At 67.2% G+C, this 111396-nt stretch carries 113 protein-coding genes and 4 tRNA genes (1 of these 117 only partly in view); 56 read left to right on the forward strand and 61 right to left on the reverse strand.

What is annotated here, in order from left to right; genetic code table 11:
* Window positions 1-338: 338 nt before the first annotated feature.
* Window positions 339-1607, forward strand: coding sequence for an RsmB/NOP family class I SAM-dependent RNA methyltransferase (locus QUV35_RS06345; RefSeq protein ID WP_300871702.1), 1269 nt, complete (start codon window positions 339-341; stop codon window positions 1605-1607).
* Window positions 1608-1773: 166 nt separating this feature from the next.
* Entirely contained in the window at window positions 1774-3000 is a 1227-nt protein-coding gene (locus tag QUV35_RS06350) for a fatty acid desaturase (protein WP_300871704.1), read from the forward strand.
* A 117-nt stretch (window positions 3001-3117) separates the two neighbouring features.
* Here the strand turns inward: QUV35_RS06350 and rpmG are convergent, their stop codons facing one another.
* The 3 genes from rpmG to trxB all read right to left on the reverse strand — a co-directional run bounded on the left by rpmG (window position 3118) and on the right by trxB (window position 4672).
* Window positions 3118-3288 carry a 50S ribosomal protein L33 gene (gene rpmG, locus QUV35_RS06355; protein WP_056269543.1) on the reverse strand — a complete coding sequence of 57 codons (171 nt, stop codon included), beginning with the start codon at window positions 3286-3288 and terminating at the stop codon, window positions 3118-3120.
* A gap of 12 nt (window positions 3289-3300) precedes the next feature.
* The gene (rpmB, locus tag QUV35_RS06360; protein ID WP_056269541.1) at window positions 3301-3534 is read right to left on the reverse strand and encodes a 50S ribosomal protein L28; all 234 of its coding nucleotides are present in this window, start codon (window positions 3532-3534) and stop codon (window positions 3301-3303) included.
* Between the two features lie 190 nt (window positions 3535-3724).
* On the reverse strand, window positions 3725-4672 hold the full coding sequence (gene trxB, locus QUV35_RS06365) for a thioredoxin-disulfide reductase (RefSeq protein ID WP_300871706.1): 948 nt from the start codon (window positions 4670-4672) through the stop codon (window positions 3725-3727).
* Between the two features lie 152 nt (window positions 4673-4824).
* On the opposite strand from trxB, the gene QUV35_RS06370 reads away from it, so the two are divergent.
* The 9 genes from QUV35_RS06370 to lysS all read left to right on the forward strand — a co-directional run bounded on the left by QUV35_RS06370 (window position 4825) and on the right by lysS (window position 15516).
* Entirely contained in the window at window positions 4825-5499 is a 675-nt protein-coding gene (locus QUV35_RS06370) for a Crp/Fnr family transcriptional regulator (RefSeq protein WP_300871708.1), read from the forward strand.
* Window positions 5500-5579: 80 nt separating this feature from the next.
* Entirely contained in the window at window positions 5580-7928 is a 2349-nt protein-coding gene (locus QUV35_RS06375) for a DNA translocase FtsK (protein WP_300871709.1), read from the forward strand.
* 43 nt (window positions 7929-7971) lie between these two features.
* Window positions 7972-8607, forward strand: a complete 636-nt coding sequence (gene lolA / locus QUV35_RS06380; RefSeq protein WP_300871932.1) for an outer membrane lipoprotein chaperone LolA — start codon at window positions 7972-7974, stop codon at window positions 8605-8607.
* Window positions 8604-9905, forward strand: coding sequence for a replication-associated recombination protein A (locus tag QUV35_RS06385; RefSeq protein WP_300871934.1), 1302 nt, complete (start codon window positions 8604-8606; stop codon window positions 9903-9905). The genes lolA and QUV35_RS06385 overlap by 4 nt, the downstream gene beginning before the upstream one ends.
* A gap of 230 nt (window positions 9906-10135) precedes the next feature.
* A complete protein-coding gene (locus QUV35_RS06390; RefSeq protein ID WP_300871711.1) occupies window positions 10136-11065 on the forward strand; it encodes a branched-chain amino acid ABC transporter permease in 930 nt (309 codons plus the stop codon).
* A 17-nt stretch (window positions 11066-11082) separates the two neighbouring features.
* Window positions 11083-12168 carry an ABC transporter ATP-binding protein gene (locus QUV35_RS06395; RefSeq protein ID WP_300871714.1) on the forward strand — a complete coding sequence of 362 codons (1086 nt, stop codon included), beginning with the start codon at window positions 11083-11085 and terminating at the stop codon, window positions 12166-12168.
* Between the two features lie 13 nt (window positions 12169-12181).
* On the forward strand, window positions 12182-12952 hold the full coding sequence (locus QUV35_RS06400) for an ABC transporter ATP-binding protein (RefSeq protein ID WP_300871716.1): 771 nt from the start codon (window positions 12182-12184) through the stop codon (window positions 12950-12952).
* A gap of 131 nt (window positions 12953-13083) precedes the next feature.
* Complete coding sequence (locus tag QUV35_RS06405; protein WP_300871718.1) at window positions 13084-13800, forward strand: ABC transporter ATP-binding protein; 717 nt, start codon at window positions 13084-13086, stop codon at window positions 13798-13800.
* A gap of 153 nt (window positions 13801-13953) precedes the next feature.
* A complete protein-coding gene (gene lysS / locus QUV35_RS06410) occupies window positions 13954-15516 on the forward strand; it encodes a lysine--tRNA ligase (protein ID WP_300871719.1) in 1563 nt (520 codons plus the stop codon).
* Between the two features lie 226 nt (window positions 15517-15742).
* Here the strand turns inward: lysS and QUV35_RS06415 are convergent, their stop codons facing one another.
* The 8 genes from QUV35_RS06415 to QUV35_RS06450 all read right to left on the reverse strand — a co-directional run bounded on the left by QUV35_RS06415 (window position 15743) and on the right by QUV35_RS06450 (window position 24336).
* Window positions 15743-17479 (reverse strand): 7TM diverse intracellular signaling domain-containing protein, encoded by a 1737-nt coding sequence (locus tag QUV35_RS06415; RefSeq protein WP_300871721.1) that lies wholly within the window; start codon window positions 17477-17479, stop codon window positions 15743-15745.
* A gap of 166 nt (window positions 17480-17645) precedes the next feature.
* Window positions 17646-18593 carry an RNA polymerase sigma factor RpoH gene (gene rpoH, locus QUV35_RS06420; protein WP_300871722.1) on the reverse strand — a complete coding sequence of 316 codons (948 nt, stop codon included), beginning with the start codon at window positions 18591-18593 and terminating at the stop codon, window positions 17646-17648.
* Between the two features lie 99 nt (window positions 18594-18692).
* Window positions 18693-19367, reverse strand: coding sequence for a nucleotidyltransferase family protein (locus QUV35_RS06425; RefSeq protein WP_300871723.1), 675 nt, complete (start codon window positions 19365-19367; stop codon window positions 18693-18695).
* Complete coding sequence (locus tag QUV35_RS06430; RefSeq protein WP_300871725.1) at window positions 19364-20446, reverse strand: XdhC family protein; 1083 nt, start codon at window positions 20444-20446, stop codon at window positions 19364-19366. The genes QUV35_RS06425 and QUV35_RS06430 overlap by 4 nt, the downstream gene beginning before the upstream one ends.
* A gap of 37 nt (window positions 20447-20483) precedes the next feature.
* Window positions 20484-21812: a TRAP transporter large permease gene (locus QUV35_RS06435; protein WP_300871727.1), complete on the reverse strand. Its 1329-nt coding sequence runs from the start codon at window positions 21810-21812 to the stop codon at window positions 20484-20486.
* Window positions 21809-22366 carry a TRAP transporter small permease subunit gene (locus tag QUV35_RS06440; protein WP_300871729.1) on the reverse strand — a complete coding sequence of 186 codons (558 nt, stop codon included), beginning with the start codon at window positions 22364-22366 and terminating at the stop codon, window positions 21809-21811. Before QUV35_RS06440 ends, QUV35_RS06435 begins: the two co-directional genes overlap by 4 nt.
* A gap of 80 nt (window positions 22367-22446) precedes the next feature.
* Window positions 22447-23517 carry a C4-dicarboxylate TRAP transporter substrate-binding protein gene (locus QUV35_RS06445; protein ID WP_300871731.1) on the reverse strand — a complete coding sequence of 357 codons (1071 nt, stop codon included), beginning with the start codon at window positions 23515-23517 and terminating at the stop codon, window positions 22447-22449.
* A 90-nt stretch (window positions 23518-23607) separates the two neighbouring features.
* Window positions 23608-24336: a TetR/AcrR family transcriptional regulator gene (locus tag QUV35_RS06450; RefSeq protein ID WP_300871733.1), complete on the reverse strand. Its 729-nt coding sequence runs from the start codon at window positions 24334-24336 to the stop codon at window positions 23608-23610.
* Window positions 24337-24421: 85 nt separating this feature from the next.
* On the opposite strand from QUV35_RS06450, the gene QUV35_RS06455 reads away from it, so the two are divergent.
* From QUV35_RS06455 to bamE, 11 genes are all read left to right on the forward strand, one after another.
* Complete coding sequence (locus QUV35_RS06455; RefSeq protein WP_300871734.1) at window positions 24422-25060, forward strand: CoxG family protein; 639 nt, start codon at window positions 24422-24424, stop codon at window positions 25058-25060.
* Window positions 25061-25070: 10 nt separating this feature from the next.
* A complete protein-coding gene (locus QUV35_RS06460) occupies window positions 25071-25928 on the forward strand; it encodes a xanthine dehydrogenase family protein subunit M (protein ID WP_300871736.1) in 858 nt (285 codons plus the stop codon).
* Window positions 25929-25944: 16 nt separating this feature from the next.
* Window positions 25945-26427: a (2Fe-2S)-binding protein gene (locus tag QUV35_RS06465; RefSeq protein ID WP_300871738.1), complete on the forward strand. Its 483-nt coding sequence runs from the start codon at window positions 25945-25947 to the stop codon at window positions 26425-26427.
* Window positions 26424-28841 (forward strand): xanthine dehydrogenase family protein molybdopterin-binding subunit, encoded by a 2418-nt coding sequence (locus QUV35_RS06470; RefSeq protein WP_300871740.1) that lies wholly within the window; start codon window positions 26424-26426, stop codon window positions 28839-28841. Before QUV35_RS06465 ends, QUV35_RS06470 begins: the two co-directional genes overlap by 4 nt.
* 359 nt (window positions 28842-29200) lie before the next feature.
* The gene (locus QUV35_RS06475; RefSeq protein WP_300871741.1) at window positions 29201-29569 is read left to right on the forward strand and encodes a glutaredoxin domain-containing protein; all 369 of its coding nucleotides are present in this window, start codon (window positions 29201-29203) and stop codon (window positions 29567-29569) included.
* The gene (locus QUV35_RS06480) at window positions 29566-29925 is read left to right on the forward strand and encodes a hypothetical protein (protein WP_300871743.1); all 360 of its coding nucleotides are present in this window, start codon (window positions 29566-29568) and stop codon (window positions 29923-29925) included. Before QUV35_RS06475 ends, QUV35_RS06480 begins: the two co-directional genes overlap by 4 nt.
* A gap of 92 nt (window positions 29926-30017) precedes the next feature.
* On the forward strand, window positions 30018-30455 hold the full coding sequence (locus QUV35_RS06485; protein ID WP_300871744.1) for a BLUF domain-containing protein: 438 nt from the start codon (window positions 30018-30020) through the stop codon (window positions 30453-30455).
* Window positions 30456-30601: 146 nt separating this feature from the next.
* Window positions 30602-31168 carry a pyridoxamine 5'-phosphate oxidase family protein gene (locus QUV35_RS06490; protein ID WP_300871746.1) on the forward strand — a complete coding sequence of 189 codons (567 nt, stop codon included), beginning with the start codon at window positions 30602-30604 and terminating at the stop codon, window positions 31166-31168.
* Window positions 31125-31430: a hypothetical protein gene (locus tag QUV35_RS06495; protein ID WP_300871748.1), complete on the forward strand. Its 306-nt coding sequence runs from the start codon at window positions 31125-31127 to the stop codon at window positions 31428-31430. Before QUV35_RS06490 ends, QUV35_RS06495 begins: the two co-directional genes overlap by 44 nt.
* Before the next feature lie 117 nt (window positions 31431-31547).
* Window positions 31548-32804 carry an Hsp70 family protein gene (locus QUV35_RS06500; RefSeq protein ID WP_300871749.1) on the forward strand — a complete coding sequence of 419 codons (1257 nt, stop codon included), beginning with the start codon at window positions 31548-31550 and terminating at the stop codon, window positions 32802-32804.
* 56 nt (window positions 32805-32860) lie between these two features.
* A complete protein-coding gene (bamE, locus tag QUV35_RS06505; RefSeq protein WP_300871750.1) occupies window positions 32861-33346 on the forward strand; it encodes an outer membrane protein assembly factor BamE in 486 nt (161 codons plus the stop codon).
* On the opposite strand, the gene QUV35_RS06510 is transcribed toward bamE, so the two are convergent.
* Window positions 33295-33819, reverse strand: coding sequence for a hypothetical protein (locus QUV35_RS06510; protein ID WP_300871751.1), 525 nt, complete (start codon window positions 33817-33819; stop codon window positions 33295-33297). The two genes, bamE and QUV35_RS06510, sit on opposite strands and share 52 nt — an antisense overlap.
* 11 nt (window positions 33820-33830) lie before the next feature.
* On the opposite strand from QUV35_RS06510, the gene QUV35_RS06515 reads away from it, so the two are divergent.
* The 4 genes from QUV35_RS06515 to egtB all read left to right on the forward strand — a co-directional run bounded on the left by QUV35_RS06515 (window position 33831) and on the right by egtB (window position 38202).
* A complete protein-coding gene (locus tag QUV35_RS06515) occupies window positions 33831-34937 on the forward strand; it encodes a PQQ-dependent sugar dehydrogenase (RefSeq protein ID WP_300871752.1) in 1107 nt (368 codons plus the stop codon).
* A gap of 150 nt (window positions 34938-35087) precedes the next feature.
* Window positions 35088-35672, forward strand: a complete 585-nt coding sequence (locus QUV35_RS06520; RefSeq protein WP_300871753.1) for an NnrU family protein — start codon at window positions 35088-35090, stop codon at window positions 35670-35672.
* 77 nt (window positions 35673-35749) lie between these two features.
* A complete protein-coding gene (locus QUV35_RS06525; protein ID WP_300871754.1) occupies window positions 35750-36868 on the forward strand; it encodes a PQQ-dependent sugar dehydrogenase in 1119 nt (372 codons plus the stop codon).
* Window positions 36869-36876: 8 nt separating this feature from the next.
* A complete protein-coding gene (gene egtB / locus QUV35_RS06530; protein ID WP_300871755.1) occupies window positions 36877-38202 on the forward strand; it encodes an ergothioneine biosynthesis protein EgtB in 1326 nt (441 codons plus the stop codon).
* Here egtB and phnE read toward each other — a convergent pair.
* From phnE to QUV35_RS06550, 4 genes are read right to left on the reverse strand one after another with little or no spacing between them, the layout of a single operon-like run.
* Window positions 38192-39016, reverse strand: coding sequence for a phosphonate ABC transporter, permease protein PhnE (phnE, locus tag QUV35_RS06535; protein WP_300871756.1), 825 nt, complete (start codon window positions 39014-39016; stop codon window positions 38192-38194). The genes egtB and phnE overlap by 11 nt on opposite strands.
* On the reverse strand, window positions 39013-39855 hold the full coding sequence (locus QUV35_RS06540) for an ABC transporter permease (protein ID WP_300871757.1): 843 nt from the start codon (window positions 39853-39855) through the stop codon (window positions 39013-39015). Before QUV35_RS06540 ends, phnE begins: the two co-directional genes overlap by 4 nt.
* Window positions 39856-39857: 2 nt before the next feature.
* Window positions 39858-40691 carry an ATP-binding cassette domain-containing protein gene (locus QUV35_RS06545; protein ID WP_300871758.1) on the reverse strand — a complete coding sequence of 278 codons (834 nt, stop codon included), beginning with the start codon at window positions 40689-40691 and terminating at the stop codon, window positions 39858-39860.
* Between the two features lie 16 nt (window positions 40692-40707).
* On the reverse strand, window positions 40708-41571 hold the full coding sequence (locus QUV35_RS06550) for a putative selenate ABC transporter substrate-binding protein (RefSeq protein WP_300871759.1): 864 nt from the start codon (window positions 41569-41571) through the stop codon (window positions 40708-40710).
* A gap of 170 nt (window positions 41572-41741) precedes the next feature.
* Between QUV35_RS06550 and egtD the strand changes: the two genes are divergently transcribed.
* Window positions 41742-42749, forward strand: coding sequence for an L-histidine N(alpha)-methyltransferase (gene egtD, locus QUV35_RS06555; protein WP_300871760.1), 1008 nt, complete (start codon window positions 41742-41744; stop codon window positions 42747-42749).
* A 37-nt stretch (window positions 42750-42786) separates the two neighbouring features.
* Here the strand turns inward: egtD and senA are convergent, their stop codons facing one another.
* Window positions 42787-43980: a selenoneine synthase SenA gene (gene senA, locus QUV35_RS06560; protein WP_366945402.1), complete on the reverse strand. Its 1194-nt coding sequence runs from the start codon at window positions 43978-43980 to the stop codon at window positions 42787-42789.
* Here senA and senB point away from each other — a divergent pair.
* From senB to QUV35_RS06575, 3 genes are all read left to right on the forward strand, one after another.
* A complete protein-coding gene (senB, locus tag QUV35_RS06565; protein ID WP_300871761.1) occupies window positions 43973-44947 on the forward strand; it encodes a selenoneine biosynthesis selenosugar synthase SenB in 975 nt (324 codons plus the stop codon). The genes senA and senB overlap by 8 nt on opposite strands.
* 130 nt (window positions 44948-45077) lie before the next feature.
* Window positions 45078-45461, forward strand: coding sequence for a RidA family protein (locus QUV35_RS06570; protein ID WP_300871762.1), 384 nt, complete (start codon window positions 45078-45080; stop codon window positions 45459-45461).
* A gap of 66 nt (window positions 45462-45527) precedes the next feature.
* Window positions 45528-46223: a haloacid dehalogenase type II gene (locus QUV35_RS06575; protein WP_300871763.1), complete on the forward strand. Its 696-nt coding sequence runs from the start codon at window positions 45528-45530 to the stop codon at window positions 46221-46223.
* Window positions 46224-46293: 70 nt separating this feature from the next.
* Here the strand turns inward: QUV35_RS06575 and QUV35_RS06580 are convergent, their stop codons facing one another.
* Together QUV35_RS06580 and QUV35_RS06585 are read right to left on the reverse strand one after the other, a co-directional pair.
* Window positions 46294-47046: a DUF3047 domain-containing protein gene (locus QUV35_RS06580; RefSeq protein ID WP_300871764.1), complete on the reverse strand. Its 753-nt coding sequence runs from the start codon at window positions 47044-47046 to the stop codon at window positions 46294-46296.
* On the reverse strand, window positions 47046-49208 hold the full coding sequence (locus QUV35_RS06585) for an FAD-dependent oxidoreductase (RefSeq protein ID WP_300871765.1): 2163 nt from the start codon (window positions 49206-49208) through the stop codon (window positions 47046-47048). Before QUV35_RS06585 ends, QUV35_RS06580 begins: the two co-directional genes overlap by 1 nt.
* Before the next feature lie 100 nt (window positions 49209-49308).
* On the opposite strand from QUV35_RS06585, the gene QUV35_RS06590 reads away from it, so the two are divergent.
* The 3 genes from QUV35_RS06590 to QUV35_RS06600 are packed head-to-tail and all read left to right on the forward strand — an operon-like array spanning window position 49309 to window position 54472.
* Window positions 49309-50367 carry a phosphotransferase gene (locus tag QUV35_RS06590; RefSeq protein ID WP_300871766.1) on the forward strand — a complete coding sequence of 353 codons (1059 nt, stop codon included), beginning with the start codon at window positions 49309-49311 and terminating at the stop codon, window positions 50365-50367.
* Window positions 50364-51668: a TIGR04283 family arsenosugar biosynthesis glycosyltransferase gene (locus QUV35_RS06595; RefSeq protein WP_300871768.1), complete on the forward strand. Its 1305-nt coding sequence runs from the start codon at window positions 50364-50366 to the stop codon at window positions 51666-51668. The genes QUV35_RS06590 and QUV35_RS06595 overlap by 4 nt, the downstream gene beginning before the upstream one ends.
* Window positions 51669-51712: 44 nt before the next feature.
* Window positions 51713-54472 (forward strand): cation-transporting P-type ATPase, encoded by a 2760-nt coding sequence (locus tag QUV35_RS06600; RefSeq protein ID WP_300871770.1) that lies wholly within the window; start codon window positions 51713-51715, stop codon window positions 54470-54472.
* Here QUV35_RS06600 and QUV35_RS06605 read toward each other — a convergent pair.
* The 8 genes from QUV35_RS06605 to QUV35_RS06640 form a co-directional block, all read right to left on the reverse strand.
* Entirely contained in the window at window positions 54457-55062 is a 606-nt protein-coding gene (locus QUV35_RS06605) for a CDP-alcohol phosphatidyltransferase family protein (RefSeq protein ID WP_300871772.1), read from the reverse strand. The two genes, QUV35_RS06600 and QUV35_RS06605, sit on opposite strands and share 16 nt — an antisense overlap.
* Window positions 55055-55702, reverse strand: coding sequence for an ATP-binding cassette domain-containing protein (locus QUV35_RS06610; RefSeq protein WP_300871774.1), 648 nt, complete (start codon window positions 55700-55702; stop codon window positions 55055-55057). Before QUV35_RS06610 ends, QUV35_RS06605 begins: the two co-directional genes overlap by 8 nt.
* A complete protein-coding gene (locus tag QUV35_RS06615; RefSeq protein ID WP_300871776.1) occupies window positions 55699-57354 on the reverse strand; it encodes an ABC transporter permease in 1656 nt (551 codons plus the stop codon). The genes QUV35_RS06610 and QUV35_RS06615 overlap by 4 nt, the downstream gene beginning before the upstream one ends.
* A 5-nt stretch (window positions 57355-57359) precedes the next feature.
* Window positions 57360-58583 carry an ABC transporter substrate-binding protein gene (locus tag QUV35_RS06620; protein WP_300871778.1) on the reverse strand — a complete coding sequence of 408 codons (1224 nt, stop codon included), beginning with the start codon at window positions 58581-58583 and terminating at the stop codon, window positions 57360-57362.
* A gap of 146 nt (window positions 58584-58729) precedes the next feature.
* Window positions 58730-59548, reverse strand: coding sequence for a DNA-binding domain-containing protein (locus QUV35_RS06625; protein ID WP_300871780.1), 819 nt, complete (start codon window positions 59546-59548; stop codon window positions 58730-58732).
* Window positions 59545-60450, reverse strand: a complete 906-nt coding sequence (locus QUV35_RS06630; RefSeq protein ID WP_300871782.1) for a DUF692 domain-containing protein — start codon at window positions 60448-60450, stop codon at window positions 59545-59547. The genes QUV35_RS06625 and QUV35_RS06630 overlap by 4 nt, the downstream gene beginning before the upstream one ends.
* A gap of 28 nt (window positions 60451-60478) precedes the next feature.
* Entirely contained in the window at window positions 60479-60760 is a 282-nt protein-coding gene (locus QUV35_RS06635) for a DUF2282 domain-containing protein (RefSeq protein ID WP_300871784.1), read from the reverse strand.
* A 138-nt stretch (window positions 60761-60898) separates the two neighbouring features.
* Entirely contained in the window at window positions 60899-61444 is a 546-nt protein-coding gene (locus QUV35_RS06640) for a TlpA disulfide reductase family protein (protein ID WP_300871786.1), read from the reverse strand.
* 59 nt (window positions 61445-61503) lie between these two features.
* Between QUV35_RS06640 and QUV35_RS06645 the strand changes: the two genes are divergently transcribed.
* Together QUV35_RS06645 and QUV35_RS06650 are read left to right on the forward strand one after the other, a co-directional pair.
* Complete coding sequence (locus tag QUV35_RS06645) at window positions 61504-62100, forward strand: sigma-70 family RNA polymerase sigma factor (RefSeq protein ID WP_300871787.1); 597 nt, start codon at window positions 61504-61506, stop codon at window positions 62098-62100.
* Complete coding sequence (locus QUV35_RS06650) at window positions 62097-62306, forward strand: zf-HC2 domain-containing protein (RefSeq protein WP_300871788.1); 210 nt, start codon at window positions 62097-62099, stop codon at window positions 62304-62306. Before QUV35_RS06645 ends, QUV35_RS06650 begins: the two co-directional genes overlap by 4 nt.
* A gap of 4 nt (window positions 62307-62310) precedes the next feature.
* Here QUV35_RS06650 and ftsY read toward each other — a convergent pair whose 3' ends face one another.
* Window positions 62311-63324: a signal recognition particle-docking protein FtsY gene (gene ftsY, locus QUV35_RS06655; protein WP_300871789.1), complete on the reverse strand. Its 1014-nt coding sequence runs from the start codon at window positions 63322-63324 to the stop codon at window positions 62311-62313.
* Between the two features lie 107 nt (window positions 63325-63431).
* Here ftsY and QUV35_RS06660 point away from each other — a divergent pair, with 107 nt between their 5' ends.
* The 5 genes from QUV35_RS06660 to QUV35_RS06680 all read left to right on the forward strand — a co-directional run bounded on the left by QUV35_RS06660 (window position 63432) and on the right by QUV35_RS06680 (window position 67748).
* Complete coding sequence (locus QUV35_RS06660) at window positions 63432-64766, forward strand: pitrilysin family protein (RefSeq protein ID WP_300871938.1); 1335 nt, start codon at window positions 63432-63434, stop codon at window positions 64764-64766.
* A gap of 56 nt (window positions 64767-64822) precedes the next feature.
* On the forward strand, window positions 64823-66136 hold the full coding sequence (locus QUV35_RS06665) for a pitrilysin family protein (protein WP_300871940.1): 1314 nt from the start codon (window positions 64823-64825) through the stop codon (window positions 66134-66136).
* A 117-nt stretch (window positions 66137-66253) separates the two neighbouring features.
* Window positions 66254-66868 (forward strand): 16S rRNA (guanine(966)-N(2))-methyltransferase RsmD, encoded by a 615-nt coding sequence (gene rsmD / locus QUV35_RS06670; protein WP_300871790.1) that lies wholly within the window; start codon window positions 66254-66256, stop codon window positions 66866-66868.
* A 36-nt stretch (window positions 66869-66904) separates the two neighbouring features.
* Window positions 66905-67423, forward strand: a complete 519-nt coding sequence (gene coaD, locus QUV35_RS06675; RefSeq protein WP_300871791.1) for a pantetheine-phosphate adenylyltransferase — start codon at window positions 66905-66907, stop codon at window positions 67421-67423.
* A gap of 16 nt (window positions 67424-67439) precedes the next feature.
* Complete coding sequence (locus tag QUV35_RS06680) at window positions 67440-67748, forward strand: YfhL family 4Fe-4S dicluster ferredoxin (RefSeq protein ID WP_291218717.1); 309 nt, start codon at window positions 67440-67442, stop codon at window positions 67746-67748.
* Here QUV35_RS06680 and pth read toward each other — a convergent pair.
* The 7 genes from pth to QUV35_RS06715 form a co-directional block, all read right to left on the reverse strand.
* Window positions 67688-68356 carry an aminoacyl-tRNA hydrolase gene (gene pth / locus QUV35_RS06685; RefSeq protein ID WP_300871793.1) on the reverse strand — a complete coding sequence of 223 codons (669 nt, stop codon included), beginning with the start codon at window positions 68354-68356 and terminating at the stop codon, window positions 67688-67690. The genes QUV35_RS06680 and pth overlap by 61 nt on opposite strands.
* A 93-nt stretch (window positions 68357-68449) precedes the next feature.
* Window positions 68450-69079: a 50S ribosomal protein L25/general stress protein Ctc gene (locus QUV35_RS06690; RefSeq protein ID WP_300871795.1), complete on the reverse strand. Its 630-nt coding sequence runs from the start codon at window positions 69077-69079 to the stop codon at window positions 68450-68452.
* A gap of 100 nt (window positions 69080-69179) precedes the next feature.
* Complete coding sequence (locus QUV35_RS06695) at window positions 69180-70154, reverse strand: ribose-phosphate pyrophosphokinase (RefSeq protein WP_300871797.1); 975 nt, start codon at window positions 70152-70154, stop codon at window positions 69180-69182.
* 99 nt (window positions 70155-70253) lie between these two features.
* Window positions 70254-70330 (reverse strand) — tRNA-Gln (locus QUV35_RS06700).
* Between the two features lie 91 nt (window positions 70331-70421).
* Window positions 70422-71312 carry a 4-(cytidine 5'-diphospho)-2-C-methyl-D-erythritol kinase gene (ispE, locus tag QUV35_RS06705; protein ID WP_300871942.1) on the reverse strand — a complete coding sequence of 297 codons (891 nt, stop codon included), beginning with the start codon at window positions 71310-71312 and terminating at the stop codon, window positions 70422-70424.
* A 14-nt stretch (window positions 71313-71326) separates the two neighbouring features.
* Entirely contained in the window at window positions 71327-71791 is a 465-nt protein-coding gene (locus tag QUV35_RS06710; protein WP_300871944.1) for a lipoprotein insertase outer membrane protein LolB, read from the reverse strand.
* Between the two features lie 5 nt (window positions 71792-71796).
* Window positions 71797-73653: a tetratricopeptide repeat protein gene (locus QUV35_RS06715; protein ID WP_300871798.1), complete on the reverse strand. Its 1857-nt coding sequence runs from the start codon at window positions 73651-73653 to the stop codon at window positions 71797-71799.
* Between the two features lie 91 nt (window positions 73654-73744).
* Here QUV35_RS06715 and mutM point away from each other — a divergent pair, with 91 nt between their 5' ends.
* The 3 genes from mutM (at window position 73745) to mutY (ending at window position 77709) form a co-directional block, all read left to right on the forward strand.
* Entirely contained in the window at window positions 73745-74560 is an 816-nt protein-coding gene (gene mutM / locus QUV35_RS06720; protein ID WP_300871799.1) for a bifunctional DNA-formamidopyrimidine glycosylase/DNA-(apurinic or apyrimidinic site) lyase, read from the forward strand.
* Between the two features lie 93 nt (window positions 74561-74653).
* Window positions 74654-76597 carry a dynamin family protein gene (locus tag QUV35_RS06725; RefSeq protein WP_300871801.1) on the forward strand — a complete coding sequence of 648 codons (1944 nt, stop codon included), beginning with the start codon at window positions 74654-74656 and terminating at the stop codon, window positions 76595-76597.
* Window positions 76594-77709: an A/G-specific adenine glycosylase gene (gene mutY / locus QUV35_RS06730; RefSeq protein ID WP_300871802.1), complete on the forward strand. Its 1116-nt coding sequence runs from the start codon at window positions 76594-76596 to the stop codon at window positions 77707-77709. The genes QUV35_RS06725 and mutY overlap by 4 nt, the downstream gene beginning before the upstream one ends.
* A gap of 1 nt (window position 77710) precedes the next feature.
* On the opposite strand, the gene rapZ is transcribed toward mutY, so the two are convergent.
* Genes rapZ through QUV35_RS06745 form a run of 3 tightly spaced genes read right to left on the reverse strand, consistent with a single transcriptional unit; the run spans window position 77711 to window position 81257 of the window.
* Complete coding sequence (gene rapZ, locus QUV35_RS06735; RefSeq protein ID WP_300871804.1) at window positions 77711-78634, reverse strand: RNase adapter RapZ; 924 nt, start codon at window positions 78632-78634, stop codon at window positions 77711-77713.
* Window positions 78635-78652: 18 nt separating this feature from the next.
* Entirely contained in the window at window positions 78653-80296 is a 1644-nt protein-coding gene (recN, locus tag QUV35_RS06740; RefSeq protein WP_300871806.1) for a DNA repair protein RecN, read from the reverse strand.
* Window positions 80297-80339: 43 nt separating this feature from the next.
* Window positions 80340-81257, reverse strand: a complete 918-nt coding sequence (locus tag QUV35_RS06745; RefSeq protein ID WP_300871808.1) for an NAD kinase — start codon at window positions 81255-81257, stop codon at window positions 80340-80342.
* 94 nt (window positions 81258-81351) lie between these two features.
* Between QUV35_RS06745 and hrcA the strand changes: the two genes are divergently transcribed.
* The 4 genes from hrcA to greB all read left to right on the forward strand — a co-directional run bounded on the left by hrcA (window position 81352) and on the right by greB (window position 83229).
* Complete coding sequence (hrcA, locus tag QUV35_RS06750; protein WP_300871809.1) at window positions 81352-82371, forward strand: heat-inducible transcriptional repressor HrcA; 1020 nt, start codon at window positions 81352-81354, stop codon at window positions 82369-82371.
* 35 nt (window positions 82372-82406) lie between these two features.
* A tRNA-Ile gene (locus tag QUV35_RS06755) sits at window positions 82407-82483 on the forward strand.
* A 27-nt stretch (window positions 82484-82510) separates the two neighbouring features.
* Window positions 82511-82587, forward strand: a tRNA-Arg gene (locus QUV35_RS06760).
* A gap of 78 nt (window positions 82588-82665) precedes the next feature.
* Entirely contained in the window at window positions 82666-83229 is a 564-nt protein-coding gene (greB, locus tag QUV35_RS06765; protein ID WP_300871810.1) for a transcription elongation factor GreB, read from the forward strand.
* Here greB and QUV35_RS06770 read toward each other — a convergent pair whose 3' ends face one another.
* The 4 genes from QUV35_RS06770 to QUV35_RS06785 form a co-directional block, all read right to left on the reverse strand.
* Window positions 83230-85488, reverse strand: a complete 2259-nt coding sequence (locus QUV35_RS06770) for a bifunctional (p)ppGpp synthetase/guanosine-3',5'-bis(diphosphate) 3'-pyrophosphohydrolase (RefSeq protein WP_300871812.1) — start codon at window positions 85486-85488, stop codon at window positions 83230-83232.
* A gap of 146 nt (window positions 85489-85634) precedes the next feature.
* Window positions 85635-85838, reverse strand: a complete 204-nt coding sequence (gene rpoZ, locus QUV35_RS06775) for a DNA-directed RNA polymerase subunit omega (protein ID WP_056272051.1) — start codon at window positions 85836-85838, stop codon at window positions 85635-85637.
* A gap of 28 nt (window positions 85839-85866) precedes the next feature.
* Window positions 85867-86487, reverse strand: coding sequence for a guanylate kinase (gmk, locus tag QUV35_RS06780; protein WP_300871815.1), 621 nt, complete (start codon window positions 86485-86487; stop codon window positions 85867-85869).
* Window positions 86488-86489: 2 nt separating this feature from the next.
* Complete coding sequence (locus QUV35_RS06785; protein WP_300871817.1) at window positions 86490-87422, reverse strand: YicC/YloC family endoribonuclease; 933 nt, start codon at window positions 87420-87422, stop codon at window positions 86490-86492.
* 61 nt (window positions 87423-87483) lie between these two features.
* Between QUV35_RS06785 and QUV35_RS06790 the strand changes: the two genes are divergently transcribed.
* The 5 genes from QUV35_RS06790 to hemW all read left to right on the forward strand — a co-directional run bounded on the left by QUV35_RS06790 (window position 87484) and on the right by hemW (window position 92037).
* On the forward strand, window positions 87484-88491 hold the full coding sequence (locus QUV35_RS06790) for a serine/threonine-protein kinase (RefSeq protein WP_069047259.1): 1008 nt from the start codon (window positions 87484-87486) through the stop codon (window positions 88489-88491).
* Window positions 88488-89387: a protein phosphatase 2C domain-containing protein gene (locus QUV35_RS06795; protein WP_300871820.1), complete on the forward strand. Its 900-nt coding sequence runs from the start codon at window positions 88488-88490 to the stop codon at window positions 89385-89387. The genes QUV35_RS06790 and QUV35_RS06795 overlap by 4 nt, the downstream gene beginning before the upstream one ends.
* A 9-nt stretch (window positions 89388-89396) precedes the next feature.
* Window positions 89397-90134: a ribonuclease PH gene (rph, locus tag QUV35_RS06800; RefSeq protein WP_300871823.1), complete on the forward strand. Its 738-nt coding sequence runs from the start codon at window positions 89397-89399 to the stop codon at window positions 90132-90134.
* On the forward strand, window positions 90131-90760 hold the full coding sequence (gene rdgB, locus QUV35_RS06805) for an RdgB/HAM1 family non-canonical purine NTP pyrophosphatase (protein WP_300871826.1): 630 nt from the start codon (window positions 90131-90133) through the stop codon (window positions 90758-90760). Before rph ends, rdgB begins: the two co-directional genes overlap by 4 nt.
* Window positions 90761-90855: 95 nt before the next feature.
* A complete protein-coding gene (hemW, locus tag QUV35_RS06810; protein WP_300871947.1) occupies window positions 90856-92037 on the forward strand; it encodes a radical SAM family heme chaperone HemW in 1182 nt (393 codons plus the stop codon).
* 303 nt (window positions 92038-92340) lie between these two features.
* Here hemW and QUV35_RS06815 read toward each other — a convergent pair.
* From QUV35_RS06815 to QUV35_RS06850, 8 genes are all read right to left on the reverse strand, one after another.
* Window positions 92341-92428 (reverse strand) — tRNA-Ser (locus QUV35_RS06815).
* Between the two features lie 41 nt (window positions 92429-92469).
* Window positions 92470-93147 carry an urease accessory protein UreG gene (gene ureG, locus QUV35_RS06820; RefSeq protein ID WP_300871829.1) on the reverse strand — a complete coding sequence of 226 codons (678 nt, stop codon included), beginning with the start codon at window positions 93145-93147 and terminating at the stop codon, window positions 92470-92472.
* On the reverse strand, window positions 93144-93863 hold the full coding sequence (locus QUV35_RS06825; RefSeq protein WP_300871831.1) for an urease accessory protein UreF: 720 nt from the start codon (window positions 93861-93863) through the stop codon (window positions 93144-93146). The genes ureG and QUV35_RS06825 overlap by 4 nt, the downstream gene beginning before the upstream one ends.
* On the reverse strand, window positions 93850-94395 hold the full coding sequence (gene ureE, locus QUV35_RS06830) for an urease accessory protein UreE (RefSeq protein ID WP_300871835.1): 546 nt from the start codon (window positions 94393-94395) through the stop codon (window positions 93850-93852). Before ureE ends, QUV35_RS06825 begins: the two co-directional genes overlap by 14 nt.
* A 10-nt stretch (window positions 94396-94405) precedes the next feature.
* Complete coding sequence (gene ureC, locus QUV35_RS06835) at window positions 94406-96124, reverse strand: urease subunit alpha (protein ID WP_300871837.1); 1719 nt, start codon at window positions 96122-96124, stop codon at window positions 94406-94408.
* A gap of 2 nt (window positions 96125-96126) precedes the next feature.
* Entirely contained in the window at window positions 96127-96432 is a 306-nt protein-coding gene (locus tag QUV35_RS06840) for an urease subunit beta (protein WP_300871840.1), read from the reverse strand.
* 17 nt (window positions 96433-96449) lie between these two features.
* A complete protein-coding gene (locus QUV35_RS06845; protein ID WP_300871842.1) occupies window positions 96450-97037 on the reverse strand; it encodes a HupE/UreJ family protein in 588 nt (195 codons plus the stop codon).
* A gap of 26 nt (window positions 97038-97063) precedes the next feature.
* Window positions 97064-97366, reverse strand: a complete 303-nt coding sequence (locus QUV35_RS06850; RefSeq protein WP_159604346.1) for an urease subunit gamma — start codon at window positions 97364-97366, stop codon at window positions 97064-97066.
* A gap of 160 nt (window positions 97367-97526) precedes the next feature.
* Between QUV35_RS06850 and QUV35_RS06855 the strand changes: the two genes are divergently transcribed.
* Both QUV35_RS06855 and QUV35_RS06860 read left to right on the forward strand, forming a co-directional pair.
* Complete coding sequence (locus tag QUV35_RS06855) at window positions 97527-100958, forward strand: ATP-binding protein (protein WP_300871950.1); 3432 nt, start codon at window positions 97527-97529, stop codon at window positions 100956-100958.
* A 25-nt stretch (window positions 100959-100983) separates the two neighbouring features.
* Window positions 100984-101985: a response regulator transcription factor gene (locus QUV35_RS06860; RefSeq protein WP_300871952.1), complete on the forward strand. Its 1002-nt coding sequence runs from the start codon at window positions 100984-100986 to the stop codon at window positions 101983-101985.
* 25 nt (window positions 101986-102010) lie between these two features.
* On the opposite strand, the gene QUV35_RS06865 is transcribed toward QUV35_RS06860, so the two are convergent.
* Complete coding sequence (locus QUV35_RS06865) at window positions 102011-102979, reverse strand: tripartite tricarboxylate transporter substrate binding protein (protein WP_300871847.1); 969 nt, start codon at window positions 102977-102979, stop codon at window positions 102011-102013.
* Window positions 102980-103051: 72 nt separating this feature from the next.
* Window positions 103052-103465, reverse strand: coding sequence for a hypothetical protein (locus QUV35_RS06870; protein WP_300871850.1), 414 nt, complete (start codon window positions 103463-103465; stop codon window positions 103052-103054).
* Between the two features lie 73 nt (window positions 103466-103538).
* On the opposite strand from QUV35_RS06870, the gene QUV35_RS06875 reads away from it, so the two are divergent.
* Together QUV35_RS06875 and QUV35_RS06880 are read left to right on the forward strand one after the other, a co-directional pair.
* Window positions 103539-104021 (forward strand): helix-turn-helix transcriptional regulator, encoded by a 483-nt coding sequence (locus tag QUV35_RS06875; RefSeq protein WP_300871853.1) that lies wholly within the window; start codon window positions 103539-103541, stop codon window positions 104019-104021.
* A 137-nt stretch (window positions 104022-104158) separates the two neighbouring features.
* Window positions 104159-104464 (forward strand): hypothetical protein, encoded by a 306-nt coding sequence (locus QUV35_RS06880; protein WP_300871856.1) that lies wholly within the window; start codon window positions 104159-104161, stop codon window positions 104462-104464.
* Between the two features lie 15 nt (window positions 104465-104479).
* Here the strand turns inward: QUV35_RS06880 and QUV35_RS06885 are convergent, their stop codons facing one another.
* The 9 genes from QUV35_RS06885 to QUV35_RS06925 all read right to left on the reverse strand — a co-directional run.
* Complete coding sequence (locus QUV35_RS06885; protein ID WP_300871859.1) at window positions 104480-105265, reverse strand: amino acid ABC transporter ATP-binding protein; 786 nt, start codon at window positions 105263-105265, stop codon at window positions 104480-104482.
* A 19-nt stretch (window positions 105266-105284) separates the two neighbouring features.
* A complete protein-coding gene (locus QUV35_RS06890; RefSeq protein WP_300871861.1) occupies window positions 105285-105941 on the reverse strand; it encodes an ABC transporter permease subunit in 657 nt (218 codons plus the stop codon).
* Window positions 105938-106585 (reverse strand): amino acid ABC transporter permease, encoded by a 648-nt coding sequence (locus tag QUV35_RS06895; protein WP_300871864.1) that lies wholly within the window; start codon window positions 106583-106585, stop codon window positions 105938-105940. Before QUV35_RS06895 ends, QUV35_RS06890 begins: the two co-directional genes overlap by 4 nt.
* Window positions 106586-106612: 27 nt before the next feature.
* The gene (locus tag QUV35_RS06900; RefSeq protein ID WP_300871867.1) at window positions 106613-107449 is read right to left on the reverse strand and encodes a transporter substrate-binding domain-containing protein; all 837 of its coding nucleotides are present in this window, start codon (window positions 107447-107449) and stop codon (window positions 106613-106615) included.
* A 172-nt stretch (window positions 107450-107621) separates the two neighbouring features.
* Window positions 107622-108431, reverse strand: coding sequence for a hypothetical protein (locus QUV35_RS06905; RefSeq protein ID WP_300871869.1), 810 nt, complete (start codon window positions 108429-108431; stop codon window positions 107622-107624).
* A gap of 4 nt (window positions 108432-108435) precedes the next feature.
* Entirely contained in the window at window positions 108436-109230 is a 795-nt protein-coding gene (locus QUV35_RS06910; protein ID WP_300871871.1) for an N-acyl homoserine lactonase family protein, read from the reverse strand.
* A gap of 11 nt (window positions 109231-109241) precedes the next feature.
* Entirely contained in the window at window positions 109242-109955 is a 714-nt protein-coding gene (locus QUV35_RS06915; protein WP_300871873.1) for an isochorismatase family cysteine hydrolase, read from the reverse strand.
* Between the two features lie 2 nt (window positions 109956-109957).
* Window positions 109958-110749 (reverse strand): creatininase, encoded by a 792-nt coding sequence (locus QUV35_RS06920; protein ID WP_300871875.1) that lies wholly within the window; start codon window positions 110747-110749, stop codon window positions 109958-109960.
* Window positions 110750-111396: the 3' portion of a DMT family transporter gene (locus tag QUV35_RS06925; protein WP_300871877.1), read on the reverse strand. 253 nt of this gene lie beyond the right edge of the window; only the last 647 of its 900 coding nucleotides appear in the window; its start codon lies beyond the right edge, outside the window; its stop codon occupies window positions 110750-110752. It abuts the gene before it with no gap.

Below are 111396 nucleotides of genomic sequence, written 5' to 3' on the forward strand. Positions count from 1 at the left end.
GCGAGGTCCGCTGCCCCCCGGGGGGGCTGGGCCTGCCTTGGGGCGGCCCGGCGGCGGGCCCGGAGCTGACCCCCACGCTTCCCCGCTGCGCGAGGTCCGCTGCCCCCCGGGGGGGCTGGGCCTGCCTTGGGGCGGCCCGGCGGCTGGCCCGGTCTTTTGCCCCCACGCTCCCCCGCTGCGCGAGGTCCGCTGCCCCCCGAGGGGGCTGGGCCTGCCTTGGGACGGCCCGGCGCGCGTGTCCCAATCCGGAGATGCCGTGGAACCGGCTTTGCCGGGCCACAGGCATCGTCCCCCCTGGGGGAAGCCGCGTCAGCGGCGCAGGGGGGCGACAATACTTCATGCACCCCAAAGCCCTCCTGGACGAATCCGCCACCCTGATCGAACAGATCTTCAAGTTCGAACACCCCGCCGACGCTGTCGTTGCCCGCCACTTTCGCGAAAACCGATCGCTCGGTTCCCGCGAGCGCGCCACGCTGTCGGACACCGTGTACGCCATCCTGCGCCAACGCCTCAAGCTGGAGTGGCTCGCACGCTCGGGCAGTGGCTCCAAATGGCGGCGGTTGGCGATCCTGGCGTTTCCGGGTGACCGCGCCTTCATCAAGAGCGCCCTCACCGAAACCGAGAAGGCGTGGCTCGATCACTGCGACGCCGTGACCGACGCCGACCTGATGGCTCCGCACCGGCACAACCTGCCCGAGTGGCTGGCCACGGCCCTGCGCGAACAGGTGGGCGAACAATTCGACGATCTGGTGGCCAGCCTGAACCAGCCAGCGCCCCTGGACCTGCGGGTGAACCTGCTCAAGGCCAAACGCGACGCTGTGCTGGCTGGCTTGAAGGCCGCCGCTCTCGTGGCGGAGCCCACGCCGTATTCGCCGCTGGGCATCCGCCTGCAGGGCAAGCCTTCGCTGGCCAAACTGCCGGCGTTCACGCAGGGCGAAGTCGAAGTGCAGGACGAAGGCTCCCAACTGCTGGCCCTGCTGCTGGACGCCAAGCGCGGCGAAATGGTGGTGGACTTCTGCGCGGGCGCGGGCGGCAAGACGCTGGCCATTGGTGCTGCCATGCGCAACAGTGGTCGACTTTATGCATTCGACACCTCCGGTCACCGGCTGGATGCGCTCAAGCCGCGGCTGGCGCGCAGCGGACTGTCCAATGTGCATCCGGTGGCCATCGCCCACGAGCGCGACGACCGCATCAAACGCCTGGCCGGCAAGATCGATCGGGTGCTGGTTGATGCCCCGTGTTCCGGCCTGGGCACGCTGCGACGCAACCCCGACCTGAAATGGCGGCAAAACCCGCAGACGGTGGCGGCCCAGGCCGAACTGCAGCTCGCCATCCTGAACAGTGCGGTGCGCCTGCTCAAGCCGGGTGGACGTCTGGTGTACGCCACCTGCAGCCTGTTGAAGGAAGAAAACGAGTCGGTCTGTGCCGCGTTCGAAGCGGCGCATGCCGACTTTGAAGCCCTGCCCGTGGCGGCTTTGCTGGACAGCGCTCAGGTCAACGGCGCCGCTTCGCTGTGCCAGGGAGACGAGGGGCGGTGGTTGCGTTTGTGGCCCCATCGCCATGCGACCGACGGCTTCTTTGCCGCCGTCTGGCGGAAAAAGCCTTGAAAAGCCGTCAATTCACTTGATCTGAGTCAGCAGTTTCCACATCCGGGGCGGGATATCGGTTGGTGTTTGGCACCCCCGCCCGTAAAATGCCGGGTGCTTTTGCTCCGGTTGTGCTGGAGCATGTTCGGTATCCATCCACCGCCATCCGCGGTTCATTGGGAAATCAATGTCTTCTTCCGACTCCGGTATCTTTTCGTCCCTCTGGGACGGTCTCATCCAGTTCCTCGCCCACGGCCTGACCGGCGCGACCTGGTGGCAGACCATGATCGTGGCCCTGGTGTTCACCCACATCACCATCGCCAGCGTCACCATCTATTTGCACCGCCACCAGGCCCACCGCTCGCTGGACCTGCACCCGATTGCATCGCACTTTTTCCGCTTCTGGCTCTGGATGACCACCGGCATGGTCACCAAGGAATGGACCGCGATCCATCGCAAGCACCACGCCAAGTGCGAGCATGAAGGTGACCCGCACAGCCCGGTGGTGTTCGGCATCAAGAAAGTGTTCTTCGAAGGCAGTGAGTTGTACCGCGCCGAGGCCAAGAACCAGGAAACGCTCGACCGCTATGGCCACAACACGCCCAACGACTGGATCGAGCGTGTGGTCTACACCGGCCGTTCGCGGCTGGGCGTGAGCCTGATGCTGATCCTGAACGTGGCGCTGTTCGGCGTGCTGGGCGTGACCGTCTGGGCGATCCAGATGATCTGGATCCCGATCACGGCCGCCGGCATCATCAACGGCATCGGCCACTGGTGGGGCTACCGCAATTTCGAAGCGGCCGACGCCAGCACCAACGTGTCGCCGTGGGGCATCCTCATTGGCGGCGAAGAACTGCACAACAACCACCACACCTACCCCACGTCGGCGAAGTTGTCGGTGAAGCCTTACGAGTTCGACATCGGCTGGATGTACATCACCATGCTGAGTTCGGTCGGCCTGGCCTCGGTGAAGAAGGTGCCGCCGAAAATGGCTTATGGCGCCGTCAAGCCGGTGGCCGACGAGAAAACGCTGGAGGCGATCATCGCCAACCGTTACGAAGTGATGGCGGGATACGCCAGGGAAATGCGTGCGGCCTGCAAGCGCGAGATCGAGACACTGCAGCAGCGCCGGGGCGACGCCACCGTGCTGCAATCGGCCCGCCAGTGGCTGCACCGCGACGACGACAAGGTGCCTGCCAGCGTCAAGCCCCAGTTGGCCCAGGTACGGGCAGACCACCCGGTGCTCGACAAGATGGTCACCATGCGAGAAGAGTTGCGCGCCCTGTGGTCCAGCACCACCTCCACCCGGGAGCAGCTGGCCACCGACCTCCAGGCCTGGTGCCGTCGCGCGGAAGAGAGCGGCATTGCCGCGCTGCGCGACTTCTCCATCCAGTTGCGCTCGGCCCGCGCCTGAAACAGGCCACTCCAGAAGAACCACCCCGCGGGGTGGTTTTTTCATGGATAAGTCGTTTCCAATGACGCACAAAAAAGCCGCTGGGTCACAGCGGCTTTTTGTCGGGAGAGACCCAGCTTATTTCAGCTTGATCTCTTTGTAGTCCACATGCTTGCGAGCTTTGGGATCAAATTTCTTGATCAGCATCTTCTCGGGCGTGGTCTTCTTGTTTTTGGTGGTGGTGTAGAAGTGGCCGGTTCCAGCGGTGGATTCCAGCTTGATCTTCTCGCGTGCGCCTTTGGTTGCCATGTTCGGTTCTCCTTAAGCTTGACCGCGTGCGCGCAGGTCGGCGAGCACGGCGTCAATGCCGTTTTTGTCGATCAGGCGCAGCGCTGCACCGGAGACGCGCAAACGCACCCAGCGGTTTTCGCTCTCGACCCAGAAACGGCGGTATTGCAGGTTCGGCAGGAACCGGCGCTTGGTTTTGTTGTTGGCGTGGGAAACATTGTTCCCGACCATGGGCTTCTTGCCCGTGACGTCGCAGACGCGTGCCATGAGGACACTCCGATCATTCAAACAGCTGCTGACCGCGACCGGAAGATGTTCCGTGTCTGGCCAGTACAGCCTCACCTCGCCAGGAAAGGGTGGCGGTAACCCGAATCTGCTGTGGCTTCCGACGAACCGGTTTGTCTCAGCAAAGCCCGCGATTATAGCCAATCGGCCAACGGGCGGGGTTTGCAATCGGTCAGGAGGCGCTTTGCTCAAGGAAACGCTGGGCGTCCAGTGCGGCCATGCAGCCTGTGCCGGCGCTGGTGATGGCCTGGCGGTACACATGGTCCTGCACGTCGCCGGCGGCGAAAACGCCGGGCACGCTGGTCATGGTGGCCATGCCCTGCAACCCGGAGCGGGTGGTGATGTATCCGTCCTTCATGTCGAGCTGGCCCTTGAAGATGTCGGTGTTGGGCTGGTGGCCGATGGCGATGAAGCAGCCCTTGAGGGTGATCTCCTCGGTGGCGCCGGTCTTCACGTTCTTGAGGCGCACACCGGTGACGCCGCCGGGGTCACCCAGCACTTCGTCGAGCGTGCTGTGCAGCTTGAGCTCGATCTTGCCGGCAGCAACCTTCTCCATCAGCTTGTCGATCAGGATGGCTTCGGCCTTGAAGGTGTCGCGGCGGTGCACCAGCGTGACCTTGCTTGCGATGTTCGAGAGGTACAGCGCTTCTTCCACCGCGGTGTTGCCGCCGCCGATCACGCTGACTTCCTGCTCGCGGTAGAAAAAGCCGTCGCAGGTGGCGCAGCCCGATACGCCCCTGCCCATGAAGGCTTCCTCGGAGGGCAGTCCCAGGTATTTGGCAGAGGCCCCGGTGGCGATGATGAGTGCGTCGCAGCTGTATTCGCCGCTGTCGCCCTTGAGCACGAATGGCCGCTTGCTGAAGTCAACCTCGTTGATGTGGTCAAAGATGATCTCGGTCTTGAAGCGCTCGGCGTGGGCCTGAAAACGCTGCATGAGGTCGGGTCCCTGCACGCCATCGGCATCGGCCGGCCAGTTGTCGACATCGGTGGTGGTCATGAGCTGCCCGCCTTGTGCGATGCCGGTGATGAGCACGGGGTTGAGGTTGGCGCGGGCGGCGTAAACCGCAGCGGTGTAGCCGGCAGGGCCGGAGCCCAGGATCAGTACTTTGGCGTGTTTCATGGTGCAAGTCCCCATCGCAATCCGGGGCAAGTGGTTTAGAGTCGGCGGTTATATTGGCGCGTCAGGTCGGAAGCCTGCGGAGCAGCGGCCCTGACATCGGATCATTGTATGAAACGGCGCCGCAGGCGCTTCCCAGAACAAGGAATACACGCATGTCGATACTGTCCAACCTCGATCTGATCCGCCGGGTGCCTCTGTTCTCAACGCTCACGCAGGCGCAGGCGGAGGGGGTGGCAGACGCGGTCATCAAGCGCCGTTTCAAGCGCGGAGAGTGCATCGTGGAGCAGGGCAAGAAGTCGAACTGCCTGGCCATCGTTCTCACGGGCCGGGCCCGTGTGGTGACCACCGACGCCCGTGGCCGCGAGGTGATCCTGGCCACCATGAACCCGGGTGACTATGTCGGTGAGATGAGCCTGATCGACAACCAGCCGCATTCGGCCACGGTGAAGGCCGAGGTTCAGACCGACGTGCTGATCCTGGGCCGCGCCGAGTTCGCGCGTTGCCTGCCCGAGAACAGCTCCATGGCCTATGCGGTCATGAAGGGGCTGGTGCAGCGCTTGCGCCATGCCGACCGCAAGATCGAGTCACTCGCCCTCATGGACGTCTACGGACGCGTGGCACGCGCCCTGCTCGAATTTGCCCAGCCTGACAAGGACGGCCAACTCACCATCAAGGACCGGGTGTCGCGCCAGGATGTGGCCAAGATGATCGGGGCCTCGCGCGAAATGGTCAGTCGCGTCATGAAGGACCTGGAGGACCGGGGCTTTATCGAGATGGCCGAGGACGGCAGCACCATCATCAAGGAACGGCTGAATTCCCTCGGCTGATCTGGACCGCCGCCGGGGAGCGGCCGGGTCGCGCAGGCATGGGCTTGGGGTAAGCTTCCTGCTGGACATTTGAACAGCCCATGACCTACTCATTGAACACCCTCAACGCCGACCGGTCGGGCCAACCGCAGGTCGGCGTTTCCCGTTTTGCCCAGGAAATCGGACTGGTGCTGGGCGCGGCCGCGCTGGCGTTCTGGCTGCTGGCCTTGCTCAGCCATTCCCTTGCCGACCCGGCGTGGAGCACCACCGGCACCGCCGATACCGTGGGCAACTGGGGCGGTCGGCTCGGCGCCTTGCTGGCAGACGGCAGCTACTACCTGTTCGGCTTTTCGGTCTGGTGGTGTTTTCTGGTGGGAGTGCGGGCCTGGTTGTCCGCTTTGGCCGGCTGGATCCGTGGCACGCGGGCCGAACTGGGCGCCGCAGACGGTGCGCGCGTCTGGCACAGGCCCTGGGCGCGCCGCAGCCTGTTCTGGTTGGCCCTGATCACGGTGATGGCCGCCAGCACGGTGCTCGAGTGGAGCCGCCTGTACCGGCTGGAGACACTGTTGCCGGGCCACGCCGGGGGTGTGCTGGGTCATGCGCTCGGGGCCTTTTCGGTGCGCTGGCTCGGTTTCACAGGCTCGGCCTTGACCATGCTGGCCCTGCTGCTGGTGTGCCTGCCTCGCGTGTTTCGCTTTTCCTGGGGCCATTGGGCGGAGGAGCTGGGGCACCGGCTGGATGGGTGGTTCGAGGCGCGTCGCGAGAAACGCGAGGCGGTGGAAGACCAGCGCATCGGCGAGAAGGCTGCCCGCGAGCGCGAGGAAGTGGTGAAGGTCGAGCGCGTTGAAATCGAGGAGCACCATCCCATACCCGTGTTGATCGAGCCGACGCTGGTCGATGTGCCCAAGAGCGAGCGGGTGGCCAAGGAGCGCCAGAAGCCCCTCTTCACCGAGTTGCCGGACAGCAAGCTGCCTCAGGTCGATCTGCTCGACAGCGCACCGGTGCACCAGGCGGGCGTGGACAGCCAGACCCTGGAGATGACCAGTCGCCTGATCGAAAAGAAGCTCAAGGACTTCGGGGTCGAGGTGCGGGTGGTCGCAGCCGCGCCCGGGCCGGTGATCACCCGCTACGAGATCGAGCCTGCCACCGGCGTGAAAGGCTCCCAGATCGTGAATCTGGGTCGTGACCTGGCGCGTTCGCTCTCGCTGGTTTCCATCCGCGTGATCGAGACCATTCCGGGCAAGAACCTCATGGCGCTGGAGCTGCCCAACGCCAAGCGGCAGATGATCAAGCTCAGCGAGATCCTGGGTTCACAGGTCTACAACGACGCCAAGTCGATGTTGACCATGGGCCTGGGCAAGGACATCGGTGGCCAGCCCATCGTGGCCGATCTTGCAAAGATGCCGCACTGTCTGGTGGCCGGCACCACCGGCTCGGGAAAGTCGGTCGGCATCAACGCGATGATCCTGTCGCTCCTGTACAAGGCCGATGCGCGCGACGTGCGCTTGCTCCTGATCGATCCCAAGATGCTCGAGATGAGCGTCTACGAAGGCATTCCGCACCTGCTGGCGCCCGTGGTCACCGACATGAAACACGCCGCCAACGGCCTGAACTGGTGCGTGGCCGAGATGGAGAAGCGCTACAAGCTCATGAGCAAGCTCGGTGTGCGCAACCTGGCGGGCTACAACGTGAAGATCGACGAGGCCGCGGCGCGCGGCGAGTTCATCGGCAACCCGTTCAGCCTCACCCCCGAGCAACCGGAGCCGCTCGAGCGCCTGCCGTACATCGTGGTGGTCATCGACGAGCTGGCCGACCTGATGATGGTGGTGGGCAAGAAGATCGAAGAGCTCATCGCTCGCCTCGCGCAAAAGGCGCGCGCGGCCGGCATCCATCTGATCCTGGCCACCCAGCGCCCCAGCGTGGACGTGATCACCGGCCTGATCAAGGCCAACATCCCCACCCGCCTGTCGTTCCAGGTCAGCAGCAAGATCGACAGCCGCACCATCCTCGACCAGATGGGCGCGGAGAGTCTGCTGGGCATGGGTGACATGCTTTACATGCCGTCGGGTACAGGATTCCCGATCCGGGTGCATGGTGCGTTTGTGAGCGATGACGAAGTGCACCGCGTGGTGGCCTACCTCAAGGAACAAGGGGGCGAACCCAACTACATCGACGGCGTGCTGGAAGGCGGTGTCGGCGACGGAGAGGGTGGCGACCTGTTGGGCGAAGGTGGCGTGGAGGGCAACGGCGAGAAGGATGCCCTCTACGACCAGGCGGTGGAAATCGTCATCAAGGACCGCAAGGCCAGCATTTCCTATGTGCAGCGCAAACTGAAAATCGGCTACAACCGCGCCGCCCGTTTGCTCGAAGACATGGAAAACGCCGGTCTGGTGAGCGCCCTCACATCGAGCGGGCAGCGGGACATCCTGGTGCCGGCGCGCGGCGAATGACGCCGGTTTGAAAGAGCCGGCCCAACCGGATCGGATGTTCATGATGAAAAAAATGTGGCTTGTTCTTGCCTCGAGTCTTGTCACGCTGGGCGCATCGGCCGACGGCCTGCAGGACCTGGAAAAATTCCTGCGCGAAGTGGGCAGCGGCAAGGCCGGCTTCACCCAGGTGGTGACATCGCCCAAACGCGCCACCGAGACCGTGGCGCGCAGCAAGACGTCGCTCGGCACGTTCGAGTTCCTGCGGCCCAACCGTTTCCGGTTCGAATACACCAAACCCTTCGAGCAGACCATCGTGGCCGATGGCCAGACGCTGTGGCTCTACGACGTGGACCTGAACCAGGTCACGGCACGGGGCCAGAAGGAGGTGCTGGGCAGCACGCCGGCGGCCTTGATCGCGGCAGGTACCGATCTCAAGGGCCTGTCGGACGCGTTTGACCTCAAGGCCGGCGTGCCCCAGGACGGGCTGGAGTGGCTGGAGGCGAAGCCGAGAGACCGCAATGGCCAGTTGCAGATGGTGCGCGTGGGGTTCCGTCAGGGCCAGCTCTCGGTGCTCGACATCGAGGACAGCCTGGGTCAGCGCTCGGTGCTCACCTTCAACAACTGGCAGAGCAACGCGCCCCTGAAGGCAGCCGACTTCAAGTTCGAGGCACCCGTGGGCGCCTCGGTCATGCGGCCCTGAAGCCCGTGCCTGCCCCGAGTCCCCACGCGCCCCTGGCCGAGCGGCTGCGTCCGCGCAAGCTGGCCGAGGTGATCGGCCAGCAGCACATGCTCGGCGAGGGCATGGCGTTGCGGCTGGCCTTTGAGTCGGGACAGCCGCACAGTTGCATCCTCTGGGGCCCGCCCGGTGTGGGGAAGACCACCATCGCGCGGCTCATGGCCGACGCCTTCGATGCGCAGTTCCTCACCATCAGCGCGGTGCTTGGGGGCGTGAAGGACATTCGCGAGGCTGTCGAGCGGGCCGAAGCCGCGCGCCGCGGGCTCACGGCCCAGCGCACCATCCTGTTCGTCGATGAGGTGCACCGGTTCAACAAGAGTCAGCAGGATGCTTTTCTGCCCCATGTGGAAAGCGGCCTGTTCACTTTCATTGGCGCCACCACCGAAAACCCTTCGTTCGAGGTCAACTCCGCCCTGCTGTCGCGTGCGGCGGTGTACGTGCTGCAGCCGCTGTCGGAAGACGACCTGCGCCAGATCGTGCACCGGGCGCAGGGCATCGACGCGGTGCCCGTCATTGAAGCGGCCGCGACCGACCGCCTGATCGCCTACGCCGACGGCGATGCCCGCCGCCTGCTCAACACCCTGGAGACCCTGGCGGTGGCCGCAGGCAGCGAAAAACTCGCCGAGATCACCGACGCCTGGCTGCTCAAGGTGCTGGGTGAGCGCATGCGCCGGTACGACAAGGGGGGTGAGCAGTTCTACGACACGATCAGTGCCCTGCACAAAAGCGTGCGTGGTTCCGATCCGGACGCGGCGCTGTACTGGTTCGTGCGCATGCTCGATGGCGGTGCGGATCCGCGCTACATGGCACGCCGGCTGATCCGCATGGCCAGCGAAGACATCGGGCTGGCCGATCCGCGTGCGCTGCGCCTGGCGCTGGACGCGGCCGAGGTCTACGAGCGCCTGGGGAGCCCCGAAGGCGAGCTGGCGCTGGCCGAGTGCGTCATCTACCTGGCCGTGGCGCCCAAGTCCAACGCGGTCTACAAGGCATTCAACGAGGCGAAGGCCTGGGTCAAGAAAGACGGCACACGCCCGGTGCCCATGCACCTGCGCAATGCGCCCACCAAGCTCATGAAGGCGCTCGACCACGGCAAGGGTTACCGTTACGCGCACGACGAAGAGGGCGGATTTGCCGCCGGCGAGCGCTACCTGCCCGAGGGCATGGCCGAGCCGGACTTCTACCGGCCGGTGGACCGCGGGCTGGAGGCGCGCATCGCCGATAAGCTGCGCGAACTCAAGATCCGCAACGATCAAAAGAACTAATGAGTCGGCAATCGCGCTGATGCAAGGCGCCTGGTGATTCGAATCCTCGGGTAAACCCGTGTCAACCAAGGGCTTACGCGCATGGGGCGGCTGAAATCCCCTCGATACAATCGCGCACCAACCCGCAACCTGTCCTGTTCCAAGGACAGGTCTGGCGGGTTTTTTGCTAGGTTGAAACAGGTCGTCACATCACAGTCACAGGCGACCTGTCTGAAACACGGAGAACCCTCATGGAAGTTTTGCTACAGCAGATCATCAACGGTCTGGTGCTGGGCAGCATGTATGCGCTGGTGGCTCTGGGTTACACCATGGTCTACGGCATCATCGGGCTGATCAATTTTGCCCATGGCGACGTGCTCATGGTCGGAGCCCTCACCAGCTGGACCATCATCGGCGTGATGCGCGAAGCGTCGCCCGGCATGCCCGGCTGGCTGGTGCTGCTGCTGGCCGTGATCATTGCCATGGTGGTCTGCGCCACCCTCAACTACACGATCGAGAAGCTGGCCTACCGGCCTTTGCGCAACTCGTCCCGGCTGGCGCCCCTGATCACTGCGATCGGCATGTCGCTGTTGCTGCAGACCTTTGCCATGATCATCTGGAAGCCCAATCCCAAGTCGTATCCGAACATGCTCCCCACCGAGCCGGTCGCGATTGGCGGAGCGGTCATCTCCATCACGCAGATCACCATCCTGGCCACTACCGCCATCACACTGGCCTTTCTCATGTGGCTGGTCAACCGCACCAATCTGGGCCGCGCCATGCGCGCCACCGCAGAGAACCCGCGCGTGGCCGCACTCATGGGCATCAAGCCCGACGTGGTGATCTCTGCCACCTTCATCATCGGTGCGATGCTGGCGGCGATTGCCGGCGTGATGTGGGCATCGAATTACGGCACCGTGCAGCACGCCATGGGCTTCATGCCTGGCCTCAAGGCCTTTGTGGCTGCGGTCATGGGCGGTATCGGCAACCTGGCCGGTGCGGTGGTGGGTGGCATTGCACTGGGCCTGATCGAATCGCTGGGCGCTGGTTACCTCGGCAAGCTCACCGGCGGTGTGCTGGGCAGCCAGTACACCGACATCTTCGCGTTCATCGTGCTGGCCGTCGTGCTCACGCTGCGCCCCTCGGGCCTGCTGGGTGAGCGTGTGGCCGACCGCGCCTGACCGCCAGGAGAAATCACATGATGAACACCAAAACCGGCAAGCTGATCGTCTACCTGCTCGCGGGAGCGGCCCTGTTGCTGCTGCCCATCCTGCTGCAGTCCACCGGCAGCAACTCCTGGGTTCGAATTCTCGACATCGCGCTTCTTTACGTGCTGCTGGCCCTGGGTCTGAACATCGTGGTCGGCTACGCCGGCCTGCTCGACCTGGGCTACATCGCTTTCTTCGCGGTCGGTGCCTATGTGTTTGCCTTGCTGGGCTCGCCCCACCTCACCGATACGTTCCCGGCCATCAAGGCCATGTTTCCCGACGGCATCCACTACAGCATCTGGATCGTGATGATCGTGGCCGCGGTGATTGCCGGTATCGTCGGCATGATCCTGGGCGCGCCCACGCTCAAGCTGCGCGGCGACTACCTGGCCATCATCACCCTGGGCTTCGGCGAGATCATCCGCATCTTCCTGCTCAACATGGACCGCCCGGTGAACATCACCAACGGACCCAAGGGCATCAGCCAGATCGACACCATCACGGTCTTCGGGGTGGACCTTGGCAAGCGGCTGGAGATCGGTGACTACACCTTCCAGCCGGTCACGCTCTACTACTACCTGTTCCTCTTCTTCGTGATCCTGGCCATCGTCATTTCGTACCGGCTGCAGGATTCGCGCATCGGGCGCGCCTGGATGGCGATCCGCGAGGACGAGATCGCCGCCAAGGCCATGGGCCTGAACACCCGCAACCTCAAGCTGCTGGCCTTCGGCATGGGCGCGTCGTTCGGCGGCGTGTCCGGCGTGCTGTTCGCGTCGTTCCAGCGCTTTGTGTCGCCCGAATCCTTCTCGCTCATGGAGTCGGTGATGGTGGTGGCCATGGTGGTGCTGGGTGGTATCGGACACATTCCGGGTGTGGTGCTCGGTGCCTTGCTGCTGGCGGGTCTGCCCGAGTTGTTGCGCCATGTGGCGCACCCGCTGACCGAGCTGACCGACGGCCGTCTGGCCCCTGAAATCCTGCGCCAGCTGCTGATTGCGCTGGCCATGGTGGTGGTGATGCTGATCCGTCCCAAAGGCTTGTGGCCCGCCCCGGAGCACGGCAAGTCCTTGTCCAAGTGAGCGGAGCCTCTTCATGACAGAAACAATCCTCAAAGTGGCCAACGTGTCCAAGCGCTTCGGCGGCCTGCAAGCGCTCAGCGATGTGGGCATGGAAATCAAGCGTGGTCAGGTCTATGGCCTGATCGGACCCAACGGCGCCGGCAAGACCACCTTCTTCAACGTGCTGACCGGCCTCTACACGCCCGACAGCGGAACCTTCGAACTCGCCGGCAAGCCCTACACACCGAGTGCGGTGCACGAAGTGGCCAAGGCCGGCATTGCACGCACCTTCCAGAACATCCGGCTGTTCGCTGAAATGACGGCGCTCGAGAACGTGATGGTCGGGCGCCATGTGCGCACGCACTCGGGCCTGATCGGAGCGGTGCTGCGCACGCCCGGTTTCAAACGCGAGGAAGCGGAGATCACGGCCCGCGCCCGCGAGTTGCTGGCCTATGTCGGTATCGAGCGCTTCGCCGACTACAAGTCACGCACGCTGAGCTACGGCGACCAGCGCCGGCTGGAAATTGCGCGAGCGCTGGCCACCGACCCGCAACTGATTGCGCTGGACGAACCCGCCGCCGGCATGAACGCCACCGAAAAGGTGCAGCTGCGCGAACTGATCGACCAGATCCGCAACGACAACCGCACCATCCTTCTGATTGAACACGACGTGAAGCTGGTCATGGGCCTGTGCGACCGTGTGACCGTGCTCGACTACGGCAAACAACTGTCCTCCGGCACCCCGGCCGACGTGCAGCGCGACCCCAAGGTGATCGAGGCTTACCTCGGCACGGGCGGAGGCTGACTTGACCCACCCCCGCGCCGCTTCGCGTCACCCCCTCAAGGGGGCAGCACCTGCCGACCGGCAAAGCCGGGCCGGCGGTGTTCCCGGCTGAGCCCTTTTGCGCCGGATGCCGAAACGAACAAGGAAACGACATGGCAAACACACTCCTCAAGATCAGCGGCCTGAAGGTCGCCTATGGCGGCATCAAGGCTGTGAAGGGCATCGACCTCGAAGTCAACGAAGGCGAGTTGATCTCGCTCATCGGCTCCAACGGGGCGGGCAAGACCACCACCATGAAGGCCGTGACCGGCTCGCTCGCCTTTGAAGCCGGCGACATCGAGTACATGGGGCAAAGCATCAAGGGCAAGGGCGCCTGGGACCTGGTGAAGCAGGGTTTGGCCATGGTGCCGGAAGGCCGCGGCGTGTTCACCCGCATGAGCATCACCGAGAACCTGCAGATGGGCGCCTACATCCGCAACGACAAGGCCGGCATCGCCCAGGACATCGAGAAGATGTTCAACATCTTCCCGCGCCTGCGTGAGCGCAAGGACCAGCTGGCCGGCACCATGAGCGGCGGCGAGCAGCAGATGCTGGCGATGGCGCGTGCGCTCATGAGCCAGCCCAAGGTGCTGCTGCTTGACGAGCCTTCCATGGGCCTGTCGCCCATCATGGTCGACAAGATCTTCGAGGTGGTTCGTGATGTGTCCAAACAGGGTGTGACCATCCTGCTGGTGGAGCAGAACGCCCGCCGCGCGCTGCAGATCGCCGACCGCGGTTACGTCATGGACTCCGGCGAGATCATCATGACCGGCAAAGGCCGCGACATGCTCGACGACCCCAAGGTGAGAGCCGCCTACCTCGGCGAGTGAAGCGCCCCCGCGCTCCGCCGCTGCGCGGGTCGCTGCCCCCAGGGGGGCTGATTTGCCTGGAGGCGGCCCGGCGGCGAGTCGCTCATTCGGCGGGTGCTCGCCAAACCTACAATCATGGGTTGCGCACTTCGGTGTCCAACCCATTTTTCATTCATGACCCAAGCCCCAAACCCCTCCACCGCCGATGCCGGCGCTCCCGCACACGACGACAACCAGCTGATCGCGGAGCGCCGCGAGAAGCTCAAGGCGATGCGCGAAGCGCAGCAGCGCGGCGAAGGGGTGGCGTTTCCGAACGACTTCAAGCCCTCGGACAAGGCGGCAGAACTCTTTGCCGTGCACGGTGAAAGCACCAAGGAGATGCTCGAAGCGAACCCGGTGCGCGCCTGCGTGGCCGGTCGCATGATGCTCAAGCGGGTGATGGGCAAGGCCAGTTTTGCCACGCTGCAGGACGCCTCGTTCGGCCCCAGCGGCGGCCGCATCCAGATCTACCTGAACAACGAAAGCGTGGGCGAGGTGCTGCACAACGCGTTCAAGCACTGGGACCTCGGGGACATCGTGGCGGCAGAGGGCGTGCTGTTCCGCACCCGCACGGGTGAGCTCACCATCCACGCCGACAGCATCCGGCTCATCACCAAGAGCCTGCGCCCGCTGCCGGACAAGTTCCACGGCATTCACGACCAGGAGATCAAATACCGCCAGCGTTATGTGGACCTCATGACCGACGAAAGTGCGCGCCAGCGTTTCGTCAACCGCAGCCGCGGCATCGCCAGTTTGCGAAATTTCATGGTCGGCCATGGCTTTCTCGAAGTCGAGACACCGATGCTGCACCCGATCCCGGGCGGCGCCAACGCCAAGCCGTTCAAGACACACCACAACGCGCTCGACCAGGAAATGTTCCTGCGCATCGCGCCCGAGCTGTATCTCAAGCGCCTGCTGGTGGGTGGTTTCGATCGTGTGTTCGAGATCAACCGCAACTTCCGCAACGAAGGCATCAGCGTGCGCCACAACCCTGAGTTCACCATGATGGAGTTCTACGCGGCGTACTGGAACTACCAGGACCTGATGAGCTTCACCGAAGACCTGATCCGTCATGTGGTGCGAGAGGTGCGCGGCGACGTGCCGCTGACCTACCAGGGCCAGCCGGTGGACGTGAGCTCGCCGTTCGAGCGGCTCACCATCCGGGAGGCCATCCTCAAGCACACCGAGGCCGGAGACAACGTGGACAGCATGGATTGGCTGCTGAACCAGCTGAAGAAGCTGGGCCTGACCGAAGCCAGACACCAGCTCTCCACACGCAGCCTGGCGAGCCTGCAGGTGATGTACTTCGAGGAGAAGGTCGAGGACAAGCTCTGGAACCCGACTTTCATCATGGACCACCCCACGGAGATCTCGCCGTTGGCCCGTGCCAACGACGCAAGGCCCGAGGTGACCGAGCGCTTCGAGCTCTACATCACCGGTCGCGAGTTCGGCAATGCGTTCTCGGAGCTCAACGACGCCGAAGACCAGGCCGCGCGCTTCTCTGCGCAGGTGTCCGCCAAGGACAGTGGTGACGACGAGGCCATGCATTTCGACGCCGATTACATCCGCGCGCTCGAGTACGGCATGCCACCGGCCGGAGGCTGCGGCATCGGCATCGATCGCCTGATGATGCTGCTCACCGACAGCGCCAGCATTCGCGATGTGATCCTGTTCCCGGCGCTCAGAAGGGAGCACTGAACCGTTGGGCTGTGGCCCCCACGCTGCCCCGCTGCGCGTGGTCCGCTGCCCCCCGGGGGGGCTGATCCGGCTGGGGGCGGCCCGGCGCCGGATCCGGGTGCCCCCACGCTGCCCCGCTGCGCGTGGTCCGCTGCCCCCCGGGGGGGCTGATCCGGCTGGGGGCGGCCCGGCGCCGGATCCGGGTGCCCCCACGCTGCACCCGCTGCGCGTGGTGAGAAACCCCCGATCAGAAGTTGAGTTTCAGGATGGTGCGGCGGCCGTCCTGGCGCAGGGTCTGCAGGCCGCCGCGCATCCAGTCGAGGTGGGCCTGGGCGTTGCTTTCCAGCTCGGAGCCGCTGGCGGCGTCGGGCAGCAACGCCAGCACCACCTTGAACTTCAGGGTCGCGCCCACCGGCAACTGGGCCGAGGGGCGCAGCCCTCCGGCCACGATGCTGGTGGCGGCCGCGACCACCTGGGCTTCTTTCACCGGGCCTTCCATCAGCAAGGCCAACAGCGTGTCGTCCACGCGGCCTGCGGTGTCCACGTCGCGCGCCACCGAGCGCAGCAACGAGCCTGTGAGAACCAACGCCCGGTCGGCCACCTCGCGCCCATGTGCCTCGGCAAACCAGCCGTGGTTGTCCAGGTCGATCAGCAGCAACGCGCTGTGGTGCTGGTAGCGCTGCGCACGCACCAGACTGTCGTGCAGGCGCAGCATGAAGTTGTGGCGGTTGGTCAGGCCGGTGAGCGGTTCGGTCAAGGCCAGGGCCCGCGCCCGTGTCTGTGCCTCGTGCTGCATGGAAGACCGTTGCAGCAGGCCATAGATGAGCAGCGGGGCCTCGATGGCTGCGGCCAGCACCATGCCGTACTGCGAGAGAAAGCCCGACGACACCAGTCCGAAATTGCGCAGCACCGGCAGCGTGCCGGCCATCAGCACGGGCAGGATGCCCAGGGCGATCCAGCGCACCCACCGGTCGCCGGTGCGCCAGGCCGCCCACAACATGGCATAGACCAACGCCATGGTCAGTGCACCTGCTGCGGTCACGGCCTGCAGGCTGGTGGTGGTGGGGCGTGCCACGTCCCAGGCGGTCAGTGCCAGAAAGACGCCTGCCAGGCTCAGCGCCAGGCGGTCCAGTCCGCGCCCGATGCGCCGCGGCTGCACCACATGGCGCACGAACAGCAGCCCGGCCACGGCGGTGAGCGGCAGCAGCACGAACTCGGCCAGGCCGTTCCAGCGTGGCCAGCCCGACCACAGGAATTGCCCACCGACGCCCAGGGACGCGGCCAGCGCCAGACCCAGCAAGGTGACGTAGCCCGCGTAGGCGGCAAAGCTGCTGTCCCGGAACACCAGTGCGTTGGCGATGGCTGTGGCGATCAGCAGTGCTGCCATGCCGAAGTACGCACCCAGCAAAAACTGCTGCTGGATGCGCAACTCGCGCAGGGTGTTGTGGTCGTGCACCAGCAGTTCTCCCGAAAACGGCACACGGGCATGTTCGATGCGCACCCAGTAGGACACCAGCTGGTCGGCGCGCGTGTCGAGCGCGAACACCGGGTATCGGTCGGGGTGGGCCCAATCGCGCACGGCGATGCGGTCGCCCGCGTGCTGGGCGCGCCAGCTGCCGTCGGCGCGGCGATGGAACAGGCTGACCCGGTCGGTGCCCGAATGGGTGAGCTCCAGCTCCCAGCGAGCGCTGGTGTCGCTCACCAGGGCGTCAAAACGCACCCAAAGCACGGCGCCCGGCTTCAGGAGCAGGCGGTGGCCCGGCCTTCGGAGCTGGAACGCCGGTTCGACTTGCTGTTCGAGCTGCTCCACGGACCGTTCGCCACTGTCGTCCACCCAGTAGCTGCTGCGCCCGGCCAGGGACAGGCTGCTCTGACTGCTGTCCAGCACCAGCGCAGGAGCTTGCTCAGCCGGGAAGGCCGCCGGACAACACAGCAGCAAGGCAAGGAAGGCGAAGACGCGGAAGGGGTGAAAGAGACGTGTCACGGAGGGGGTGGCGGCGGAATCGGGGCCCGAGGGCGCAAGCCGGCGATTGTGTCTTGTCAGGCTGACACGCCCATTTCACGCCGGCACCGTGCCGGTGCACGCCAGGCGCAAAAAAACCCCGGTTGCTTGTGGCAGCCGGGGTTTGCGCAGACGGTGGCGTCGGCGCTCAAGCGTATGCAGCGAGGGCTTTGCGCATCTTTTTCATGGCCGCCACTTCGATCTGGCGCACGCGCTCGGCGCTCACACCGTACTCGGCGGCCAGTTCGTGCAGCGTCATGCCGCCCGAACCGTCGTCGTTCACCTTGAGCCAGCGCTCGCTCACGATGCGGCGCGAGCGGTCGTCCAGTTCGTTCATGGCCCGGGCCACACCCTCGGTGGCCAGAGCGTCGCGCTCGGCCGATTCCAGCACCGCCGTGGGCTCGTGCGTGGCGTCGGCGAGGTAGGCGATCGGGCCGAAGGCATCTTCACCGTCGTCGCCCGGGCTCGGGTCCAGCACCACGTCGCCACCGGAGAGCCGCGTTTCCATTTCGCGCACTTCCTCCGGCTTCACGTTGAGCTCTTTGGCCATGATGCCCACCTCGGCGTCGCTCAGCACGTCGCGGTGGGTTTCACCGTCCAGTGCGTCCGAGCGGAACCCCTGCTTGCGCGAGCGCAGGTTGAAGAACAGCTTGCGCTGTGCCTTCGTGGTGGCCAGCTTGACCATGCGGCAGTTCTTCAACACGTATTCGTGGATTTCGGCCTTGATCCAGTGCATGGCGTAGCTCACCAGGCGCACGCCCTGGTCGGGGTCAAAACGCTTGACCGCCTTCATCAGGCCGACGTTGCCTTCCTGAATCAGGTCGCCGTGCGGCAGGCCGTACCCCAGGTACTGGCGCGCGATGGACACCACCAGGCGCAGGTGCGACATGACCAGCTGCCCTGCGGCCTCCAGGTCGTTGTCGTCGCGCAGGCGGCGCGCCGCCTGCTGCTCTTCGTCCAGCGTGAGCAGCGGCAGGCGGTTGACCGCTGAAATGTAGGCATCGAGATTGCCCAGCGGGGGCACCAGGGCCCAAGGGTTGGCGACGGCGATCTGGCCAGTGGAAGCAGTTGCAATGGGAGCGAGTGAGTGGGACACGGTGAACCTCCTCAGGTCTGTTGCATTTATGTTAGCACTCTCTATGAGTGAGTGCTAAACCGAAAGTTCCTCAGGGCTTCCCGACCCAGGGTTTCCCGCTCAGCCAGGTGCCCGGGTGGCTTCGGGCCAGCGGATGGTCCACCCGGTCTCGCGGGCCAGGGTGGCCAGGTCGTCAGGGGTATCCAGGTCGCGGGTGTAGGCCGGGTTGGTGGCTTCCCAAGCCAGCGTGGCGCCAGGGTGGGCTGCGCGCCAGTGCCGCAGGCGGGTGCCGGGCGCGGCCAGCAGCTCGCCACGTACCGTGGCATCGAACATCACCGGATGACCCGGTACACCGTTCACGCTGGGCACGAGCAGGTGGCAACCGGCTGACCGGCGACCAAAAGCACTCAGCACCGCGCCGATGTCGGCGGGGCCGATCAGGGGCTGGTCGGCCAGCAGCACCATCACGGCGCCTGCATCGGGATCGAGAGCGCCCAGGCCCAGGTGCAGCGACGTGCCCGGATCGTCTTCAGGCGCCGGGTTGGTCACCAGGCGCGGCTTCAGGTGCTCGGGCCATTGGGCCAGGTGCGCCCGGATATCCGCCGCGTGATGACCCAGCACCACCACAGGGGTGCCAAGCCCCAGGCGGTGCACACTGTCCACCAACCGCGCCAGCAGGCTTTGGCCCTCCACCTCCAGCAGGCACTTGGCCCGCCCGCCCATGCGCCGCCCGGCACCCGCGGCGAGGATGACCACGCCGGTGTGGTGCAGCGGGGGGGTGTCGGTGGTGTTCAACGCGGCCCCTGAGGTGACAAGCAGGTCGGATCCGCAGGCGCGCTGCCGGCCAGCGCGTTCTTGGCGCTGGCCACGTCCATGTCGCGCGGCAGCGGCACGCCGTTTTTCACCGCCAGCACCTCGGCCATGATGCTCACCGCAATCTCGGGCGGCGTCTTGCTGCCGATGTAGATGCCGATCGGCCCGCGCAGCCGCGCCAGGCTCTCGGCCGTCTGCTCGAAGTGTTCGATCAAACGGGCTTGGCGCGCCTCGTTGTTGCGCCGCGAGCCGATGGCGCCCACGTAGAAGGCCTCGGTGGCCAGCGCTTCGAGCAGGGCGAGGTCGTCGAGCTTGGGGTCGTGCGTGAGCGCGATCACGCAGCTGCGCCGGTCGACCTTGAAGTCGTGCACCACATCGTCGGGCATGCCGGTGAGCAAGGCCACGCCGGGTACCGACCATGATGCGCGGTATTCCTCGCGCGGGTCGCACACGGTGACCGCGAAGCCACTGAACAAGGCCATGGTGGCCAGGTATTCGGTGAGCTGACCGGCGCCGATGAGCAGCATGCGGTACTCGGGGCCGAAGGTGTTGGCCAGCACCTCGCCGTCGTCGATCAGCGCTGAGGGCGCGGTGACCGCGCGCAGCTCCACGCGGCCGCTGGCGATGTCGGTTCGCCGCTGCACCATCTGACCATCGGCCAGGGTCTGCACCAGCGCTAGCAGCGAGGCGGCGTCGGGGTTGAATTCGAGCACCAGCTCCAGCGTGCCGCCGCAGGGCAGGCCGAAGCGGTGGGCTTCGTCGGCGCTCACGCCGTAGGTCACGCGCTGCGGCGTGCTGTCGGGAATGTCGTGCGTGATGCCTGGCACGCTCTGGCTGGCCTCGGTCTGGTGGGCCCGGCTGTAGCGGTAGATCAGGTCGTCCTCGATGCAGCCGCCCGAGACCGAGCCGACCACCGCGCCGCTCTCGCACAGTGCCATGATCGAGCCGACCGGGCGGGGCGACGAGCCCCAGGTGCGCACCACGGTGGCGAGCAGGGCGCGCTGCCCCTGGTTGCGCCAGCCGTGCAGCGTGCGCAGGACGGTGAGGTCGAGGTTTTCCATGGGCGTTTTCGTCGGGCGGGACGGCCCCAGGCGCCGCTCAGGTCAGCGCCAGGGCCATGACCGGGAAAAGGGCGATCAGCAGCAGCACGACCAGCATCACACCCACATAGGGCATGGTGCCGGCAAAGATGCTTTCCACCGACACCTTGGGGTCGTTGAGGGTGGACTTGACGGTGAACACCGAGATGCCGAAGGGCGGCGTGAGCAGGCCGATCTCCACCGCGATGACGGTGATGATGCCGAAATGGATCAGGTTGAAGTCCAGGCCTGCCGCGATCGGCACCGCCACCGGCGTCATGATCAGCAGGATGGAGCTGGAGTCCAGGATCATGCCCAGCAACAGCAGGATCACCACGTACAGGAACAGGAAGCCGTAGGGGCCCAGGCCCGCGTCCTGCACGAGGTCGCTGATGGCCATGGGCACACCCGCCACCGACAGCATGCGGCTGTAGAAGCCTGCCGCCACCAGGAGGATCAGGATGCCGACCGACACCGCGCCGGTTTCGGTGAGCACGCGCCACAGGTTGCCGCCGCCGAGCTTGCGTCGCAGGATGGCGATGACGAAGGCACCGAAGGCGCCAACGCCACCGGCTTCGGTGGGCGTGAAGAAACCCGAGTAGAGGCCACCGAGCACCAGCGCCACCAGTGCGGCAATGGGCACCAGCTTGGCCAGCATTTCGGTGCTGGTGAGCAGGCGCGCGGTGCTGCGCTCGGAGGCCATCTCGGCCTGGCGCTTCAGATCAAACACCAGGCCGGGCGTGAACTTCGCCATCAACATGATCATGGCGGCGAAGGCGGCGGCCATGGCAAAGCCGGGGATGATGCCGGCGATGAACAGGGTGCCGATGGACTGCTCGGCCAGCACGCCGTAGATGATGAGCAGCAGGCTGGGCGGGATCATCATGCCCAGCACCGAGCTGCCGGCCACGGTGCCCGCCGCAAAGCTGGCGCGGTAACCATGGCTCACCATCTCGGGCACGGCCACGCGGGTGAACACCGCCGCCGACGCAATGGACACGCCGGTGACGGCGGCGAACACCGTGTTGGCCGCCACGGTGGCCACGCCCAGGCCGCCGCGCAAACGCCGCAGCAGGGTTTCGGCCACGTCGAAGGTGTCCTTGCCCACATTCGATATCGAGACGAGCAGCCCCATCAGCACGAAGAGCGGGATGGTGGCAAATATGTAGTCGGCCACACCGTTGTAGGCCGAGAGGTACATGAGCCGCATCGCCATGTCCATGTCTTCGCGGATCAGCCAGATGCCGGCAAAGCCCACCGCAGTCAGCGCCACCGCGATGTGCAGGCCGAACAACACCAGAAACACCAGGGCCCCGATCAGAAGCCCGCCCATGGCCAGTTCGCTCATGCCTGTGCTCCGTTGGATGGGGGCTGGCGCAGCAGCGAAGGAATGCAGGCCAGGTAGGCCACGGCGGCGACCACCGAGCCCAGCACGATGAGGGCACGGAACGGCCAGGTGACGACGGTGAAGACGCCCTGCACGCCGAAGTACTCCTGGATTTTCATGGCCTCGACCAGCTCGGGCCAGGCGATGAATGCCAGCGCGAAGAAGAGCAGGGCGCCGACGACGACGTTGAACACCTCCAGTGCCTTGAAGGCCGCCGGCGAACGTTTGCCGACGATGCGCAACAGGAAGTCGCTGCGCGTCATGCGGCCCGAACAGATGGCCGCGGCCAGCTGCAGAAAAACGATGGAGGCCACCGATCGGGCGGCGAATTCGGCCACGCCGGTGATGGGCGCGTCAAGGAAGTTGCGCCCCAGCACATCGGCCACGATCAACAACATCATGAGGAAGATCCACACCGTGCCCACGGCAGCGAGCACGTTGGCCAGGCCTTGCAAGGGGTTGGTGAGGCCGGCGACCGCGGGGGTCTCGCTGGCGAAGTCGGGGTGGTTGAGCACAGGTCACCTGCGAAGGCTGGAAGAAACAGCACCCGGCAGCGCTTGGGCGCCACCGGGTGGACAAGACGGCGTCAGGCCGATCAGCGGTTCTGCAGGTCCCAGTCGCGCAGGGGCTTCACGCCACGGGCACGCAGTTCGTCGAAGTAGGCCTTGAGCACCTGCTTGCCTGCGTCACCCGTGCCTTGCAGCCAGGGCGCCACGATGTTGGGCAGGCCGTTGACCCACTTGGCTTTCTCGGCCGCGGGCAGTTCGGTGATCTGCAGGCCGGCGGCCTTCATGGTGTCCAGCGCGGCGTTGGCGGTCTTGGTGACGTGTTTGCCGTGCGCCACCGACGTGGCCTTGCCGGCCTTGAGCATCGCGTCCTGCACTTCCTTGGGCAGGCCGTCGAACACCTTCTTGTTCACCGCCACGCTGCCGAAGTACATGGCGCCGATGTCGATGCGCGTGAGGTTCTTCGCCACTTCATACACGCGGGCCGGGCCGATGCCGCTGGCAAACGACAGCGCGCCGTCGGTCACACCGGTCTGGATGTTCGTGTAGTAGGTGGTGAGCGCGCCGTCCACTGGCGTGGAGCCGGTCTCGCGCAGCCAGTTGGCCGAGGTGCCGGGCGCGTTGATGCGCTTGTTCTTCAGGCTGGCCATGTCCTTCACCGGGAAGGTGGCGTAGATGTCGTAGCTGTCGGTGATGAGCGAAGACAGCGGCACCATGTTCTGTGCGGTCCAGCTGTCGCGCAGGGCGGGCACGGTGGCGTTGAGCTTGTCGAAGATCTCGATGAGCTGTTCGTGGTTGGTGGTGGCGAACGGGGTGAAGTAGGTCACGTTCTGCAGCGGCATGGCGGAGTTCTCCCACACCGTGCCGACCATGCCCACATCCACGATGCCGTCGCGCACGGCGGCGCGGGTGTCGGTGAACTTGTAGAGCGTGCCGCCGTAGTTCTCGCGCCAGCGCACTTCGTACTTGGCGCCGCCTTCCTTCAGGATGCGGTCCACCTCGGGCTGGAACACTTCCTTCATGGCGAAGGCCCAGATGTTGGTGGTGGGGTGGCTGGAGCCGATGTTGACCGTGACGCGTTGCTGCGCCATGGCCGAACCGGCCGCCAGGGTGGCGCCCATGGCGACCAGGGTTGCAAACGCGATTTTCTTGAGCTTCATGTTGTCTCCTCGGTGGGTGTGATGGCTGCAGGTTCAGCCGGGTGGGCAGGGTGCCGGTGCCCCCGCACCGGCTTCATCAAAACGGTTGGGTCAGCGTGGGGCCGCGCGCTTGCGCGTGCTCCCGGTGGTGTCGGCAAACAGGTCGCGGCTGGCGTTCAGGTAGGCGCGCACGCGGTCGCGCACCAGCTGTTCGTCGTAACCCTCGTGGGCGCTTTCGCTGTAGACGTCCTGTGCGTAGATCCAGCGGCGCATGGTGATGTAGAAGAACCCGCCGTGCAGACCCATGAGCAGCTCCATCTCGCGCTCACTGGGCTTGGCGCGGCTGACCACGCCACGAAAGCGGCGCGTCTCGCGGATCAGGCGCGGGAACAGCCGCGCGCGCAGCATGGCAAAGAAACGGTCAGTGATGGTGTGGTCGGTCAGGCCCGAGAACACCAGGATGCGCACGAACTCCTGCGTGAGCGTGATCGTCACGTACTCCCAATAGAACGCGGTGAGCTTGTCTTCCACCGGTATATCGGCGTTGTCGAGCAGGGCATCCCACTCGGCGCGCCAGCGGCCTTCGAACACCTCGAGGTAGACGCGGTCGACCAGCGCCTGCTTGGTGGGGAAGTAGTGGTAGAGCAGGGCGTGGGTCACGCCAATGCTGCTGGCCAGGTCGCGCAGCTGGCCGTTGAAGCCGTGCACCGAAAAAAACTGGATCGCGCCATCGAGGATCTGGCGCTCGCGCTCGACCACACCCATGCGCCGGCGTGCCGGGGCAGCTGGCGCCGCTTTGCCGGCTTCCTTGGCCTTGTCAGGGTTTGTCTGGATGCGCACGCTATTTACCGATCGGTCAATGATTCGTACCATTGTTAACCGACTGGTAAACAAAAACACCCGTGAAAACCCGAGGATTCAAGGCATGGAATTGACTGGAGACATCCTGATCGGCGCACCGCGCGAGAAAGTCTGGGCCGGGCTCAACGACCCGAAGATCCTGACGCGCTGCATCCCCGGCTGCGAAGCCATGGAAGCCACCAGCCCGACAGAACGCACCGCCCGCGTGGCCGTGAAGATCGGCCCGGTACGCGCCCGTTTTGTAGGCCATGTGCGCATGGAAGACATTCGCGCCAACGAGGGCTGCGTGCTGCGCTTCCAGGGCTCGGGTGGTGCGGCCGGCATGGCCAAGGGCCATTCGAACGTGGAGCTCACCGACGAGGCCGGCGGCACGCGCCTGCGCTACACCGCGCAGGCGGCCATCGGCGGCAAGCTCGGCCAGGTGGGTGGCCGCATGATCGACGCCGCCTCCAAGCAGATGGCCGACCAGTTCTTCACCGCGTTCAACGAACAGATGGTGGGTGTGCCGGTGACGGAAGCCGCTGAAGCGCCTGCAGAACCAGCAGCCGCCGCCCCGGCGGCGCCCCAGCCTGCCTTCGTGCCGCGCACCGTTCACGCACCCCAGCCCGCCGCCAGCGGCGAGGGTGTGAGGGTGCTGTGGTTCGTGCTTGGTGCCTTGTCCACCGGCTTCGGCGTGTGGATCGCTTCGATGTTGACTTCTTGAGGACCGCTCCATGAAAGCCGCTGCCTTCGACTACGTCAAACCCGCCACCATCGACCAGGTGATCGCGCTGCTGCAGGAACACGGCGACGACGCCCGCCTGCTCGCCGGTGGCCAGACCCTGATGGCCACCCTGAACATGCGCCTGTCAGAGCCGCAGCTGGTGATCGACATCACCGGCATCGAATCCCTGCGCGGCATCAGCGTGCAGGGCGAGGTGCTGCGCATCGGCGCGCTGGCCACGCACACCGACATCGAGTTCAGCCCGCTGGTGGCGCGCCACGCGCCGCTGCTCAAGGCGGCCGCGCCGCACATCGCACACCGCGCCATCCGCAACAGCGGCACCTTTGGCGGCTCCATCGCCTACGCCGACCCGGCCGCCGAGTGGCCCACCTGCCTGCTGGCGCTGGGCGGCACGGTGGTCGCGCGCGGACCGAAAGGCGAGCGCCGCATCGCCGCCGACGATTTCTTCACCGGCCTCTACAGCACCGCGCTGCAGCCCGACGAGCTGCTGGCCGCCTGCGAGATACCGAGCGCCGGTGCCGACCACTGGTTCGGATTCAGCGAACTCGCGCGCCGCCACGGCGACTACGCCATCGTGGGCATGGCCGCCACCGCCCGGCGCGACGGTGCGGCCCTGCGCGGCCTGCGCATCGTGCTGCTGGGTGTGGACGCCACGCCGGTGCGCGCGCGCCAGACCGAAACCCTGCTGGAAGGCCGCGCGCTGGATCTTGCCACCGTGACCCAGGCCGTGGCCAGCCTGCGCAGCGAGATCGACCCGTTGCCCGACCTGACCAACACCCCCGACACCAAGCGGCACCTCGCCGGCGTGCTGCTGCAGCGCATGTTGCCCGTTGCCGTCACCGCCTGAGCCCCCAAGGAACACCATGGCAGACCTGTACCCGATCAAAGTCACCGTCAACGGCAAGCCGCACCAGTGCAGCGTGCAACCGCGCACCCACCTGGTGGACTTCTTGCGCGACGATCTCGGCCTCAAGGGCAGCCACCTCGGCTGCGAACACGGCGTCTGTGGCGCCTGCACCGTGGAGCTCAATGGCCAGATCGTGCGCGGCTGCCTCACCCTGGCCGTGCAGGCCGACGGTGGCAGCGTGCAGACCATCGAAGGTCTGAGCGCGACCGGCGTGATCCGCGACCTGCAAGACGCCTTCGTACGGCGCAATGCGCTGCAGTGCGGCTTCTGCACCTCGGGCATGTTGATGGCGGCCAAGGAACTGGTGGAGCAGATGCCCCACGCCACCCGAACCGAGGTGCGCGAATGGATTTCGGGCAACTACTGCCGCTGCACCGGTTACCACGCCATCGTGGACGCGATCTGCGACGTGCTGCAACAACGCAAGGAGGCCGCATGAAACGCGACACCGTCAACCTCGAACCCGGTCTGGACCTCAGCCGGCCGCTGACCCCGGTCAACGACGACCAGCGTTACATAGGCGCCTCGGTGCCGCGCGGCGGCATCGAGCGCCTGACCCAGGGCCTGGGCCAGTACCTCGACGACATCGAGCTGCCGCGCATGGCCCACGTGGTCTATTGGCGCAGCCCGGTGGCGCACATGCGCATCAAGTCGGTCAACGCCGATTTCGCGCGCGCCATGCCGGGCGTGCTGCTGGTGGCCGATGGGCAGGATCTCGCCAGGATCTGCAAGCCCTGGGTGGCCACGCTGGGCCACCTGGCGGGCATGAAGTCGGCACCGCAGTACCCGCTGGCGCTGGACCGCGCCTGCTGGCAGGGCGAGCCGGTGGTGGCCGTGGTGGCCGAGACGCGCGCCGCGGCCGAAGACGCGCTGGCCTACATCGAGGTGGACTGGGAAGAACTGCCCGCCGCCACCGACATGCTCACCGCACTGGACCCGGCCACGCCGCTGATCCACCCCGAGCTGGGCGACAACCTGTGCTTCACCCGCACGCTGGACGTGGGCCAGGTCGACGAGACCTTTGCCCGGGCCGACGTGGTGGCCGACATCGAGTTCGAGTTCGGGCGGCACACCGGCGTGACGCTGGAGCCCCGCGCGCAGATCGCGCACTGGAGTCCCGCCGACCGCCGCCTCACGGTGTACCACTCGTGCCAGGCGCCGCACATGATGCAGGACCTCTACGGCCGCCAGTTCGACCTGCCGGCCAGCGCCATCCGCGTGGTCTGCAAGGACGTGGGCGGCTCCTTCGGCATCAAGGTGCACGCCTACCCCGACGACTTCGCCACCGTGGCGCTCTCGATCCTGCTGGGCCGTCCGGTGAAGTTTGTGGCCGACCGGCTGGAGAGCTTCACCAGCGACATCCACGCGCGCCACCACCACATCAAGGCGCGCATCGCGGTCAATCGCGACGGTGAGATCCTCGGCTTCGACATGGACGACCTCACCGGCATCGGCCCGTACTCCATGTTCCCGCGCACCAGCGCCATCGAAGGCAACCAGGTGGTCAACCTTGTGGGCGGGCCCTACAAGCACCAGCATTACCGCGCGAAGCTCAACGTGGTGTTCCAGAACAAGACGCCGACCTGCCAGTACCGCGGCGTGGGCCACCCCATCGCCTGTGCCGTGACCGAGGCGCTGGTGGACCTGGCCGCGCAGAAGATCGGCATGGACCCACTGCGCATCCGCGAGCTCAACGTGATTCCCGACGACGCCTACCCCACGGCCGGCATCTCGGGCATCAAGCTGGAGATCCTGTCGCACGAGGCCAGCCTCAAGAAGCTGCGCGAGCTCATGGATTACGACGCGCTGCGCGCCGAGCAGGCCGCGCTGCGCCAGCAGGGCATCCACCGCGGCATCGGCTTTGCCACCGTGATCGAGCTCACCAACCCGAGTGCTGCGTTCTACGGCGTGGGCGGCGCGCGCATCGCCTCGCAAGACGGCGCCACCGTGCGGCTGGACCCCGAAGGTCACATCACCGTGTTGATCGGCGTGGGCGAGCAGGGCCAGGGCACCGAAGGCATCTACCAGCAGATCGCGGCCGACGCGGTGGGCGTGGACATCACCAAGGTGCGCGTGGTCACCGGCGACACCGACGCCACGCCGTACGGCGGTGGCACCTGGGCCTCGCGCGGCGCGGGCATCGGCGGCGAAGCCGTGCTGCTGGCGGGTCAGGCGCTGCGCGAGAACATCGTGAAGGTGGCGGCCATCATCCTCAAGCGCGCGGGCTCAACGCTGGCGGTGCGCCGCGACCGCATCGTGGACGCCACCACCGGCGAAGAGCTGCTGCCGCTGGCCGAGCTGGGCCGCATCGCCTACTTCCGCTCCGACACACTGCCGGCCGAGTTCACGCCCGAGCTCATGGTCACCCGGCACTACGCGCAGCGCGACTTCCCGTTCATCTTCACCAACGGCGTGCAGGCCTCGTATGTGGAGGTGGACACCGACACCGGCTTCGTGAAGCTGCTCAAGCATTGGGCGGTGGAAGACTGCGGCCGCGTGCTTAACCCCATGCTGGTGGACGAGCAGATGCGCGGCGCCATCGTGCAGGGCATCGGCGGCGCGCTGCTGGAGGAGTGCCTCTACGACGACAGCGGTCTGATGATCAACGCCAGCATGGCCGACTACCTCGTGCCCATGTCGGCCGAGATGCCCGACATTGAAGTGGCCCATATTCAGACGCCCACCGCCACCTCCAAGCTCGGCGCCAAGGGCGCGGGCGAGGCCGGCACGGCGGGCGCACCCGCGGCGGTGATGAACGCGATCAACGACGCCATGGCGCCTTTTGACGCGCACGTGTTCTCGCAGCCCATCACACCGCAGAAAGTGTTGCGCGCCCTGGGCAAGGTGCGCTGACGGGCCGGACCCCGATGCCCGGGACGGCGCCCTGAAGGGCCGTTCAGGAACGGGTCACCATGGACGACCCAGACACAGCGAGTGCCTGGCCTCAGCCCACACGCTGCGCTTGGTCTGTGTTTTTGGATGGCCGTCCGCGACACCCATGCCACTCAACAACGTCAAGGTGGGTAGCCGCCTGGCGCTCGCCCTCGGGCCGCCGACCACGCGCAGCAAGCCAACCAGCTCGCCAGGAGCCCATCGAACGTGGCCACCCTGGGAGGCGATGTGGTGGCAACGCTGCGGCGGGGAGTTCCTGGACGATCCGCGCAGACCGCATCAACTGCCACTACAGTTCAAGGCCACAACAAGGAACGCCCATGCCCCGCCCGACACTTGACGAAGCCGCCATTCACCCCGCCATCCAGCAGAAAGTGGCCAGCCTGCATGCCGACCTGCTGCGCCAGGCCCAGGCCGAGGTGGCCGCCAACGCGGTGATGGTGTTCGGCATGTCGGGCAACCCCTTCGTGGGCAAGGCCCGCAAGGCACTGGACGCAGCCGGTGTGGCCCACGGCTACCTGGAGGTGGGCAGCTATTTTTCGCAGTGGCGCCGGCGCAATGCCCTGAAGATGTGGACCGGCTGGCCCACCTTTCCCATGGTGTTCGTGCGGGGTGTACTCGTGGGCGGTGCAGAAGACGTGGCCGGTCTCATCGAATCGGGCGAACTGAAGCGGCTGCTGAGCGCATGAAGTCCAGGGCGGAAGTGTGGCGCTGCGATGTGGGCGGTGCGAACGTGGCGGTGCTGGACATTCCCGGCTCGCTGGAGCGGCACCGCAGCTTCGACATCGACGTCACCCTGGTGGTGCGGGTGCCGCAGCCGCTGGAAGGCGCCTGGCACGCCCTGACCGTGGAGCTGGACGGCCAACAACAGTGGTCACGCCGCATTGCCAGCAACAGCCCCGGGTTGACCGACGGGCTGGACTACCACTGCCGCGTCGAACTGCCCACCGGGCGCGCGCTGCGAGTGCGTGCCGTGGCCGGCGTTTCGGGATCGGTCGTGCGGCAGCTGGCGGTGGAAGCGCGGGAAGAGCTGCCCGGGGTTTGATGGCCGGGCGTCCGGGAGTACCCTGTAGCCCACTCATTTGCTGGCAAAGCATTCGCCTTGCCAGCGTCATTGCATTTCTGGATCTGTTGACCATGGCCGGCTTGCGCGCACTCACCTACCTGTCGGAAGCGATCAGCCCACTGACGCGCCCGCAGATCGAACACCTCCTCAAGAGAGCCGAGGCCCGCAACGGACAGCACGGCGTGACGGGTGTGCTGCTTTACACGAACGGGCATTTCATCCAGTACATCGAAGGTCCTGCCGAGGGTGTTGCGACCATCTGGGACATCATCCAGGCGGACCCGTTGCACCACCGGATCGTCGAACTTGCCCACGAGCCGATCCGTGAGCGGGAATTCGCCCAGTGGTCCATGGCCTTTCGCGCCGACGGCTCGCACGGCATGTCGCATCCCACCCATCTGGATGCCCTGCTGACTGGGCGCTGCGCCGACTACGGCAAAGCGCTGACGGGGCCCACCGAGAAGCTCCTGCACTTCTGGAATGCGCACCGGGGACAGAGCGCGTTCTGAGCCATCCAGCCGCCAGGCATGCTCCGCCAAGGCAGCGCGAACCTGTTGTCCTGGTGGATCCGGCCGGGCACGTATGCCAGCGCACAGACCCACCCGGCGATTCTTTCTACCGTGGTTCCTTCATTCAACGATGACGAGGACCACCCATGAACATCGAAGCCCAGACCACGCCCGAACTCAAGCACATCGCCGAGCTGATCGAGGACATCGCCACCTCCATGCTCACCACCATCGAGGCCGACGGGTCGCTCGCCAGCCGGCCCATGTCTGCGCTCGAAATGGACGCCAGCGGGGCCATCTGGTTTTTCACCGACACGCGGTCTTCCAAGGTCGAGCGCCTGGGCGCGGTCAACCTGGCCTTCACCGACCTCGACGACAGCACCTACGTGTCGCTCTCGGGGCACGCCGAGATCGTGACCGGCCGGGACCAGATCGAACGCCTGTGGTCGCCCTTTGCGCGTCCCTGGTTTCCCGATGGTGTGGATTCGCCCACGCTGGCCTTGCTGAAGTTCGTGCCGCATTCGGCCGACTACTGGGACGCTCCCAGCAGCAAGATGGTGCGGCTCATCGGCAGCATCGCGTCGGCGGTGGCGGGCAAGCCCATCGGCATGGGTGAACACGGTTCGCACGGGGGCTGTCCGGTGGCACCGTGCCGACCGGGAGCCGCGCATGAACAAGCCTGGCCACCCCGCTGTGCCTCACCACCCCGTTGAGCCCGACACGCCGTTCGAGGTGCCGCCCGAGGACGGCAAGACGCCCTTGAAGCTGCCGCACGAGAACGACGAAGACACGGACATGACCGACGACCAGCCGGACCCGAAGATCCTGCAGGCCTGGAAGGACCTGAAAGAAGGCCAGGTGGACACTGACATGCGCGCCACGCCGGGCCAGGACGCGGCCCAGCGCGCCATCGACGTGCCGGGTCCGGGGGGGCAACCACCGCCGCAGGAGAAAACGAGCGTCCGCCACACGTAGCGTGCCGTGAGGGAACAGCGGGCCGTGGGGCCCGCCACGCAACGGTGGCAGAATCCGCGCTCCCCATGAGCCGGCGCCTCCGTTCGTGACTCGGGGCTCATTTCCTTCCCCTTCCCCATGACTCCTCCGCTCAACGGCACGCTCGGCATCGATTTCGGCACCTCCAATTCGGCCATGGCCTGGGCCGACATGAACGGCACGGCACGGCTGATTGCGCTGGAGGGCACGGCGCTGTCCATGCCCACGGCCGTGTTCTACAACTCGGAAGACAGCAGCACCCACTTCGGCCGTGACGCGGTGGCGCAGTACCTCGCCGGCACCGAGGGCCGGCTGATGCGCTCGCTCAAGAGCCTGCTGGGCAGCCCGCTGCTGCTGGAGACCACCGTGGTCAATCACCAGCAGATCAGCTTTCTGGACATCGTGGCCACCTATCTGGCTGCGTTGCGCGAGCGCGCCGCACAGTCGCTGGGCGTGGCGCCCACCCGGGTGGTGATGGGCCGGCCGGTGCATTTTGTCGACGATGACCTCGAGCGCGACGCGCTGGCGCAGGATTCCTTGCGGCAGGCCGCCCACGCCGTGGGTTTCCGGCAGGTGTCGTTCCAGCTGGAGCCGATCGCCGCCGCGCTGGACCACGAGCGGCGGCTCGAGCGCGAACAGGTGGTGCTGGTGGTGGACCTGGGCGGCGGCACGTCCGACTTCACCGTCGTGCGGCTCGGCCCGCAGCGCATCCGGCTGGCCGACCGGGCCGGTGACGTGCTCGCCACCACCGGCGTGCACATCGGCGGCACCGACTTCGACCAGAAGCTCAGCCTGGAGCAGGTCATGCCCTTGCTGGGCTACAAGCACCTGGGACCGCAGCAGCGCGAGGTGCCCAGCCGTGTGTTCTTCGATCTGTCGACCTGGCACCTGATCCAGTGGCTGTACCAGCCGCGTGCGCTCAGCCAGGCGCAGCAGCTGCGCGTGAACTACGCCAACGTGGCGCTGCACGAGCGCCTGATGAGGGTGCTCAAGCATCGCGACGGCCACCGCATTGCGCACGAGGTGGAACAGGCCAAGATCCGCTGCTCGGAGCAGGATGGCGCCACGCAGGTCGACCTGTCGGAAGTGGAGCCGGGCCTGGGCGCCGCCATGGACGCCGGGGCCATGCGCGACCACCTGGGCAACCTGCTCGCGCGCACCGTGGCCTGCGCCCGCGAATGCGTGCAACGCGCCGGCCTGACCGACAACACCCTCGACGCGATCTACCTCACCGGCGGCTCGTCGGCCCTGCGGCCTTTCCAGCGCGCGCTGCAGGCGGAGTTCCCTGGCGTGGATCTGGTCGAGGGCGACCTGTTCGGGGGTGTCGCTTCGGGGCTGGCCTACAGCCGGGGCTGAACTTGCGTTGAAATGTCTGCTCACACGGACCGGATCGTTGACCAGGAGTTCGAACCATGCGCGTGTTGTTGTGTCTGGCCGCTGTCGCGGCCTTGTCGGCCTGCAGTGGTTATGCGCCGCCCCATCCGGTGGCCGGCACCACCCGGGATGAGCTTGTCGCCCTCATGGGTCCGCCGGAGATGCAGCGCCCCGTGGAAGGAGGCACACGGCTGGAGTTTCCCCGTGGCCCCCGTGGCGTGCACACCTGGTTCGTGTACCTGGATGCCAACGGGCGCGCGGTGCGCAGCGAGCAGGTGCTCAACGAGGCCACGTTCAACCGGATCCTGCCGGGCATGACCCGGGAGCAGGTCCGCCAGATCCTGGGTCGACCGGGTGAAGTGGGACTGCTGGGCCGCTCACGAGGCCATCTCTGGAGTTACCGCTACGAAAACAATTCGTGTCTCTGGTTCCAGATCGAACTGGCCCAGGACCAGACGGTGCGTTCAGCCGGCTATGGTGAGCCGCCGGAGTGCTCCAAGCCGGGCGACAGCGCGTTTTTCTGAGCGGGTCGGCGCGCCGTGAGCCGGGCGTACAGCCAGCCGGCGATGGCGGCGCCGGCCGCCATCACCAGCAGGCCGGGCCACTCGCGCGTGGCGTCGATGAACACCGGCATGGGTGCCAGCGCGTCGACCGTGCGCACCGCCGCCACCATGCCCGCGCCGGCCGCTGCCGCCAGCAACGGGCTGCGCCAGGCGGGCCGGCGGCGCGCCAGAACAGCCGCTGCGGCCAGCGCCGGCAGCCACCCCGCGGCCAGGAGGCCTGCATACACCGGGGCAAAACCGGCCAGGTCCTGCCAGGTGGTGCGGGCCCGCTCGGCGGCCGGGATGTCCACGCCCAGGCCCACCAGGGCCTGCAGGTTCCACTGTGTCTGCACCACCGAGCCCCAGGCCGCCGCCAGCAGCCAGGCCAGCAGCAGCGGCCCGAGATGGCGCGTCCAGCGTGGGTTGGCGGACTGGGTGGAGGGGCCGGATCTCATAATGGCCGATTATGAAATACCTGCTTGTTTTCATCGTCGGGGCGCTGGCTCTGCTGGGCCCGCTCCAGGCCGCCAGCTACCGCATCGAGACCGTGGCCAGCGGGCTCGAACACCCGTGGTCGCTGGCGTTTTTGCCCGGTGGCCGTCTGCTGGTGACCGAGAGGGCGGGCCGGCTGCGGTTGATCGAGCCCGGGCCCAATGGGCGGCTTCAATTGCGTGCCGAGCCGGTGGACGGCGTGCCGCCCGTGCTGGCACGCGGGCAGGCCGGCCTGTTCGACGTGGTGGTGGACCCGGCCTTCGCGGTCAACGGTCGGGTGTTGCTCTCCTTTGCCCACGGCAGGCCCGAGGCCAACCACCTGCGCGTGGTGCGCGCGCGTTTCGACGGTCGTCGCCTGCTCGATGTGCAGGCCGTCTTCACCTCGATGCCGGCCAAGGCCGATGCCCAGCACTTCGGCGGTCGCATGGCCTGGCTGGCCGACGGCAGCCTGCTGCTCGGCATGGGCGACGGCAACCTCGAACGAACCGATGCGCAGCGCCTGCACACCCACCTGGGCAAGGTGCTTCGCATCCAGCCCGACGGCGGTGTGCCGGCCGACAACCCCTTCGTCGGGCGCGCCGATGCCCGGCCCGAGATCTATTCCATTGGCCACCGCAACCCGCAGGGGCTGGTGGTGGTGGACGGCGTGCCCTATGCCCACGAACACGGCGCGCGGGGTGGCGACGAACTCAACCGCCTGCGGCCCGGCGCCAACTTTGGCTGGCCGGTGACCACGGGAGGCATCGACTACACCTACGCCCGCATCACGCCTTTCAAAAGCCTGCCCGGCATCGAGCCGCCGCTGGTGGAGTGGACCCCGTCGATCGCCCCGGCCGGACTGGCCTGGTACGACGGTGAGCTGTTTGCGGCCTGGCGTGGCAGCCTGCTGGTGGCAGCGCTCAAGGAGCGCAGCGTGCGCCGCGTGCCCCTGACGGGTGGCACACCCGGGCCCCAGGACATCCTGTTCCAGGAGCTCGGCGAGCGCATCCGCGACGTGCGTGCCGGTCCCGACGGCGCGATCTACCTGCTGACCGACAGCCCCGATGGCCGCGTGCTGCGCGTCGTTCCCGCTCCCCCCTGAGCCCGGGGGCCGGGCCGGGCCGGCCAGCGCACCTCCCGGGCCGATGGGGACATGGCCCCTTCCCGTTCCGGATGGGTGGCCAGACGCTACAGTGCGCTCTGCGCCGCGGCGCCGGATGGGCCGGCGCGGCGAGTTTCGAAAGGGGTGGCCATGCTGCTGTTGATCCTGGGTCTGGTGTTGTTTCTGGGCATTCATTCGGTGTCCATCGTCTCGGCCGACGGGCGCAACCGCCTGGCCAGGCAGATGGGCGAAGGACCCTGGAAGGGTCTGTATTCGCTGGTCTCGCTGGCCGGTTTCGTTCTCATCGTCATCGGCTACGCCGCAGCGCGTGAAGCCCCGGTGCTGCTCTACACCCTGCCCAACGGTTTTCGGCATCTGGCGGCCCTGCTCATGCTGCCGGTGTTCGTGCTGCTGCTGGCCGCCTACCTGCCCGGGCGCATCCAGCGTGCGACCCGGCACCCCATGCTGCTGGCGGTGAAGCTGTGGGCGCTGGCCCACCTGCTGGCCAATGGCACGCTGGCCGATGTGCTGCTCTTCGGCGGCTTTCTCGCCTGGGCGGTGGTCGACCGCATCTCGGTGAAAAAACGCGCTGCTGCGGGCTTGACGCGCGCGGCCCCGGCGCTGCCCGCCGGCAAGGCCAACGACGCCATCGCGCTGGTCGGTGGCCTGGGTATTTACGTGTTGTTCGTGGTGTGGGCACACGCCTGGCTGTTCGGCGTGCGGCCCTTCGGCTGAGCGGCTTGAGGGAACCCTCGCCCGCTGCGGCGCACCAACCGGCTCCATCCCTTGAAACGACACCGGAGAGGCCCTTGATGATTCGCCCGATCGCCCTTTCATTCACCGCCCTGCTGGCCGTGGCGGGTCTGACGCCTGCGCTGGTGCATGCCCAGACCACCGAGGTGGTGGCCAGCGGCCTGCAGAACCCCTGGGGCGTGGCCTTCATCGGCGAGGGCCGCATGCTCGTGACCGAGCGGCCCGGGCGCATGCGCGTGGTGGGGGCCGATGGCCGCGTGGGCGAACCGCTGGCCGGTTTGCCCCCGGTGGAGGCGGGCGGGCAGGGCGGCCTGCTCGACGTGATCACCGACCGCGCATTCGCCAGCAACCGCACGGTGTATTTCTGTTATTCGGAGCCGGCGGCCAGCGGTGGGGGCAACTCCACCGCCATGGCCTCGGCCAGGCTGTCTGCCGACGCTTCGCGGCTCGAGGACGTGAAAGTGATCTTCAGCCAGGCGCCGAAGGTGAGCAGCCGGGCGCATTTCGGCTGCCGCATCGTGCAGGCCGGCGACGGCAGCCTGTTCCTCACGCTGGGCGACCGCTATTCCCGCATGAACGACGCCCAGACGCTGGACAACCACCACGGCAAGGTGGTGCGCGTGCGCTCCACCGGCGGCGCCCACCCGGACAACCCCTTCGTGGGTCGCGCGGGCGCCCTGCCCGAGATCTGGAGCTTTGGTCACCGCAACCTGCAAGGCGCCGCGCTCGCACCCGACGGACGCCTGTGGACCTCGGAACACGGCCCGCAGGGTGGTGACGAGATCAACCGGCCCGAGGCGGGCAAGAACCACGGCTGGCCGGTGATCACCTTCGGCCAGAACTACGGCGGCGGCACCATCGGTGAAGGCATCACCCGCCGGGAGGGCATGGAGCAGCCGCTGCACCAGTGGACCCCTTCGATCGCGCCATCGGGCCTGGCCTTCGTGACGAGCGAGCGGTACGGCCCGTCCTGGCAGGGCAACCTGCTGGCCGGATCGCTCAAGTTCCGCTACCTTTCGCGCCTGGTCATCGAAGGCGACCGGGTGGTGCGAGAGGAAAAACTGCTGCCCGATCTCAACCAGCGCGTGCGTGACGTGCGCCAGGGTCCCGACGGTTTCATCTACCTGCTGACCGACGACCGCAACGGTCAGCTGTTGCGCCTGCTGCCCGGGCGCTGAAAGGCCCCATGCGACACAACTCCCCGCAGGCCTCGGGCTCGCCCGATCCACACACCGCACGGGCGGCCCTGGCTCGGCGCTACCAGGCGGTGCGCCAGCAAACCCGTGCCCTGGCCGCTCCCCTGTCGCCCGAGGACTGCCAGGCGCAGTCGATGGCCGACGCCAGCCCGACCAAATGGCACCTGGCCCATGTGACCTGGTTCTTCGAGACCTTCGTGCTGGAGCCCTTCGAGCCCGGCTTCCAGCCCTTCAACCCCGCGTTCCGCGTGCTCTACAACAGCTACTACAACGGCGTCGGCGAGCAGTTTTCCAGGCCGCAGCGCGGGCTGGTCACGCGACCCGACCTGGCCGAGGTGTGGCGCTGGCGCGAGCAGGTCGACGAGCGCATCGCGCAGTTGATCCGGCACACCGACAGCCCGGAGGCCCTGCACCTGATCGCCATGGGGTTGCACCACGAACAGCAGCACCAGGAACTGCTGATCACCGACATCAAGCACCTGCTCTCCATCCATCCACTGAGCCCGGTTTACCAGCGCGCCTGGCCGCTGGTGTCGGTGGCGCCGGTGCCTGCGCGCTGGATCGAGCGCGAGGGTGGTCTGGTCGACATCGGCCATGCGGGGGAGGGGTTTTCGTTCGACAACGAAACCCCGCGTCACCGACAGTGGCTGGAGCCGCACGCGCTGATGAACCGCCCGGTCACGCACGGCGAGTGGCTGGACTTCGTGCGCGACGGTGGCTACAGCGATCCGCGCTGGTGGCTCGCCGCCGGCTGGGACTGGGTCCGTGCCCAGGCGGTGCGGGCACCGCTCTACTGGACCTTGCCGCCAGACACCAACGCCTTGCCCACCGTGTTCACCTTGCATGGCGAAGTGCCGCTGGACCCGAACACGCCGGTGGTGCATGTGAGCTACTTCGAGGCCGATGCCTTCGCCCGCTGGAGCGCTGCCACGCACGCCGACTTGGCCGGCGCGCGCCTGCCCACCGAAGCCGAATGGGAGGCAGCAGCCGCTGGCTTGCCCGTGCAGGGCAACCTGCAGGAGACCGGCGCGCTGCATCCCTTGCCCGCACGCGCCGCCGGCCCGGGGTTGCAGCAGATGTTCGGCGATGTGTGGGAATGGACCGCCAGCAGCTACAGCGCCTACCCGGGCTACCAGCCCGTGGCGGGTGCGGTGGGCGAGTACAACGGCAAGTTCATGGTCAACCAGACCGTGCTGCGCGGTGGCTCGTGCGCCACGCCGGCCTCGCACATCCGCGCCAGCTACCGCAACTTTTTTCCGACCGATGCACGCTGGCAGTTCAGCGGGCTACGGTTGGCCAGATCACTTATCGAGTGAGCAGCCGCCGGGCGCCGTGGCTTGACGCGTCCACCACCGCCACCATGAGCAGCATGGCGCCGAGGATGGTGGCGGTCTTGTTCATCTGGAACAGACCCATGTGAAAGGCCAGCAGCTGGCCCAGGCCGCCCGCGCCCACGACACCCAGCACCGCAGCGGCGCGGATGTTGTTCTCCCAGCGGTACAGCGTGTAGCTCATCAGCTGGGGCAGCACCTGGGGCAGCGTGGCGTGGAGGAACACGCGGCCGTTGCCCACGCCCTGCACGCGCAGGGCATCGCCAGGGCCGCTGGGGGTGTTTTCGATCGCTTCGGCGAACAGGCGGCCAAGCACGCCGGTGGTGTGAAGGGCCAGCGCCAGCGTGCCGGCGAACGGCCCCAGGCCGGCCGAAATCAACAACAGCGCGGCCCACACCAGTTCGGGAATGCTGCGCAGCGCGTTGAGCACCCAGCGGGTGGGCGCGCGCGCCCAGGCGGCATCGGCCGCGTGCAGGCGGCTGGCCGGCAGCGCCAGCGCCAGGCCGGCGGCCGCCGCCAGGGCCGTGCCCAGCGCCGACATGGCCAGCGTCTCCCAGGCACCGAGGGCCACCTTCTGCACAAACACCGGCGAGAGATCGGGTGGGAAAAACTCGGCCAGAAAACGGCCCATGCTGCGCGCCGCTTCCAGCGAGAGGAACTGCGCCCACTGCAGGTTGAGCGAAGCGAAGCTGGCCACCACCAGGACGATCAGGCCGGCGACAAACCAGCAGGCCTTGCAACGCGCGTCGAACAGGCGCGGGGGCAACTTGTAGGGTGGGTTCGATGCAGCGGGTTTCATCCGAGCGATTTCCTGAGCCACGAACTCACACGGTCCGCGAGTGCCACCAGCAGCACGAACACCAGCAGCATGGTGGCCACCTCGCCGCCGTTGAACATCTTCATCGAGTTGTCGAGCTGCTGGCCCAGGCCACCGGCGCCCACGAAGCCCAGCACCACCGACGAGCGGATCGCACATTCCCAGCGGTAGACCGTGTAGCTCGTGAGCTCGGCCGCGTTGGTCGGCAGCAGACCATAAAAGAAAGCCTGCAGCCGTCCGCTGCCGTTGCGCAGCAGTGTCTCGGTGGCGTGCGTCTCGCCGCTTTCCAGGATCTCGCCATACACCTTGCCCAGCATGCCGCCGTAGGTCAGCGCAATCGCCAGCACGCCGGCGGTGGGGCCCAGGCCGACCACACGCACGAACACCAGCGCCCAGACCAGTTCGGGAATGCTGCGCAGCACGATCAGCAACCAGCGCACGAGCTGGCGCAGCCAGAACGGGCCACGCGCCATGCGGCCCGACAGCGCGGATACCGACAGCACCCGCACCGACAGCAGCGTGAGCGGAATGGCCACCACCAGCGCCAGCGTCACGCCGGCGGTGGCCATGGCCACGGTGCGCCAGGTCTCCACCGCCACCATCTGCATGAACCCCGCATTGACCACCAGCGGCCAGAAGGTGGCGAGGAACTGGCGGGTGACCCTGAGGTTGTCGGGTTCCAGAAAAATCCAGGGCCTGAACTCGGTGGCCACCATCAGCGGCCACAACAGCACCGCCCCCAGGCCGAGCCAGAACACGCGGCCCGTCCAGGCCGGATCCCGCACGGGGGGGCTGCGAGAGGGGGTGACCGCTGCGCCCATGCTCAACGGCAGTGCATCACGGCCGGTGGCGCGGCGGTGGCTTGAACCGGCACCACCATCGGCATCTCGCCCCGAAGTTCGTGTTCGAACTGGTCGTACAGAAGCGCCAGCCGTTGCGGGGTCACGTCGGCGGCTGGCAGGTCAAAGGCCAGCTGGCCGTCTCTCAAACCGACGATGCGCGGAAAGTGGGCCAGCGCCACATCCACCTGGTGCAGCGTGGCGATCAGCGTCGCGCCGCGTTCGCGCGCGCCGTCCAGCAGCGTGGCCACGGCCTGTTTCGAGCGGGTGGGGTCGAGCGCCGAGAGCGGCTCGTCGATCAGCCATGCCCGGGCCGGCGCGAGCAGTGCGCGCGCCAGGCCCACGCGCTGGCGCTCACCGCCCGAGAGCCGGTCGACCCGCTCGAACAGCTTGTCGGCGAGGTCGAAGCGATCCAGCGCGTCAAAAGCGGCCGGAATGTCGCTCGGATAGAACAGCGAGCGCAGGCTGGCCAGCAGGCCCATGGCGGGCAACCGGGCGGCGAGCACCGAGGTGACCACCCGCTGGCGCGGTGGCAGCGGCGGCACCTGCGGCGCCAGAAACAGCTGGCCGCGCTGGCGCTGCAACGCAGCTCGCGGCAAGGCCCAGGGATCGCGCCCGTCGAGCGTCAGCTGGCCGGACGACGGCGGCAGGGCGCAGGCCATGACCTGCAGCAGCGTGGTCTTGCCCGCACCCGACGGCCCGATCACTGCGACCTGCTCGCCCGAGGCGATCTGCAGATCGAGCGAGCGCAGCGCGGGCGCGTGGCCCGTGCGCGCCGCGGGGTGGCGTGCCGAGACGCCTTGCAGTGTGATGTTCAACCGACCGCCTTGCCGATCAGAGCAGGCCGGCGCTGCGGGCGGCGGCTTCCAGGCCCTTGTAGTTCTCGGGTCGGGTTTCGATGTAGCGCGTGGCGCGGTTGAGCTTGAGGATCTCGGCGTGCTCGGGATTGGCTGGCGACAGGCCAAGCAGTGCGGACTTGATCTTCTGCTGCATCGCCACCGGCGTGTCGGCGTGCACCGACCAGTTGTAGTTGAAGTAGCCCGGCGTGGTGAAGAACACGTCCACCGCCTTGGTGTCCACCTTGTTCTCGGCCACGAATTTCTTCCAGACCGTGATGTCGAGCGCAGCGGCGTCGACCTTGCCGCTCACCACCGAGGCGATGGTGGCGTCGTGCGCGCCGCTGTAGGCGATGCGGCGGAAATCCTTTTCGGGTTCGATGTTGGCCGCCAGCAGGAAGCTGCGCGGCATCAGGTGGCCGGAGGTGCTGCTCTGCGAGCCGAACGACACCTGCTTGCCCTTCATGTCGGCCAGGCTCTTGATGCCCGAGTCGGTCTTGGCGATGAAGACCGACTGGAACTTCGTGTCTTCCTCGCGCTGGGCCAGCGGCACGATCTTGCCGCCCGAGCGCAGGTTGGCCTGCACGAAGGTGAAGCCGCCGAACCAGACCAGGTCCACCTTCTTGTTGACCAGCGCTTCCACCGCCGCAGGGTAGTCGCTCACCGGCGTGAATTCGACCTTCACGCCCAGCTGTTTTTCAAGATAGGAGGCCAGCGGCGTGAACTTGCGGATTTGCTCCGTGGCGGCTTCTTCGGGAATGGTGGTGACGCGGAACACGGTCTGGGCGTGGGCGGCGGCAGAGACGGCGAGCACGGCGCAGGTCAAGAGTGCGCGCAGGGTGCGGGGGGAGCTGTTGAACATGGTGAATCCGGTGAAGAGGGATTGAGGAGCGCGTATTAGACCTGAGCGGTTTCCATCCGGCGGCGCGGCCGCACAGCAACCCTCATCGTGGCAAGACCCTGTCCTGAACCGGGTCACCGCAGCGACGGGGAAGGACGCCTCCGATATAAAGCACCTTCCCGAAAGCGTTCATGCCCATTCAAGCCCCACCCCCACCCCCGCCTTTCATCCAGCTCCACCACGAGGACAGAGCCGCGCTGCGCGCCGAGCTGGTGGCGGGCCTGCTGCAGATACCCGCCCGCATCGCGCCGAAGTTCCTGTACGACGCGCTGGGCTCGCGCCTGTTCGACGCCATCACCGAACTGCCCGAGTACTACCCCACCCGCACCGAAGCATCGATCTTCAGGCAGCACGGCGCCGGGATGGCGCGTGTGGTGCCCCACGGGGCGATCCTGCTCGACCTTGGCGCGGGCAGTTGCGTGAAGGCCGCGCGCCTGTTCCCGGTGCTGCGGCCCTCGGCCTATGTGGCGATCGACATTTCGGTGGAGTACCTGCGCGACACCTTGCAGCAACTGCAGAAGCAGCACCCCGCGCTGGCGATGATGGGCCTGGGCATGGACTTCTCGGCCCGATTCGCGCTGGGCGCCGAGGTGGCCGACTGGCTGGCCGACGGGCCGGCGGCGCAGGCGCCACGCGTGGTGTTCTACCCCGGCTCCAGCATCGGCAATTTCAACCCTGGCGAGGCACTGGCCCTGCTGCAGCAGGCGCACGCGGTGTGCCGTTCGGGTGGCGCGGGCGGTGGTCTGCTGATCGGTGTGGACCGCCTCAAGCCGCGGGCCGTGCTGGAGCCTGCGTACGACGATGCGCTGGGTGTCACCGCGGCGTTCAACCGCAACCTGTTGCTCAACGTGAACCGCGTGCTCGGTGCCGACTTCGCGCCGGCCGCCTGGCAACACGTGGGGCTGTTCAACGAGCAGGCCTCGCGCATCGAGATGCACCTGCAGGCAACCACCCGCCAGGCCGTGACCTGGGCCGGCGGCGAGCGCGTGTTCGAACCGGGCGCTCGGGTGCACACCGAGAGTTCGTACAAGTGGCAGCCCGAGGCCTTCGAGGCGCTGCTCACGCAGGCCGGCTTTGCCCGGGGCCACCACTGGACCGATGCGCAAGGCTGGTTCAGTGTGTTCTGGGCACCGGCCTGATCGCGCCTGGCCGGCAACACCCACCGGCTCTTGAGCCTCACGCCCGAACGCTGCGAAAGCCGGCGAACAGGTCGTTGCGTTCTGCGCTGAAGTAGTTGCGGTACCGCGGGTGGCGCAGGCGCGCGTGGGTGGCGCTGCTGGCGCCCTTGAGCACCGGGCGGCCATCGAACCAGGGTTGTGAATAGTCGCGGTAGGGGTGGGGCACAAAGCCGGGGAAGGGCGCGAACGCGCTGGCGGTCCATTCCCACACCTCGCCCCACACAAAGCCCGGCACGGCGTGCGCCGCCACCTCCCACTCGGCCTCGGTGGGCAGGCGCCGACCGGCCCAGCGGCACCAGGCCTGCGCTTCGGTGGCACTCAGGTGGCAGGCCGCAGCCCGGCTGTCCAGCGCCTGCCAGCACCCGTTGGCCCGGGTCTGCCAGCCATCGTCCGAGCGCCGCAGGTGGCGCGGCACGGCGGCCAGACCGGCGTCCACCATCGGCAGGTAGCGCGCCCAGGTCACTGCGCCGGTGTCGATCTCGAACGCCTCCACCGCCACCTCGTGGGCATCCCGTTCGTTGTCGAAGGCAAAGCCGGGGCCGCTCCAGCCCTGCAGCCAGCGCGTGGCCGACACCCGGGTTTCGGCCGGCGCCGTGAACGTGACCGGGGGCCGGTGGCCGACGTCGATGCCCAGCGTCTGTGCCATGGTCACGGCGGCTTCGGCGTGCATGTCTTCATGGAACAGCGCGAGCCGAAAGAAGTACAGGCCCCTGTCGTCTTCGGTCGCCGTGTGCAGGCACTCCAGCGTGTCGTCCAGGCTCGCCGAGAGGTCGGCACGCGTGTCCTGTGCGCCGGGCAGGTGCAGCTGCCATCGGTGGTCGTGGGCCACGGTGCTGGAGTCGTACAGCGCATCGGCGTCGACACCCCGCCTGGCCTGGCGCGCCAGGCGCCGCGGTGCCAGCGGGTCGGCCTGCACGCCGCGACTCAGCTGCGGGTTGCGCGCGATCCACCAGTCGGCGAACCAGCCCACATGGCCCAGTTCCCACAGCGGCGGATTGAGCTCGGGCCAGCAGGGCACGCGCAGATCGGGACCGAGCGCGGCCTCGTACGCCGCGAACAGCCGCAGGCTGCGCTCGCGTGCGTCCACCAGCGCGGCGGCCAGGCTTGCCCGCCCGGCCTGGCGGGCCATGTCGGCCGGTGCCAGCCTGCCCGCCGGTGTGTCGCCCACAATCGAGCCCTCGCCCATGTCCATGAAAAAACCTTCGCTTTGTATCGTCACGCCGGCCCTGGCCGACGCCAACAACGGCAACTGGCAGACGGCCCGCCGCTGGGCCCGCATGCTCTCGGGCGATTATCGGGTGAGGCTGGCGCGGGCCTGGTCACCCGGGGACGAGGCCGACGGCCTGCTGGCCCTGCACGCACGCCGCTCGGCGCCCTCGGTGGCCGCCTTTGCAGAGGCCCATCCACAGCGACCGCTGGTGCTGGCACTCACCGGCACCGACCTCTACCGCGACATCGCGTCCGACGCGAGTGCGCAGCGCTCGCTGGTGCTCGCTCACCGGCTCATCGTGCTGCAGGAGCAAGGTCCGTTGTCGCTGCCGCCGGAACTGCGTGCCAGCTGCGAGGTGATCTTCCAGTCGGGCACGCGGCGCCGGACGCTGGCCAGGACCACCGACCACCTGCGCGCCGTGATGGTGGGCCACCTGCGCGATGAAAAGTGGCCGCAGACCCTGTTCGAGGCCGCACGCCTGATCGGCCCGCACGAAGGCATCCTGATCGACCACATCGGCGCCGCGCTCGACCCCGCGCTGGGGGAGGCCGCGCGCGCCACCGCGCTGGCCTGCCCGCACTACCGCTGGCTCGGCAGCCTGCCGCATGCGGTTGCGCGGTCGCGCATCCAGCGTGCGCACGTGCTGGTGCACACCAGCCGCATGGAAGGCGGCGCCCACGTGCTGGTCGAGGCGGTGCTCAGCGGCACGCCGGTGCTGGCATCGCGCATCGCGGGCAATGTGGGCATGCTGGGCGCCGACTATGGCGGCTACTTTCCCGCCGGCAATGCGCCTGCCCTGGCACAGGCGCTGCGCGAGTGCCGCGCAGACCTGGCCGCGCCAGCTGGCCGGCTCGCCACCCTGCAAGCACAATGTGGGCTTCGCGCGCCGCTGTTCGACCGGGGCACCGAGCACGCCCGCTTGTCGAGCCTGCTCAAGGGGCTGTTCTGAGCGAGCGCAACCGTTTTCATTGTTTACGCAGACTTCCATGAACACACCTTCTCCCGCCGCCGCCAGCCGGCCCCGCCTCACCAGCCCGACGCACCGCGGCGTTGGCGTGCGCCCCGAAGCGGGCTGAGCCATGGAGCGCAGGCGCATCAGCTCCGGCTCGCCGTTCGAGCGGCAGATCGGCTACTCGCGCGCCGTGGTCGCGGGCGACTGGGTGTTCGTCTCCGGCACCACCGGCTTCGACTACACCACCATGACCATTTCCGACAGCGTGGTGGAGCAGGCCGAGCAGTGCCTGCAGAACATCGCCGCCGCGCTCAGGCAGGCCGGTGCCAGCCTGGACGACGTGGTGCGCGTGAACTACGTGCTGCCCGACGGCGCCGACTTCGAGGCCTGCTGGCCGGTGCTGCGCAAACACCTGGGCGCGGCTCGCCCGGCCGCCATGATGATCACCGCTGGCCTGCTCGATCCGCGCATGAAGATCGAGATCGAGGTCACGGCTTTCAAACCACGCTGAATCCCGCTTTTTGCGGATTCACGACGTTCTCGTGCATTTGCGAAAAAGCCATCTCACCCACTGCCCATGACGCACGCCCCCATCCTCGCCTTCGACATCTTCGGCACCGTGGTCGACTGGCACGGCAGCATCCAGCGCGAAGTCGCCGCGCTTTTCCCGCAGGTGGACGCCGATGCCTTTGCACTCGCCTGGCGCGCCGGGTACCAGCCGGCCATGCAGCGGGTGCGCTCGGGCGAGCTGGGCTGGACGCTGATCGACGACCTGCACCGCCTGATCCTGGACGACCTGTTGCCGACGTTCGGTTTGACCTCACTCACCGAAGCGCAGAAACAGCACCTCAACAAGGTCTGGCACCGGCTCGACCCGTGGCCCGACGCGGTGGCCGGACTCACGCGCCTGAAGACCCGCCACACCCTGTGCAGCCTGTCCAACGGCAACCTTGGCCTGCTCACCAACATGGCCAAGCGCGCCGGCCTGCCGTGGGACTGTGTGCTGTCGGCCGAGGTGTTTCGCGCCTACAAGCCCGACCCGGCGACCTACCTCGGCGTGGCGCGGGTGTTCGACGTGGCGCCGTCGGAGGTGATGCTGGTGGCCGCCCACCAGGACGATCTGGCCGCGGCGCGCGCATGCGGCCTGCGCACCGCCTACATCGAGCGACCCCTGGAGTTCGGTGAGCGCCACCCCAAGGACGTGTCGGCCGATGCGGCCAACACCCTGCATGCGCGCGACCTGTTGCACCTGGCCGAGCTGCTCGGCTGCTGAGGAGCGCCGCGGTCTGATCCGGTCGCGCTCGATGAAGCCGCGGTGCCTGGCTCCGATGGTGCGTGACGCCTCAAGGCGCGCCGTCTGTCCACCGGAGGTCGGCCACCCAGCCGCGGCTGCTGGTGGCGGTGTTGTCGCTGTCGGCGCCCAGCAGCACGCGGGTGATGCGGGGTGCCCCGGCGCCCGCAGGCAGCTCGTCGGCGAACAGCGTGGTGAAGTCTTGCGCCACATCGCGCGACTCGTTGACCCAGCTTCCCAGAGGCGCGCCCTGGCCTTGCAGGCTGATGAACCGGACCCGTTTCGTGTAGGGGTTCGGGCCCTGTGTGAGCGACGGGTGCGTGCTGTCCCACACATAGCAGACGGTGGCCGGCGGCAGCGCCTCGCCGCTGACACTGCGTGCGATGCGCAGCACGGTGCGCTCGACAAAGGGCACACGGTCCAGCGCATGGTCGAACATCACGCAGACCTTCAGCGCGGCATCGTCACCCGCTTTCGTGAGGATGTCGGGCGGGGCCTTTCCGCCTGAGAGCGCTGTGTCCAGTCGCCAGCGCCACTGCAGCCGGGCCGGCGCGGCGCCGCTCCAGTCGTGCACCAGCGTGCCGTAGCTCGATGCCGTGACCACCTGCACCGCAGCCACGCCGTCCGCAAGACCGGCCTCGAAGCGCGTCGGGGGCAGGTCGGCCTTGGCCTTGGGGAAACCGACGAACCGCCAGGCGGGGTTCAGCGCGCCATCGGCCTGCACCAGCGCAGGCAGGGGTGTTCGGGCCGAGGCACCCAGGCTGGTGGCCAGCAGCAGCGCAGCCAGCGTTCGCGCGGGTGCCATCAACCGCGCCTCCAGTCATGAAACCGGCCCACCCAGGCCAGCAGCTGCTGCGGTGCGTGCGCGCGCTTCCATTCGCCGGCGGCGAACTTGTTGGCCTCGGCCAGCGTGGGGTAGGTGTGGATGGTGCCCAGGATCTTGTTCAGGCCCAGGCCGTGTTTCATCGCGAGCACGTACTCGGCCAGCAGGTCGGCCGCATGGGTGCCGACGATGGTCACGCCCAGGATGGTGTCCTTGCCCGGCACGGTGAGCACCTTCACGAAGCCGTGCGCCTCGCTGTCGGCAATGGCGCGGTCGAGGTCGTCGATGCCGTAGCGCGTCACCTCCACCGCGATGCCTTTTTCTTTTGCTTCCTGTTCGTTCAGGCCCACGCGCGCCACCTCGGGATCGATGAAGGTGGCCCAGGGGATGACCGAGTAGTCGGCCTTGAACTTCCTGAAGTCGCCGAACAGCGCGTTGACCGCGGCGTACCAGGCCTGGTGGGCCGCCACGTGGGTGAACTGGTAGGGCCCGGCGACATCGCCGGCAGCAAAGATGTTGGGGTAGAGCGTCTGCAGGTATTCGTTGGTCTCCACCGTCTTGTTCGTCGGAATGCCCAGTTCCTCCAGCCCGTAGCCGGTGAGGCGCGCGCTGCGGCCCACGGCGCACAGCAGTTCGTCGAACTCGATGCGCTGTTCGGCGCCGGCGTGCTCCACCACGAGTGTCTTCACACCGTTCGTGTTTTCCACGCGCAATGCCTTGTGGCCGGTGCGCACATCCACACCGTCCTTCGTGAGCGCCTGGCGCGCCAGTTCGCTCACCTCCGCGTCTTCACGCGCCATCAGGCGTGGCGCCATCTCCACCTGGGTCACCTGCGAGCCCAGGCGCGCAAAGCTCTGCGCCAGTTCGCAGCCGATCGGCCCTCCGCCCAGCACCACCAGGCGTCCGGGCACCTCGTCGAGCTGGCCGAACTTCTCCCACAGCGTGTCGCTGGTCACATAGCCGCTGTCTTCCAGCCCGGGCAGGGGCGGCACAAAGGGCCGTGCGCCGGCGGCAATCACGATGCTGCGGGTGGTGAGGGTCTGCGTGGTTCCGTCGTTCATGGCGATCTCCACCGTCCACGGGTTCACCAGCTTCGCGTAGCCCTGCAGCACCTCCACACCGAGGCCGGTGTATCGCTCCACGCTGTCGTGCGGTTCGATCGCGCGCACGATGTCCTGGATGCGCTGCATCACCGCCTTGAAACTGAACGTGGGCGCGCTGCTGTGCAAGCCGTAGGTTTCACCGTGGCGCATCTGGTGGGCGAGCTTGGCGCTCTTGATCAGCGCCTTGCTCGGCACGCAGCCGTAGTTCAGGCAGTCGCCGCCCATCTTGTGCGCCTCGACCAGCGTGACCTTGGCCTTGACCACCGCGGCGATGTAGGCCGACACCAGGCCGCCCGCACCGGCGCCGATCACGATCAGGTTGCGGTCGAACCGCTTGGGCTTCACGCTGGCCCAGCGCGCGTACACCTTGCGCTTTTGCAGCAGGCCCACGATCCATTTCGCGATCAAGGGAAACACGCCGAGCAGCACAAAGGAGCCCAGCAGCGCCGGGCTCAGGATGCCCTGCAGCGAATCGATCTGCGCCAGCTGCGTGCCCGCATTCACATACACCAGCGTGCCGGCCAGCATGCCGATCTGGCTCACCGCGTAGAAAGTGATCGCCTTCATCTTGGTGAGGCCCATCACCAGGTTGATCACGAAGAACGGCACCACCGGGATCAGCCTCAGCGTGAAGAGGTAGAACGCGCCGTCCTTCTCGATGCCGCGGTTGATCTCGGCCAGGCGGTTGCCGAACTTCGCCTCGATGCTGTCGCGCAGCACGAAGCGCGAGACCAGAAACGCCAGCGTGGCACCCAGGCTGGAAGCAAACGACACCAGCAGCGTGCCCCACCACAGGCCGAAGATGGCGCCACCGGCCAGCGTGATGATGGCGGCGCCCGGAAACGACAGCGCCGTGGCCACCACATAGAGGGCGAAGTACGCCAGCGACACGGTGAGCGGCTGCGCGGCGTAGAGTGCCTCGAAGCGGGCCTGGCTCTGTTTGAGGTAGTCCAGGCTCAGGAAGCGGCCCAGATCGAACAGAAAAAAGGCCGTGATGCCCAGCAGCACCACGGCCAGCAGAAAGATTTTTCGAAAGCTCACGACAATTCCTGTGTGGGGTTGCAGCCCGTTGGTCACCGGGGCCGCTGCATTCTTACATCATCCATCTTTCGCAACGCAGTCTTCACCAAGGTATCCCGGCGTGTCGCCCTCCACCGACCTCATTGACCACCTGCGCCTGGCCTTGCAGGCGCAGGGGCACCCCGCAGCCGGCCAGGCGCTGGAGCGCCTGCCCGACAAGGGTCTGGCGCACGACCATGTGCGCCTGGCCGGCACCGGTGCGCTCGCGCGCATCCCCAAGCAGAGCCAGCTCGGCCTGGCCGCGCAGGACAACCTCGACTACCAGCGCGCCTGTTTCGAACGCGCCGCACCCGCCGGCCACACGCCCGCCTTGCTCGGTGTGCTGCCGCCATCGACCCACCTGCCGCGTGGCGCGCTGCTGGTGCAGGCGATCACGGGCCGCCCGGCCCGCCTGCCGCAGGACCTGCCGGCCCTGGCCACCGCGCTCGCGGCCTTGCACGCGCTGCCTGTGCCCGCGCCGGCGGGTCGCGCACCCCTGTTGCATGCGCACGATCCCCTGCAGGCGCTGGCGCAGGAGATCGAGGCCCAGGCCCGGCACCTCGGCGCGGCCGGCTTGCCCGCCGCCGTGCAGGACGCCATCGAACGCGAGCGCCAGCGCCTGCAGTCCTGCCTGCAAGGCCCGGCCCGGCCTGCGCGCTGCCTCATTGCCTTCGACGCCCACCCGGGCAACTTCATCGTGCAACCCGACGGTCGTGCGGTGCTGGTCGATCTCGAGAAGTGCCGCTACGCCCACCCGGGGCTGGACCTGGCCCACGCCACGCTCTACACCTCCACCACCTGGGACCTGGACTCGCAGGCGGTGCTCACGGTGGACGAGGTGCTCGGTTTCCACGCGGCCTGGGCGGCTGCCGTCGGACCGCTGGCCGCCGGTGCCCGGCCCTGGCACGGACCGCTGCGCCGCGCCATGTGGTTGTGGTCCGTCACCTGGTGCGCCAAGTGGCGTGCGCTGTCACCGCAAGCGGCCCGTGCCGGTGCCGACGGTGAAGACTGGTCGGGTGAGCGCAGCGAGGCCGCGCTGGTGGACCATGTGCGCAACCGGGTCGACCACTACCTGCAAGCCGAGGTGGTGCAAGAGGTGATCGAGGGTTTCGACCGGTTCGAACGCGGGTTGCGCGCATGAGCCTGGCCATCATCGTGCCGGTGCTCAACGAAGCCGCCACGCTGGCAGCGAGACTGCAGGCGCTCGCGCCGCTGCGCGCGCGCGGTGCCGAGCTGCTGGTGGTCGACGGCGGCAGCACCGACGGCACCCCGGCCATTGCGCGCGCCCTGTCCGACCGCGTGCTGCAAGCCCCGCGCGGGCGCGCCGCCCAGCTCAACGCCGGTGCTGCCGCCACGCGGGCCGAGGTGCTGCTGTTCCTGCACGCCGACACGCAACTGCCCGCCGACGCCGACCGCCGGATGCACCAGGCCCTGCAGCGCGGCCACCGCTGGGGCCGCTTCGACGTGCGCATCGACGGTGATCACGCGCTGCTGCCCATGGTGGCCTGGTTCATGAACCAGCGCTCGCGTTTGAGCGGCATCGCCACCGGCGACCAGGCGGTGTTCGTGCAGCGGCGCTTGTTCGAATCGGTGGGTGGCTTCGCGGCCTTGCCGCTGATGGAGGACATCGACCTGAGCCGCCGGCTCAAGGCCATCGAGGCACCGGCCTGCCTGAGTGAGCGCGTGAGCACCTCGGGCCGGCGCTGGGACCAGCACGGTTTCTGGCGCACGGTGCTGCTCATGTGGCGGCTGCGCGCAGCGCACGCGCTGGGCCGCGATGCCCACGCCCTGGCGCTGCGCTACGGTTACCGGCCGCGCGCGCCGGCCGCCGTGGCCGTGCTGGCCAAGGCGCCGGTGGCGGGGCTGGCCAAGACGCGGCTGATTCCCCTGCTGGGCGCCGCCGGTGCTGCCCGCGCCCAGCGCGGCTTTGCACTGCAGACGCTGGCAACCGCCCGCGCGGCCAGCACCGGCGAGCTGAGCTTGTGGTGCGCCCCCGATGCCGCACACCGCTTCTTTCGCGCCCTGGCGGTGCGCCATGGTGTGGCGGCACTGTCCCAGCCCGCCGGCGACATCGGGCAGCGCATGGCGGCCGCCATGCAGCACCACTTTGCCCGGGCGCCGCACACGCCCTTGCTGATCGTCGGCACCGACTGCCCGGTGCTCACGCCGTCCCACCTGCAGCAGGCGGCCGACGCGCTGCAGGACCACGACGCGGTGCTGATTCCGGCCGAGGACGGCGGCTATGTGCTGATCGGTCTGCGCAGGCCCGTGCCCGAGGTGTTCACCGAAGTGCCGTGGAGCACCGCGCAGGTACTCGAGCGCACCCGGGAGCGCCTGCGAGGCTGCGGTGCGAGCTGGCAGGAACTGCCCACCCTGTGGGACGTGGACGAACCCGCGGACTGGTTGCGCTGGCAGGCGGCCGCGCCCCGGGCTGTTCCTTGACACGTGTCATGGCGCGTCGCCGCGAAGTGCCTTAGCGTGAAGGCATGAGCGGCACAAACCCCCCCGGCAACCCCTCGCCAGCGCCTGCGCCGTGGCACGCCCGCACGGCCCGTGAGACGCTGCAGGCCCTGCGATCCACCGAACAGGGCCTGAGCACCGCTCAGGCCGACGAAGGCCTGGCCCGGCACGGTCCGAACCAGCTGGTGGCCGAGGCGCCACCCGGCCTGTGGCGTCGGGTCGCGCTGCAGTTCCACAACCTGCTGATCTACGTGCTGATGGCGGCCTCGGTGACCACCGCGCTGGTGGGCCACTGGCTCGACGCCGGCGTGATCATGTCCGTGGTGCTGCTCAACGTCGCCATCGGGGTGCTGCAGGAAGGCAAGGCCGAGAAGGCCTTGCAGGCGATCCGGCACTTGCTCGCGCCCCACGCCATGGTGCTGCGCGATGGCCACCTCGTCGAGATCGACGCCGCCGGGCTGGTGCCGGGCGATGTGGTGCAGCTCGCCTCGGGGGACAGCGTGCCGGCCGATGTGCGCCTGCTGGTCCACCACGGCCTGCGGGTGGACGAGTCGGCGCTGACCGGCGAGTCCGTCCCGGTGGACAAGTCGCTCGATCCGGTGGCCCCTGCCGCCGCGCTGGGCGATCGTCTGTGCCTGGCCTTCGCCGGCACGCTGGTCACGCAGGGCCAGGCCCGTGCGGTGGTGGTGGCCACCGGATCACAAACCGAGATGGGGCGCATCGGCCGCTTGCTGGAGACGGTGGAGACGGGCACCACGCCGCTGTTGCGCAACATGGCCCAGCTCGCCCGCTGGATCACGCTGGCGGTCATGGGGGCCGCGGCGCTGCTCTTTGCTTTCGGCACCCTGGTGCGCGGGATGCCGGCGGTCGAGATGTTTCTGACGGCCGTGAGCCTGGCCGTGGCGGCCATTCCCGAGGGCTTGCCCGCCATCATGACCATCACGCTGGCCATCGGTGTGCAGCGCATGGCTGCGCGCCATGCGGTGGTGCGCCGGCTGCCCGCCGTGGAAACGCTGGGTTCGGTCACCGTGATCTGCTCCGACAAGACCGGCACCCTGACGCGCAATCAAATGACGGTCCAGCAGGTGGTGCTGGCCGACCAGTTCATTGATGTGGAGGGTGTGGGCTATGCACCCGAAGGGCATCTGCGCGACGAGGGTCGGCCCTTGATGGCTGGCGAGTTGTTTCGCGATTCGCCGGCCCTGCTGGCCTTGGCCGAGGCGGCCGCGCTCTGCAACGATGCCAGCCTGCAGCAGCGGCCCGAGGCGGGCAGTGGCCAGGCCCCGGGCGGCACCGGGGTGTCCTGGCAGCTGACCGGCGATCCGACGGAGGGCGCCTTGCTCTGCCTCGCCATGAAGGCCGGCATCGATCCGGCGGAGCTGCGCCTCGAGCGCGCGCGTCTTCAGGCCATTCCGTTCGAATCGGAGCACCGCTTCATGGCCACCGCGCATGCCCGGGCCGGGTGTCACCAGGTGCTGCTCAAGGGTGCCCCCGAAAGCGTGCTCGTGAGGTGCAGCCACCAGCTGCTGCGCAATGGACAGGAGGCGCCGCTGGATGCGCAGCACTGGAACGCGGCCGTGGAAGCGCAGGCCCGCAGTGGTCGACGGGTGCTGGCGCTGGCGCGCGGTCGGCTCGGTGATGGACAGGCGCTGAATCACCAGACGGTCAACCAGGGCCTGACCCTGCTCGGTCTGGTCGGCATCATCGATCCGCCGCGCGACGAAGCCATCGCGGCGGTGGCGCAGTGCCGGGCGGCCGGCATCCGCGTGAAGATGATCACCGGTGACCACGGCACGACCGCCAGTGCCATCGCGATGCAGCTCGGCATGGGACAGGCGCTGCGCGCGGTCACCGGCCCGGAAATCGAGGCCATGGACGACCAGGCCCTGCGCCAGGCGGTGCAGGACACGGACGTGTTCGCGCGCGCCAGCCCGGAGCACAAGCTGCGGCTGGTGCAGGCCTTGCAGGCGCGCGGTGAGGTGGTTGCCATGACAGGCGACGGGGTGAACGACGCCCCCGCGCTCAAGCAGGCCGATGTGGGTGTGGCGATGGGGAAGAAGGGCACCGAAGCCGCCAAACAGGCTGGCGCCATCGTGCTGGCCGACGACAACTTCGCCTCCATCGCCCACGCGGTGGAGGAGGGGCGCACGGTGTACGACAACCTGCGCAAGACGGTGGTTTTCCTGCTGCCCATCAACGGCGGTGAGTCGCTCTCGCTGTTGGCCGCCGTGGTGTTCGGTCTGGCGCTGCCGATCCTGCCGGCGCAGATTCTCTGGGTGAACATGGTCAGCTCGGTGGCACTGGCCATGGTGCTGGCCTTCGAGCCCACCGAGCCCGACGTGATGAAGCGCAGGCCCCGGCCCGCCACGCAGGCCATGCTCTCTTCCTTCGTGTTGTGGCGCATCGTCCTGGTGTCCACACTGTTCCTGATCGGCATCTTCGGCATCTACCGCTGGGCACTGGACATGGGCAGCCCGATCGAGGTGGCGCGCACGATGGCGGTGAACACGCTGGTGGCGATGGAGATCTTCTACCTGTTCAGCGTGCGCTACCTGAAGGCGCCCTCGTTCACCTGGCGCGGCGTCCAGGGCACGCCCCGCGTGTTGCTGGCGGTGGCGGGGGTGCTGGTGCTGCAGGCGCTGTTCACCTATGCACCCTTCATGCAGACGCTGTTCAACACGCGGGCGCTGGACCTGTTGCAGCTGGCACTGTGTGCGGGTGCCGGGCTGGCGGTGCTGCTGGTGCTGGAGCTCGAGAAAACCCTGCTGCGTCACTTCAGGCGCTGACAGCCCCAGCCGATGCGCAGCGCCGTGGTGATCGCGCACAGCGCTGCGAAGCCCCAGGCGATGGGCGCGAACCACTGCGGCCACAGGCACATCGCCACGAACGCGGCGATGGTCTCGGTGGCCTCGGTCAGGCCGCCCAGGAAGTAGAAACTCTTGTCGGGCAAAGCGGTCGATGTGATCCCGCGCTGGGCGGCCACGATGGCAAACGCCAGGAAGCTGCTGGCCGTGCCGATGAAGCTGGCCAGCAGCACCGCCGCGGGCAGGGCGTTGTGTGCCGGGTCGGCCACGGCAAAGGCCAGCGGGATCGACGCATAGAAAAGAAAGTCCAGCGTGATGTCGAGAAAACCGCCCCGGTCGGTCGGTTGGGTGAGGCGCGCCACGGCGCCGTCCAGGCCGTCCATCAGGCGCGAGAGCAACAGCAGCACCAGACCCGCCAGGAAGTGCTGCAGCCCGATCGCCACGGCCGCGGCCATGCCGATGGCAAAACCGGTGACGGTGAGCATGTCCGCACCCATGCCCGCGCGCACCAGCGTGCCGGCGACACGGGCCAGCAGCGGCCGGATCGCCTGCTGGATCGCCCGGTCAAGCACGGCCCAGCTCCAGCACCAGCGCAGCGTCGGCCACGTCGGCCGCGTCGTGCGTCACCAGCACGGCGGGCACGCCGCTGTCGCGCAGGTGGTCGAACACGAAGGCCCGGAACTGGTCGCGCAGCGCGGCGTCAAGCTTGGAGAACGGCTCGTCGAGCAGCAGCGCGCGGGGGCGCGCCAGCAGCGCGCGCATGAGGGCCACGCGCGCGCGCTGCCCACCCGAGAGCGTGGCCGGATCGCGTTCGCCAAAGCCCGCCAGGCCGGCGTCCTGCAATGCGTCCTCCACCGCAGCCAGCCGCTCGCGCCGGGGCCCGGCGGGCACGGCAAACAGCAGGTTCTCGGCCACCGTCATGTGGGCGAACAGCAGGTCGTCCTGGAACAGCAGTCCGACGCCGCGTTGTGCGGTGGGCAAGGTCGTGAGCTCACGCCCGTCGAGCGTCACCGTGCCCTCGAAGCGCAGGGCTTCACTGCCCTCGGTCACGCCTTCGAGCGTGCCGGCGATGGCCGCGAGCACCGAACTCTTGCCGCTGCCACTGGGCCCCATCAGCGTGAGGATCCGGCCCGGCGCAACCTCGATCCGCAGGTCTTGCACCAGCGTGTGGGTGCGGGTGGCGAGTTGCCGGATGTGAACGCAGAGTGTCATGCGGTGGTGTGTCGAAAACGGCGGGGGCGGCCCAGCCAGGACGCCATTGCAAAGGCGAGCACCGGCAGGGCCAGCTGCAGCCCGGCGTAGGCGCTGGTGAGCGAACGCTGTCCGCCCGACGCGAGTGTGACGGCTTCGGTGGTGACGCTGGAAAAGCGGCCGGCGCCCAGGTACAGGGTGGGCAGGTACTGCGCCACGCTGACCGCGAAACCGACCGCGGCGGCCGAGGCCAGCGAGCGTTTGAGCAGCGGCCACTTCACGCGCAGCAAGAACGCCCAGGGCGAGCGGCCCAGGCTTGCATTGAGCTGGGCGTAACGCACATCGAACCCGAGGTAGGCCGGGCCCAGTGCCAGCAACACATAAGGCAGCACCATGAGCGTGTGGGCGATCAGCAGGCCGCTGGCCCGGCCCTCCAGCCGCAACTGCAGCCCCACGCCGTACAGCCCCACCACCCACAGCACGGCCGGCAGCACCAGCGGCAGGTAGAGCAGCGGACGCAGGGTGTCGTCCCAGCGGCGCGGCGCCAGCTCCAGCCAGGCCACGCTCCAGGCCAGCGCGATGGCGCTGCTGCCCACCGCCAGCCAGAGCGTGGTGACCACCGTGCCGCTGCTCTGCGCCACCTGTTCCCAGGCAGCGGCAGTGAAGCTTTGCGGCCACACCGACGGAAAAGCCCACACGCCGCTGATGCTGCCCACCGCGAGTGCCAGCAGCACGGCGGCGTAAACACCCATCAGCAGCCACAGGCCAAGGTCGCTGCCGTGCGATCGCGCCGGCTCGCCTCGCACGCCGTGCCCGTGCGCCAGCAGCCTGCGCCGCAGGCGCTGCGCGGCCAGCCAGGCCATGCTGCAGCTCAGCACCAGCAGCGCCAGCAGCAGGCCGGCGGCCGCGCCTTGTGCGTAGGTGGCCGGGTCGGCGTCCTGCAGCCATTGCCAGGCCAGCACGGCCAGCGTGGGCGGCGAGGCCGGGCCGATCACCAGCGCCATGTCCACCACGGTCAGGCCGTAGGCCAGCACCGCCAGCAGCGGCCAGCGCAGGCGCCCGGCGAGTTGCGGCCACAGCACCAGCCAGAAGGCGCGGCGTGGCGCATAACCGAGCGTTTGCGCCAGGGCATGTTCGGCGCGCCAGCGCTGGCGCACGTCGTCGCGCTGCAACTGGGTCGCTGCGGTCCAGAGCAGGAACGGAATCTCCTTGATCACCAGCGCGGCGATCAGGCCCAGGCCCCAGGGGTCTTGCGTGGTGGGCCAGGGCGGAGGGCTGTCGAATCCGGTGAGCCAGGGCGAGAGCGCGCGCAGCAGCCAGCCGCTGGGGGCCAGCAGGAACAACAAGCCGATGGCCAGTGCGGCATGGGGCGTGGCCAGCATCACCGGCAGTCCGCTCAGCAGGCGCGCCAGGCGCTGGCGCACGAAGCCACGCGCCAGCAGCGCGGCCGCACCCCACCAGGCCAGCAGCGTGGACGCCAGGCCAGTCCACAACGTGAGCAGCACAGCGTGGCGCAGCGCCGGGTCTTGTGCGAGCGAGCGCCAGGCGGCGCTGTTGCTGCCGGTGCCCAGCGCTTCCCACGCCGTCCACAGCAGGGGAACGGCGGCCAGCGCCAGCAGCACGCCGGCAGCTGCGCGTCGCAGCCGGCCGTTGCGGGCAGCGGTGTGTGCCAAGGCGCTCACACGCCGTGGCGACGCGCCCACTCCTTCTCCAGCGGATCGACCCACGACGCATGGGGTTCCGGCAAGGTGGGGGCGACCCGGGTCACCAGGCCGGGCAGCTTGCCGGTCTGGAACAGCGCGCGATCGGCGGCGCTCAGGCGCGCCAGGTCGAGCACGGTCGGGTCGCCCCAGTGCGCCAGGTCGGCCTTGCGCGCCTGCGCGCCGGGCGAAAGCAGGAAGTTGGCCACCACCTGCGCACCGGCCCTGGCGCGCGCGTTGTACGGAATGGCGACGAAATGCGTGTTGCCGATCGTGCCCCGCTCGAACTGCCAGCTCACCACCGAGGCGGGCAGGCGTCGGGCGGCGATCTCGTTGGCGGCTTCGTTGGGGTTGAAGGTGATGGCCAGCAGCAGTTCACCGTCGGCCATCATCTGGCGCACGGCGGCAGCGTTCTGCGGAAACTGCCGGCCAGCGCGCCACAGGTGCGGGCGCAGCGCATCGAGAAAGGGCCACAGCGCGGCGGTCTGGGTGGCGAAGGCCGCGTCGGTGACGGGCTGCGCGAGCGCCCTGGCATCGGGCGCGAACTCGACCAGCGCCTGCTTGATGAAGGTGGTGCCGTGAAAGTCGGGCAGGCGCGGGTGGGTGATGCGCCCGGGCTGGGCGCGGGCCAGTGCCAGCAGGGCCTGCATGCTTTGCGGCTGCTGTGGCAAGCGCTTGCTGTCGGCAAACAGGGTGAACTGCGCCATGCCCCAGGGCGACTCCATGCCCTCGGTCGGCACCGAGAAGTCGTTCAAGGTGGTGGGCTTGCCGACCACGTCGACCAGCCGGAAGTGGGGCAGGGATTCGGCCCAGGGGCCGAACAGCAGGCCCTCGCGCTTCATGGCCGCAAAGTTTTCGCCGTTGATCCACACCAGATCGACCGTGCCTTCGTTGGCACCGCGGCCGGCGGCCTTCTCGGCCCGCACCCGCTTGACCACGTCGGCGGTGTCGGTGATCTTCACATGCTGCAGCTTCACCCCATGTGAGGCCTGCACCTGCTGCGCCACCCATTGCAGGTAGGCGTTGGTCTGCTCGCTGCCGGCCCAGGCGTTCCAGAACACGGTCTGGCCCCGGGCGGCCTGTTCGATGGCGGACCAGCCGGACTGCGCCCAGGCCGGTTGCAGGGCAGCGCTGGTGGCCGCGCCGGCGGCCAGAAGCAGCTGGCGGCGGGAGAAATGGATGAGGGTGGGGCGGTGGGGCAAGGCGCGGTCTCCGTGGCAACTGGATGGGGATGACCAAGCTTAGTTGAAGCTCACGCCCGGTGCCGGCGTGCGGTTGAGTCGGGGCCGGATCCCCTGGCCGTCGATCGACCTCGGCGCGTGGGTGTTCGGGAGCAGGGTGCGGGTGCTCAGGGGGTGTCCTCGTGGCGCCGGGAAAGGGGCGTTGCGTCGGCCACGCCGGTCACCAGGCCACGGTGCACGGCTTGTGTGAGCCAGTCGGAGAAATCGAAACCGGCGGCGGCCTGGCCCAGGGCCTCGGTCAGTGCCGCGCCTCGCAGCAGCGCCCGCAGCGGGCCGAGCGCGTTGGCGGGGCACACCGCCACACATGGCCGCCAGCCGTGCCGCCAGACCACGGCGGTTTCGCCCAGGCCGTCGCGCAGGCGCCGGCCCGCCTCGGCCAGGGTGGGCTCGCCCGACGTGTGGGCGGTGATCACGCTGACCACCGGCCAGGCGCTGGTGATGAGGGTGGTGCCGGGAGCGAGCCGCAGCGTGAGGGTCTCGGGGTCTTCGCTGGTCAGGCGCGCGAACCCGGACAGATCGGGGTCGGCATCGACGGCACCGGCGGCTCGGTGCAGCGCCCACTCCACCTGCGCCACGTCGGCCAGGTAGGGCACGTCGGCGAGTTGCTCATTGCCGGCCAGAAAGGCGGGCAGGGCATCGCCCCACTGTGCCAGGTCGCCGCAGTGCGGGGGGTGGCTGTGCCAGAGGTCGCGCGCCAGCGCCTGGATGTTGTCCTGTCCGATCAGTTGTGCCACCACCGGGTAGGCGGCCGGCAGGCAGCGTTCGGCCAGCGCGTGGCCGTTGGCCCGGTAGGCCATGAGACCGCGCGACGCGCGAGGTTCGAGCCACGTGTCGAGCTGGCGCAGGGCGCTGACGGCCGACGGGCTGCCCGGGTGGGCGAACATCGCGTCGAGCAGGCTCTGCTGCTGCTGCATCAAGGTGCTCACGCGGCCACCGTCTCCAGTGCGTGGCCGGCGTGGTCGCGTGCCATGGCGGCTTCATCGAGCAGCAGCTGCAGCCCGGGCAGATCGGTGTCCCACTCGATCAGCGTGGGCACGGCGCCAAACCGCGAAAGCGCGTGGCGGTAGAGCGACCAGACCGCAGGCACCACCCGGCTGCCGTGGTCGTCGATCACGATGTCGCCACAGTCCAGGTGACCGGCCAGGTGCAGCTCGGCCACGGCCGGCGGTTCAATGGCGTCGAGCCAATCGCGGCAAGCGCTCAGCGGATCCTGCAACGAGCCTTGGAGCCTGTCGTTGAGCGCGTTCACAAACAGGTTGTTCACGTCCACGAGGAGCTGGCAGCCGGTGCGTCGGGCCAGCAGGTTGAGGAACCCGGGCTCGTCGAGTTCGTTCCCCCGCCATCGCACATAGGCCGAGAGGTTTTCCACCGCGATCGGGCGGCGCAGGCGGTCCTGCACGCGTTGCACGTTGGCGCGCATGGCGTCGAGCGCGGCTCGGGTGAACGGGGTCGGCAGCAGGTCGGAGGCGTGCACGGCGCTGGCGGGCTGAAACGACAGCCCGCCCCGGGCAAAACTGGCGTGGTCGCTGACACGCACCGGCTCGATCTCGGCCACCAGGGCCGCGAGCTGGTCGAGGTGTGCCTCGTCGATGCCGGTGGCCGATCCCAGCGACAGGCCCACGCCGTGCAGGCTGACGGGGTAGTGTTCGCGCCCCTGGCGCAGCACTGCACGCGCAGCGCCTCCGGGCGCGAAGAAGTTCTCGGAATGGACCTCGATGAAGTCCAGGGCCGGCTGCCGCTGCAGCAGCTCGGCGTGATGGGGGTGCCGCCAGCCGATGCCCACAGGTGCGACCTGGCAGGTCGGCAGGAGTGGCCCGGCGGCGGTCATGTACTTGGTCTTGAGCGGGAGGCTGCGATCAGGACTTCTTCATGTCCATCTTGGCCTGCTCCTGGCTGACGCCACCCATCTGCTTGCAGGTGCCGGCGGGCACGTATTTCCACTCGCCCTTGTCGTTGTCGACCTTGGACTGGCCGGCGCACGAATGCGTGCCGGCGATGTTGGCGCAATCGTTCTGGCCTGCCTTGGCGATGCCGAAGCATTTTTCCTTGGCGGCGTTCTGCGCGAAGGCCGGCGAAGAGAGCAGGGCCAGCGACATCAGCGAGGTGGCGGCGGCGGCGATCATGGTGCGTTGGTTCATGGGAAGCTCCTGGAAGAAGAAAGGAAGAGGTTGAAGAACAACCCGCCGCGTTGCCTGGCGCAGGCGTCTGCTTCAGCAGCGGGTTGTGGGTTGGTCAGGCGCCGGGCCGCTTTCTTACGCCGCTTTGAAAAAATGGGTTCAGAGCAGGTCGGCGATGCGGTCCCAGGCTTCGGGCGGAATGCGGCCCTGGTACTGCTCCACCAGTTGCCCGTTCTTGTCGAGCAGGAAGGCGGCGGGCAGGGTGGCGGTCGGGCCGAAGCTGTCGCGGTAGCCGGGCTCTCCCGTCCACAGCGTGGTGAAGCGCTGGCTGGCCGGCACGGTGAGGTTGACCAGTTGCTGGTAGCTCAGCGCGTTGCCGCGTTGGCGGTCGGTGCTCACGCTGACCAGCTCGAAGGCCTGGCCTGCCCAACCCCGTGCATTGGCACGCAGCTCGGGCATCTTGTCGCGACAGACCGCACAGTCGGTCGACCAGAACACCACCATGACCACCTTGCCGCGCAGCGACATCAGGTCGAAGGCCCGGCCGTCGAGCGTGCTGCCGCGCAGCTGCGGGCTCGTCCCGCGGCTGGCGGTGATCTCGCTGGTTTGGGCCGCGGCGACCGGCGCGAACAGGGCGGCGGCGATGGCCAGGGTGGCAAGGAGGGCAGCGAAGGCTGCGCTGAAACGGGGCTGCAACAGGGACATGGGAACCTCCGGGGTGTCCTTCAGTCGGCCTGACAGCCGTTTCATTACACTCACCCCCCATGCCGCAGCCCCCTTCTCCTTCGTTCGAGCAACAAGTCGCGGATCTGCGGGGCTACCTGCTCAAGTTCGCGCGCCTGCAACTGCGCAACGACGCCTGGGCCGAGGACGCGGTGTCCGAGACCGTGCTGGCCGCGATTTCCCGCCCGCAAGGCTTCGCGCAGCGCTCCCAGCTCAAGACCTGGCTGGTGGGCATCCTCAAGCACAAGATCATCGATGCCCTGCGGCACAACAGCCGCGAGGTGTGTCTGCCCGGCGGCAGTGATGACGAAGGAAGCGACCCGCTGGACCACATGGCCTTCAAGACCGACGGACACTTCGCCGAGAAACCCGCCGAGTGGGGCAATCCCGAGCAGGACATGAGCAGCCGGCAGTTCTTCGCGGTGCTCGAGGCCTGCACCGACAAGCTGCCGCCGGTGCAGGGACGCCTGTTCCTGATGCGCGAATGGCTGGAGCTCTCGAGCGAGGACATCTGTAAGGAACTCTCGCTGACCCCGACCAACCTTTATGTGCAGCTGCACCGTGCACGGTTGCGGCTGCGGGAATGTCTTGAACTGAACTGGTTTGCCCGAGCACCCACCCGACCGAGTCCACCATGAAGCCCGTTTATCCGTTGCGCCGCACCTGCAAGGAGGTCTCCGCGCTGCTCGTTGCCCGCGAAGACCGCGCCTTGCCACTGGCCGATCGCCTGGCGCTGCGCCTGCACATGGCCATGTGCCAGGCCTGCCCGCGGTTCGAGCGCCAGCTGCTGACCCTGCGCAGCGCCATGGGCCAGTGGCGCCACTATTCCGACAACGACCTCTGAGCGCTCAGGACAGCAGCGCCTGCGCGAATTCCCGCGCGTTGAAGGTTTCGAGGTCTTCCAGCTTTTCGCCCACACCGATGAAATAGATTGGCACCGGCCGTTCGCGCGCGATGGCGCAGATCACCCCGCCTTTGGCCGTGCCGTCGAGCTTGGTGATGATGAGGCCGGTGAGGCCCAGGGTCTCATCGAAGGCCTTCACCTGCAGCAAGGCGTTCTGGCCGGTGTTGCCGTCGATGACCAGCAGGACCTCGTGTGGCGAGGTCGGGTCGGCCTTCTGCACCACGCGCTTGATCTTGCGCAGTTCTTCCATCAGGTGCAGTTGCGTCGGCAGGCGCCCGGCGGTGTCCACCAGCACCACGTCGCGCCCGCGGGCCCGTCCGGCGGTCACGGCATCAAAGCTCACCGCGGCCGGATCACCGCCCTGCTGGGTGATGATCTCCACCGTGTTCCGGTCGGCCCACACCGCGAGCTGTTCGCGCGCCGCAGCGCGGAAGGTGTCGGCAGCGGCCAGCAGCACGGTGGCACCGCCCTGCGCGAGGTGCCGGGTGAGTTTGCCGATGGAGGTGGTCTTGCCCGCGCCGTTGACGCCGGCGACCATGATCACCGTGGGCTTGTGTTGACCGATCACCAGAGGCTTTTGCAGCGGCTTGAGCAACTCGGTGATGGCGTCGGCCAGCAATCCCTTGACGGCGGCCGGGTCGGTGGTCTTGCTCTCCTTGACCCGCCGCTTGAGATCGCTCAGCAGGTGGGCGGTGGCCTTCACGCCGGTGTCGGCCATCAGCAGCGCGGCTTCCAGTTCTTCGTACAGCGCGTCGTCGATCTGCGTACCGGTGAACACCGTGGTGATGCTCGATCCGGTCTTGCGCAGACCGCTCCGGAGCTTGTCCATCCAGCCCTGGCGCACCGGTGCGGCAGCGGGTGGCGGTGGCGCCAGTTCGACAGGAGGCGCGGCCTGCGGGGCAGCGGAAAGAGCCGGTGTGGGCTCGGCAGGGGCTTTTTTGCGAAAGAACGAGAACATTTGTCCATCTCTAGAATCCATTGCATTCTATGAAACGCACATCGTTCCTGCCTGACGGGCGCCGCGCCGCACTGTCCCTCGCACTGGCTTTCATGGCCTTCGGGTCGATGGCTCAGACTCCTCCAGTCCCTTCCGTGGCTCCCGCCACCCCGGTTGCGCAGAGCTTCACGCTGTCCAACGGCATGACGCTGATCGTGCGACCCGACCGGCGCGCGCCCACGGTGGCCCACATGCTGTGGGTTCGGGTGGGCTCGATCGACGAGGTCGACGGCATCTCGGGCGTGGCCCACGTGCTCGAACACATGATGTTCAAGGGCACGCCCAGCCTGCAGCCGGGCGAGTTCTCGCGCCGCATCGCAGCGCTCGGCGGGCGCGACAACGCTTTCACCAGCCGCGACGCCACGGCCTACCACCAGCAGGTGCCGGCCCAGGCGCTGGAGGCGGTGATGAAGCTCGAGGCCGACCGGTTTGCCAACAACCGCTGGAACGACGAGGAGTTCAGGCGCGAGCTCGCGGTGGTGAAGGAAGAACGCCGCCAGCGCACCGAAGAGTCGCCGCGCGCGCGCATGTTCGAGGCGATGAACGCCATGGTCTACCAGGCCAGCCCCTACCGCCGGCCCATCATCGGCTGGATGAGCGACCTCGAATCGATGACGCCCGACGACGCGCGTGACTTCCACCAGCGCTGGTACTCACCGGCCAATGCTGCCGTGGTGATCGCCGGCGATGTGGACGTGGAACAGACGCGTGCGCTGGCAGAAAAGCACTTCGGCGCCATTCCTGCCCGGGCCGTGCCCGCGCGCAAGCCGCGCGAGGAGCCGCTGCAGACGGGACCGCGTCGCCTGGAGTTCCGCGCGGTGGCCGAACAATCGCTGGTGGCGCTCGCGTTCAAGGTGCCGAGCTGGCGTGGCACGGCCGAGGAGAGTGCCCAGAGCCAGGACGCGCTGGCCCTGACGGTGCTCTCGGCCGTGCTCGACGGCTACAGTGGCGCCCGACTCGACCGTGCGCTGGTGCAGGGCCAGGGCACGGGGGGCAAACGCATTGCCGACAGCGCGGGCGCGTCCTACGGATTGATGGGCCGTGGCCCGCAGCTCTTCTCGCTCACGGCCGTGCCTGCGCGGGGTGTCACACCCGAGATGGCCGCGGCTGCGCTCAAGTCCGAGGTCGAGCGCATCGCCCGCGAGGGCATCAGCGAGGCCGAGTTGCGCCGCGTGAAAACACAGTGGACGGCGGGCGAGGTCTACAAGCTCGACTCGGTGTTCAACCAGGCGCAGGAGCTCGGCAGTTACTGGGCCAACGGCCTGGACATCCACACCGGCGACCGGCTGATGGAACGCCTGCGCGCCGTGACGGCGGCCCAGGTGCAGTCGGTGGCCCGACGTTATTTCTCCGACCAGCAGCTCACCACCGCGGTGCTGGTGCCCCAGGGCAGCCCGAAATGAATGTCTTGCTGAAACCTTCCCGGCGATGGCTCTCCCAGGGCCGTGGCCGTGCCGCTGTGGCGCTGGCCTGCCTGTCCCTGTCGGGCCTGCTCAACACCGCCCAGGCGGCCATCCCCGTTGAACACTGGACCCACGCCAGCGGTGCGCGCGTGTACCTCGTGGCCAGCCCGTCCATCCCCATGCTCGACGTGCAGCTCGACTTCGACGGCGGCAGTCGTCGCGACCCGGCGGCCCAGGCCGGCCTGGCCAGTGTCACGGCCGGTTTGCTCTCGGGCGGTGTCGCGGCGCAACCCGGCCTGCCCGCACTCGATGAAAACCAGCTCAGCGAAGCCTGGGTGGACCTCGGTGCGCAGTTTGGCGCCCAGGCCAGCGCCGACCGTTTCACGCTGTCGCTGCGGACGCTGACCGAACCCGACCTGCTGGAGCGCGCCGTGGCCCTGGCTGCGCGCCAGATCGCTGCACCGGCCTGGCCGCAGAACGTCTGGCAACGCGACCGCGAGCGTTTGCTGGCGGCCCTGAAGGAAGCCGAGACCCGGCCCGGCACCCAGGCCGCCCGCGCTTTCGCGCGCGCGGTCTACGGCAGCCATCCCTACGGGTACCAGCCCGATGCCGCCACCTTCAACGCCATCGGTGTGGCCGACATGCAGGCCTTTTACCGGCGCCACGTGGTGGCTTGCCGCGCTCAGGTGACGCTGGTGGGTGCGATCGACCGGAACCGGGCCGATGCCATCGTCGGCCGTTTCATGGCGCCGCTGCAGCTGCACGGTTGCGGGCCGCTGCCGGGGGTCCCTGCGGTGGCGTCGCTGGAACGGGCGATCGACGAGCGCCTGCCGTTTGCTGCCGCGCAAGCCCAGGTCTCGATCGGCCAGCCCGGCATCGCCCGCGACGACCCCGATTTCTTTCCGCTGTTCGTCGGCAATTACATCCTCGGCGGGGGCGGTTTCGTGTCGCGGCTGACCACCGAAGTGCGGGAAAAGCGCGGCCTGAGCTACAGCGTGTTCAGCTACTTTGCCCCAGGGCGCCACGCGGGGGCCTTCCAGATCGGCCTGACCACCCGCCCTGACCAGGCCGCGCAGGCGGTGGAGGTTTCGCGCAAGGTGGTGCGGGACTTCGTGGAAAAGGGCCCGACCGAAGCCGAACTCGTTGCAGCGAAGGCGTTTCTGGTCAACGGCTTTTCGCTGCGCATCGACAGCAACCGCAAGCTGCTCGACAACGTGGCCAACATCGGCTGGAACGGCCTGCCGCTGGACTACTTGGACACCTGGACCCGGCAGATCGAGCGAGTGAGCGTGGCCGACATCCGGCGCGCGTTTGACCGCGTGCTGCAGCCCGATCGCATGGTGACGGTGGTGGTGGGCGCAACACCCTAGGCTTCCCCGGGTGCAATGCCTGCGGCCCGGCCTTTCGACCGGCTCGGGACAGGCCAGGGCCGCGCTCCGCGGTGTCGCCGGCGGGCGTTGTCTGCCGCGTGTCGTAAGCTCACGGCCATGAAAAAACCTCCCGTTCCTGCAGCGCGCGCTGCGGCCAGTGCCCCCCACGAGATCCGCATCATCGGCGGCCTGTGGAAGCGCACGCTGCTGCCGGTGGCCGATCGCCCCGGCCTGCGCCCCACGCCCTCGCGGGTGCGCGAGACCTTGTTCAACTGGCTCGGGCAGGACCTCACCGGACTTCGATGCGTCGATGCCTTTGCCGGTACCGGCGCGCTGGGTCTGGAGGCGGCGTCACGCGGCGCTGTCGAGGTGGTGCTGGTGGAGCAGGACAGTGCCCTGCTCGCCAACCTGAGCCGCATCACCACCCGTCTCAAGGCCACCGGAGTGCGCGTGGAACGCGGGGATGGCGTGGCCGCGCTGCGCCAGCGTGCCGGACAAGGGCTGGACGTGGTCTTCCTCGACCCGCCGTTTGCCGATGGCCAGAACGAAGCCCTGGTGCTGTCGGCGCTCGCGGCGGCGCGCCAGGCCATCGGGGCGCAGGGGCTGATCTACCTGGAATCGTCGCGCCCCTGGCTCGACGACGAGCTGGCCACCCTGGGTCTGCAAGTGCACCGCCAGGCCAGGGCGGGCGCGGTGGCCTTTCATCTGTTGCGGCCATTGCCCGTGCAGTGAGCGGGCACTGACCACCCCGCGCGCATAATTCCGGGCATGAGTTCCGAACTTCCTCCGTCCTCGACGGCGCCACGCGTCGCGGTCTACAGCGGCACCTTCGACCCGCTCACGCTGGGTCACGAAGACGTCACGCGCCGAGCCGCTTCCCTGTTCGATGAAGTGATCATCGCCGTGGCCATCGCCCACCACAAGAAGACCCGCTTCTCCCTGCAGCAAAGGCTCGGCATGGCGGCCGAGGCCGCCTCGCGCATGCCTGGCCAGGTGCGGGTGCTGCCGTTCGACGGCCTGATCATGGATTTCTGCCGGCAGCAGGGCGCTTGCGCCGTGGTGCGGGGTATCCGCAACCTCACCGACTTCGACTACGAGGCTCAGATGGCGGCGATGAACCGCAAGCTGCACGCCGGCGTGGAGACGGTGTTCCTGCTGCCGCAGGCCGAACTGCAGTGCATCTCGAGCACGCTGGTGCGGGAGATCGCGCAATTGGGCGGCGATGTGTCGCAGATGGTGAGCCCGGCGGTGGCCGCCTGCTTGAAGCCGGCGCCGTTGCAGGCCTGACCCGGAGCCGACACCCATGGCGCTGCTGATCACCGACGAATGCATCAACTGCGACGTGTGCGAGCCCGAGTGCCCGAACCAGGCCATCTACATGGGCGAGGAGATCTACGAGATCGACCCGTCACGCTGCACCGAGTGCGTTGGGCATTTCGACGAGCCGCAGTGTGTGCAGGTGTGCCCGGTGAGTTGCATTCCGATCCACCCGGACCACATCGAATCGCGCGAGACGCTCTGGCAGAAGTACCAGCGCCTGCAGAAAGCCGGTCAGCCCTTGTCGGCCGCGGGTGATGTGCCTTCACCCGCTGCTCCCTCGACGGGTAGCTGATCGGGCTTGGCCGGTCGCGGCGGTTTGGGCCGCGGCGGCTTGCTGGTGTGGATGAGCGCTGTGGCCTTGTCCATTTCCCCGGCGATCAGTTGCGGCAGCGCCTTGAGGCTGCGGTCCAGTGCCTGGGCAATCGCAATGCGGTCGTCGGGCGACGGTTTCTTCAGCACCCAGTTGGCCACCTCGTTCTTGTTGCCCGGGTGGCCGATGCCCACGCGAAGGCGCCAGTAGTCGGCGCTGCCCAGCTGGGCGTGGATGTCGCGCAAACCGTTGTGGCCGGCGTGCCCGCCGCCCTTCTTGAGCTTGATCTCGCCGGGTGGCAGGTCGAGTTCGTCATGCACCACCAGCACCTCTTCCGGTGCGATCTTGAAAAAGCGCGCCACCGACGCCACCGACTTGCCCGACAGGTTCATGAAGGTCTGCGGCTCCACCAGCCAGACGCTCTGGCCGTCCACCACGGCGCGGGCCACCCGTCCGAAATGGCCACGCTCCATCTGCAGCGAGGTCTTGAGCAGGCGCGCGGCTTCGTCCACCCACCAGAAACCTGCGTTGTGACGCGTGTGTTCGTAATCCGGGCCCGGATTGCCCAGGCCGGCGATGAGTTTGATCATGAGGTCGGATTATCGGCAGGTAGGGGGGCGCTGAATGCAGGACGGCCCGCATGAAGCGGGCCGTCCTGATGGAGTCAACGGTCCGAAGACGGGTTACTTCTTCTTGCCCTTGGCGCCTTTTTTGTCGTCGACAGCGGCGACCACCGGAGCGGCCACGACTTCTTCAACCGGCTCCACCACGGTGGCGATGGTCAGGTTTTTGCGGCCGTGCATGACCAGCTTGATGCCCTTGGGCAGCTTGATGTCGCCGGTGTGGACCGTGCCGCCCTTGACGACCTCGCCCAGGTCGACCGTGATGTTCTCGGGCAGCTGGGTGGCCAGGCACTCGATCTCGATCTCGGTCATCACGTGGTTGATCACGCACTTGTCGGTCTTGACCGCAGGCGAGCTCTCTTCGTTGATGAAGTGCAGGGGCACCTTCTTGTGCAGGCGCGTCTTCTCGTTCACGCGTTGGAAGTCCACGTGCAGCACCAGCGGCTTGTACGGGTGGTACTGCACATCGCGCAGCAACACTTTCTGCACCGTGCCGGCCACGTCCATCTCGAGGATGGACGAGTGGAAGGCTTCCTTTTTCAGGGCGTGCCACAGGGCGTTGTGATCGAGTTCGATCGTGGCGGCGGCTGTTTCACCACCAAAGACGATACCGGGCGTGCGGCCGGTGTTGCGGAGACGGCGGCTCGCACCCGTACCCTGCTTGGCGCGCTCAAAAGCGACGAATTGCATACATTTCTCCTGTGGAGGGGTTCCGCGACCAGAACGCCTCTGTTTCAAATGAGCGACCCCCACCATGGGAGTCACCCGCTTTTGCTGCCTCCAGGGCCTCTTAGAAGAGGTTGTCCTGATCGGCAAACAAACTCATCACCGACTCACCCGAGGCAATGCGCGCGATGGTCTCGGCCATCAGCGGTGCCACGGAGAGCTGGCGGATCTTGGCGCAGGCCTGGGCGGCTTGCGACAAGGGAATCGTGTTCGTGACCACCACCTCGTCCAGCGCGTTGCCCTTGGCGATGCGCTCGATGGCCGGGCCCGAGAAGATCGGGTGCGTGCAGTACGCATAGACGTGTTTGGCGCCGCGCTCCTTGAGCACCTCGGCGGCTTTGACCAGCGTGCCGGCGGTGTCGATCATGTCGTCCATGATCACGCAGTTGCGGCCGTCGATGTCACCGATCACATGCATGACTTCCGACACGTTGGCCTTGGGGCGGCGCTTGTCGATGATGGCCATGTCGCAGTTGAGCTGCTTGGCCAGCGCCCGCGCCCTCACCACGCCCCCGACGTCGGGAGAGACCACCAGCAGGTCGGGATAGTTCTTCTGGCGCAGGTCGCCCAGCAGCACCGGCGAGGCGTAAATGTTGTCCACCGGAATGTCGAAGAAGCCCTGGATCTGGTCGGCATGCAGATCCATGGTCAAGACGCGGTTCACGCCCACGGCCGTCAGCATGTTGGCCACCACCTTGGCCGAGATCGGCACCCGGCCCGAGCGCGGGCGACGGTCCTGGCGGGCATAACCGAAATAGGGGATGACGGCGGAAATGCTCACAGCCGAGGCGCGCTTGAGCGCGTCGACCATGATGATCAGTTCCATCAGGTTTTCGTTCGTCGGCGAGCAGGTGGACTGGATCACAAACACGTGGCGCGCGCGCACGTTTTGTGTGATCTCGACAGTGACTTCACCGTCGGAGAAGCGACCCACATTGGCCGCGCCGAGCTGGGTGCCCAGATGCTGTGCGATCTCCGAGGCCAACACCGGATTGGCGTTGCCGGTGAAGATCATGAAATCCGGCGGCTGAACTTGCATGGGGTTCCCAGCTGTTTGAACGACGGCCCAGATGGATCGCCGTCAAAAATGGCCGCTTGTGGAACGGCCGGTGGGGTACGTGATGTGATGAAAACCGGGTGGCAGGGGAGGAAGGACTCGAACCCTCGCATGCTGGAATCAAAATCCAGTGCCTTTACCAACTTGGCGACTCCCCTACGCAGGAGGTCTGTTCAACGTGAAGCCGGACAGACCACCGAAAACCTTTGCAGGTTGCACAACCGCTGCCTGGGCTGCGCGCTGCCGATTCTAATCGGTGCACCAGTCAAGCAATGGATGGACATCCATGTTGCTGCATTCACGAACCATCCAGTCGCCCGGGGCGGTGGTCAATACCGTGCCCTGCGGCAACTGTGCGAACACCGCCGTTCCCGAACCGGTCATGCGCCCCTGCAAACCCTGGTCTTTCAACCACTGTATGCAGTGCCCCACATCGGGGCAAAGCGCCTGCGCCACGGGTTGAAGGTCGTTGTGTCCGAAGGCCAGCATTGCCTGGATATCGAACACCCTGTCTCCAGGGGAACCTTCACGCGAGTCGTTTGCAGCAAAGCCTTGGATTGTAGCAGTTTTTGTATCGCGTTTGAGTTCGGGCGCGCCGAAGATGCGCTGTGTCGATGCCCCGCCCGAGGGCTTGACCACCACAAACCGGGCCGGGGCCAGCTTCAGGGGCGTGAGCTGTTCGCCCACGCCTTCCACCCATGCGTGTTGCCCGCCAACGAAAAATGGAACGTCGGCGCCCAGGGTGAGACCGATGGCACAGAGTTGGGAGCGCGTCAGGCCAAGGCCCCACAGGCGGTTGAGCGCGAGCAGGGTGGAGGCCGCGTCGGACGAGCCGCCGCCCATGCCGGCTTCGGCCGGCACGTGCTTTTCCAGCGCGATGTGCACGCCCGACGGGCACCCCGTGGCGGCTTGCAGCGCACGGGCCGCGCGCACCGAGAGGTCCTCGGCCGGCAACGAGCCTGGCATGAGGTCTTCACGGCTGATCCGGCCGTCCTGCCGCAGATCGAAGTGCAGTCGGTCGCACCAGTCGATCAACATGAAGACAGATTGCAGCAGGTGGTAACCGTCTGCGCGGCGCCCGGTGATGTGCAGGAAGAGGTTGAGCTTGGCCGGGGCTGGAACATCCAGCAAGCGCCGCAAGGTCGCGCCACGGATCATGGCTGCACCACGACCCGGAGTTCCGCTGGCGGTTGAGGCGCAAAGCGGCGCGCGGTGATGCGGCCTTCGGGTTGCCGGGCCAGGTCGGCCTGCCAGCCGGGCACGTCGCCGGCCTGACCGCGCAACCAGCCGAACAGCGCAGCCACCGGCACGGGCGTGCCGCTGAGTTCTGCGGTGAGTTCGTCCAGGCTGCCCCGACGGGTCACTTGACCCCCCTGGCGCATCTCGGCGCTGCCGGGGCGCCACACCACGGTGGCCAGCGAAGTTCCAAGGGGTGAGGTGAGTTGCAACTCGCCTGCGTCGGGAGAGCCTCGCAAATCAAAGCCGGCGGAGAACGATTGCGGCGGATTGCCTTGCACGGTCATGGCCAGGCGACCGCTCCACAGTTCTTCCCCGGGCAACGCGACGCGCTGAGGGGTGGCACAAGCCGACACCAGCGCGACGGTGACCAGCAACGCCACCCACCTCATGGTTTGACGCGCAGTCGCTTGAGCGTTCCTTGCAGCGTTTCGTTGTCTGCCGAAAGCAGCAGGCCTTCGCGCCAGATCTTGAGTGCCTGTTCCCGCTGGCCTTTCGACCACAGCACTTCGCCGAGGTGGGCCGCGATCTCCGGATCCGGACGCTTGCCGTAGGCCGACTGAAGGATCTCGAGCGCGCGGGCCGTGTTGCCCATGCGGAATTCGACCCAACCCAGGCTGTCCAGGATGTAGGCGTCGCCGGGCGCCAGCTCCACGGCCTTCTCGATCAGGCGCTTGGCTTCGGGCAGGCGCTCGTTGCGGTCGGCCAGCGAGTAGCCCAGCGCGTTGTAGGCGTGGTGGAAGTCGGGCTTGGCCGCGATCAAGGCACGCAGCAGCACCTCCATGTCGGCAGGCTTGCCCGCCTTCTCGGCCATCATGGCCTGGTCGTACCGCAGGTCCGCTTCGTCGGGGTAACGCGCCACGGCTTCGCCGTACACCTCGTAGGCCTCCTGCCAGGCCTTGAATTCGCGCAGCAGCTGGGCCTCGGCCACCAGCTTCAGGCGTGCGTCTTCGGGGCGCCGCTCGGGCTGGCTGCGCAACAGGGCACGGGCTTGAGGCATCTGGCCCTGGCGAGCCAGCAACGACGCCCGGCGCATCTGGGCGGCCATGATGTCATCGGCGTTTTCGATACGGTCCAGCCACGCAGCGGCCGCGGCATAGTCCTGCCGTTTCTCCGCGATCTGCGACATCATCAGGTAGGCCTGGGTGAGGCCCCGGGCAGAGCGTTCGTCTCCCGCCTGCCGGGCCAGGGTCATGTACTTCTCCAGCGATGCGGTGGCCGCAGGCAGGGCGTTTTCCTGCAACTGCAGCGAGCCCAGCAGCAGCCAGGGCTCGGCTTGATCGGCTTGTCGCGTGGTGAGTTTTTCCAGCTGGACGCGTGCCTCCACATTGCGCTGGGCGTCAAGCAGGGTTCGCGCATAGCTCAGCGCCACAGCGGTGTCTGTCGATGTGGTGATGCTGCTGGCTTCGAGCTGCTGGCGCACGATGGGCTCGGCCTCTTGCTCACCGCGTTCCATCAGCTCCAGCGCCAGCAGGGCCGGGAAGGGCGAGGCCGGATCGGCCGTGTGGCCCAGCCGGGCGGACACCAGAGCCTCGGGCAACTGGTCCTGCACAAAGTACATGCGGCCGATCGATGTGAAGGCGGGCGCCGCATGGGCCGGTTGTTTGAGGTAGGGGCCCAAGGCCTCACGAACCACGGCCGCCGCCAGGCTCTTGTCGGACGCACGTGAAAAGGTCTGGGGAATCGCGTTGATGGTGTCGTTGCGGTCGGCGTCCGACGCGCCCTTCAGGATGGCCTGCAGCACCGGCCCGGTTTCGCCGACGCGGTTGAGGGCCAGCAGGATCTGCAATTCGAAACGCCTGGCCTCCGAACTGCCGGGAAGTTCCTGTGCCCAAGCGCGCGCAGCGGCAAGTGCTGCGTCGCCCGACCTGGCTTGCAGGGCCACTTCAACCGCACGCCGGTACAGCAACGGGTCGCGTTGTTTGCGCGCTGCATCAAGGATGAAGGAGTAACCCGTGCCCGGCTCGCCTGCGCGCACGTTGAGTTCACCGAGCAGCAACTGGTAGAAGAGCGGTGCGTTGAGTGCCGAATTGACGACCTCACCGGCGCCCGGCGCAGCCGCCGGCACGGGTGCTGGCGCCGTCGCGGGGGGGGGTGAAGTCTGGGCCCAGGCGCTCCAGATGCTGCCCGCTGCGGCCAGCGCGACGGCGGTGTGGCGCAGCAGGCCGGCCGAGATCACCGCGCGGGAACCCGGCAAACGGGCACGCTGGGTGGACGGGCCTTGGGAGCGGAGCACGGTATTCATCGGTTCATGATAATGGAAGGGTTTCGGGGTGCTGTGGTCAGACAGGAAGACCGCACAAGCGTTCCGGACGCCTTGAAAAAATCAACGATCCATGCCCGAACTCCCCGAAGTTGAAGTCACACGGCGCAGTTTTGCCGACCGCATTGCCGGGGCCTCGATCCTGCATCTGCGCATGGGCAAGGCGTTGCGCTGGCCGCTGGGTTGCGAGACGGCCGCCCTTCATGGCCGCACGGTGGTGTCGGTGAGCCGGCGCGGCAAATACCTCCTGCTCAACCTGGACCGGGGCCATCTGCTGGTGCATCTGGGCATGTCGGGCAGCCTGCAGTTCGCGGTCACGCTGCCGCCCCCGGGCGTGCACGATCACTTCGAGTTGTTGACCACACGGGGCAGCTTGCGGCTGCACGATCCCCGGCGTTTCGGAGCCGTGGTCTACGCCGACGCCCTGAACGATGCTGTGGCCGTCAAGTTGCTGGGTGGCCTGGGTGTGGAGCCGCTCGAGGGCGGATTTGATCCGCTGGCGTTTCACCGTGCCCTGCAACTGCGCCGCTCGGTCATCAAGCAGGTTTTGCTGTGCGGTGACATCGTGGTGGGGGTGGGCAACATCTACGCCTCGGAAGCCTTGTTCATGGCCGGCATTCGCCCGACCATGCGGGCCGATCGCATCAGCAAGCCGCGTGCCGCGCGTCTGCACGCGGCCATCGTCGAGGTGCTGACCCGGGCCGTGGCTCTGGGCGGCAGCACCCTGCGCGATTTTTCGAATGCCGAGGGTCGTTCGGGCTACTTCCAGCTCGATGCCATGGTCTACGGTCGGGAAGGACAACCCTGCAGGGCATGCGGCAGGCCCGTCAAAGCCATCCGGCAGGGCCAGCGATCGACGTTTTTCTGCACCTCTTGCCAGAAAAGCTGAGCGTCGGGGCAGCCCGGCTGTCGGTCATGCACGCCGACCAGCATTGCGAGGGGAGCCGATGCTATATTGACCGATGGTTACAACAACAGAGCTATGAGTTTCAATCAGGAATTTGATCAACATGGCGTGTGGCGCAAGCAGTTTGCCTTGCGCCTGCGTCTGCTTGCCGAGTGGTTGACCGACCACGACCTGATGGAGCCCGGCATCCGTGAACGCCTGGACGGGCTGCACGCCCAGGTCAAGAACGACAAGATCATGGTCGCTTTCGTGGCCGAGTTCTCGCGCGGCAAGTCCGAGCTGATCAATGCGGTGTTTTTCGCAGGCTACGGCCGCCGCATCATGCCGGCGAGCGCGGGCCGCACCACCATGTGTCCCACCGAGTTGGGCTACGACGCCGAGGTGCCGCCCTGCCTTCGCCTGTTGCCCATCGAGACCCGCATGCAACCCCTGTCCCTGCTGGACTGGCGCAACGCCCCCGACAAATGGGAACGCGTGGATCTCGACGTGAACGATCCCAAGCAACTGGCCCGGGCCATCCAAAAAGTGGCCGAGGTTCGCCGGGTCACGCTGGACGAAGCGCGTGGACTGGGTTTCTGGAGCGATGAAACGCCCGAAGACAACCCGCTGGCCGGTGCCGACGGCACGGTGGAGGTACCCAGGTGGCGCCACGCCCTGATCAACATGGCGCACCCGCTGCTCAAGCAAGGCCTGGTGATTCTGGACACACCCGGACTCAACGCCATCGGTGCCGAACCCGAGCTGACGGTGAGCCTCTTGCCCCAGGCGCAGGCGGTGGTGTTCATCCTCGCGGCCGATACCGGCGTGACCAAGTCCGACCTCACCATCTGGCGCCAGCATCTGTCGGTGCTGGGGGAAGGCAAGGAATCGCGCCTGGTGGTGCTCAACAAGATCGACACCATGTGGGACGCGCTGAGCTCTCCCGAGCAAGTGCAGTTGCAGATTGCTTCGCAGCGCACCGACTCTGCCGAGATCCTCGGGCTCTCGCCCAGGCAGGTTCTGGCGGTGTCCGCCCAGAAGGGTCTCCTGGCCAAGGTCAATCGGGACAAGAAATTGCTCGAAGCCAGCAACCTGATGGAGCTGGAAACGGCGCTGGGTGTGGACCTCCTGGGTCAGCGGCGCAAGATCCTGAGTGCGGCCGTGGCCACCGGCATCCAGGCCTTGCGGGTGGAAACCACCCGCATGGTGCACACCCGCTCGCGCGACCTGGTCGAGCAGATTCAGGAGCTCGAAGGATTGCGCGGAAAGAACGCCGGGGTGATCAAGCAGATGCGCCTTCGCATTGAACAGGAGCAGGCAGACTTCGATGCCAGCGGCGCCAAGATACAGGCCGTGCGCTCGGTGCATCTGCGTTTGCTCAAGGACCTCTTTGCGATGTTGAGTGCCACGCACCTCAAGGCCGAGGTGTCGGTGCTGTCCAAGGCGCTGCGGCAACCCGGCATCAAGCTCGGTGTGCGCCGCGCCTACGACCACACCTTCGACCGTCTTCGCGCCGACATGCTCAAAGCCGACGGCATGGCGGGCGACATCCAGTCCATGCTGGAGGGCAGCTTCAAGAGCCTGAACGCCGAGTACGGGTTTTCGCTGCAGGCGCCCACGCCGCCCAAGCTGGCCCAATACGTCAACGACCTGGACCTGATCGAAAAAAGCCATCTGCAGTATTTGAGCCTGGGCAATGCGCTCAAGCTCGCACAGCCCGAATTCGCCGAGCGTCTGGCGCGTGCGCTCATGAGTCGACTGCGCGTGGTCTACGACACGGCGGTCAACGAAGTTGAACTGTGGAACAAGTCGGCGGCGGCCCAGCTTGATGCGCAGCTGCGCGAACGTCGGCGAAACTTCACCCGCCGCATCGAAGCCGTCTCGCGCATCCAGCAAGCGGCGGGGGGATTGGACGAGCGCATTCGCGAACTCCAGACCCACCAGGGCAAGCTCAATGTGCTCGATGCCAAGTTGTCCGAGCTGACCGACCACCTGCTGGCTGCCCCCGAAGAAGAGTCCGACGAAGCCCTGGCCGCATGAGCGTGCCTGGCCCGGGCGCAGAACTGCCTGCCGCGTTCGCCCCCCGGCTGATCGACTGGCAGCGGCGCGCCGGGCGCAGCGGTTTGCCCTGGCAGGGCAGTCGGGATCCTTACCGCGTGTGGTTGTCCGAGGTGATGCTGCAGCAAACCCAGGTGAGCACGGTGCTGGGCTACTACGGACGCTTCCTCGACCGTTTTCCCGATGTGCACACCCTGGCGGCCGCCGAAACCGACGAGGTGATGGCGTTGTGGAGCGGCTTGGGCTATTACAGCCGTGCGCGCCATCTGCACCGCTGTGCCCAGACCGTTGTGCTGCGCCATGCCGGCGCGTTTCCCTCCACGGCCGCAGAGCTGGAGAAGCTGCCGGGCATCGGCGCATCCACGGCGGCCGCCATCGCGGCGTTCTGTTTCGGTGAACGGGTGTCCATCGTTGACGGCAACGTGCGCAGGGTGCTGACTCGCCTGCTCGCGTTTGAGGGAGACCTGGCGCAGACCGCGTCTCAGCGGGCGCTGTGGGAGCAGGCACAGAACCTGTTGCCTCTGCACCCATCAGCCGATGACATGACCGCTTACACGCAGGGCCTCATGGACCTGGGTGCGACCGTGTGCACGCGCAGCCGGCCAGCCTGCGAGCTTTGCCCCATGCAGCCGATCTGCCTGGGCTGGCGGTCGGGTGAGCCACAGCGGTTCCCGATCAAGACCCGCACCCTCAAGCGTCGGCACGAAAGCTGGTGGTTGTTGATGCTGCTGTTGCGTGGCGGGCAGGACCGCATCTGGCTGCAGCGCCGGCCCGCCAGTGGCATCTGGGCCGGCTTGTTTTGCCCGCCGGTTTACCCGAGCGAAGAGGCGGCGCGCGAGGCGCTCGGACCCATGCAGGCCGGCGGACTCGCGGCGCTGGACGCTGTGAGCCACAGCCTGACACACCGCGAGCTGCGCCTGCACCCCATGCTGATGCAACTGCAGGCAGAGCCTCAGGGCGAGGCCTGGCCCGATGGCCAGTGGGTCAGTGTGGCGATGCTTGAACAGCACGGTCTGCCTGCGCCGGTCAAGCTGCTTCTGCAGAACTTGTTCAAACCCTCTTTGTTCGAGGCGGCAGCAGCGGGCAGCAACTGAATCAGGCCGTTCCGGCCCGCGCAGTCGGCGCTGCAGGCCAGGCGTCGGCTTCGCGGTGGCGCACCCGGCTCGACCAGTCCACCGCAAAGGTGCGGGCGAGTTGCTCGACCAGATACACCGAGCGGTGTTGTCCTCCGGTGCAGCCGATCGCCACCGTCACATAGCTGCGGTGGTCGCGCAGCATCTGGGGCAGCCAGTGTCCGAGGAAATCGCTGATTTGCTGCTCCATCTGTTGCACTTCCGGTTGTGCCGCCAGGTAGGCGGCAACCGGCGCATCGCGCCCGGTCAGCGGCTTGAGTTCGGGCTCGTAGTGCGGATTGGCCAGCATGCGCACATCAAACACAAAGTCGGCGTCCATGGGAATGCCGCGTTTGAACGCGAACGACTCGAACACCAGTGTGAGTGGCGCCTGCGTGGCGCCCAGCAGGTCCTTGATCTGGCTGCGCAGGTGCGTGGGCCGGATCAGGCTGGTGTCGAGCACCAGCGCCTGGTCGCGAAGCTCGGCCAGCAGCTCGCGTTCCTGTTCGATGGCATCGGTCAATGCGCGATGCTGGTCGTTGAACTGTTTGAGCGACAGCGGATGCAGCCGACGGGTCTCTGAAAAACGGCGCACCAGGGTGTCGGTCGTCGCGTCGAGGAACACCGTGGTGAGGTTCACCGGTCGCTGGGCATGCCGCTGCAGTTGCGCGAGTCGCTTGGGCAAACCCGGCAGCGAAGCGGCGCTGCGCACATCCATGGCGATGGCGACCTTGCTGGCTTTGTGGCTTTGCTCAAGCTCGATGAAAGGCTCGAGGAGCTCGGGCGGGAGGTTGTCCACGCAGTAAAACCCCACATCCTCCAGCGCGGTGAGTGCCACCGACTTGCCGGAGCCGGACATGCCGGTGATCAGCACCAGGCGAATCGGAGTGTCTGGGGTGGTGGACATGATGGGTGTTTTGGGCATTCAGGCAGACAGGAGTTCGCGGGCGTGGGCCAGCGAGATTTCCGACTTCTCGTTGCCACCGAGCATGCGTGCGAGCTCGACCACGCGTGCCTCGTGCGCGATCGGTGCGACTGTGCTGAGCGTTTGTTTCCCGACCCGCTGTTTGCTCACCAACAGATGGTGGTCGGCGCAGGCCGCCACCTGGGGCAGATGGGTCACGGCCAGCACCTGGCGATCACGTCCGAGCTGGCGCAACAGCTGGCCCACCGTGTGCGCCACGGCGCCACCAATGCCGGAGTCCACTTCGTCAAAGATCAGTGTGGGTGCCTGCCCCAGTCGACTCGTGACCACCGAAATCGCCAGTGCAATGCGCGAGAGCTCGCCGCCCGAGGCCACCTTGCCAACGGGTTTGGGTGTCGTGCCGGCATGGCCCGCCACGCGAAACTCGACCAGCTCCCAGCCGTGCGCCTGCGGCTCCTCAAGGCGCTGCAAGACCACTTCAAACACGCCCCCTTGCATGCCCAGGGACTGCATGCTTTGTGTGACCGCTTTCGACAGCCGGGGCGCGGCCTTCTGGCGTTCCCTGGTGATGGTCTGCAACTCGGCATTGAACGCCTTGAAGGCGGACCGTTCGGCGGCCTGCAAGGCATCGAGATCCAGCGCCTGGTCGATGGTGGCCAGTTCACTCTTCCACTGGGCGAGCACGTCGGCGAGTTCTTCGGGGCTGCGTCGGTAGCGGCGTGCCAGCGACACCCACAGCGCCAGTCGCTGGTCGAGCGATGCCAGGCTGGTGGGGTCCTGGTCGGTGTGGCGCGCGTACTGGTGCAGGTTGTGCACGGTGTCCTGCACCTGCGCCAGTGCTGCCTCGAGTGCGGCGATCGGGTCTGCAAAGCGCGGCTCGATGTGGGCCTGCGCCTGCAGCGCCGCCAGGGCCCGGTGGATGAGCGCGGCCGCATTGGCCTCTTCGTCGTCCAGCGCCGTGACAGCCGCCTGCGCGGCATCCAGCAGCCCTTGTGCGTTGGCCAGGCGGCTGTGCTGGGCGTTGAGTTCGGCCCATTCGTCCGGCAGCGGCGACAGCTTGTCAAGCTCGGCGATCTGCCAGGCCAGGCGCTCGCCTTCCTGCCGCAGCGTGTTCTGTTTTTCGGTGGCGTTGTCCAGCAGTTTGCGTTGCTGGCGCCACCGGGCCCAGGCCTGGGTGGCCGCGGAGGTGTCGATGCCGGCATAGGCGTCGAGCAGGTCGCGCACGGCGTCGGCGCGCGTGAGGCTCTGCCATGCATGCTGCCCGTGGATGTCGACCAGGCCATCGGCCAGCGCCTTGAGCTGTGCCATGGTGGCTGCGCTGCCGTTGATCCATGCGCGACTTCGGCCTTCGGTGTCCACCGTGCGGCGCAACAGCAGACCGTCTTCGATCGGGAATCCCTGCTCCTCGAGCCATGGGTGGATCGATGCGGGCGCATCGAACTCGGCGGCAATTTCACAGCGTGCAGCGCCTTCGCGCACCACGCCACTTTCGGCGCGCGCACCCAGCGCCAGCTGGAGGGCGTCGATGAGGATGGACTTGCCGGCACCGGTTTCGCCCGTGAGCACGCCAAAGCCCTGGTCCAGATCGAGATCAAGGGACTGCACGATGACGAAGTCACGCAGGGCAATTCGGCGCAGGCTCATGGTGGGTGTGGGGCGTTGTGAACAGGCGGGATTCTGCGGGTCCTCAGACCCCTTCGTTCCAGTGCAGCTTCTTCCGCAGGGTATCGAAATAGCTCCATCCCACCGGATGCAGCAGGCGCAGGGCATGGTCGGAGCGGCGCACCACGATGCGGTCACCGTGCAGCAGGCTGGTGAAGGACTGCATGTCGAAATTCGCGCTGGCTTCCTTGCCCGAGACGATTTCCACCGCGATCTCGCTGTGACCCGGCAAAACGACGGGTCGGTTCGACAAGGTGTGTGGTGCGATCGGGACCAGCAGCCAGCCGCCGATGGCCGGGTGCAACAGCGGCCCGCCGGCAGACAGGGCATAGGCGGTGGAGCCGGTGGGGGAGGCGATGATCAAGCCGTCTGCGCGCTGGTTGGCCACGAAATGCCCGTCCACCTCGACGCGCAGTTCGATCATGCTCGCCGCTCCACCCCGGTTGACGACCACGTCGTTGAGGGCGGTGGCCTCGAAGACACAGCGGCCATCGCGCCAGATGCCGGCGGCCATGAGCGAGCGTGGATCGTCTTCGAACGATCCACGCAGGATGGGGCGCAGCGTGTCGCGGAAGTCCTCGAAAGGAATGTCGGTGATGAAGCCCAGTCGCCCCTGGTTGATGCCCACCAGCGGTACGCCGAAGCGTGCCAGCTGGCGCCCGATGCCCAACATGGTGCCGTCGCCGCCCACCACCAGCGCCAGGTCGCAGTGCTGGCCCATGGCCGGCACGGAGAGCGAGGGGTACTGGTTCAGGCCGGTGTTGAGCCAGGTCTCCTGCTCCAGCGACACATCGCAACCTTCGTCGTGCAGGAAATGCGCGATTTCCTCGACAGCGTCCCGCGAACCGGGTGCCTGGTATTTGCCGACGATGGCCACATGCGAGAAACGCAAGGGACGGCCCGATGGGGTGGGAGCGGACCGTGTGTCGGGGGGCAGGTTCATGCGCAAATTACAACATAGCCCGTCTGTGGCGGATTGACCGAAAACCCTCGTTTGCAAACGGCCTCAGGCATCGGTCTCTCCGTAAAATGAAGCGATGTTGGACGAACGTGCGAAGCTGCTGCTCAAAGCCCTTGTCGAGCGATACATCGCCGACGGCCAGCCCGTGGGTTCGCGCACCCTGGCGCGCGCGGCGGGCATGGAGCTGTCGCCCGCCACCATCCGCAACGTGATGAGCGACCTGGAAGAACTCGGACTCATCGCCAGCCCCCACACCTCGGCAGGACGCATCCCCACCGCCCGCGGCTACCGCCTGTTTGTCGACACCATGCTCACCGTGCGCCGCGAGGGGCTTTCGCCAGTGAGCGAAATGTCGACGCCGGGCATCGAGGCGGGCCAGCCCCACCGCGTCATCAGCCATGCGGCCAACATGCTCTCCAGCCTGTCGCAGTTCGTCGGCGTGATCACGGCCCCGCGTCGCGCCACGGTGTTCCGCCACATTGAATTCCTCAGCCTGTCCGAGCGCCGGGTGCTGGTGATCATCGTCTCGCCCGAAGGCGAGGTTCAGAACCGCATCATCCACACACAGGCCACGTTCACCCAGCCGCAACTGCTCGAGGCAGCCAATTTCCTCAACAGCCACTACTCGGGGCTGACCATGGAGGCGGTGCGGGAGCGGCTGAAGAACGAGGTTGACGCGCTGCGCGGTGAAATCGCCGATCTCATGAAGGCAGCGGTGGACATTGGTGCCGAAGGCGACGCGGCACAAGACGAGGTGGTCGTGTCGGGCGAACGCAATTTGCTGTCGGTGACCGAGTTTTCGAGCGACATGGGCAATCTGCGCCGCATGTTCGATCTGTTCGAGCAAAAGACCCAGCTCATCCGCCTGCTCGACGTTTCTGCGCAAGCGGACGGTGTGCGCATCTACATTGGTGGCGAGAGCCAGGTGGTGCCCTACGAAGACCTGTCGGTGGTCACGGCACCCTACGAGGTGGACGGACAGATCGTCGGCACGCTCGGCGTGATCGGCCCCCAGCGCATGCCGTACGAACGCATGATCCAGATCGTTGATGTCACTGCCAAGCTGGTGGGCAACGCCTTGAGTCACCACAAATAGAGCGAACCGTGGCCGGCCCTACAATCCCGCCTTCCGGGCCGTTAGCTCAGTTGGTTAGAGCAGAGGACTCATAATCCTTTGGTCGTTGGTTCAAGTCCAACACGGCCTACCAAAAAACCCTGCTACAATGCAAGGCTTCGCGGCTGTAGCTCAGTTGGATAGAGTACTTGGCTACGAACCAAGGGGTCGTGGGTTCAATTCCTGCCAGCCGCACCAAACAAAAAACCCGCAGCCACAAGCTGCGGGTTTTTTCATTTCTGCCGTCGAAAGAGCGCCAGACGGCAAGAGGCCACCATGAGCAAGGCATTCACCAAAGAATCCGATCAGGACGAGGATGACGATCTTCCCGAAGTCGCTCCAGTGGCCGGCGGGAAGAACTACATCACGCGTGCGGGCTATGACCGGCTGCGTGCCGAACTGTTCACGCTCATGGACGACGAGCGACCCAAGATGGTCGAGATCGTGCACTGGGCGGCGAGCAATGGCGACCGTTCGGAAAATGGTGACTACCTGTACGGCAAGAAGCGATTGCGCGAGATTGATCGGCGCATCCGTTTTCTCACGCGTCGGCTGGAAGTGGCCGAGGTGGTGGACGCATCGCTCCATCATGGTGGCGATCAGGTCTTCTTTGGCGTGACCGTCACCTATGCCGATGAGGCGGGGGTTGAGACCACTGTCACGATTCTCGGTGTGGACGAGGCCGACAGCGCGCAGGGTCAGATCAGCTGGGTGTCGCCGGTGGCCCGTGCCCTGCTCAAGGCCAGGGTGGGCGACGTGGTGCGGCTGGTGGTGCCAGGGGGAGCCCAGGAACTCGAGGTGTTGTCGGTGAGTTACCCCATCCCGACCGCGCCCAGCTGATCAGGCCTTGACGGGCTTGAAGCGCTGCGCCTTGATCACCGAGCTGGTGCGCTTGAGGCTGCGCAGCACGTCGGCCAGGTGTTGACGGTCGCGTACCGACACGGAAAACCGGATGTCGGTGGCGGTCTGGGCAGGCTCGTCACCCATGTCCACATGGGTGATGTCGGCCTCTGCCGCCGCGATGCTGGACGCCACCCGGGCCAGCACGCCCTTGCCGTTGGTGACAGTGACCACCACTGTGGTTTCGAAGGAGCGCACCGGCTCGTCGGCCCATTCAACCTCGAGGAAACGCTCGCTGTCGCGCAGCAGCAGGCGCTTGCCGGTCGGGCAGTCTTCAGCGTGCACCACCAGTCCTTCACCTCTGCCCAGGTAGCCGACGATGCGGTCCCCCGGGATCGGCCTGCAACACGGCGCGTATTGCACCGACAGTCCCTCGCTGCCGTCAAGCGTGACGACGCCCTGGGATGCCGATTCGTCGCGACCGCTGGCGTAACGCTCGGTGCTGATCAGCAGCGCGTCGGGTTTGAGACCGGTTTCAGACAGCAGAACCGCCAGTTTCTTGCCCACCATGCTGGCGATGCGCTTGCCCATGCCGATGTCGGCCAGCAGCTCTTCCCGCGACTTGTTGCCGGTGAAGCGCAGCAGTTTTTCCCATGTGCTCTGGTACTCCCCGTCCTCGGTGGGAAGGGCCGCAATGCCCTCCGACCGCAGCGCCTGACTCAGCATGCGTTCACCGAGTTCGTGCGACTTCTCCTGCGCCACGGTCTTCAGGTGATGGCGGATCTTGGATCGTGCCCGGCCGGTCTTCACAAACGAAAGCCACGCGGGATTGGGTTCCGCACTCTCTGCAGTGATCACCTCCACGACATCGCCATTGGCAAGCTCCGTGCGCAGTGGCCGTTGTTCGCCGTTGATGCGGGCCGACACCGTGTGGTTGCCCACGTCGCTGTGGATGGCATAAGCAAAGTCCATCACCGTGGCGCCGCGCGGCAGGGCCATGATCTTGCTTTTGGGCGTGAACACATAGACCGCATCGGGGAACAGATCGATCTTGATGTGGTCCCAGAACTCCCCGGCGTCATGGGTTTCCTGCTGGATGTCCAGCAGCGATTGCAGCCACTGCGTGCCCAGCCGCTGCGACATGTCGCTGCCTGGCTCGCTGGCCTTGTAGAGCCAGTGCGCCGCGACGCCGGACTCCGCCACGACGTCCATGGCGTGGGTGCGCAGCTGGAACTCGATGTTGGTGCCGAAGGGGCCGATCAGGGTGGTGTGCAGCGACTGGTAGCCATTGACCTTCGGGATCGCCACGTAGTCCCGGAACTTGCCGGGCAGTGGTTTGTAGAGCTGGTGCAGCACCCCGAGTCCGGTGTAGCAATCGGTGAGTTCGGGCACAACAATGCGAAAGCCATAGACATCGGTGACCTGGGAAAAAGACAGGTGCTTGTTGTCCATCTTGCGATAGACGGAGTAGAGCGTCTTTTCGCGACCCATGATGCGCACGCTCATGCCCTGCCGGGCGAACACGCCCTCCACCTCTTTCTGCACCCGGGAGATCAGGTCGCGGCGGCGGTTGCGGGATTTGTTGAGCGCCTTGGACAACACCTCGTAGCGCCAGGGGTGCAGGAAGCGAAACGCCAGGTCCTGCAATTCGCGGTAGGTGAAGTTCAGGCCCAGGCGGTGCGCGATCGGCGCATAGATCTCGAGGGTCTCGCTGCTGATGCGTTGCCACTTGCTGCGCGGCATGTCGCCCATGGTGCGCATGTTGTGCGTGCGGTCGGCCAGCTTGATGAGGATGACGCGGACGTCCTTGGCCATGGCCAGCAGCATCTTGCGAAACGACTCGGCCTGGTTCTGCTCCCGCGTGTCGAACTCCAGCTTCTCCAGCTTGGTGAGCCCGTCGACCAGATCGGCAACCGGTGCACCAAAGCGCTCCACCAGTTCCTCTTTCGTGACGCCACAGTCTTCGATCGCGTCGTGCATCAGCGCCGACATGAGCGCCTGTGCATCGAGCTTCCACTCGGCGCATTGGGCAGCCACCGCAATCGGGTGGGTGATGTAGGGATCACCGTTCTTGCGCAACTGGCCCAGATGCGCCTCGTCGGCGAACCGGTAGGCCCGCCGGATGTTCTCGATGTCGCCGGGGCTCAGGTAGTCCAGCTTCGAGAGCAGTCCGGCAAAGCTGGCCGCGGCTGCGCTGGCCGCTGGATGGGCCTGATCGTCCGAAGACAGAAGTGAGCCGTTCTCGGCCATGGTGGACATCCCGGTACTTTAGCGTGTGATCGCTTCGGCCGCCGCCGGCGGTGCAGCGACCCGCTCGATCCGGTGAGGGATTGCCGGCAGCGCGGTGTCCGGGCAAAAAAAAACACCGCAGTGCGGTGTTTTCCTTCAATTGATTCAAGCCCGGGTCAGAGCGGAACCTTCTTGAGCATTTCGAGGCCGATCTTGCCTTCGGCGATTTCGCGCAGCGCGGTCACGCCGGGCTTGTTCTTGCTTTCGATCTTGGGGGCATGGCCCTGGCTCAGCATGCGGGCGCGGTAGGTCGCCGCCAGCACGAGCTGAAAGCGGTTGGGGATCTTTTCGAGACAGTCTTCGACGGTGATGCGTGCCATGGGCGGGCTCCAGTAAACGGGCTTGGGGTCAGAGGATGTTGAGCGCTTTGAAGGTATCGCCGCGGGCGATACGCTGGGCGGCGAACTTGAGCCGCTGGGCATGGACGATGGCCTTGAGATCAAACAGGGCCCGCTCGAACAGCTCGTTGATTATAACGAAGTCGAATTCCCGGGCATGGGTCATCTCGGCGGCGGCGTTTTGCAGCCTCAGCTCGATCACGTCGGCAGAATCCTCCGCCCGGCGCTCCAGGCGCGAGCGCAACTCTTCCCAGCTTGGCGGCAGGATGAAGATCAGCACCGCGTTGGGGAAGATGCGCTTGACCTGGATCGCACCCTGAAAGTCGATCTCCAGCACCACGTCGGCTCCTTGCGCCATGCGTTGCTCGATCGCCAGCTTGGATGTGCCGTAGCGGTTGCCGTGCACCATGGCCCATTCCAGAAACGCACCCTGGATGACCATGTGATCAAAGGTTTCCTTGCTCACAAAGTAGTACTCGCGGCCGTGCAGCTCCTGGCCGCGCGGCGGCCGGGTCGTGTGCGAGACCGAAGGCACCACGCGGGAGTCGAGCTCCATCAGCGCCTTGACCAGGCTGGATTTGCCGGCCCCGCTGGGGGCTGCGACGACGAACAGGTTTCCGGGGTATTCCATGCTTATTCGATGTTCTGGACTTGCTCGCGCATTTGTTCGATCAAGACTTTCATGTCCACGGATATGCGGGTGAGCTCCAGGTTGGATGACTTCGAGCCCAGGGTGTTGGCTTCACGATGCAGCTCCTGGATCATGAAATCCAGCCGCTTGCCGACCTCGGCACCTTTGTGGATCAGGCGTTCGATTTCGGTCAGGTGAGAGTCGAGCCGGGTCAGCTCCTCGGCCACGTCGATGCGGATGGCGAAGGCGGTGGCTTCGGTCAGGGCGCGGTCGCTGGCCATGTCCGACGTGACCGAATTGCCCGTGGCCGACGCGCCACCCGCCGCCAGGGCCTCGTTCCAGCGATCGATGAAGCGCTGGCGCTGCTGGGCCACCAGCAGGGGAATCAAGGGTTGCGCGTCCCGGGCGAGTTGTCGCAGCTGACCCAGTCGGTCCAGCAACATGGCCGCCAGGCGCTCGCCCTCGCGCGCTCGTGCTTCCATCAGGTTGTGGACGGCGGTGTCGGCCAGCAGTTGAAGGCCATCGTTGAGTTCGCCGGGGTTTCCCTGCTGACGTGAGGTGAGCTGCAGCACCTCGGACACAGACAGGGGTGCGGCGGTGGGCAGCCAGGCGCGCACGTTGTCCTGCAGGCCGACAAGTTTCTGGAGTTCCACCGCGCTGGGTGAACGCGGACTGGCGTCGCTGCGGCCTTCGATCCAGGCCCGGACCTCCACCTTGCCCCGCTTGAGACGCGATGTCAGCAGTTCGCGCAAGGCGGGCTCCGATCCGCGGAGGTCGTCGGGCAATTTGAAAGTGAGGTCGAGAAAGCGGCTGTTGACCGAGCGGATCTCCAAACCCAGACCCGGCTTCGGATCGCGCGCCGGCTCTGCGTTCGCGGCAGTTGTGGGCCCGCCCAGGTGGGCCGTTGCATAGCCGGTCATGCTGTAAACTGCCATTGCACTTCGCCCGTCAGGTTGAGTGGTCCAAAACGAGGCGTTCCGGAAACCATCTCGAATTATGTCAAAGGTCAAACCCGCACCGCTCCCGCCGGACACCGTGATTGGTGGTTACCGCATTGTTCGCAAGCTGGCTGCGGGTGGCTTTGGCGTGGTTTACCTCGCGGTGGACACCGAAGGGCAGCAGGTCGCGGTCAAGGAATATTTGCCTTCGTCTCTGGCCTCGCGCGGCCCCGGCGAACTGCTGCCCCAGGTGCAGCCCGAAAAGCTCTCGCTCTACCGCCTCGGACTCAAGAGTTTTTTCGAAGAGGGCCGCGCTCTCGCGCAGATCTCGCACGCTTCGGTGGTCAGCGTGCTCAATTTCTTCCGGGAGAACGAGACCGTCTACATGGTCATGAATTTTCTGGAGGGCGCCTCCCTGCAGGAATTCATCATCACCGCACGGGAGCAAAAGAAGCAGAAGGTCTTCCGCGAATCGACCATCCGCTCGCTGTACGACGAAGTTCTGCGCGGACTGCGCATCGTGCACCAGCACAAGATGCTCCACCTGGACATCAAGCCCGCCAACATCTTCGTGACCGATGACAACCGTTCAGTGCTGATCGACTTCGGTGCAGCTCGCGAAGTGCTGAGCAAGGAAGGCAACTTCATCCGTCCCATGTACACGCCGGGTTTCGCAGCACCCGAGATGTACCGGCGCGATTCGAGCATGGGCCCATGGACCGACATCTACGCCATTGGCGCCTGCATTTACGCCAGCATGCAGGGCTACCCACCGAACGACGCGCCGCAGCGACTGGAAAAAGACCGCCTGTCGTTGGCGCTGTCCCGCCTGCGCGGCGTCTACTCCGACAACCTGATCGAGGTGGTCGAATGGTGCATGTCGCTGGATCCCTTGTCGCGTCCGCAGTCGGTGTTTGCGCTGCAGAAAGAACTCAGCCGCGAGACCGAGCGCAGTTACACCAAGCTCACGGTGGCCGAAAAAATGCGGCTGCAGTTTGACAACATCGTCTCGGACAACAAGAAATCCCTGCGGAAATCCACCAACGCCGGCACCAAGTTTCGATGAAATTTTCGGTCTATCAGATCAGCCGCCAGGGTGGGCGGGAGCGCAATGAAGACCGCATGGGTTATGCCTACACCCGGGAGTCCGGCCTTTTCGTGCTGGCCGATGGCATGGGCGGGCATCCTGAAGGTGCCATGGCGGCCCAGCTGGCCCTGCAGACGTTTTCGGCCTACTTCCAGAAAGCGGCCAATCCAACGGTGCGGGAGGTGCCCGAGTTTCTCTCCAGTGCGCTCATGGCCGCACACCACCAGATCATCCGTTACGCCGCCGAGAAGGGCATGCTGGACACGCCGCGCACCACACTGGTGGCTTCCGTCATGGAGCGTGGCCATGTGTACTGGGTGCACTGCGGTGACTCGCGACTGTATGTCGTGCGCAATGGCGAGATGTTGACCCGCACGCGCGACCACTCCTACATGGAGCAGCAAGCGCACCTGGGGCGCGCCACCGAGCACATCAACCGCAACATCCTCTTCACCTGCCTGGGTTCACCCGCCAAGCCGGTGTTTGACCTGTCGGGTCCTGTGCAATTGCTGCAAGGTGACCGGGTGCTGCTGTGCTCCGACGGCTTGTGGGGCACGGTGACCGACGAAGAAATCACGTCCGAGTTGTCCAAGCGCCCCCTGGAGCAGGCCGTGCCGGAGCTGGTGGAGCTGGCGCTCAAGCGGGGCGGCCCGCGCTGCGACAACGTCACCGTGCTCGCCATGGAGTGGGAGACGGCCGACGAATTCCAGAGCACCCGCGTGTCCACCGAGGACATCGAGGACGGCGTGTTCGCCTCCACCATCCAGTCGGGCACACCAGACTCGACCATCGAGGATCTGGACGACGCAGCGATCGAACAATCGATCGCCGAAATCAACGAAGCGATCCGCCGCACGGCCGAACGCAACACCTGAGGTTTTCCCATGAGCGATGTTTCCCGACCCGGCCAACGGGCCGTTGATGCCCTGCGCCCTGTGCGCATCACCCGCAGTTACACGATGCACGCCGAAGGCTCGGTGCTGATCGAGTTCGGTCACACCAAGGTGTTGTGCACCGCATCGGTCGAAGAAAAGGTGCCGCCGCACAAACGCGGCAGCGGGGAGGGCTGGGTGACCGCCGAATACGGGATGTTGCCGCGCGCGACCCATACCCGAAGCGATCGCGAAGCCGCCAAGGGCAAACAAAGCGGGCGCACACAGGAAATCCAGCGCCTCATTGGGCGCTCGCTGCGCGCCGTGTTCGATCTCAAGGCCCTGGGCGAGCGCACCATTTCGCTCGACTGCGATGTGATCCAGGCCGATGGCGGTACGCGCACCGCGAGCATCACCGGTGCCTTTGTGGCGGCGCACGACGCAGTTTCAAAGCTGATCGCCGACGGCAGAATCGCGGCCTCTCCCATCAAGGACCACGTGGCCGCCATCTCGGTGGGCATTCTGCAAGGCACGCCACTGCTCGATCTGGAGTACGTGGAAGACTCGGCTTGCGACACCGACATGAACGTCGTGATGACCGGCGCCGGTCACTTTGTGGAAGTGCAGGGCACGGCCGAGGGCGTGGCCTTCACCCGCCGCGAAATGGATGCATTGCTGGCACTGGCTGAACAGGGCATTGGCGAGCTGGTGGCCCTGCAGAAGCAAACGCTGGGCACCACAAAGGCATGAAGCTGGTTCTGGCGTCGAACAACAAGGGCAAGCTCGCCGAGCTGCAGGCGCTGTTCGCGCCGCTGGGTATCGAGCTGGTGTGCCAGGCCGACCTGGGCATTCCCGAGGCCCCCGAGCCGCACCGCACCTTTGTGGAAAATGCGCTGGCCAAGGCGCGTCACGCGGCTCAAGTCAGCGGGCTGCCCGCCCTGGCCGACGACGCCGGACTGTGCGTGGAGGCTTTCGGTGGCCTGCCGGGCGTCGACACGGCCTTCTATGCGACCCGGTTCGGCTACGAAAAGGGCGACGACAACAACGTGCGGGCCTTGCTGGAGCAGATGCAGGGCCAAAGCGACCGCCGCGCAGCGCTGGTCAGCACGCTGGTGGCCCTGCGCAGCGCCGACGACCCCGAACCGCTGGTGGCCACCGGCCGCGCACCGGGGCTCATCACGCAGCAGCCCGTCGGACAAAATGGTTTCGGCTTCGATCCGGTGATGTACCTGCCGGCGTTCGGCAAGACCTTTGCCGAGCTCCCCACCGAGGTGAAGAACGCCAACAGCCACCGCGGTCGCGCGGCGCAACAGATGCTGGCGCTGATGCGCGAACGCTGGTTCGCACCGGCGCCCGAGTCCAGGCCCACGCCGTGAGTGCCGACAAGCCGGTGCCGGTCGCCTGGCCCGGCGGTTTGCCGGCCAGGGCAGTGTTGCCTGGCGACGCGCGCTGGAACGATGTTCGTCACTGGATGCGCCCCGGCACACTGCAGTTGCAGAGCCTGCCGCCGCTGTCGCTCTACATCCACCTGCCGTGGTGCCTGAAGAAGTGTCCTTATTGCGATTTCAATTCGCACGAATGGAGCGCCACCGCAGCGCCTGGGCAGGCGCTGCCCGAAGCGCGCTACCTCGACGCCTTGCGCGCCGACCTGGAGGCCACGCTGCCCTTGATCTGGGGCCGCACGGTGCACAGTGTTTTCATTGGCGGCGGCACGCCCAGCCTGTTTTCCCCCGAGTCCATCGACCGTCTGCTGGCTGAGGTGCGTGCCTTGCTGCGCCTCGACGCGGATGCCGAAATCACGCTGGAAGCCAACCCGGGCACGTTCGAGAAGGACCGCTTTCGGGCGTTTCGCGCCGCGGGCGTGACGCGCTTGTCGGTTGGCGTGCAAAGTTTCAACAACGTCCACCTGAAGGCGCTGGGCCGGGTGCACGACCGCGACCAGGCCATGGCCGCGATGGAAGAGGCCGCGCAGGCCTTCGACACCTTCAACCTCGACCTGATGTACGCCTTGCCCGGGCAGACACTGGCCGACTGCGAGGCCGATGTGCGCACCGCGCTGGGGTTCTCACCGCCTCACCTGTCGATCTACCACCTCACGCTCGAGCCGAACACGGTGTTCGCCAAATACCCGCCAGCCCTGCCACCCGAGGACGAGGCCTGGGACATGCTCGACCGCATCACCGCGCTCACCGGCGCGGCGGGCTTGCAGCGCTACGAGGTGTCGGCCTATGCGCGCACCGGGCACCACAGCCGGCACAACACCAACTACTGGCAGTTCGGCGACTACCTGGGCATCGGCGCCGGCGCCCACAGCAAGCTGAGTTTTGCCCACCGCATCGCGCGCCCGGTGCGCGTGCGCGAACCTCGCCTGTACATGGAGCGCGCCTTGGCCGGCGACGCCGTGGTCAGTGCCGAGGAAGTCTCGCGCGCGGACTTGCCGTTCGAATTCATGCTCAACGCCATGCGACTCAGGCAAGGTTTTTCCCTTCAGCAGTTCATGGAGCGCACCGGATTGCCGCTCTCCAGCATCGAGCCCGGCCTCGCGCAGGCGCTTCAAAAGGGGCTGATCGAACGCGATGCCGCGCGGGTCTGGCCCACCGAGCGCGGCTTCGATTTCCTCAGCGACCTGCAGGCCCTGTTTCTGGCGGACTGAGGCCGCCTCGAAGGCTTGCGCACCTCGTCCAGCGGGCCCTTGATCCGATCGGCGCAGGGAGGTGCTGCCGGCCCTTCGACACCATGCCAAGGACGCCCTCCATCCAACGCGGGTGTTGGTGTCCAGGCGTTGAGGTCCCACGAAGCGTGCGGCCCCGGCCGGCTTGCCCAGCTGCGGTGGAGGCGACGACGCCATGGCGGATGGCGCGCCGTCGGGCGCTTGTGCACAGGGCCATCACGCCGGCAACCAGATGCGCCAGAAAACCAAAAAAGGGCCTTGATTTCTCAAGGCCCTTGAATGGTCTGGCGGAGACGGTGAGATTCGAACTCACGGACCCTTGCGGGTCGGCAGTTTTCAAGACTGCTGGTTTAAACCACTCACCCACGTCTCCGGATGCGGTTGCAAGGCGACGATTTTAGCCTGCGTACCCGCTCACGCCGGCTCCGGCTGGCTGCTTTCGCTGCACAGCATGCCGCGCGTCTCGATGAATCGCACCACCTCGTCAACACCGTCCAGGGTCTTGAGGTTGGTCATCACCCAGGGCCGGCGAACGCTGTCGGGCCGCATGCGGGCCGTGTCGGCCTTCATCACTTCGAGATCGGCGCCCACGTGCGGTGCGAGGTCGGTCTTGTTGATGACGAAGAGGTCGCTCTTGGTGATGCCGGGTCCGCCCTTGCGCGGAATCTTCTCGCCCGCGGCCACATCGATCACGTAGATGGTGAGGTCGCTGAGCTCGGGGCTGAAGGTGGCAGCGAGGTTGTCGCCGCCGCTCTCGATGAACACCACGTCGGCGTCGGGAAACTCGGCGAGCATGCGGTCGATGGCTTCCAGGTTGATGGAGGCGTCTTCGCGGATGGCGGTGTGCGGGCAGCCACCGGTCTCCACGCCCATGATGCGATCGGCCGGCAGCGCACCACTGACGGTGAGGATGCGCTGGTCTTCCTTGGTGTAAATGTCGTTGGTGATGGCAATCAGGTCGTACCGGTCGCGCATGGCCTTGCAGAGCATCTCGAGCAGCGTGGTCTTGCCCGAACCGACCGGGCCGCCGATGCCCACGCGCAGCGGTGGCAGGTGTTTGGTGCGGCGGGGAATGTGGTGCAGGGGGGTCATGAGCGGAACAGGCGTGAGTACTGGGTTTCGTGTCGGGCGGAATGGATGGCCAGCAAGGGCAGGAAGGCCTGGCGGTCATTGTCGTGCAGGGCGATGGCACGGTCGACGGCCGCGGGGATCTGTCCCGCCAGGCGCGCCAGCATGCGTTGACCGGCGCTCTGTCCGAGCGGCACCGACTTGACGGCTGCCTGCACCATGTTCTCGCACCAGCCGAAGGCGTAGCCCAGCAGGCTGTCGTGAACGCTGGCGTCGCTGCGGGCGGCGGCACAGGCGCAGGCCACGGGGTAGGTGGGTGGGTCCAGCCGCGCGGACTGAAGCTGCTCGAAGACACCGCTGCCCAGCGCGCCGAGTTGACGCGCCCACTCCATCAGGGAACGCCCCATCTGTTCGCTCTGCAGGCGAAACTCGAGCGTCTCGCGGGTCTGCAGTACCCAATGGTTGAGTGCTGCGATGCGCACAAGATCGTTCGCCTGCCACGCGGGGATGGCCTGGGCCACCACCGCGAGGTCGCTGCGGGCCAGGCCGAGCTGCAGCTGGTCGGTGAGCCAGGCCGCTGCACTGGCTTCGTCGTGCACCAGACCCGCCTCCACCGCCGATTCGAGCCCCTCGGAATACGAGAAGCCGCCCACCGGCAGGGCGGGAGACGCCAGCCAGAGGATCTGCAGCAGGCTGGCTGCCGTTCGCCGCGGGGCCAGGGCCCCGTCAGCCGTGGTCATGGCTGTGGTGCGCGTGGCCGTGATCGTCCCGGGCGGCATGAACGTGGGTGTCGCCCGCGCCGGCACCGTGGCCACCATACGCGCCGGCCTCGGGCTCGAAGGGCTCCCGCACCTCGACCACTGTGAGGTGCATGGCGCGCAGCATCGCGGCCAGCACATGGTCGGGCTCGATCTTCAGGTGGTCGCGTTGCAACTCGATCGGCACGTGCCGGTTGCCCAGGTGGTAGGCGGCGCGCATGAGGTCGAAGGCCTGGTCTTGCGCCGGGTGGTCGGGGCAGGCGCTGATGCGCAACACCGCTTGGGGCGCGGCCACCACACGCAGCAGCGAGCCGTCCTGGGTGACCAGCACATCGCCACCCCGCACCACGGTGCCGCGTGGCAGGAACACGCCCACGTGGCGTTCGTCGGAAGCGACGGTGTCGAAGCGGCTTTTCTGGCGGATGTCCCAGTCGAGATCCAGGTGTGCGGCACGCTGCACCAGCGGCCTGGCGAGGCCATGGCCCTGGGGGATGAGTCGGGAGGCTTGCAACATGGGGTGTCGTTCAGAACAGGAAATAGCGTTGTGCCATCGGCAGCCGGCTGGCGGGTTCGCAGGTCAGCAGCACACCGTCGGCGCGCACGGCATAGGTTTGGGGATCGATCTCCATCCGGGGCAGCAGGTGGTTGTGCACCATGGCGGCCTTGGTCACGCCGCGGCAACCCTGCACCGCGGACAGGGTTTTCTGCAGCCCGAAGCGTTCGCCCACGCTGGCCGCCAGACCCGCCTGCGAGACGAAGGTGAGGCTGCTTCGGGCCATGGCGCCGCCGAAGCTGCCGAACATGGGCCGGTAGTGCACCGGCTGCGGCGTGGGAATGGACGCGTTGGGGTCGCCCATGGCGGCCAGCGCGATGCTGCCACCCTTGAGGACGAGCGCGGGCTTCACGCCGAAGAAGGCGGGCTTCCACACCACCAGATCGGCCCACTTGCCGACTTCAAGCGAGCCAACGATGTGGGAGATGCCGTGGGCAATGGCCGGGTTGATCGTGTACTTGGCGATGTAGCGTTTGACGCGGAAGTTGTCGTTGCGCGGGCCGTCGCCGGGCAGGCTGCCGCGCTGCGATTTCATCTTGTCGGCCGACTGCCAGGTGCGGATGATGACCTCGCCGACGCGGCCCATGGCCTGGCTGTCGCTGCTCATCATGCTGATGGCGCCCATGTCGTGCAGGATGTCCTCGGCGGCAATCGTTTCGCGGCGGATGCGGCTCTCGGCAAAGGCCAGGTCTTCGGGGATGCCGGCGTCGAGGTGATGGCACACCATGAGCATGTCCACGTGTTCGTCGAGCGTGTTGACCGTGTAGGGCATGGTCGGGTTGGTGGAGCTGGGCAGAAAGTTGGCCTCGCCCACCACACGCAGGATGTCGGGCGCGTGGCCGCCGCCGGCGCCTTCGGTGTGGAAGGCGCACAGGCTGCGCCCCTTGGTGGCCGCGATCGTGTTCTCCACAAACCCCGATTCGTTGAGCGTGTCGCTGTGGATGGCGACCTGAATATCGGTGGCTTCGGCCACATCGAGGCAGTTGCTGATGGCGCTTGGCGTGGTGCCCCAGTCTTCGTGCAGCTTCAGGCCGATCACGCCGGCGTTCACCTGCTCGTGAAGGGCGGCGGGCAGGCTGGCGTTGCCCTTGCCGAAAAAGCCCAGGTTCATCGGCAGGCCGTCGGCCGCCTGCAGCATGCGCTCGATGTGCCAGGGGCCGGGCGTGCAGGTGGTGGCGAAGGTGCCGGTCGCAGGACCCGTGCCGCCGCCGAGCATGGTGGTGATGCCCGAGGTGAGGGCCTCGTCGACCTGCTGCGGGCAGATGAAGTGGATGTGGCAGTCGATGCCACCGGCGGTGACGATGCTGCCTTCGCAGCTGATGACCTCGGTGCCCGGGCCGATGACGATGTCCACACCGGGTTGTGTGTCGGGGTTGCCGGCCTTGCCGATGGCCACGATGCGTCCGTCCTTGAGGCCGATGTCGGCCTTGACGATGCCCCAGTGGTCGACGATGACGGCGTTGGTCATGACCGTGTCCACGGCGCCTTCGGCGCGCGTTCTTTGCGATTGCGCCATGCCGTCGCGGATGGTCTTGCCGCCGCCGAACTTGACTTCTTCGCCGTAACCGCCAGCGGCGAGGGTGAAGTCCTGTTCGATTTCGATCATCAGGCCGGTGTCGGCGAGGCGAAGGCGATCGCCCACGGTGGGGCCGAACATGTCGGCGTAGGCGCTTCTTGAAATCGTGGCCATGGTCAGAGCTTCCCTTGAACGAGGCCGCGAAAGCCGTGCACGATGCGCGCACCCGCGTAGTCCACCAGCTCCACCGTTCGCTGCTGGCCAGGCTCGAAACGCACGGCCGTGCCGCTGGCGATGTTCAGGCGCATGCCGCGAGCCGCCGCGCGATCGAAATCGAGCGCGCCGTTGGTCTCTGCGAAGTGGTAGTGCGAGCCGACCTGGATCGGGCGGTCGGCGCTGTTCTTCACCACCAGGGTGAGCGTGCGCCGGCCGGGGTTGAGCGTGTGAACGCCCTCGTCGGTGAAGAGTTCGCCGGGGATCATTCGGTGCCTCCTCGGTTTCAGCCAGCGATGAGCGACCAGCCCATGTTCAAGCCCATCACGGCGACCACGCCACCGGCCACGCGCGGTGCCCAGTGGTTGGCGCGCTGGAGACCCAGACCCATGGCGATGCCCACCCCGTGCAACGCAGCGGTGCCCAGCACCATGCCGGCCAGCGCTGCGCCATCGGCAAGCTCCTGTCCGTGGGCTGCGCCATGAAACAACGCAAAGGTGCCCACCAGCACCGCGCCCGCCGCCTCGGGCAGCTTCACCTGCGCAGCCAGCAGCAGTCCCACCACCAGCAGGGAGGCGGCGATCATGGGTTCGATCGCCGGGAAACCGATGCCGGCCTGTGCAAGCAGCGCGCCCGCCAGCAGCAAGGCCGCGAAGGACAGCGGTGCAACCCAGAGGCGCCGCGTGGTCATGGCGCTCCACACGCCCACAGCCAGCATGGCGGCCAGGTGGTCCAGCCCGGTGATGGGGTGCAGAAAGCCGGTGAGCAGGCCGCCGTGGTCGTGTGCGCCACCCACGTGGGCCGCGGCGGAAAACGACAGGGTGGCGAGCGCGACGGCGAACAGGCTTCGTTTGATCAGGGCAGAAGAGCTCATGCGGGTCTCCGGGGAATGGGGATGCTTCAAGGTATGGGCTGGTGCACGGTGACGAGCTTGGTGCCGTCGGGGAAGGTGGCCTCGACCTGGATGTCCGGGATCATCTCGGCGATGCCCTCCATCACGTCGGCACGGGTGAGCACGTTGCGCCCGTCGCTCATGAGCTGGGCCACGGTCTTGCCGTCGCGCGCTCCTTCCATCACGGCCGCGCTGATCAGCGCCACGGCTTCGGGGTAGTTGAGCTTCAGACCCCGTGCCTGGCGCCGCTCGGCCAGCAGGGCGGCGGTGAAGATCAGCAGCTTGTCTTTTTCGCGGGGCGTGAGTTCCATGGCGGTGCGTGCGGGTCGGTGGTGTCTGACGCTTCAGGTCAGCAAGTCCCGTGCCCCGGGCACCGGTGTGGCACGAAAGCTGCACAAACGTGGCGTGACGACCATCCCCATTGTTCCCATCAGAGCCACGCCTGCCGCCACCGCCGGGCAGGAACCCGGCATGGATGCGCCCCAGCGCATCACCCGCGTGCGCCGCGACTACAACAACTGGGTGGGCAGCGAAACCATGGAGGACTACGCGCTGCGCTACACGCCGCAGCGCTTTCGCAAATGGAGCGAATGGCGCGTGGCCAACACGGCATTCGGCGCCGCCTCCTTCCTGATCCTGGAAGCCGTGGGCGCCACGCTGCTGGTGCAATACGGCTTTGTGAACGCCGCGCTGGCCATCCTGTGCACCGGCCTGATCATCTTCCTCGCCGGCCTGCCGATCAGCGTGTACGCCGCCCGCTACGGGGTCGACATGGACCTGCTCACGCGCGGCGCGGGCTTCGGCTACATCGGCTCAACCATCACCTCGCTGATCTACGCGACCTTCACCTTCATCTTCTTTGCGCTCGAAGCGGCGGTGATGGCCTACGCGCTGGAGCTCGCGCTCGACATTCCGCCCGCCTGGGGTTACCTCATCTGCGCGGTGGTGGTCATTCCGCTGGTCACGCACGGGGTGTCGGTGATCAGCCGCTTCCAGATGTGGACCCAGCCGCTGTGGCTGGTGATGATGGTGGTGCCCTTTGTGGCGGTGGCGGTCATGGCGCCCGAAACATTCACCAACGTGGTGCGTTATGGGGGCGAATCCGGTGCAGGAGCGGTGTTTGACTGGCACCTGTTTGGTGCAGCCCTCACCGTGGGCATCGCGCTCATCACCCAGATGGGCGAGCAGGCCGACTACCTGCGTTTCATGCCCGCACAGGAGCCCGGCAAGGGCCTGCGCTGGTGGGCCGGTGTGCTGGCGGGCGGGCCGGGCTGGGTGCTGCTGGGTGTGGTGAAGATGCTCGGTGGTGCGCTGCTGGCGTATCTGGCCATCAGCCACATGGTGCCGCCCGAGCGCGCGGTGGACCCCAACCAGATGTACCTGGCGGCCTACGAATACGTGTTCGCCGACTACGGCTGGGCGGTGGCGGCCACGGCACTGTTTGTCGTGGTCTCGCAGCTCAAGATCAACGTCACCAATGCGTATGCCGGTTCGCTGGCCTGGAGCAATTTTTTCTCACGCATCACCCACAGCCACCCGGGGCGCGTGGTGTGGGTGGTGTTCAACACCTTCATCGCCTTCATGCTGATGGAGATGAACGTGTTCCAGGCGCTGGGCCAGGTGCTGGGCCTGTACTCCAACATCGCGATCGCCTGGATCATGGCGGTGGTGGCCGATCTGGTGATCAACAAGCCGCTGGGCTGGAGCCCCAGGGGCATCGAGTTCAAGCGCGCCCACCTGTACGACATCAACCCGGTGGGCGTGGGTGCCATGGTGCTGGCCTCCGTGCTGTCGATCACCGCCCACATGGGTTTGATGGGGCCGACAGCGCAGGCGTTCTCGGCCGTGATTGCGATGGTCACGGCGTTTGTGACGGCGCCGCTGATCGCCTGGGCCACCCAGGGCCGGTACTACATTGCGCGGGCTGGCGGCGAGCTTGCAGAGCGTGTCCACACCTGCGTGATCTGCGAGCGCGAATACGAGGGGCCGGACATGGCCCACTGCCCGGCATACCAGGGGCACATCTGTTCGCTCTGCTGCACGCTCGACGCGCGTTGCGGAGACCTGTGCAAACCGCACGCGAAACTCTCCGAGCAGTGGATGGGTGCGCTGCGGCGCGTGCTGCCGCGCTCCATCTGGCCCTACCTCGAAGCCGGCCTGGCGCATTACCTGCTGCTGATGCTGGTGATGGCGCCGGTGCTCGCTGCGGTGCTCGGCCTGTTGTACCGCCAGGAGGTGCAGGCCATCGCCCAGCGCATGGGGCTGGCGGCCAACGCCGGCCTGCTCGATGCCGCATTGCGCTCGGGTTTCCTGCGGGTGTATGCGGTGCTGCTGCTGATCACGGCCACGGTGGCGTGGTGGCTGGTGCTCACGCACAAGAGCCGCGAGGTGGCGCAGGAGGAGTCCAACCGCCAGACGCGCCTGCTGCTGCAGGAGATCGAGTCGCACCGCCTCACCGACGAGGCCCTGCAGCAGGCGCGACGGGCCGCGGAACAGGCCAACCAGGCCAAGACGCGCTACATCAGCACCATCAGCCACGAGCTGCGCACGCCGCTCAACAGCATCCTGGGCTACGCGCAGCTGCTGCAGGAAGACACCGGCCTGGCACCGCACCGGGCCCAGGCGATCCGGGTGATCAACCGCGGGGGTGAGCACCTGCTCTCGCTGATCGAGGGCACGCTGGACATCGCGCGCATCGAGTCCGGCAAGCTCGCACTCGATGTGCGGCCCATGGCCTTTGCCGGCGCCATGCAGGAGGTGGCCGGCATGTTCGAACTGCAGGCCAGCGCCAAGGGCCTGCGCTTCGCTTTCGAGACCGGCAGCCGCCTGCCCGACACGGTGCGGGCGGACGAAAAGCGGCTGCGCCAGATCCTCATCAACCTGCTGGGCAATGCGGTGAAGTTCACCCGCACCGGGCAGGTGCGCCTGCGCGTGACGCACGCCCGCGAGATGGCGCAGTTCGAGGTGCACGACACCGGACCGGGCATGCGGGCGCAAGATCTCGAGCGCGTGTTCGAGCCGTTTGCGCGCGGACAGAACGAAGCCGCTGCGCCCGGGCCGTCCAGCGGCACCGGACTGGGCCTGACGATCGCCAAGATGCTGACCGATCTCATGGGTGGCGAAATGACCGTGCGCAGCGAGCCCGGCGCGGGTTCGGTGTTCACCGTGCGCCTCTTTCTGCCCGAGGTGCATGGTGCGGTGCTGCCGCGCCCGCTGGCGCTGCCCGGCCACATCGGCTACGAGGGTCCGCGCCGGCGCGTGCTGGTGGTCGACAACGAAGAAGCCGACCGCGAGCTGATCCAGCGCTGGCTGGAGCCGCTGGGCTTCGAGGTGATGCTGGCCACCAGCGGCCTGGACGCGCTGGCGCTGCTCGAGGGCCTGCAACCCGGTGCCGCCGGTGCACCCGACGCCGTGTTCATGGACCTGGCCATGCCCGGCATCGACGGCTGGGAAACCATGCGCCGCCTGCGTGCCGCGGGCTGGAGCGCGGTGCCGCTGGCCATCGTGTCGGCCAATGCTTTCGACAAGGGCCCGCAGATCGACGGCGACGGCCACCTGGGTCACCGGCCGCAGGACTTCTTTGTGAAGCCGGTGCGGCGCGACGACCTGGTGGGCTGGCTCGGCCTGCGGCTGCGGCTGGCGTGGATCGAACTCGCGCCGCCGGCCGCCGCTGCGGTGTCGACCCAACCCGCCGGCACAGACCCCGCCATCACCCGCAGCCACGAATGGGTGCCCTTGCTCGAACTCGTGCGCCTGGGCTATTACAAGGGCATCGTGCAGTGGCTCGACGACTGGGTGCACGAACACCCCGATCAGGCCGCGTTCGCACAGCAACTGCGAACGCTCGCGCGCGAGTTCCGCTTTGACGCCATCGAACAGCAACTGCTGCAACGCCATGTCTGAGACCGTGTCCAGCCGAACCGCCAACATGCCGGCGGCGCCCATGCCCCTGCCGCATGGCGACCAGCCCATCGTGCTGATCGTCGACGACGTGCCCGACAACGTGGCGCCGCTGCACGACGCGCTGGACGAGGCCGGCTACACCGTGCTGGTGGCCCTGGACGGCGAGAGCGCCATCCGACGCGCCACCCAGGCCCTGCCCGACGTGGTGCTGCTCGATGCGTTGATGCCCGGCATCGACGGCTTCGAAGTGGCGCGCCGGCTCAAGGCGCAGCCGGCCACCGCGCACATTCCCATCATCTTCATGACCGGACTGACCGAGACCGAGCACCTCGTCGCCGCGCTCGATGCGGGCGGGGCCGACTACGTGACCAAACCGATCAAGCCGCGCGAGGTGATGGCGCGCATGGGCGTGCACCTGCGCACCGCCCGGCACGTGCGCCAGGGCGCGGTGGAGCGCAGCCAGGCGCGCAACGCGCTGGATGCCTTCGGCTACGCCACCATCACCGTGCGCGAGAGCGACGGCCGCCTGATGTGGCAGACGCCGCTGGCGCGTGAACTGCTGCGCAACCACTGCGGCACCGAATCGCCCACCACGCCGCCAGCGGTGCTGCAGTGGCTGCGCCGCCACCTCGGAGAAGCCAGCGAGCAGCGCGAGCCGCCGCGCCTGACCCTGGAGAACGGCCCGCGCCGGCTCACGTTCCGCTTGCACCAGCGCGTGGGCGACGAGGACGGTGATGCCGATGCCGGTGGTGACTGGCTCATCGTGATGCAGGAAACCTCGGACGCCAGCGTGCTCTCCAGCGTGGCCGGCGCGTTCGGCCTGACCGCGCGCGAGGCCGAGGTTTTGTACTGGGTGGTCAAGGGCAAGATCAACCGCGACATCGGCGACATCCTGGGTGCCAGCCCCGCCACCGTGAAAAAACACCTGGAGCGGATCTACGCCAAGCTCGGCGTGGAAACCCGCACCGCCGCCGCCGCCATGGCCATCAACCGCGTGCCGCTGCTGCAGCCGCAGCACGGCGGCTGAGCCGGGCTGCGGCGGGGCGCGCGCGTCACTCGGTGATGTTGTTGGCCTTGATGAAGGCCGACCAGGTCGTCATCTGTTTTTCGACAAAAGGCTTGAACACCTCGGGGCCGCCGCCCACCAGGTCGATGCCCTGGGCCTCGAGCTTTTTGGCCACCTCGGGATTTTTCAGCGCAGCGGCCACGGCGGCGTGGATGCGGGCGGTGAGGGCCGGGGGCATGTTGGCCGGGCCGATCACGCCCCACCAGGCCGGTGCGTCAAAACCGGGGAAGCCGCTCTCGGCAATGGTGGGCACGTTGGGCATGTCCTTGGAGCGCTTGCTGGTGCTCACCGCCAACGGGGTCACGTTGCCGGAGTCCGCATGGGGCTTGATCAGGAACAACGATCCCACGGCCAGCGGCACATGGCCGGCAATGGCGTCGTTCATCAGCGGGCCGCCGCCCTTGTAGGGCACATGGGTCCAGTCGAAGCCGGCGTTCTTGGCCATCTGCGCAATCGCCAGATGCCCCAGGCTGCCGGTGCCGATGGTGCCGAAGCTGGTGGACTTCTTCGCCCTGGCCTCGCTCACCAGCTGCGCAAAACTGGTGATGGGCGAGCCCTTGGTGGCGGCCAGCACCATGGGCGCGGTGCCGATCAGGGTGATGTGCTCCAGGTCTTTCATGGTGTCGAAGGCCATGGACGGTTTGAGCGCCGGGTTCACCGCGTGGGTGTCGAACACCACGCCGAAGGTGTAGCCGTCGGGCGCTGCCCTGGCGATGGCCGCGGTGCCGATCACGCCCGAGGCCCCACCGATGTTCTCCACGATCACCGACTGCTTGAGTTGCACCCGCAGCGCTTCGGCCAGGATGCGCGAGACCTGATCGACCGAGCCGCCCGGCGGAAACACCGCGATCACGCGGATCGGTTTGGCCGCAGGCCACTCCTGCGCCAGGGCGACCGAGGCCGAGGTGGCCAGCACCGTGGACACCAGGGCGCCCACCACGAGTTTCTTCAGCATGTGATTGTCTCCAACAGGTTGCATGAACAGGGTCTGGATGGTAAGCATGCAAACCCGCACCGGGACAGATCGCTAACCCTGAGGGATTGAGCCCGGCACGACCCGGTCGGCGCGCAGTTCGCGGATGCGTGGATCGATGTAGTAGCCGCCGTACTCGGTGTAGCGCAGGAAGGGAAAACCGCACGACCTGCAGGCCCAGATCTCGCAGCGGTTGCAAGGGTGGTGGGCCAGCGAGATCGGCGCCTCGGGCGACCACGCGTCCACGCCAGGCGGGCGGTGTTCCTCCAGCGTGGGCTCGTCGTCGCCGGGCAGCCAGAGTGCGCCAATCGGCTGCAGGGCGGCACCGTCCTGCGAGGCGGGAAACGACTCCCAGCCTGCGCTGGCATACGGCCGGCAGGCGGGGCAGGTTGTGGCGCCAGCGTGCGCTTTCGCCAGACCGGCCACGGTTTCGGGGGACAGGCGTTCAAGGTCGGATGGTCGGGACATGGGTTGCATGCTAACGGAGGCCGCCGTGCTGCCCCTCACGGTATGGCTGTGTTCGATGTCGTACCATCCGCCCATGACCACGTTTGCCGACTCCCTCAAGAAAGAGATTGCCCGGGTGGCACGCAAGGAACTGCGCGACGAACTCGCCTCCCTGCGCAAGACCGCGTTGCTCCAGCGCGCCGAACTGGCTGCGCTGAAAAAGCAGACCAGGGCGTTGCAGGTTCAGTTGAACCGGCTCGGTCAGGCGAGCGCGCAGGGTGCGCGCCAGCCTGCCCAGGCGGCCGACACCGGGCCGGCGGCGGCGCCCCGAGGCAAGCCCGGGCGCAAGGTGGTTTTCTCGGCAGAGCGACTGAAACTGCAGCGTGCACGCCTGGGCCTCACGCAGGAACAGGCGGCCCGGCTGCTGGGTGTGTCGTCGCTCTCCATCTGGAAATGGGAGTCCGGCGGCGCCGTGCCGCGCGCCTCGAGGGTTCCGAAGCTGCTGGAGTTGCTGGCGCTGGGCAAACGCGAAGCACTGGCCCGGGTCGAAGCCCCGGCGGCGTCCGAGCCGCGCTGAAACGCGGTCTGTCGCGCCCGGGCAGGTGGCTGCGGCGCGTTGAGCGCAATCAATCGGTCCGGCGCCGGGCGATGCACCATGCGGTGTCCGACCTCACGGCATGTGCCGTGAGGTGACGGGATCCAATGGAGTCCACCATGAAACCAGGCATGTTTGCCGCAGCGGTATTGTTCACGGCCCTGTCGGGCAGCGCCATCGCCCAGACCCCGGCGGAGGCGCCCATCTTTGGCTCGGAGCTCATGACGCAGCAGGAGCGGCTGGAGTACCGCGATCGCATGCGCGCAGCGCGCACCCAGGAGGAGCGGGAGCAGATCCGCAACCAGCACCACGAGAAAATGCAGGTGCGCGCCAAGGAGCGCGGCTCCACCCTGCCCGCGATGCCACCGATGCCCGGCGGCATGGGGCCGGGCGGGGGCCAGGGTCCCGGCGTGCCCAAGCGCTGAGTCGCGCGCCGGTCTTCAGGCTGCCGCGGGTGATCGGCCGTCGGCGAAGCGCTGCAGGAACTGCCGGCCGCGCTCGGTGCTCGGCGCATCGAAGAAGGCCTCCGGCGCACCGGTTTCCACCACCACCCCATGGTCCATGAAGACCACGCGGTGGGCGGCTTCCCGGGCAAACGCCATCTCGTGCGTCACCACCAGCATGGTCATGCCCTCGGCGCACAGGTCGCGCATGACGGCCAGCACCTCGCCCACGAGTTCGGGGTCGAGTGCGCTGGTGGGCTCGTCGAACAGCATCAGTGCGGGCTTCATCGCCAGCGCCCGTGCAATGCCCACGCGCTGTTTCTGTCCACCGGAGAGCCGGGCCGGAAACACATCGCGCTTGTCGAACAGACCCACGCGCCGCAGCAGCGCTTCGGCCTCGACGCGCACGGCGTCCTTCGGGCGGCGCTGCACATGCACCGGTGCTTCCATCACGTTCTGCAGCACCGTGAGGTGCGGCCACAGCGCGAACTGCTGGAACACCATGCCGATGTGGGTGCGCACCTGCGCGAGCTTGCGGTCGTCCATCACGACGCCGCCCGAGGTCACCCCGATGGGTTGGCTGTCGATCAGGATGCGCCCGCTGTCGGGGCGTTCGAGCCAGTTGATGCAGCGCAGCAAGGTGGATTTGCCCGACCCGGAGGGCCCGAGCAGGCAGACCGTTTCGCCAGGCGCCACGGTGAAGGAAATGTTGTCCAGCACGCGCAGGCTGCCGTAGCTCTTGCAGAGCGACTGGACGCTGAGGAGGGGGATGAGGGTGGGCATGGTGCGGGCGGGTGGTGGGTCAGCGCCGCGCGTCGGCCAGGCGGCCCACGGCGGCCACGCCGGCCTCCACCACCAGGCACAGCGCCCAGTACAGCAGCACGGCGGTGAGGAAGGCGGCGAACGGAATGAAGTGGCGCGACTGGATGGAGCTCACCGCATGGGTGAGCTCGGGCAGGGTGATGATGGTGAGGAAGGCGCTGTCCTTGATGATCTGGATCAGCTGGTTGCCCAGCACCGGCGCGCTGGAGAGCGCCAGCGGCGGCAGCACGATGCGCCGGAACAGGCCAAGACCGCTGTAGCCGAATGCCACGCCGGCCTCGATCGGGGCGCGTGGCTGGCTGGCCCAGGCCGCGCGCAGGATCTCGGCCATGTAGGCCGCGTGGTAGGCCGTGAGCGCGAACAGGCCCGCGCTCCAGGCGTCGAACGGCAGGCCCAGCGAGGGCAGGCCGTAGTAGACGATGTAGGCGAACAGCAGGAAGGGCGTGCAGCGCGCCAGGTCCACCAGTGCCTTGGCCGGCAGCGACAGCGACCGCCGGGGCGACATCAGCAGGGTCGAGAGCAGCGCGCCCAGCACCAGTGCCGCCAGGCCGGCCAGCACCGACAGCAGCACCGTGTTGCCCAGGCCCGAGAGCAGCAGGCCACGCTCGGACCACACGGTGGCGAAGTCGCGCATCATGCGGCGGCCCCACGCTGGTGGGTGCGCCGCTCCACCCGGCGTTGCACGCTCACCAGTGCATAGACGATGGGAATGTAGATGGCCAGCGCCACCAGAAACGGGGGCAGCGGCTCGTAGGTTTGTGCACCGATGCGCACGGCCGCGCGCGTGATGTCGACCACGCCCACCACCGCCAGCACCGGCGTGAGCTTGACCAGTTGCGACATCTCGTTGATGAGGCCGGGCAGCGCGGTGCGCCAGACCTGCGGCAGCACGATGCGCCGAAAGCGCAGGCTGCGACCCATGCCGACCGACTGCGCCGCTTCGATCTGGTCTTTCGGCAGATCGAGCAGCGCGGCCCGCCACACCTCGCAGTTGAACGCCGCGGTGTTGAGCACGAGCGCCATCAGGCCGGCAGACACCGGGCCGACCGAGATGCCGGCGGTGGGCAGGGCAAAGAAGATCAGCAGCACCAGCGTGATCAGCGGTGTGGCGCGCAAGAGGCTCACGTAAACCGCCACCGCCGCGCCCAGGATCGGTACCCGGGCCCAGCGCGCCAGCGCCAGACCCAGGCCCAGCGGCAGGCCCAGCGCAATGCCGGCGATGGACAGCAGCAGCGTGGTCAGCGCGCCGCTGAAGATCGACAGGACATCGGCGTGGGTCATGCGCTGGCGGTTTCTCGCGGTTCGGTCTTATTGCTCGGGCGTGTAGCTCACCGGCAGCGTGAACGCTTCACCGAACCACTTCTTCTGCAAGGCCGGCATCACGCCGTTGGCCTTCTGCGCAGCAATGAAGTCGTTCATGAACTTCTGCAGGTCGGTGTTGCCCTTCTTCACCGCCCAGGCGGGGTAGGAACTGCCCGACACCGGCTGGCCGAGTTCGAACACGTTGGGGCGCTCGGCCACCAGGGCCTTGAGGTTGATCACCGTGTTGACCACGAAGTCGGTGCGCTTGAGCGCGAGGTCCTGGTAGGCCTCGGGGTAGGAGGCGTATTCAACGATCTTGCCGAGCTTGCCGCCTTCCTTGGCCAGCATGGCCTGCAGCTCGGGCAGGCGGCTCAGGAACGCGCTGCCGGTCTGCACCCCGACGGTCTTGCCGTTCAGGTCCTTGATCGACTTGATGCTGCTGTCGTCCTTGCGCTTGACGTAGTAGTGCGTGGCGTCGGCGATCGGGCTGGTGAAGTCCAGCGACTGCGTGCGCTCCCTGGTCATGAGCACCGCAGTGATGGCGATGTCGTACTTGCCGGTCGCCACACCCGCGAGGATGCCGGGCCAGGGCAGGATCTCCTGGCGGATCTCGAACGGTGCGTATTTGCGCAGCGCATCGACCATCTCGTTGTTGAAGCCGGTGGGCTTGCCGTCCTTGACGAATTCGAACGGGCGGAAGTCGTCTTCTGTGACCACGGTCATGTAGCCGCGCTTCTTGATCTCGTCGAGGTTGGCGGCTTGTGCGGTGGTGGCCCACAGCGCGAGCGGCAGCAGCAGGGCGGCGAGCACGCCGCGGCGAGAGAATGGGAGGGTGGTTGGCATGGTGAAGCTCCTGGGGGTTGAAGTGAAGCGGGGTTGAGCGCTTCACCTTCCGCGCAAGTTGCATGCCCATCAAAAGACCATGGAGGTCCGTTTGTGCAGACGCGTCCACACCACCCGCTGCGAAGCTGGTGCATGTGCCGCCGGGTGCACGGCAGCGGTGCGTGGGCGGGCTTCAGTCGGGTGCGTGCCACTCCAGCACCTGCCAATGAACCGGCAGAAGAGGGCTCTTCACCGTGGCCTCCGACTGGCTCGTGCGCTGCAGGGCACACGTGTGCACACGGCCTTCCCGTTCGGGCACGGTGGCGCGCTCGATGGTCCACACACCATGCTCCAGCGTGCCGAAGCCGATGTCGAAGTCCAGCAGCTCATCGGCATGCCCCGGATGGCGCGCCACCACCCCGGCCAGCGAGTCGTCGGGCGCCGTGTCGGCGGGCCAGGCGGCGCTGCGCGGTCGCAGGTGCATGAGGTAGCGTCCGGCCACCAGGAGGCGCTCGGCGGTGGGTGCGCCGCTCTCGTCGAGCGCGCCCAGTGCGATGCGGGTGCCCAGCGAGCCCGGCAGGCGTTCCCACACCTCGAAGTAGGTGCCGTGGATACCGGTCTCGTGCACGCAGTCGGGCGACTCGAACACCATGTGGCCGGCATCGGGTGTGCTGCGTGGCGGCTGCAGGTCGATCTGGCGTTGCCAGGTGCAGACCTCGGGTTGGGTGGCGTCGGGCTGTGTGATGAGCGTGGTGCCACCGAAACCCTGCTGCGCGGCGCGGCCCGCGGGAGTGCGGCGGTCGGCTTCGGGCGGCACGCGCAGGTCGCCGTGCCACAGGCCGGTCTGCAGCCAGCGCACCCAGGTGGTGGTGTCACGCTCGGTGGGTGTTTCCAGCAGGGTGCGCTGCCACACGCCGTGGTAGCGCTCGGGGATCGGGTCGATGGCGTTCATGGTTGTGCGGATGGGCTTCGACAGGCTCAGCCCGAACGGACCTGTGGGCATGCGTTCAGATGAAGTTGGGCAGGCTGCGGTAGAAGGCCATGTCGTGGTTCGGCCAGAGGCGTGCGCCGGTCTCGCGGGCCAGTGCCTTGAGCTTGCGGATGCTCTCGACGGCCTGTTGTTCGCGGCCCTGCCACAGCGTGCCGGGGGCCACCTCGTCGTCGATGTTCTCCTGCAGGTCGGCCGCGTCGCCGGCCAGCAGCACCGGCGCGCCCGTGGGCAGCTCGACCAGCATCGACATGTGGCCGGCGGTGTGGCCAGGGGTGGCCACGGCCTGCACGCCGGGCAGCACGCTGTACTCGCCCTGCTTCAGGCAGAACTGGAACGCCCGTCCTTCGTCGTCCAGCAGTTCGTCTTCGAACACCGCGCCGTCCAGGCCGCTGCAGGCGGCGTCCCACTCGTCGCGCTGCAGCTGGATCTCGGCGCCGCAGCCGCAGCGCTTCAACTCCTTCAAGCCCCCGGCGTGGTCGAAGTGCAGGTGGCCGATGAAGATCAGGTCGACGTCTTTCACGCTGAGCCCCAGGCGCGCGAGGTGGTTGGGAATTCGCTGCTCCTCGTGCATGTCGGGCGCACCCATCTCGAAGCTGGCGGGGTTGTAGTGGCGCTCACGCAGCTCGGGCGTGTGGATCTTGGCGTGGTCGCAGCCCACGTCGTAGAGCAGGCGGCCGTTTTTCGTCTCGATCAGGTAGGCCAGGATCGGCGCCTCGATGGTCTGTCCGTGGCCCCGGTTGAAGGTGGAGATGGTTTTGTCGTAGCGGTGGGTGGCGGTGAGCAGCGGCCAGATGCGAAGTGCCTGGGTCATGGTGGACTCCTTCAGGCGCCGGTGAAGGCGCTGACCCAGGTGCTGACCCTGGCGTCGTGGCGATCGGGCGGCTGCGCGGGCAAGCCCTGCAGCGCAGCCACCGCTTCGTCGGTGCTGCACACCCGTCCGAAAATGCCGCCTTCCACGCCGATCATGGCCAGCGCAGCCGCCTGCAGCGCGGGGTTGCTGGCGGCGGTGGCGTCGGCCACCGTGGTGCAGGCGTAGCCGCGGTCCACCGCTTCGCGCAGCGTGGAATGCACACACACCTCGGTGGTCACGCCGCAGACGATGAGCTGGCCAATGCCGCGTGCTGTCAGCAGCTGTGCCAGCCGCGTCTGGTGAAAGGCGCCGTAGCCGGGTTTGTCGATCACCTCTTCGCCACCGACGGGGCGCACGGCGTCCACGAAGTCGTGTCCCTGTTCACCGCGCACCAGCAGGCGACCCAGCGGGCCTGTGCTGCCGATCGGCGCGCCGGCCTGGATGCTGCGCGCCAGCTTGGTGGGTGGGCAGTCGCTCAGGTCGCTCAGGTGGCCCTCGCGCGTGTGCACCACCAGCAGCCCGGCGGCGCGCGCCGCGCGCAGCAGCCGCACGGCATTGGCCACCACCGCCTGCATGGGGCCGATGTCGATGCCGGCCTGGTGGGCATAGCCACCGGCGCTGCAGAAATCGCGCTGCAGGTCGATCAACAGCAAGGCGGTGCGGCCGGGGTCGGGCAAGGTGTCCATGGTCAGACGCCGGCAGGTCGCGTGAAGCCGGTGGTGATGGCCTCGGCCATGCGCCGCGCGACTTCGTGGCTCAGCAGCCGGCCCTTGTCGGCGTCGGAACCTTTGGCCGACGACAACACACCCGAGGCCGGCACCCAGTCGGTGCGCGGCGGGTACATGTCGTAGGGTGGAAAGTCGGCCGGACCGTCGTCGGGCAGCAGGTCCATGCGCACAAGATGCGGGTGGTGGTGCAGCATCATCGAGGTCTCCAGCACCGCGGCGTGCTCCAGCGCGAAACCGGGGAAACCGTCGGGAAACACATCGCCCAGGGTCTCGGGCGTCATGAAGTCCCAGTACTCCAGGCGCATCACCTGCAGTGCACTGGCCGGGTCGGCGGCCCGGGCATCGCGCAGGCCGAGGTCGATGCCTTCGATCAGGAACCACTGGTTCTCGTAGTGGCCGTTGACGATCACCAGTTTCGTCAAGCCATGGCGCGCGAATTCACGCACCGCGTCGCGCACCTGGCCCACCAGCGTGGCGGCGTCCACGCTGGTGGTGCCGCAGAAGTGTTGCCCGCCGCCGCACTTGGGCTGCGACTTGTAGCCATACGACAGCGTGGGCGCGACCAGCCCGCCCACGAGCGCTGCGGTGTCGGCGGCCACGGCGCTGGCCAGCAGCCCGTCGGTGCCCAGTGGCAGGTGCGGGCCGTGCTGCTCGAGTGCACCCACCGGCAGCAGCACCGGCGGCTGGTCGCGCTGCACACGCGACTGGTAGTCCACCCACGACAGTTCGTTCATCCACACGGTGGTGTTCATTCAGGCTCCTTGGGGTTTGGGATCAGGCGAGGTGTCGAGCGCTTCGGCAAAGGCGGCCATGGCGATCAGCGCACCACCCGCCCACTCCATGCCGGTCATGGATTCGTCGCCGAACCACAGCGCGCTCATCACCGCCACCACCAGCTCGGCCAGCAAAATCACGCCGGCCCTGCTGCTTTCGATGTGGGTGACGCCGAACTGCCAGGTGGCGGTGGCCAGCAGCAGCCAGACAAAACCGTAGGCCAGCACGGCCAGCCAGACGCCCAGGCCCATGCCGGCGGGCACGGCGTGGCCCAGCGTGCTGGTGGCCAACAGCGAGATCACACCGCAGCCGGCGAACACCGCGAAGGTCTTGCTGACCATGGGCACTTGCTGCGCGGCGCGCGCGATCACGTTGTTGGCCGCGAAACAGAAGCCTGCCGACAGCGCGAGGAAGTCGACGAAGGTGAAGGCGAGATCGGGCCCGCCCGGCCCGCCCAGAAACAGCCAGAGCCCCAGCAGCGCCACCACCACCGCGGCCCAGCGCAGCGGCGGGATCCGCTCCTTCAGGAACAGCCAGCCACCCAGCACCGACCACACCGGCGAGAGGTAGAACAGGAACATCACCCGCACCACGTCGCCCAGCATGAGCGCGTTGACGAACGAGG

The organism is Hydrogenophaga sp., assembly GCF_030373225.1.
Taxonomy (GTDB): Bacteria; Pseudomonadota; Gammaproteobacteria; order Burkholderiales; family Burkholderiaceae_C; genus Hydrogenophaga.

Coding starts and splice junctions, on each gene's coding strand:
- QUV35_RS06345 (WP_300871702.1), top strand. CDS start 339: ATGCACCCCAAAGCCCTCCTGGACGAATCCGCCACCCTGATCGAACAG.
- QUV35_RS06350 (WP_300871704.1), top strand. CDS start 1,774: ATGTCTTCTTCCGACTCCGGTATCTTTTCGTCCCTCTGGGACGGTCTC.
- rpmG (WP_056269543.1), bottom strand. CDS start 3,288: ATGGCAACCAAAGGCGCACGCGAGAAGATCAAGCTGGAATCCACCGCT.
- rpmB (WP_056269541.1), bottom strand. CDS start 3,534: ATGGCACGCGTCTGCGACGTCACGGGCAAGAAGCCCATGGTCGGGAAC.
- trxB (WP_300871706.1), bottom strand. CDS start 4,672: ATGAAACACGCCAAAGTACTGATCCTGGGCTCCGGCCCTGCCGGCTAC.
- QUV35_RS06370 (WP_300871708.1), top strand. CDS start 4,825: ATGTCGATACTGTCCAACCTCGATCTGATCCGCCGGGTGCCTCTGTTC.
- QUV35_RS06375 (WP_300871709.1), top strand. CDS start 5,580: ATGACCTACTCATTGAACACCCTCAACGCCGACCGGTCGGGCCAACCG.
- lolA (WP_300871932.1), top strand. CDS start 7,972: ATGAAAAAAATGTGGCTTGTTCTTGCCTCGAGTCTTGTCACGCTGGGC.
- QUV35_RS06390 (WP_300871711.1), top strand. CDS start 10,136: ATGGAAGTTTTGCTACAGCAGATCATCAACGGTCTGGTGCTGGGCAGC.
- QUV35_RS06395 (WP_300871714.1), top strand. CDS start 11,083: ATGATGAACACCAAAACCGGCAAGCTGATCGTCTACCTGCTCGCGGGA.
- QUV35_RS06400 (WP_300871716.1), top strand. CDS start 12,182: ATGACAGAAACAATCCTCAAAGTGGCCAACGTGTCCAAGCGCTTCGGC.
- QUV35_RS06405 (WP_300871718.1), top strand. CDS start 13,084: ATGGCAAACACACTCCTCAAGATCAGCGGCCTGAAGGTCGCCTATGGC.
- lysS (WP_300871719.1), top strand. CDS start 13,954: ATGACCCAAGCCCCAAACCCCTCCACCGCCGATGCCGGCGCTCCCGCA.
- QUV35_RS06430 (WP_300871725.1), bottom strand. CDS start 20,446: ATGGAAAACCTCGACCTCACCGTCCTGCGCACGCTGCACGGCTGGCGC.
- QUV35_RS06435 (WP_300871727.1), bottom strand. CDS start 21,812: ATGAGCGAACTGGCCATGGGCGGGCTTCTGATCGGGGCCCTGGTGTTT.
- QUV35_RS06445 (WP_300871731.1), bottom strand. CDS start 23,517: ATGAAGCTCAAGAAAATCGCGTTTGCAACCCTGGTCGCCATGGGCGCC.
- QUV35_RS06455 (WP_300871734.1), top strand. CDS start 24,422: ATGGAATTGACTGGAGACATCCTGATCGGCGCACCGCGCGAGAAAGTC.
- QUV35_RS06460 (WP_300871736.1), top strand. CDS start 25,071: ATGAAAGCCGCTGCCTTCGACTACGTCAAACCCGCCACCATCGACCAG.
- QUV35_RS06465 (WP_300871738.1), top strand. CDS start 25,945: ATGGCAGACCTGTACCCGATCAAAGTCACCGTCAACGGCAAGCCGCAC.
- QUV35_RS06470 (WP_300871740.1), top strand. CDS start 26,424: ATGAAACGCGACACCGTCAACCTCGAACCCGGTCTGGACCTCAGCCGG.
- QUV35_RS06475 (WP_300871741.1), top strand. CDS start 29,201: ATGCCCCGCCCGACACTTGACGAAGCCGCCATTCACCCCGCCATCCAG.
- QUV35_RS06480 (WP_300871743.1), top strand. CDS start 29,566: ATGAAGTCCAGGGCGGAAGTGTGGCGCTGCGATGTGGGCGGTGCGAAC.
- QUV35_RS06485 (WP_300871744.1), top strand. CDS start 30,018: ATGGCCGGCTTGCGCGCACTCACCTACCTGTCGGAAGCGATCAGCCCA.
- QUV35_RS06490 (WP_300871746.1), top strand. CDS start 30,602: ATGAACATCGAAGCCCAGACCACGCCCGAACTCAAGCACATCGCCGAG.
- QUV35_RS06495 (WP_300871748.1), top strand. CDS start 31,125: ATGAACAAGCCTGGCCACCCCGCTGTGCCTCACCACCCCGTTGAGCCC.
- QUV35_RS06500 (WP_300871749.1), top strand. CDS start 31,548: ATGACTCCTCCGCTCAACGGCACGCTCGGCATCGATTTCGGCACCTCC.
- bamE (WP_300871750.1), top strand. CDS start 32,861: ATGCGCGTGTTGTTGTGTCTGGCCGCTGTCGCGGCCTTGTCGGCCTGC.
- QUV35_RS06510 (WP_300871751.1), bottom strand. CDS start 33,819: ATGAGATCCGGCCCCTCCACCCAGTCCGCCAACCCACGCTGGACGCGC.
- QUV35_RS06515 (WP_300871752.1), top strand. CDS start 33,831: ATGAAATACCTGCTTGTTTTCATCGTCGGGGCGCTGGCTCTGCTGGGC.
- QUV35_RS06520 (WP_300871753.1), top strand. CDS start 35,088: ATGCTGCTGTTGATCCTGGGTCTGGTGTTGTTTCTGGGCATTCATTCG.
- QUV35_RS06525 (WP_300871754.1), top strand. CDS start 35,750: ATGATTCGCCCGATCGCCCTTTCATTCACCGCCCTGCTGGCCGTGGCG.
- egtB (WP_300871755.1), top strand. CDS start 36,877: ATGCGACACAACTCCCCGCAGGCCTCGGGCTCGCCCGATCCACACACC.
- phnE (WP_300871756.1), bottom strand. CDS start 39,016: ATGAAACCCGCTGCATCGAACCCACCCTACAAGTTGCCCCCGCGCCTG.
- QUV35_RS06540 (WP_300871757.1), bottom strand. CDS start 39,855: ATGGGCGCAGCGGTCACCCCCTCTCGCAGCCCCCCCGTGCGGGATCCG.
- QUV35_RS06550 (WP_300871759.1), bottom strand. CDS start 41,571: ATGTTCAACAGCTCCCCCCGCACCCTGCGCGCACTCTTGACCTGCGCC.
- egtD (WP_300871760.1), top strand. CDS start 41,742: ATGCCCATTCAAGCCCCACCCCCACCCCCGCCTTTCATCCAGCTCCAC.
- senB (WP_300871761.1), top strand. CDS start 43,973: ATGTCCATGAAAAAACCTTCGCTTTGTATCGTCACGCCGGCCCTGGCC.
- senA (WP_366945402.1), bottom strand. CDS start 43,980: ATGGACATGGGCGAGGGCTCGATTGTGGGCGACACACCGGCGGGCAGG.
- QUV35_RS06570 (WP_300871762.1), top strand. CDS start 45,078: ATGGAGCGCAGGCGCATCAGCTCCGGCTCGCCGTTCGAGCGGCAGATC.
- QUV35_RS06575 (WP_300871763.1), top strand. CDS start 45,528: ATGACGCACGCCCCCATCCTCGCCTTCGACATCTTCGGCACCGTGGTC.
- QUV35_RS06580 (WP_300871764.1), bottom strand. CDS start 47,046: ATGGCACCCGCGCGAACGCTGGCTGCGCTGCTGCTGGCCACCAGCCTG.
- QUV35_RS06595 (WP_300871768.1), top strand. CDS start 50,364: ATGAGCCTGGCCATCATCGTGCCGGTGCTCAACGAAGCCGCCACGCTG.
- QUV35_RS06600 (WP_300871770.1), top strand. CDS start 51,713: ATGAGCGGCACAAACCCCCCCGGCAACCCCTCGCCAGCGCCTGCGCCG.
- QUV35_RS06610 (WP_300871774.1), bottom strand. CDS start 55,702: ATGACACTCTGCGTTCACATCCGGCAACTCGCCACCCGCACCCACACG.
- QUV35_RS06630 (WP_300871782.1), bottom strand. CDS start 60,450: ATGACCGCCGCCGGGCCACTCCTGCCGACCTGCCAGGTCGCACCTGTG.
- QUV35_RS06635 (WP_300871784.1), bottom strand. CDS start 60,760: ATGAACCAACGCACCATGATCGCCGCCGCCGCCACCTCGCTGATGTCG.
- QUV35_RS06640 (WP_300871786.1), bottom strand. CDS start 61,444: ATGTCCCTGTTGCAGCCCCGTTTCAGCGCAGCCTTCGCTGCCCTCCTT.
- QUV35_RS06645 (WP_300871787.1), top strand. CDS start 61,504: ATGCCGCAGCCCCCTTCTCCTTCGTTCGAGCAACAAGTCGCGGATCTG.
- QUV35_RS06650 (WP_300871788.1), top strand. CDS start 62,097: ATGAAGCCCGTTTATCCGTTGCGCCGCACCTGCAAGGAGGTCTCCGCG.
- ftsY (WP_300871789.1), bottom strand. CDS start 63,324: ATGTTCTCGTTCTTTCGCAAAAAAGCCCCTGCCGAGCCCACACCGGCT.
- QUV35_RS06660 (WP_300871938.1), top strand. CDS start 63,432: ATGGCTCAGACTCCTCCAGTCCCTTCCGTGGCTCCCGCCACCCCGGTT.
- rsmD (WP_300871790.1), top strand. CDS start 66,254: ATGAAAAAACCTCCCGTTCCTGCAGCGCGCGCTGCGGCCAGTGCCCCC.
- coaD (WP_300871791.1), top strand. CDS start 66,905: ATGAGTTCCGAACTTCCTCCGTCCTCGACGGCGCCACGCGTCGCGGTC.
- QUV35_RS06680 (WP_291218717.1), top strand. CDS start 67,440: ATGGCGCTGCTGATCACCGACGAATGCATCAACTGCGACGTGTGCGAG.
- pth (WP_300871793.1), bottom strand. CDS start 68,356: ATGATCAAACTCATCGCCGGCCTGGGCAATCCGGGCCCGGATTACGAA.
- QUV35_RS06690 (WP_300871795.1), bottom strand. CDS start 69,079: ATGCAATTCGTCGCTTTTGAGCGCGCCAAGCAGGGTACGGGTGCGAGC.
- QUV35_RS06695 (WP_300871797.1), bottom strand. CDS start 70,154: ATGCAAGTTCAGCCGCCGGATTTCATGATCTTCACCGGCAACGCCAAT.
- QUV35_RS06715 (WP_300871798.1), bottom strand. CDS start 73,653: ATGAATACCGTGCTCCGCTCCCAAGGCCCGTCCACCCAGCGTGCCCGT.
- mutM (WP_300871799.1), top strand. CDS start 73,745: ATGCCCGAACTCCCCGAAGTTGAAGTCACACGGCGCAGTTTTGCCGAC.
- QUV35_RS06725 (WP_300871801.1), top strand. CDS start 74,654: ATGAGTTTCAATCAGGAATTTGATCAACATGGCGTGTGGCGCAAGCAG.
- mutY (WP_300871802.1), top strand. CDS start 76,594: ATGAGCGTGCCTGGCCCGGGCGCAGAACTGCCTGCCGCGTTCGCCCCC.
- rapZ (WP_300871804.1), bottom strand. CDS start 78,634: ATGTCCACCACCCCAGACACTCCGATTCGCCTGGTGCTGATCACCGGC.
- recN (WP_300871806.1), bottom strand. CDS start 80,296: ATGAGCCTGCGCCGAATTGCCCTGCGTGACTTCGTCATCGTGCAGTCC.
- QUV35_RS06745 (WP_300871808.1), bottom strand. CDS start 81,257: ATGAACCTGCCCCCCGACACACGGTCCGCTCCCACCCCATCGGGCCGT.
- hrcA (WP_300871809.1), top strand. CDS start 81,352: ATGTTGGACGAACGTGCGAAGCTGCTGCTCAAAGCCCTTGTCGAGCGA.
- greB (WP_300871810.1), top strand. CDS start 82,666: ATGAGCAAGGCATTCACCAAAGAATCCGATCAGGACGAGGATGACGAT.
- QUV35_RS06770 (WP_300871812.1), bottom strand. CDS start 85,488: ATGTCCACCATGGCCGAGAACGGCTCACTTCTGTCTTCGGACGATCAG.
- rpoZ (WP_056272051.1), bottom strand. CDS start 85,838: ATGGCACGCATCACCGTCGAAGACTGTCTCGAAAAGATCCCCAACCGC.
- gmk (WP_300871815.1), bottom strand. CDS start 86,487: ATGGAATACCCCGGAAACCTGTTCGTCGTCGCAGCCCCCAGCGGGGCC.
- QUV35_RS06785 (WP_300871817.1), bottom strand. CDS start 87,422: ATGGCAGTTTACAGCATGACCGGCTATGCAACGGCCCACCTGGGCGGG.
- QUV35_RS06790 (WP_069047259.1), top strand. CDS start 87,484: ATGTCAAAGGTCAAACCCGCACCGCTCCCGCCGGACACCGTGATTGGT.
- QUV35_RS06795 (WP_300871820.1), top strand. CDS start 88,488: ATGAAATTTTCGGTCTATCAGATCAGCCGCCAGGGTGGGCGGGAGCGC.
- rph (WP_300871823.1), top strand. CDS start 89,397: ATGAGCGATGTTTCCCGACCCGGCCAACGGGCCGTTGATGCCCTGCGC.
- rdgB (WP_300871826.1), top strand. CDS start 90,131: ATGAAGCTGGTTCTGGCGTCGAACAACAAGGGCAAGCTCGCCGAGCTG.
- hemW (WP_300871947.1), top strand. CDS start 90,856: ATGCGCCCCGGCACACTGCAGTTGCAGAGCCTGCCGCCGCTGTCGCTC.
- ureG (WP_300871829.1), bottom strand. CDS start 93,147: ATGACCCCCCTGCACCACATTCCCCGCCGCACCAAACACCTGCCACCG.
- QUV35_RS06825 (WP_300871831.1), bottom strand. CDS start 93,863: ATGACCACGGCTGACGGGGCCCTGGCCCCGCGGCGAACGGCAGCCAGC.
- ureE (WP_300871835.1), bottom strand. CDS start 94,395: ATGTTGCAAGCCTCCCGACTCATCCCCCAGGGCCATGGCCTCGCCAGG.
- ureC (WP_300871837.1), bottom strand. CDS start 96,124: ATGGCCACGATTTCAAGAAGCGCCTACGCCGACATGTTCGGCCCCACC.
- QUV35_RS06840 (WP_300871840.1), bottom strand. CDS start 96,432: ATGATCCCCGGCGAACTCTTCACCGACGAGGGCGTTCACACGCTCAAC.
- QUV35_RS06845 (WP_300871842.1), bottom strand. CDS start 97,037: ATGAGCTCTTCTGCCCTGATCAAACGAAGCCTGTTCGCCGTCGCGCTC.
- QUV35_RS06850 (WP_159604346.1), bottom strand. CDS start 97,366: ATGGAACTCACGCCCCGCGAAAAAGACAAGCTGCTGATCTTCACCGCC.
- QUV35_RS06855 (WP_300871950.1), top strand. CDS start 97,527: ATGGATGCGCCCCAGCGCATCACCCGCGTGCGCCGCGACTACAACAAC.
- QUV35_RS06860 (WP_300871952.1), top strand. CDS start 100,984: ATGCCGGCGGCGCCCATGCCCCTGCCGCATGGCGACCAGCCCATCGTG.
- QUV35_RS06865 (WP_300871847.1), bottom strand. CDS start 102,979: ATGCTGAAGAAACTCGTGGTGGGCGCCCTGGTGTCCACGGTGCTGGCC.
- QUV35_RS06870 (WP_300871850.1), bottom strand. CDS start 103,465: ATGTCCCGACCATCCGACCTTGAACGCCTGTCCCCCGAAACCGTGGCC.
- QUV35_RS06875 (WP_300871853.1), top strand. CDS start 103,539: ATGACCACGTTTGCCGACTCCCTCAAGAAAGAGATTGCCCGGGTGGCA.
- QUV35_RS06880 (WP_300871856.1), top strand. CDS start 104,159: ATGAAACCAGGCATGTTTGCCGCAGCGGTATTGTTCACGGCCCTGTCG.
- QUV35_RS06885 (WP_300871859.1), bottom strand. CDS start 105,265: ATGCCCACCCTCATCCCCCTCCTCAGCGTCCAGTCGCTCTGCAAGAGC.
- QUV35_RS06890 (WP_300871861.1), bottom strand. CDS start 105,941: ATGATGCGCGACTTCGCCACCGTGTGGTCCGAGCGTGGCCTGCTGCTC.
- QUV35_RS06895 (WP_300871864.1), bottom strand. CDS start 106,585: ATGACCCACGCCGATGTCCTGTCGATCTTCAGCGGCGCGCTGACCACG.
- QUV35_RS06900 (WP_300871867.1), bottom strand. CDS start 107,449: ATGCCAACCACCCTCCCATTCTCTCGCCGCGGCGTGCTCGCCGCCCTG.
- QUV35_RS06905 (WP_300871869.1), bottom strand. CDS start 108,431: ATGCCCACAGGTCCGTTCGGGCTGAGCCTGTCGAAGCCCATCCGCACA.
- QUV35_RS06910 (WP_300871871.1), bottom strand. CDS start 109,230: ATGACCCAGGCACTTCGCATCTGGCCGCTGCTCACCGCCACCCACCGC.
- QUV35_RS06915 (WP_300871873.1), bottom strand. CDS start 109,955: ATGGACACCTTGCCCGACCCCGGCCGCACCGCCTTGCTGTTGATCGAC.
- QUV35_RS06920 (WP_300871875.1), bottom strand. CDS start 110,749: ATGAACACCACCGTGTGGATGAACGAACTGTCGTGGGTGGACTACCAG.